The organism is Salinicola sp. JS01 (assembly GCF_030284585.1).
GTDB lineage: Bacteria > Pseudomonadota > Gammaproteobacteria > Pseudomonadales > Halomonadaceae > Salinicola.
In genome coordinates this window covers 3,665,443-3,780,057 of sequence record NZ_CP127244.1, presented here as the reverse complement: position 1 = coordinate 3,780,057, position 114,615 = coordinate 3,665,443, and the positions used below count along the sequence as shown (strand labels likewise).

The 114,615-nt window shown below is 64.6% G+C and carries 102 protein-coding genes and 3 pseudogenes (2 of these 105 cut by a window edge); 64 read left to right on the top strand and 41 right to left on the bottom strand.

The window, feature by feature from the left end; all coding sequences use genetic code 11:
* The 15 genes from QO259_RS17140 to QO259_RS17070 form a co-directional block, all read left to right on the top strand.
* A protein-coding gene (locus QO259_RS17140) for a hypothetical protein (protein WP_285950893.1) crosses the window boundary here: on the top strand, nt 1–18 show its final stretch. Its footprint begins 171 nt before the window's first position; the window shows 18 of its 189 coding nt (coding positions 172–189); its start codon lies off the left edge, out of view; its stop codon occupies nt 16–18.
* Entirely contained in the window at nt 18–1,289 is a 1,272-nt protein-coding gene (locus QO259_RS17135) for a phage portal protein (RefSeq protein WP_285950892.1), read from the top strand. The genes QO259_RS17140 and QO259_RS17135 overlap by 1 nt, the downstream gene beginning before the upstream one ends.
* Nucleotides 1,277–2,203, top strand: a complete 927-nt coding sequence (locus QO259_RS17130; RefSeq protein ID WP_285950891.1) for a S49 family peptidase — start codon at nt 1,277–1,279, stop codon at nt 2,201–2,203. The genes QO259_RS17135 and QO259_RS17130 overlap by 13 nt, the downstream gene beginning before the upstream one ends.
* A 73-nt stretch (nt 2,204–2,276) precedes the next feature.
* Nucleotides 2,277–3,581, top strand: coding sequence for a phage major capsid protein (locus tag QO259_RS17125; RefSeq protein ID WP_285950890.1), 1,305 nt, complete (start codon nt 2,277–2,279; stop codon nt 3,579–3,581).
* A gap of 69 nt (nt 3,582–3,650) precedes the next feature.
* Nucleotides 3,651–4,091 (top strand): hypothetical protein, encoded by a 441-nt coding sequence (locus QO259_RS17120; protein WP_285950889.1) that lies wholly within the window; start codon nt 3,651–3,653, stop codon nt 4,089–4,091.
* A 55-nt stretch (nt 4,092–4,146) separates the two neighbouring features.
* Nucleotides 4,147–4,689 carry a head-tail connector protein gene (locus QO259_RS17115; protein WP_285950888.1) on the top strand — a complete coding sequence of 181 codons (543 nt, stop codon included), beginning with the start codon at nt 4,147–4,149 and terminating at the stop codon, nt 4,687–4,689.
* Between the two features lie 3 nt (nt 4,690–4,692).
* Nucleotides 4,693–5,028, top strand: a complete 336-nt coding sequence (locus QO259_RS17110; protein ID WP_285950887.1) for a phage head closure protein — start codon at nt 4,693–4,695, stop codon at nt 5,026–5,028.
* Nucleotides 5,015–5,557: an HK97 gp10 family phage protein gene (locus QO259_RS17105; RefSeq protein ID WP_285950886.1), complete on the top strand. Its 543-nt coding sequence runs from the start codon at nt 5,015–5,017 to the stop codon at nt 5,555–5,557. The genes QO259_RS17110 and QO259_RS17105 overlap by 14 nt, the downstream gene beginning before the upstream one ends.
* Before the next feature lies 1 nt (nt 5,558).
* Complete coding sequence (locus QO259_RS17100; protein ID WP_285950885.1) at nt 5,559–6,278, top strand: hypothetical protein; 720 nt, start codon at nt 5,559–5,561, stop codon at nt 6,276–6,278.
* Between the two features lie 14 nt (nt 6,279–6,292).
* Nucleotides 6,293–6,457 carry a hypothetical protein gene (locus QO259_RS17095; RefSeq protein WP_285950884.1) on the top strand — a complete coding sequence of 55 codons (165 nt, stop codon included), beginning with the start codon at nt 6,293–6,295 and terminating at the stop codon, nt 6,455–6,457.
* Nucleotides 6,444–7,385 carry a phage tail tube protein gene (locus tag QO259_RS17090; protein WP_285950883.1) on the top strand — a complete coding sequence of 314 codons (942 nt, stop codon included), beginning with the start codon at nt 6,444–6,446 and terminating at the stop codon, nt 7,383–7,385. Before QO259_RS17095 ends, QO259_RS17090 begins: the two co-directional genes overlap by 14 nt.
* An 89-nt stretch (nt 7,386–7,474) precedes the next feature.
* The gene (locus QO259_RS17085) at nt 7,475–7,831 is read left to right on the top strand and encodes a hypothetical protein (protein WP_285950882.1); all 357 of its coding nucleotides are present in this window, start codon (nt 7,475–7,477) and stop codon (nt 7,829–7,831) included.
* Entirely contained in the window at nt 7,828–8,160 is a 333-nt protein-coding gene (locus tag QO259_RS17080; RefSeq protein ID WP_353057331.1) for a DUF1799 domain-containing protein, read from the top strand. Before QO259_RS17085 ends, QO259_RS17080 begins: the two co-directional genes overlap by 4 nt.
* 398 nt (nt 8,161–8,558) lie before the next feature.
* Nucleotides 8,559–9,998, top strand: a complete 1,440-nt coding sequence (locus tag QO259_RS17075) for an antA/AntB antirepressor family protein (RefSeq protein ID WP_353057300.1) — start codon at nt 8,559–8,561, stop codon at nt 9,996–9,998.
* A 71-nt stretch (nt 9,999–10,069) separates the two neighbouring features.
* The gene (locus QO259_RS17070) at nt 10,070–10,318 is read left to right on the top strand and encodes a hypothetical protein (RefSeq protein WP_285950880.1); all 249 of its coding nucleotides are present in this window, start codon (nt 10,070–10,072) and stop codon (nt 10,316–10,318) included.
* Between the two features lie 3 nt (nt 10,319–10,321).
* On the opposite strand, the gene QO259_RS17065 is transcribed toward QO259_RS17070, so the two are convergent.
* Nucleotides 10,322–10,678: a hypothetical protein gene (locus QO259_RS17065; RefSeq protein ID WP_285950879.1), complete on the bottom strand. Its 357-nt coding sequence runs from the start codon at nt 10,676–10,678 to the stop codon at nt 10,322–10,324.
* A 96-nt stretch (nt 10,679–10,774) separates the two neighbouring features.
* On the opposite strand from QO259_RS17065, the gene QO259_RS17060 reads away from it, so the two are divergent.
* The 5 genes from QO259_RS17060 to QO259_RS17040 are packed head-to-tail and all read left to right on the top strand — an operon-like array spanning nt 10,775 to nt 20,333.
* Nucleotides 10,775–16,666, top strand: coding sequence for a coiled-coil domain-containing protein (locus QO259_RS17060; protein WP_285950878.1), 5,892 nt, complete (start codon nt 10,775–10,777; stop codon nt 16,664–16,666).
* On the top strand, nt 16,663–18,024 hold the full coding sequence (locus QO259_RS17055; protein ID WP_285950877.1) for a hypothetical protein: 1,362 nt from the start codon (nt 16,663–16,665) through the stop codon (nt 18,022–18,024). The genes QO259_RS17060 and QO259_RS17055 overlap by 4 nt, the downstream gene beginning before the upstream one ends.
* Complete coding sequence (locus tag QO259_RS17050; protein ID WP_285950876.1) at nt 18,021–18,851, top strand: hypothetical protein; 831 nt, start codon at nt 18,021–18,023, stop codon at nt 18,849–18,851. Before QO259_RS17055 ends, QO259_RS17050 begins: the two co-directional genes overlap by 4 nt.
* A 1-nt stretch (nt 18,852) precedes the next feature.
* On the top strand, nt 18,853–19,764 hold the full coding sequence (locus QO259_RS17045) for a hypothetical protein (protein ID WP_285950875.1): 912 nt from the start codon (nt 18,853–18,855) through the stop codon (nt 19,762–19,764).
* A complete protein-coding gene (locus QO259_RS17040) occupies nt 19,764–20,333 on the top strand; it encodes an HI_1402-related protein (protein ID WP_285950874.1) in 570 nt (189 codons plus the stop codon). Before QO259_RS17045 ends, QO259_RS17040 begins: the two co-directional genes overlap by 1 nt.
* On the opposite strand, the gene QO259_RS17035 is transcribed toward QO259_RS17040, so the two are convergent.
* From QO259_RS17035 to QO259_RS17010, 6 genes are all read right to left on the bottom strand, one after another.
* Complete coding sequence (locus QO259_RS17035; RefSeq protein WP_285950873.1) at nt 20,320–20,628, bottom strand: hypothetical protein; 309 nt, start codon at nt 20,626–20,628, stop codon at nt 20,320–20,322. The genes QO259_RS17040 and QO259_RS17035 overlap by 14 nt on opposite strands.
* Nucleotides 20,606–20,809 (bottom strand): hypothetical protein, encoded by a 204-nt coding sequence (locus QO259_RS17030; RefSeq protein WP_285950872.1) that lies wholly within the window; start codon nt 20,807–20,809, stop codon nt 20,606–20,608. The genes QO259_RS17035 and QO259_RS17030 overlap by 23 nt, the downstream gene beginning before the upstream one ends.
* A complete protein-coding gene (locus QO259_RS17025) occupies nt 20,806–21,051 on the bottom strand; it encodes a DUF1654 domain-containing protein (protein WP_285950871.1) in 246 nt (81 codons plus the stop codon). The genes QO259_RS17030 and QO259_RS17025 overlap by 4 nt, the downstream gene beginning before the upstream one ends.
* Nucleotides 21,052–21,450: 399 nt before the next feature.
* Nucleotides 21,451–22,149, bottom strand: coding sequence for an aspartate/glutamate racemase family protein (locus QO259_RS17020; protein ID WP_285950870.1), 699 nt, complete (start codon nt 22,147–22,149; stop codon nt 21,451–21,453).
* A gap of 78 nt (nt 22,150–22,227) precedes the next feature.
* Entirely contained in the window at nt 22,228–22,608 is a 381-nt protein-coding gene (locus tag QO259_RS17015; RefSeq protein WP_285950869.1) for a hypothetical protein, read from the bottom strand.
* Between the two features lie 176 nt (nt 22,609–22,784).
* The gene (locus QO259_RS17010) at nt 22,785–22,988 is read right to left on the bottom strand and encodes a hypothetical protein (protein WP_285950868.1); all 204 of its coding nucleotides are present in this window, start codon (nt 22,986–22,988) and stop codon (nt 22,785–22,787) included.
* A gap of 349 nt (nt 22,989–23,337) precedes the next feature.
* Here QO259_RS17010 and QO259_RS17005 point away from each other — a divergent pair, with 349 nt between their 5' ends.
* A complete protein-coding gene (locus tag QO259_RS17005; RefSeq protein WP_285950867.1) occupies nt 23,338–23,697 on the top strand; it encodes a helix-turn-helix domain-containing protein in 360 nt (119 codons plus the stop codon).
* A gap of 525 nt (nt 23,698–24,222) precedes the next feature.
* Here QO259_RS17005 and QO259_RS17000 read toward each other — a convergent pair.
* Nucleotides 24,223–24,585 (bottom strand): hypothetical protein, encoded by a 363-nt coding sequence (locus QO259_RS17000; protein ID WP_285950866.1) that lies wholly within the window; start codon nt 24,583–24,585, stop codon nt 24,223–24,225.
* Between the two features lie 300 nt (nt 24,586–24,885).
* Here QO259_RS17000 and QO259_RS16995 point away from each other — a divergent pair, with 300 nt between their 5' ends.
* Nucleotides 24,886–25,575: a CvfB family protein gene (locus QO259_RS16995; protein ID WP_285950865.1), complete on the top strand. Its 690-nt coding sequence runs from the start codon at nt 24,886–24,888 to the stop codon at nt 25,573–25,575.
* Nucleotide 25,576: 1 nt separating this feature from the next.
* On the opposite strand, the gene otnI is transcribed toward QO259_RS16995, so the two are convergent.
* From otnI to QO259_RS16980, 3 genes and pseudogenes are all read right to left on the bottom strand, one after another.
* The gene (gene otnI, locus QO259_RS16990; protein ID WP_285950864.1) at nt 25,577–26,353 is read right to left on the bottom strand and encodes a 2-oxo-tetronate isomerase; all 777 of its coding nucleotides are present in this window, start codon (nt 26,351–26,353) and stop codon (nt 25,577–25,579) included.
* Between the two features lie 47 nt (nt 26,354–26,400).
* A pseudogene (gene ltnD, locus QO259_RS16985) lies at nt 26,401–27,384 on the bottom strand (L-threonate dehydrogenase); the annotation flags it as partial.
* A gap of 66 nt (nt 27,385–27,450) precedes the next feature.
* Nucleotides 27,451–28,203 (bottom strand): FadR/GntR family transcriptional regulator, encoded by a 753-nt coding sequence (locus QO259_RS16980; protein WP_233076796.1) that lies wholly within the window; start codon nt 28,201–28,203, stop codon nt 27,451–27,453.
* A gap of 197 nt (nt 28,204–28,400) precedes the next feature.
* On the opposite strand from QO259_RS16980, the gene denD reads away from it, so the two are divergent.
* Nucleotides 28,401–29,384 (top strand): D-erythronate dehydrogenase, encoded by a 984-nt coding sequence (gene denD / locus QO259_RS16975; RefSeq protein ID WP_285950862.1) that lies wholly within the window; start codon nt 28,401–28,403, stop codon nt 29,382–29,384.
* Nucleotides 29,381–30,766, top strand: coding sequence for a GntP family permease (locus tag QO259_RS16970; protein WP_285950861.1), 1,386 nt, complete (start codon nt 29,381–29,383; stop codon nt 30,764–30,766). The genes denD and QO259_RS16970 overlap by 4 nt, the downstream gene beginning before the upstream one ends.
* Nucleotides 30,767–30,839: 73 nt before the next feature.
* On the opposite strand, the gene QO259_RS16965 is transcribed toward QO259_RS16970, so the two are convergent.
* Nucleotides 30,840–31,379 carry a cytochrome b gene (locus tag QO259_RS16965; RefSeq protein WP_285950860.1) on the bottom strand — a complete coding sequence of 180 codons (540 nt, stop codon included), beginning with the start codon at nt 31,377–31,379 and terminating at the stop codon, nt 30,840–30,842.
* 181 nt (nt 31,380–31,560) lie between these two features.
* Between QO259_RS16965 and QO259_RS16960 the strand changes: the two genes are divergently transcribed.
* The 3 genes from QO259_RS16960 to QO259_RS16950 all read left to right on the top strand — a co-directional run bounded on the left by QO259_RS16960 (nt 31,561) and on the right by QO259_RS16950 (nt 34,821).
* A complete protein-coding gene (locus QO259_RS16960; RefSeq protein WP_285950859.1) occupies nt 31,561–32,268 on the top strand; it encodes a VIT1/CCC1 transporter family protein in 708 nt (235 codons plus the stop codon).
* Between the two features lie 201 nt (nt 32,269–32,469).
* Complete coding sequence (locus QO259_RS16955) at nt 32,470–33,333, top strand: SDR family oxidoreductase (protein WP_285950858.1); 864 nt, start codon at nt 32,470–32,472, stop codon at nt 33,331–33,333.
* A 180-nt stretch (nt 33,334–33,513) separates the two neighbouring features.
* Nucleotides 33,514–34,821: a D-mannose isomerase gene (locus tag QO259_RS16950; protein ID WP_285950857.1), complete on the top strand. Its 1,308-nt coding sequence runs from the start codon at nt 33,514–33,516 to the stop codon at nt 34,819–34,821.
* On the opposite strand, the gene QO259_RS16945 is transcribed toward QO259_RS16950, so the two are convergent.
* The gene (locus QO259_RS16945; RefSeq protein WP_285950856.1) at nt 34,749–35,987 is read right to left on the bottom strand and encodes a GGDEF domain-containing protein; all 1,239 of its coding nucleotides are present in this window, start codon (nt 35,985–35,987) and stop codon (nt 34,749–34,751) included. The genes QO259_RS16950 and QO259_RS16945 overlap by 73 nt on opposite strands.
* A gap of 296 nt (nt 35,988–36,283) precedes the next feature.
* Here QO259_RS16945 and fhuE point away from each other — a divergent pair, with 296 nt between their 5' ends.
* Entirely contained in the window at nt 36,284–38,446 is a 2,163-nt protein-coding gene (gene fhuE, locus QO259_RS16940) for a ferric-rhodotorulic acid/ferric-coprogen receptor FhuE (RefSeq protein WP_285950855.1), read from the top strand.
* Between the two features lie 162 nt (nt 38,447–38,608).
* On the opposite strand, the gene QO259_RS16935 is transcribed toward fhuE, so the two are convergent.
* Together QO259_RS16935 and QO259_RS16930 are read right to left on the bottom strand one after the other, a co-directional pair.
* A complete protein-coding gene (locus tag QO259_RS16935; protein ID WP_051895593.1) occupies nt 38,609–38,896 on the bottom strand; it encodes a DUF4235 domain-containing protein in 288 nt (95 codons plus the stop codon).
* Between the two features lie 260 nt (nt 38,897–39,156).
* Nucleotides 39,157–40,086, bottom strand: a complete 930-nt coding sequence (locus tag QO259_RS16930; RefSeq protein ID WP_285950854.1) for a hypothetical protein — start codon at nt 40,084–40,086, stop codon at nt 39,157–39,159.
* Between the two features lie 236 nt (nt 40,087–40,322).
* Between QO259_RS16930 and QO259_RS16925 the strand changes: the two genes are divergently transcribed.
* From QO259_RS16925 to QO259_RS16860, 14 genes and pseudogenes are all read left to right on the top strand, one after another.
* Nucleotides 40,323–42,965: a type VI secretion system Vgr family protein gene (locus QO259_RS16925; protein WP_285950853.1), complete on the top strand. Its 2,643-nt coding sequence runs from the start codon at nt 40,323–40,325 to the stop codon at nt 42,963–42,965.
* Between the two features lie 17 nt (nt 42,966–42,982).
* A complete protein-coding gene (locus QO259_RS16920; RefSeq protein WP_285950852.1) occupies nt 42,983–43,897 on the top strand; it encodes a DUF4123 domain-containing protein in 915 nt (304 codons plus the stop codon).
* A complete protein-coding gene (locus QO259_RS16915; protein WP_285950851.1) occupies nt 43,894–46,641 on the top strand; it encodes a T6SS effector BTH_I2691 family protein in 2,748 nt (915 codons plus the stop codon). The genes QO259_RS16920 and QO259_RS16915 overlap by 4 nt, the downstream gene beginning before the upstream one ends.
* Nucleotides 46,638–47,672, top strand: a complete 1,035-nt coding sequence (locus tag QO259_RS16910) for a DUF6708 domain-containing protein (RefSeq protein WP_285950850.1) — start codon at nt 46,638–46,640, stop codon at nt 47,670–47,672. The genes QO259_RS16915 and QO259_RS16910 overlap by 4 nt, the downstream gene beginning before the upstream one ends.
* A gap of 92 nt (nt 47,673–47,764) precedes the next feature.
* A pseudogene (locus tag QO259_RS16905) lies at nt 47,765–48,506 on the top strand (IS30 family transposase); the annotation flags it as partial.
* Between the two features lie 31 nt (nt 48,507–48,537).
* Nucleotides 48,538–49,044 (top strand): hypothetical protein, encoded by a 507-nt coding sequence (locus tag QO259_RS16900; RefSeq protein WP_285950849.1) that lies wholly within the window; start codon nt 48,538–48,540, stop codon nt 49,042–49,044.
* 27 nt (nt 49,045–49,071) lie between these two features.
* Nucleotides 49,072–50,109 (top strand): DUF6708 domain-containing protein, encoded by a 1,038-nt coding sequence (locus tag QO259_RS16895; protein WP_285950848.1) that lies wholly within the window; start codon nt 49,072–49,074, stop codon nt 50,107–50,109.
* 145 nt (nt 50,110–50,254) lie between these two features.
* Nucleotides 50,255–50,779, top strand: a complete 525-nt coding sequence (locus QO259_RS16890) for a hypothetical protein (protein ID WP_285950847.1) — start codon at nt 50,255–50,257, stop codon at nt 50,777–50,779.
* A 294-nt stretch (nt 50,780–51,073) separates the two neighbouring features.
* The gene (locus QO259_RS16885; protein ID WP_502949155.1) at nt 51,074–51,739 is read left to right on the top strand and encodes a DUF6708 domain-containing protein; all 666 of its coding nucleotides are present in this window, start codon (nt 51,074–51,076) and stop codon (nt 51,737–51,739) included.
* A gap of 36 nt (nt 51,740–51,775) precedes the next feature.
* A pseudogene (locus QO259_RS16880) lies at nt 51,776–54,154 on the top strand (T6SS effector BTH_I2691 family protein); the annotation flags it as partial.
* A gap of 3 nt (nt 54,155–54,157) precedes the next feature.
* Nucleotides 54,158–55,105, top strand: a complete 948-nt coding sequence (locus tag QO259_RS16875) for a DUF6708 domain-containing protein (protein ID WP_285950844.1) — start codon at nt 54,158–54,160, stop codon at nt 55,103–55,105.
* 317 nt (nt 55,106–55,422) lie between these two features.
* The gene (locus tag QO259_RS16870; protein ID WP_285950843.1) at nt 55,423–56,208 is read left to right on the top strand and encodes a DUF6708 domain-containing protein; all 786 of its coding nucleotides are present in this window, start codon (nt 55,423–55,425) and stop codon (nt 56,206–56,208) included.
* Between the two features lie 403 nt (nt 56,209–56,611).
* Nucleotides 56,612–56,932: a hypothetical protein gene (locus QO259_RS16865; protein WP_285950842.1), complete on the top strand. Its 321-nt coding sequence runs from the start codon at nt 56,612–56,614 to the stop codon at nt 56,930–56,932.
* Nucleotides 56,883–57,401 (top strand): hypothetical protein, encoded by a 519-nt coding sequence (locus tag QO259_RS16860; RefSeq protein WP_285950841.1) that lies wholly within the window; start codon nt 56,883–56,885, stop codon nt 57,399–57,401. Before QO259_RS16865 ends, QO259_RS16860 begins: the two co-directional genes overlap by 50 nt.
* A gap of 221 nt (nt 57,402–57,622) precedes the next feature.
* On the opposite strand, the gene QO259_RS16855 is transcribed toward QO259_RS16860, so the two are convergent.
* The 7 genes from QO259_RS16855 to QO259_RS16825 form a co-directional block, all read right to left on the bottom strand.
* Nucleotides 57,623–58,444, bottom strand: coding sequence for a phosphodiesterase (locus QO259_RS16855; RefSeq protein WP_285950840.1), 822 nt, complete (start codon nt 58,442–58,444; stop codon nt 57,623–57,625).
* Nucleotides 58,438–59,529, bottom strand: a complete 1,092-nt coding sequence (locus QO259_RS16850) for an ABC transporter ATP-binding protein (RefSeq protein WP_285950839.1) — start codon at nt 59,527–59,529, stop codon at nt 58,438–58,440. The genes QO259_RS16855 and QO259_RS16850 overlap by 7 nt, the downstream gene beginning before the upstream one ends.
* The gene (locus QO259_RS16845) at nt 59,526–60,341 is read right to left on the bottom strand and encodes an ABC transporter permease (RefSeq protein ID WP_285950838.1); all 816 of its coding nucleotides are present in this window, start codon (nt 60,339–60,341) and stop codon (nt 59,526–59,528) included. The genes QO259_RS16850 and QO259_RS16845 overlap by 4 nt, the downstream gene beginning before the upstream one ends.
* 21 nt (nt 60,342–60,362) lie before the next feature.
* The gene (locus tag QO259_RS16840) at nt 60,363–61,244 is read right to left on the bottom strand and encodes an ABC transporter permease (protein WP_285950837.1); all 882 of its coding nucleotides are present in this window, start codon (nt 61,242–61,244) and stop codon (nt 60,363–60,365) included.
* Entirely contained in the window at nt 61,244–62,266 is a 1,023-nt protein-coding gene (locus tag QO259_RS16835) for an ABC transporter substrate-binding protein (RefSeq protein ID WP_285950836.1), read from the bottom strand. The genes QO259_RS16840 and QO259_RS16835 overlap by 1 nt, the downstream gene beginning before the upstream one ends.
* 98 nt (nt 62,267–62,364) lie before the next feature.
* A complete protein-coding gene (locus QO259_RS16830; protein WP_285950835.1) occupies nt 62,365–63,369 on the bottom strand; it encodes a LacI family DNA-binding transcriptional regulator in 1,005 nt (334 codons plus the stop codon).
* A 194-nt stretch (nt 63,370–63,563) separates the two neighbouring features.
* Nucleotides 63,564–64,466: a LysR substrate-binding domain-containing protein gene (locus tag QO259_RS16825; protein ID WP_285950834.1), complete on the bottom strand. Its 903-nt coding sequence runs from the start codon at nt 64,464–64,466 to the stop codon at nt 63,564–63,566.
* A gap of 189 nt (nt 64,467–64,655) precedes the next feature.
* On the opposite strand from QO259_RS16825, the gene QO259_RS16820 reads away from it, so the two are divergent.
* The gene (locus QO259_RS16820; RefSeq protein ID WP_285950833.1) at nt 64,656–65,285 is read left to right on the top strand and encodes an NAD(P)H-dependent oxidoreductase; all 630 of its coding nucleotides are present in this window, start codon (nt 64,656–64,658) and stop codon (nt 65,283–65,285) included.
* Here QO259_RS16820 and QO259_RS16815 read toward each other — a convergent pair.
* Nucleotides 65,282–66,580, bottom strand: a complete 1,299-nt coding sequence (locus tag QO259_RS16815) for an MFS transporter (RefSeq protein ID WP_285950832.1) — start codon at nt 66,578–66,580, stop codon at nt 65,282–65,284. The two genes, QO259_RS16820 and QO259_RS16815, sit on opposite strands and share 4 nt — an antisense overlap.
* Before the next feature lie 99 nt (nt 66,581–66,679).
* On the bottom strand, nt 66,680–68,152 hold the full coding sequence (locus tag QO259_RS16810) for an alanine/glycine:cation symporter family protein (RefSeq protein ID WP_285950831.1): 1,473 nt from the start codon (nt 68,150–68,152) through the stop codon (nt 66,680–66,682).
* Nucleotides 68,153–68,397: 245 nt separating this feature from the next.
* Between QO259_RS16810 and QO259_RS16805 the strand changes: the two genes are divergently transcribed.
* Nucleotides 68,398–69,219: a helix-turn-helix transcriptional regulator gene (locus tag QO259_RS16805; RefSeq protein WP_285950830.1), complete on the top strand. Its 822-nt coding sequence runs from the start codon at nt 68,398–68,400 to the stop codon at nt 69,217–69,219.
* A gap of 238 nt (nt 69,220–69,457) precedes the next feature.
* Here the strand turns inward: QO259_RS16805 and QO259_RS16800 are convergent, their stop codons facing one another.
* Complete coding sequence (locus QO259_RS16800) at nt 69,458–71,026, bottom strand: alkaline phosphatase D family protein (RefSeq protein ID WP_285950829.1); 1,569 nt, start codon at nt 71,024–71,026, stop codon at nt 69,458–69,460.
* 425 nt (nt 71,027–71,451) lie between these two features.
* On the opposite strand from QO259_RS16800, the gene QO259_RS16795 reads away from it, so the two are divergent.
* Together QO259_RS16795 and QO259_RS16790 are read left to right on the top strand one after the other, a co-directional pair.
* Nucleotides 71,452–71,895, top strand: coding sequence for a CBS domain-containing protein (locus QO259_RS16795; RefSeq protein ID WP_285950828.1), 444 nt, complete (start codon nt 71,452–71,454; stop codon nt 71,893–71,895).
* 84 nt (nt 71,896–71,979) lie between these two features.
* Nucleotides 71,980–72,903, top strand: a complete 924-nt coding sequence (locus tag QO259_RS16790) for an ornithine cyclodeaminase family protein (protein ID WP_285950827.1) — start codon at nt 71,980–71,982, stop codon at nt 72,901–72,903.
* A gap of 82 nt (nt 72,904–72,985) precedes the next feature.
* Here QO259_RS16790 and QO259_RS16785 read toward each other — a convergent pair whose 3' ends face one another.
* Nucleotides 72,986–74,167, bottom strand: a complete 1,182-nt coding sequence (locus QO259_RS16785) for an alkene reductase (protein ID WP_285950826.1) — start codon at nt 74,165–74,167, stop codon at nt 72,986–72,988.
* A 128-nt stretch (nt 74,168–74,295) separates the two neighbouring features.
* Here QO259_RS16785 and QO259_RS16780 point away from each other — a divergent pair, with 128 nt between their 5' ends.
* Complete coding sequence (locus QO259_RS16780; RefSeq protein ID WP_285950825.1) at nt 74,296–75,258, top strand: LysR family transcriptional regulator; 963 nt, start codon at nt 74,296–74,298, stop codon at nt 75,256–75,258.
* A 79-nt stretch (nt 75,259–75,337) separates the two neighbouring features.
* Here the strand turns inward: QO259_RS16780 and QO259_RS16775 are convergent, their stop codons facing one another.
* The 6 genes from QO259_RS16775 to QO259_RS16750 all read right to left on the bottom strand — a co-directional run bounded on the left by QO259_RS16775 (nt 75,338) and on the right by QO259_RS16750 (nt 83,985).
* Nucleotides 75,338–77,533, bottom strand: a complete 2,196-nt coding sequence (locus tag QO259_RS16775) for an OsmC domain/YcaO domain-containing protein (protein ID WP_285950824.1) — start codon at nt 77,531–77,533, stop codon at nt 75,338–75,340.
* Nucleotides 77,534–77,934: 401 nt separating this feature from the next.
* Nucleotides 77,935–79,443 carry a glycerol kinase GlpK gene (gene glpK / locus QO259_RS16770; protein ID WP_207033789.1) on the bottom strand — a complete coding sequence of 503 codons (1,509 nt, stop codon included), beginning with the start codon at nt 79,441–79,443 and terminating at the stop codon, nt 77,935–77,937.
* A gap of 49 nt (nt 79,444–79,492) precedes the next feature.
* Nucleotides 79,493–80,221, bottom strand: coding sequence for an MIP/aquaporin family protein (locus QO259_RS16765; protein ID WP_207033791.1), 729 nt, complete (start codon nt 80,219–80,221; stop codon nt 79,493–79,495).
* Nucleotides 80,222–80,329: 108 nt separating this feature from the next.
* Nucleotides 80,330–81,850, bottom strand: a complete 1,521-nt coding sequence (gene glpD / locus QO259_RS16760; RefSeq protein ID WP_285950823.1) for a glycerol-3-phosphate dehydrogenase — start codon at nt 81,848–81,850, stop codon at nt 80,330–80,332.
* Between the two features lie 279 nt (nt 81,851–82,129).
* Nucleotides 82,130–82,924, bottom strand: a complete 795-nt coding sequence (locus tag QO259_RS16755; RefSeq protein WP_285950822.1) for an ABC transporter ATP-binding protein — start codon at nt 82,922–82,924, stop codon at nt 82,130–82,132.
* Nucleotides 82,921–83,985 (bottom strand): FecCD family ABC transporter permease, encoded by a 1,065-nt coding sequence (locus QO259_RS16750; protein ID WP_285950821.1) that lies wholly within the window; start codon nt 83,983–83,985, stop codon nt 82,921–82,923. The genes QO259_RS16755 and QO259_RS16750 overlap by 4 nt, the downstream gene beginning before the upstream one ends.
* A gap of 184 nt (nt 83,986–84,169) precedes the next feature.
* Between QO259_RS16750 and QO259_RS16745 the strand changes: the two genes are divergently transcribed.
* From QO259_RS16745 to QO259_RS16720, 6 genes are all read left to right on the top strand, one after another.
* Entirely contained in the window at nt 84,170–85,039 is an 870-nt protein-coding gene (locus QO259_RS16745; RefSeq protein WP_285950820.1) for a glycine betaine ABC transporter substrate-binding protein, read from the top strand.
* A gap of 301 nt (nt 85,040–85,340) precedes the next feature.
* Nucleotides 85,341–86,930, top strand: a complete 1,590-nt coding sequence (locus QO259_RS16740; protein ID WP_285950819.1) for an ABC transporter substrate-binding protein — start codon at nt 85,341–85,343, stop codon at nt 86,928–86,930.
* 53 nt (nt 86,931–86,983) lie between these two features.
* Nucleotides 86,984–88,009, top strand: coding sequence for an ABC transporter permease subunit (locus QO259_RS16735; protein WP_472709284.1), 1,026 nt, complete (start codon nt 86,984–86,986; stop codon nt 88,007–88,009).
* 10 nt (nt 88,010–88,019) lie between these two features.
* Nucleotides 88,020–88,919 (top strand): ABC transporter permease subunit, encoded by a 900-nt coding sequence (locus tag QO259_RS16730; RefSeq protein WP_051895862.1) that lies wholly within the window; start codon nt 88,020–88,022, stop codon nt 88,917–88,919.
* A gap of 63 nt (nt 88,920–88,982) precedes the next feature.
* Complete coding sequence (locus tag QO259_RS16725) at nt 88,983–90,026, top strand: oligopeptide/dipeptide ABC transporter ATP-binding protein (RefSeq protein ID WP_207033801.1); 1,044 nt, start codon at nt 88,983–88,985, stop codon at nt 90,024–90,026.
* Nucleotides 90,023–91,021: a dipeptide ABC transporter ATP-binding protein gene (locus QO259_RS16720; protein WP_285950818.1), complete on the top strand. Its 999-nt coding sequence runs from the start codon at nt 90,023–90,025 to the stop codon at nt 91,019–91,021. The genes QO259_RS16725 and QO259_RS16720 overlap by 4 nt, the downstream gene beginning before the upstream one ends.
* A 21-nt stretch (nt 91,022–91,042) precedes the next feature.
* On the opposite strand, the gene QO259_RS16715 is transcribed toward QO259_RS16720, so the two are convergent.
* The 7 genes from QO259_RS16715 to QO259_RS16685 form a co-directional block, all read right to left on the bottom strand.
* On the bottom strand, nt 91,043–92,203 hold the full coding sequence (locus QO259_RS16715; RefSeq protein WP_285950817.1) for an ABC transporter ATP-binding protein: 1,161 nt from the start codon (nt 92,201–92,203) through the stop codon (nt 91,043–91,045).
* A gap of 25 nt (nt 92,204–92,228) precedes the next feature.
* Nucleotides 92,229–93,074, bottom strand: a complete 846-nt coding sequence (gene ugpE, locus QO259_RS16710) for a sn-glycerol-3-phosphate ABC transporter permease UgpE (RefSeq protein ID WP_285950816.1) — start codon at nt 93,072–93,074, stop codon at nt 92,229–92,231.
* A complete protein-coding gene (gene ugpA, locus QO259_RS16705; RefSeq protein ID WP_285950815.1) occupies nt 93,074–93,949 on the bottom strand; it encodes a sn-glycerol-3-phosphate ABC transporter permease UgpA in 876 nt (291 codons plus the stop codon). Before ugpA ends, ugpE begins: the two co-directional genes overlap by 1 nt.
* 273 nt (nt 93,950–94,222) lie before the next feature.
* The gene (gene ugpB, locus QO259_RS16700; RefSeq protein WP_353057299.1) at nt 94,223–95,524 is read right to left on the bottom strand and encodes a sn-glycerol-3-phosphate ABC transporter substrate-binding protein UgpB; all 1,302 of its coding nucleotides are present in this window, start codon (nt 95,522–95,524) and stop codon (nt 94,223–94,225) included.
* A 149-nt stretch (nt 95,525–95,673) separates the two neighbouring features.
* Nucleotides 95,674–96,900, bottom strand: a complete 1,227-nt coding sequence (gene sbmA, locus QO259_RS16695) for a peptide antibiotic transporter SbmA (protein WP_285950814.1) — start codon at nt 96,898–96,900, stop codon at nt 95,674–95,676.
* A gap of 190 nt (nt 96,901–97,090) precedes the next feature.
* The gene (locus tag QO259_RS16690; RefSeq protein ID WP_285950813.1) at nt 97,091–97,441 is read right to left on the bottom strand and encodes a GntR family transcriptional regulator; all 351 of its coding nucleotides are present in this window, start codon (nt 97,439–97,441) and stop codon (nt 97,091–97,093) included.
* Entirely contained in the window at nt 97,438–97,827 is a 390-nt protein-coding gene (locus QO259_RS16685) for a GntR family transcriptional regulator (RefSeq protein WP_285950812.1), read from the bottom strand. Before QO259_RS16685 ends, QO259_RS16690 begins: the two co-directional genes overlap by 4 nt.
* Before the next feature lie 183 nt (nt 97,828–98,010).
* On the opposite strand from QO259_RS16685, the gene QO259_RS16680 reads away from it, so the two are divergent.
* The 3 genes from QO259_RS16680 (at nt 98,011) to QO259_RS16670 (ending at nt 102,353) form a co-directional block, all read left to right on the top strand.
* Nucleotides 98,011–98,847, top strand: a complete 837-nt coding sequence (locus QO259_RS16680) for an amidohydrolase family protein (protein ID WP_285950811.1) — start codon at nt 98,011–98,013, stop codon at nt 98,845–98,847.
* Nucleotides 98,848–98,929: 82 nt separating this feature from the next.
* Entirely contained in the window at nt 98,930–100,231 is a 1,302-nt protein-coding gene (locus tag QO259_RS16675) for an SLC13 family permease (RefSeq protein WP_285950810.1), read from the top strand.
* A 262-nt stretch (nt 100,232–100,493) separates the two neighbouring features.
* On the top strand, nt 100,494–102,353 hold the full coding sequence (locus tag QO259_RS16670; protein WP_285950809.1) for a M14 family zinc carboxypeptidase: 1,860 nt from the start codon (nt 100,494–100,496) through the stop codon (nt 102,351–102,353).
* A gap of 59 nt (nt 102,354–102,412) precedes the next feature.
* Here QO259_RS16670 and QO259_RS16665 read toward each other — a convergent pair whose 3' ends face one another.
* Together QO259_RS16665 and QO259_RS16660 are read right to left on the bottom strand one after the other, a co-directional pair.
* Nucleotides 102,413–103,897, bottom strand: a complete 1,485-nt coding sequence (locus tag QO259_RS16665; RefSeq protein WP_285950808.1) for an amidase — start codon at nt 103,895–103,897, stop codon at nt 102,413–102,415.
* A gap of 60 nt (nt 103,898–103,957) precedes the next feature.
* Entirely contained in the window at nt 103,958–104,974 is a 1,017-nt protein-coding gene (locus tag QO259_RS16660) for a 1-aminocyclopropane-1-carboxylate deaminase (RefSeq protein WP_285950807.1), read from the bottom strand.
* Between the two features lie 218 nt (nt 104,975–105,192).
* Between QO259_RS16660 and QO259_RS16655 the strand changes: the two genes are divergently transcribed.
* The 8 genes from QO259_RS16655 to mntA form a co-directional block, all read left to right on the top strand.
* Nucleotides 105,193–105,684 (top strand): Lrp/AsnC family transcriptional regulator, encoded by a 492-nt coding sequence (locus QO259_RS16655; RefSeq protein WP_035471961.1) that lies wholly within the window; start codon nt 105,193–105,195, stop codon nt 105,682–105,684.
* A gap of 420 nt (nt 105,685–106,104) precedes the next feature.
* Complete coding sequence (kdgD, locus tag QO259_RS16650) at nt 106,105–107,022, top strand: 5-dehydro-4-deoxyglucarate dehydratase (protein ID WP_207033824.1); 918 nt, start codon at nt 106,105–106,107, stop codon at nt 107,020–107,022.
* Between the two features lie 368 nt (nt 107,023–107,390).
* Nucleotides 107,391–108,497, top strand: a complete 1,107-nt coding sequence (locus tag QO259_RS16645; protein ID WP_285950806.1) for an enolase C-terminal domain-like protein — start codon at nt 107,391–107,393, stop codon at nt 108,495–108,497.
* A gap of 297 nt (nt 108,498–108,794) precedes the next feature.
* The gene (locus QO259_RS16640) at nt 108,795–110,372 is read left to right on the top strand and encodes an aldehyde dehydrogenase (NADP(+)) (protein WP_285950805.1); all 1,578 of its coding nucleotides are present in this window, start codon (nt 108,795–108,797) and stop codon (nt 110,370–110,372) included.
* A 242-nt stretch (nt 110,373–110,614) separates the two neighbouring features.
* Entirely contained in the window at nt 110,615–111,088 is a 474-nt protein-coding gene (locus QO259_RS16635) for a nuclear transport factor 2 family protein (protein ID WP_285950804.1), read from the top strand.
* Nucleotides 111,089–111,269: 181 nt separating this feature from the next.
* Nucleotides 111,270–112,784 (top strand): choline-sulfatase, encoded by a 1,515-nt coding sequence (gene betC, locus QO259_RS16630; protein ID WP_285950803.1) that lies wholly within the window; start codon nt 111,270–111,272, stop codon nt 112,782–112,784.
* Nucleotides 112,785–112,917: 133 nt separating this feature from the next.
* Nucleotides 112,918–114,507: an ABC-F family ATPase gene (locus QO259_RS16625; RefSeq protein WP_035471969.1), complete on the top strand. Its 1,590-nt coding sequence runs from the start codon at nt 112,918–112,920 to the stop codon at nt 114,505–114,507.
* A gap of 58 nt (nt 114,508–114,565) precedes the next feature.
* Nucleotides 114,566–114,615, top strand: the beginning of a protein-coding gene (gene mntA, locus QO259_RS16620) for a type VII toxin-antitoxin system MntA family adenylyltransferase antitoxin (protein WP_285950802.1). Its footprint extends 361 nt past the window's final position; 50 of the gene's 411 nt are visible here — the first part of the coding sequence; the start codon lies at nt 114,566–114,568; its stop codon lies beyond the right edge, outside the window.

The following is a 114,615-nucleotide window of genomic DNA, read 5'->3' as shown; positions in this document are numbered from 1 at the left end:
AACGGGGAGGGCGGCTAATGTGGTTTCCCGCTCTCTTCGGTAGCACCCCCACTCGCAGCGCCTCCAAGGGCGGCGACTGGGCCAACTGGATCGGCGGCATGTCGCGCACCCGTACATCGGCCGGCGCCGGCGTCAACAGCGACAACGCGCTGCGCGTTGGCGCGCTGCGTGCGTGTGTCACGCTGCTGGCCGAGTCGGTGGCGCAGTTGCCCTGCGAGCTCTACCGCCGCACTGGCGACGGCGGCCGCGAGCGGGCATCGCAGCACCCGGTTTACGACCTGCTGCATTCCCAGCCCAACCAGAAGGACAGCTCCTTCGAGTACTTCGAACAGGGGCAGGGCGCCCTGGGGCTGGAGGGCAATCATTACGCCTTGATCGAGCGCGACGGGGCTGGCTATCCGATCGAGCTCATCCCGATCAATCCCAAGAAGTGCCAGGTCATGAAAGGCCGTGACGGCCTGCCGTACTACCACCTGCCTGAGGTCGGCAAGACCGTCGGCATGCGGCAAATGCACCACGTCAAGGCTTTCTCTCGCGACGGGTTCGTCGGCCTGTCTCCTATCGCTACGAACGCCGACTCAATCGGTCTGGCGATGTCGACCGAAGAGCACGCGGCCGCAGTGTTCGAGCGTGGCGCCACCATGTCCGGCGTCATCGAGCGGCCCAGCGATGCGACAGCTATCAAAGATCAGGCCGCAGTCGACCGGCTGCTCGACAAGTTCACCGAGCGCCACGGTGGTCTGCGCAACGCTTTCTCGGTAGCACTGCTGCAAGAGGGCATGAGCTACAAGCAGCTCTCGATGGACAACGAGAAGGCCCAGCTGCTCGAGAGCCGGAAATTCTCGGTCGAGGAGATCTGCCGGCTGTTCAAGATTCCGTTGCACATGGTCCAGCTCACCGACAAGTCCACATCGTGGGGCTCGGGCATCGAGTCCATGTCGCTCGGGTTCGTGATCTACACGCTGCTGCCCTGGCTCAAGCGCTGGGAGGCGGCCATGCGCCGCGACCTGCTGCTGCCATCGGAGCGTCGCGATCTCTATGTCGAGTTCAACGTGTCTGGTCTGCTTCGCGGAGACCAGAAGTCGCGCTACGACGCCTACGCGCTCGGGCGCCAATGGGGCTGGCTCTCGGTCAACGACGTGCGCCGGCTGGAGAACATGCCGCCGATCGCCGGCGGCGATCGCTACCTCACCCCGCTCAACATGAACGACTCCCAGCAGACGCAGCGCTCGTTGAACGCGACGCCGAAACAAATGCAGGAGATCGAGGGAATCCTATGTCGCAACTGATCAACTACCCGCATCTCGCGTCGCTGGTGTTCAACACCCCGCTCTATGCGACCCCCGACCTGATGCAGACGGTGCGCGCGGTGCTCGAGCCGCGCCTGCTCGGCCGTCTGACTGACATGCCCGAGCGCCTGGATGCTGGTGGTTCGCCCGAATCGCGGGAGATGCAGAGCCTGCGAGTGGTTGGCCGTCTGGCGATCATCCCGGTGCACGGCATCCTCACCGCGCGAGCTGGACAGATCGACGGCGCGTGCCAGGAGATCCTCAGCTACGAGAAGCTGCGCGGCCAGATCCACGCCGCCTTGCGGCATGAGATGGTCGAGGAGATCGTGCTCGACATGCACTCGGGCGGGGGCGCCGCCATGGGGTGCAAGGAGCTGGCTGATTTCATCCGGGTCAGCACCGAGATCAAGCCGATCACCGCGCTGATCAACTTCGCCGCCTTCTCCGCTTGCTACATGCTGGCTGCTGCCTGCTCGCGGATCGTCTGCAGCCCTACCGCCATGGCGGGCTCTATCGGGGTGATCATCGAGACCTACGAGGTCAGCAAGGCGGAAGAGGCCTTTGGCATCAAGTTCAACACCTACTACCGCGGCGCCCACAAGAACGACTGCTCGCCACACGAGCCGATCACCGACCAGGCTGTCGCCGAGATCGACCGTCGCCTGGATGCGGCCTACGCCACCTTCACCGAATCGGTGGCCGACCACCGCGGCATTGACCTGTCGGTGGTCACCGGCACTGAAGCGCGCATGTTCGATGCCGAGGGCGCGCGCGCCATCAAGCTCATCGACGAGATCGCACCCGCTCAGGAGGCGCTCGATTCCATCGCCGCCCGTTATAGCGGACAGCAGGCCCCGCGCCGCGGCAGCGTCTCAGCGCGCGCCGGCGCCATGAAACTCCAGAACACGCTCTAGCCACGCGGCGGAGCGGTACCAGGGCGGCCACATGGCCGCCTTTTCTTTGCCCGACGAAACCATGAGGAACGTCATGCCCAAGATCGAAGAACTCCGCCGCCAACGCGCCGACGTCAATGCCAAGGTGCAGGCGCTGGCCAATGCGGAAAACGAAGCGGGAGAACTCACCAGCGAGCAGCTCGAAGAGTTCGAGCAGCTCTCGACCGAGTTCGACACCCTCACCAAGCAGATCGACCGGCTCGAAGCCATGGAGCGCATGAACGCTGCCTCGGCCGAGCCGGTGCAGTCGCCTATCGCTCAGGGCGTCAAGTCTGCCGCCGTGCACGTCAAGCCCGAGCTGAAGCAGTACCCGGGCGCCAAGGCTGCGCGTATCGCGATGTCCGTGGCGGCGTCCAAGGGCGATATCGGCGGTGCCGTGAAGTTCGCTCGCGACGAGATCGGCGACCAGGACGTCGCTATGGCGATCGAGACCAGTGCAGGGTCTGGCGGGGCGCTGATCCCGCAGAACCTCCGCGACGAGGTGATTGAGCTGCTGCGGCCCAAGACCATCGTTCGCGACCTGGGCGCTCGGGTTATTCCGCTGCCCAACGGCAATGTGACCATCCCGCGGATGAGTTCGGGCGCGTCGTCCAGCTATGTCGGCGAGGGAAGCGATGTGCTGGCGAGCGACGCGACGCTGGACGACGTCAAGCTGAACGCCAAGACCATGATCACGCTGGTGCCCATCTCCAACCAGATGATCGGTCGTGCGGGCTTCGCCGCCGAGCAGCTGTTCCTGAACGACATGATCAGCTCGATGGCCAGCCGTGAAGACAAGGCGTTCCTGCGCGACACCGGCGCGGGCGATACGCCGACCGGTTTCGCGGAAACCGCGCGTCAGGCTAGCCGTGTGCTGCCGTGGTCCGGCGCCGAGACCATCGCGGAGATCGACGCTTATCTCGACTCGCTGATGCTGGCGCTGATGAATAGCAACAGCCTGCTGGTCCAGCCGGGCTGGGGGCTGTCGCCGCGCACCTACATGAAGCTGTTCGGTCTGCGCGACGGCAACGGCAACAAGGTCTACCCGGAGCTTGCCAACGGCCAGCTCAAGGGATACCCGGTGCGCCACACCACCAACATCCCGGCCAACCTGGATACCAGCGGCGCCGGCAATAACAACGAGTCGGAGATCTACTTTGCCGACTGGAACGACGTCGTCATCGGCGAGTCCGGTGGCATGACCATCGATTTCAGCCGCGAGGCCACCTACAAGGACGGCAATGGCCAGCTGGTCAGCGCCTACGCTCGCAACCAGTCGCTGATCCGCGTGGTGACCGAGCACGACATCGGCTTCCGTCACCCGGAAGGCCTGGTGCTCGGCACCAAAGTCACCTGGTAACGGCCCCAGCCGTGCACCCGGGCCAGCCGGCCCGGGTGGTCGATCATCCTTTCAGATAGGGAGGCCACCATGGCCAACACCACCAGACAGCGTCGCCAATCGGGCAGCCCCGATGCTGCCGCCGATCCGCAGGGCAGTGTCGAAACCAATGGCGTCGATACCCAGACGCCCGACGATACCCAGGCCTCGAACCCGGATCAGGGTCAAGACCAGGGCCAGGGCGCCGGCGATCCCGGCAACGCCCAATCGGCGACGGTTGCCGAAACGTCCACTGCCACCAGCACCACCGCCGCAGCCAGCGCCGCGGTAACCAGCAGTGCGAAGTCTGCCGCGCAGAAGGCAAACGAGGCTGTGCGCCCGGAATCCGGGCTACACAACCTCAACGGCAAGCAGCTCACGCGTGTGAAGTTCAAGCACCCGTGGCAGCGCTACGCGCCGAACGATCGTGCTGGCTTCGACCCTGCCACTGCCGCCGAGCTGATCAAGCGCAACATCGCCGAGAAAATCTGATCGGCCGCCGCCGGCAACCGCTGGCGGCCCCATTCCATGAATTCGAGAACACGCGATGCTGACGTTGGAAGAGGTCAAAGCCCAGCGCCGAATCGAGGCTGATGACAGCAGTGAGGATGAACTGCTCACTCAGCTCATCGCCGCGGCCTACCGCTATGCGGAGGCACACACCCAGACGGCTATCCGGCAGCAGCAGAAAACGGTGGTGATCGATGGCTTCCCTCCGCTGGATCGAGCTGTCGAGCTGCCGTGGCTTCCTGTCCAGGGCATCGACGCGGTCGAATTCGTCTCGCCTGCCGGCGACACCCATTCGCTGGACGAGCAAGCGCTGCGGCTCGACACCCGAGGCGACCCGCACAAGCTCTATCCGCGGTGGGGCGACCGCTGGCCTGACACTATCGCCGAGCCCGAGAGCGTCACGATTACCGCCACGGTCGGCTTCGCGGAAACGCCCGATGACATCAAGGTCGCGCTGCACTTGCTGATCGGGCACTGGTACGAGAACCGCGAGAGTGTGGTCATTGGCACCATCGCGACAGATGTTCCGATGGGCGTCGACATGCTGCTGTTCGACTACCGGCGTCACGCAGTGGGGTGAGAGATGCAGGCAGGAAAGCTCAATCAGCGCGTCACCCTGATGCGTCCGACTGCTGGCGGCCGTGACAAGTACGGCCAGCCGCTCGACAGCTATGAAGTGGTGGCCACCGTGTGGGCCTCGGTAGAGCCGCTGCGCGGGCGCGAGTTCTTCGCCGCCCAGCAGGTCAACTCCGAGATCACCACCCGCATTCGCATCCGCTACCGCCGTGAGTTCGCTGCCGTCCACGTCAACGAATGGCAGATCCACTACGGCGCCCGGGTCTACGAGATCGACGGCCCGCCGATCGACACCAACATGAGCCACACCCAGCTGGAGTTCATGTGTCATGAGCGGCTTTGAAGTCAGTGTCAGTGAAGAAGGCACGGAGCAGATACGAAAGCGCCTGGCCGGCCTGCAGGAAGAGCTGCAGCAGCGAGCCATCCGCGCCGGGCTGACGAGCGCCGGTAAGCCGATTCTCGAAACCATGCAGCGGCTGGTGCCTGTGCGCCAGGGCGACGACGGCGGCGACCTCAAGCGGTCGATCGGTCGGCGCTCGCTTTCCAAGAATGCCCGGCAGCGCCTGGGGCTTGCGGAGAACGCCGTTGCTCAGCGCCTCGGGCCCATCAAGAAGGTCAACGGCTACAGCCAGGCCTACGTCGGCCGGCTTGTGGAGCATGGCGTCGACCCCAGCACCCGCAAGGTGTTTCGACGTATCAGCGGTACGCACAACCTCAAGCGGCGTTACGCCCACATTCGGGCTTACACCTATCGGCACCCGGGCCAACGAGCACAGCCGTTCATGGCCCCAGCCTTGGCGCAGAACGCCAGCCAATTCGAGAGTCGCTTCTACGGCGGCCTTTCTGCCTACCTGAAGCGCAAGGGGTACTGAGATGCTGCAGCAGGTCATTGAGCGGCTCACTGCCGATGGCATCGACGCCTCGCTGTCCAGCAAGGCCGACCCCAGCCTCGCCGACACCGCGGCCACCATGGCCGAGCTGCTCGAGCAGCTGGTGCCCGGGCATGCCTACCCGCTCACGCTGCCGGAGAAGGAACCGCTGCCCAACGCTGTCTACCAGCCCATGGCGCGCAACTTCCTCGATGCCGACGGCTATCTGCTGGGGCGAGTGGACATCTACATGGTCACGCTGCGCGCCGCTCGCTTCGGCGATATCCAGCAGCTCACACAGCAGCTTGATCAGGCTGTGTCGGCTTTCACTGGCGTCGAGTCCATCGAGATCACTGACGCGGCGCAAGAGTACGAGAGCGACCAGCAGCAGTACCAAGCGCACTTCGAGATTCAGATCGCCACGCTCTCGACCGACACCCCATCGCTGCCTGCTGCATTCGTGCACACCGTGGGCAGCGATGCGGCGCCGCCTCGCACTACCTGTCGCCACCAACTGGTGACCGAGTCTCTGGCAGTGGTGCTGATCGCCACCCAGTCCGATATCGAGGCGTTGAGGCTGCGCGCCGTCAGCGCGCTGGTCGGCCTCGAGTCGCCGGGCGCCATTACGCCTCTGGAAGATGTCGGCGGCCAGCAGGTGGCGGTATCCGGCCGGCATGTCTATTGGCGCGAGCTGTTGCAGTGGCAGCGCCGCATTCCTACCTGATCACGGAGAACACCATGGCCGAACGCAAAGGCGGTAGCTACTACATGCGTGAGGGCAAGCCCGTCCTCAAGTTCCGAACCGGGCACAAGCCCGAGCCGACGCAGCCCAAGAAGGCCGCGAAACCCAAGCCCGCCGACAGCGCGGATGTGAAACAGGAGAGCAGCGATGCTTCAGCGTAAATCCTTCGCGCTGGTCAAGATCGAAACCGAATACGGCGTCGATCCGGGCCTGACCATCGACGACATGCTGGTGCTGACGGGCATCAGCGGCACCCGCTACGGCGGTAACACCACTGATCGAACGCGCATGCGGGGAACGCTGGGCGGTTTTGCAACGATCAACACCGGCCCCAACGCGCAGGTCACGCTGACCGCGCCGCTCAAGGGCGCCGGCACGCCGGGTGCCGTTCCCGAATGCGGTGCCATGCTTCGCGCGTGCGGTCATTCTGAAGTCATCACCGCCGATGATGGCTCTGGTGCCGGAAAGGTCGTCTATCAGCCGGTGTCCAGTGGGTTCGAATCCGCCACGGTCTACTGGATCACCGACAACCAGGTGCAGCGCATCACCGGCGCGCGCGGAACGGCAACGTTCACGCTCACTTCGGGCAGCGACCCGACGGTCGAGGTCGCCTTCACCGGCGCCTACAACCGGCCGGAGTCGTTCACGCTCGATGGTGATTACGAAGAGCTGGTCACAGAGGTGCCGGTCAACAAACAGAACACCAGCGGCTTCGACGTGCATGGCTACGAGGGCTGCGGTCAGTCCTTCACGCTGACGCAGAACAACACCGTCACCTGGCGCAACCTGATCAACTGCGAAGGCGCTCACATCACCGATCGGCAGAGCAATGGCCAGGTCAACATCGAAGCACCGGACCTTGAGACCAAGGATTACTTCGCCGAGATCGAGTCTCACCAGGAAGTGAAGAAGGGCCCTGTTTCTCTGATCCACGGCACCGAGGCTGGCAACACGGTCGTGTTCAATGCCCCGGCGGTTCAGCTGGCCTCGCTCAGCGATCAGGACCAGGACGGCTACGTTCACTACCAGATGGATGCTCGCTTCCTCCCGGTCGCCGGTGACGACGAGTACACGATCACGTTCCGCTGATCGGGTCGATCTATTCCCATCCCACGCATCATCACCCCGCGCCCGGCACTCGCCGGGCGCGCCTCATCTAATCGTCAGGAGTGACCCGAATGGGCATCGTTATCGTCAAACAACCCACCGCCACCGTCGAGATGGATGTCGAAGTCCCGCAAGCGGGAACGCTCGGCTACGACGTTACGTGGACGCTGCTGGATGCCGACGAGCTGGAGTCGTTCTCGCATTCGAAGCGCGACGTGATCGACATCATCATCGAGAACTGCAAAGGCATCGAGGGGCCTCGTGGGCTCGACGACAGTGGAGCCGAGAAGAAGAATCAGCGCACTGTCGCAGAGATCGATGAAGCTGGCCTGCGTGAGATCCTGCAGATCAACTACTACCGCCGCGCGCTGGTGCAGAGCTTCTTCGCGACCCAGCAGGGGCGAGCGGTCTACGCGGCAAAAAACTGAGCGACCTCGGTGCCGCGTGGGCAGGTGGCGGGCACCGGGGAAGCCTCAGAGAGGCGGCCAGCGTCATAGGTGTTCGGATCAAGAGCAGCTATGCACGCAACAACGACACCCAGCTATGGCCGGAGCATCGCGAGGCGTACGAGATATTTGGCGCCTGCGCAACGCAGTGGCGTGTGATCGCCGGGGTGGGTAACGCCATCCACCAGGGTATCGACTACACCGCCCTCGAATCGGTCATGCGGATGCGCGGCGTGGAGGACACGGCGGCACGTTTCGAGCAGATCCGGCACATCGAGGCCGGGGCGCTTGGTGTCATCAATAAGCGGTGAGGGGTGGCCATTGACCCCAGCGCCTGCCTGAGCCACTATCTCCTTGCCGCTGCAAAATCAGCGGCCGGGGGTGAGAGCCCGAATCAGAACAGCAGGCGCACGGCGCCAGTGGCGCTTTTTTTGCGCCCGCACGTTATGGCGGGCCGTGCGCGGGAGGCTTCGGCCTGCCGGGTTCGCCTGCGTTCCCCGGTCTCTCACCCTGCGTACGGTCCGCCCCCAATCAGCAAACCCGAATACTGTTCGGGTTCTTGATAGCCTCCTTCCCAAAGGCTTCTTGACCCCAGCGCCACCCTGCGCCACTATCTCCTTGCCGCTGCAAAATCAGCGGCCGGGTTTGGTCGCCCGAGCGAACATCAGGCGCGCAAGCGCTATCAGCGCTTTTTTTGTGCCTGCCAGTTATGGCGGGCCGTGCGTCGGAGCCTTCGGGCTGCCGGGTTCGCCTGTGTTCCCCGGTCGACCAACCTTCGTACGGTCCGCCCCCAATCCATTTGGTCGTGGAAGGGTGGACTCCAAGAACGAACCAGGAGAACACCAATATGGCTACGCAGGCCGCAAGCATCATTCCCGTCTTCACCGGCACCATCGGCCACGACACTGCCCAGCTCGTCGACGCCCGGACGCTGCATCGATTCCTCGAGGTAGGTAAGGTGTTTGGCGCGTGGATTCAGGAGCGGATCAAGCAGTACGGATTCGAAGAGAATCATGACTATCTGATTGCTTTCCAGAACGAGAAAACAAATTCCGCTCCCCGGAATGAGGGAGCGGAGGGTATTTTCCAAAACGGGAAAAAACCCCGCGGCGGCCGGCCTAGGACCGAATACCACCTCACCCTCGATATGGCCAAAGAGCTATCGATGGTCGAGCGCAACGAGAAGGGCAAACAGGCGCGGCGCTACTTCATCGAGTGCGAGAAGCAGCTGCACGCTGTCGCGCCGGAAGTCGCCCACCGCATCGCCGACGAGACTATCGGCACCGATGGCCTCAAAGTGCTCCGCGAGCTGATCGGCAAGAAGGTGCGGGTGCTACCGACCAGCGCCCGCAGCAGCGCCCAGCACCGGCTGTGGAATCTGCTGCACACCCGCTTCAACGTGCCCAAGGCGGAGATGATAGCCGCCAACGACATGGACGCCGCGGCTAACTTCGTCGGCCAGTGGGCCATCGAGGGCGAGTATCTCGAACGCGCCCGGCCAGCGCCGGCGGCCACGGCCACCGTGGACTTCCCGCGCAGGCAGAAGGCCGCCGACTTCACGCCCGAAAGCCTCTATGGCCCGGAGGCCTGGAATAGCGACCTGAGCACGATGATGGCCGAGCTCCGCCGGGCTGCCCAGTCGGGCACGCTGCTGCGCGTCGAGAACATCGACGGCGCCATGGAGGAGATGCTGGCGCTGCGCCATCTGGGCGAGATCAGTCATAAGGCGCCGGCGATCCGCGAACCCGAGACCCGCAAGTCGCAGACGCTCTACTACAGCCTGATCGCCCTGGAACACTTCCTCGAGGTGCTGGCCGGCAAGTCGCCGGCGGGGCAGGAGATCTCCGCCGAGCAGCGCCAGCACTACCAGCAGCGTGCCGAGCGCTGCGTCGCCGAGTGCATCGCCCTGGCGCAAGACCCGGGGCGGCTGGCGGAGTCCGGTGAGGTCGCCACCATCCTGCGTAACGTCGAAGCGCTCTCCGGGCGGGCCAACGCCCTGGAGCGAGATTTCGTCGAGCGCGTCGGCCCCGCGCTCAAGCTGCTCGATTCCCGCCTCTACGGCAACTGGCGCGAGCACATCGGCGTGCTGGCCCGCTATCTCAACATGAACGGCAAGCGCTCGCCGGTGCACGCGCTCTCATCGCAGTGAGGTAGGGCGCTCAAGTCAAGCCTTGCGGTCGCCGATAGCTCCAAGAGAGGAACGGCGACTGCGAGGGCGACATGGCTGACTACTGCCAGCAGTGCTCGGTGAGGGTCCACGGGCGCGACACACAAGACCTGGCTCGCCTGTGCGAGCCGGGCGCTACTGCCTGGGAGCTGTGCGAGGGCTGCGGGGACGTCGTGGAGGTGGATCACGCCGGGGTGAGGGTGGAGCGAGGCGAAGACGGCGGCATCATCAATGATGCCTGCCGAATTGTCCCGTCTCGCGATCTCACCCGCTGGCAGCGGTTGAAACGGCGTCTGTGGTGAAACTCAGAATGTCGCCGCCTGGATCTTCGTCCACGTCTTGCTGTCGGTGGTGGCCAGGATCTTCTTGCCGTCAGTAAACTTGGCCACGAACGTCACCTGCTTGGAGCGTCCGCCGGCGAGCAGGCCGGCCAGCAAACCGACGGGGCCAAGGATCACCGCCCCCGCGGCGCCCCAGCCGATGGTGCCGCCCAGGCGTTTGACGTTCTCTTCATTGGCCAGCTCGACAGCTTCAATATCCGAGGCCTCATAGCGGGCTTCTCTTTTGAAGGTGTGGTGTGGCTGGGAGAATGAGAACACTCCCCAACTGAAATTGCCGTGCAGGCCCTTGTAGTCGCCGGCGTGAATCTTGATCTCTGCCATGTCTTGCCCCCCCCTGGTTGAGATGATCATCTAATCACGAAGCACCAACCAACTGAACCTCGCCGCGGCGGGGTTTTTTATTGCCTGGAGATAAGCATGGCGCGCAACTACGAATCGGCGGTGCTGCTGACCGGTGACGCTTCCGGTGCCGTCAAGGCCATCACGCTCACCGATGATCACCTGCGCCAGCTCAACGCGCGGCAGCAGCGCAACCAGGACACCACGCGGCAGCAAAGCGAGTCCTGGGGTGGGCTCTCGACCGCGGTCAAGGGCGCGGCGGCGGCCATGGGCCTTTCTGTGGCCGGGCTCGCGGCGCTGGGCACCAGCCAGATTCGTGCGGTGGCCGAGACCGACCGGCTGGCTCAGTCGATCGGTGTGCAGACCGGGCAGCTCCAGGCCATGCAGTACGCGGCCCAGCGCGCCGGGCTAGAGCAGGACAAAATGGGTGACATCCTCAAGGATGTCTCGGACAAGATCGGCGATGCCGTGAGCAACGGCGGCGGTGAAGCCATCGACGTCCTGAACAACCTGGGCCTATCTGCACAGCGCCTGGCGGCCATGGCGCCGGACCAGCAGCTACTGGCGATCGCTCAGAATCTCGACAAGCTCGGCACCCGCGCGCAGCAGGTCAACGCGCTGGAAACGCTCGGCAACGATGCCTCGCGACTGCTACCGCTGCTGGAGAACAACGCCGCCGCGCTACGGCGGTTGATGCGCGAGGGCTACGACCTCAACGTCGCCATGAAACCGGGCGATATCGCCTCCTTCGTCGAAGCCCAGGGTGCGATCGAGACTATACACGCCGCGGTCAACGGCCTCACCAACTCGGTGCTGATCGACTTGGCGCCGGCGATCACGAGCACCGTCGAAGACATTCGTGGGTGGGTGGATGAAGCCGGCGGCATGGAGGTCGTGGTTGACCGGATCAGCAACGCCTTCGGCGTCGCTATCGATGTGGCCGAGGTTCTGTTCGCCGTCTGGCTGGGCCGCAAGGCGCACAAAGCGCTTACAGATACAGAGGGGTGGTTCCAGCGTCTGAGCACGGCTGCCAAGAGCTGGACGCCGGGTGCGATCCAGCAGCAGGTGGCCTATCAGGCGAAGCTGGGCGAGATGGCTGGCATCTCTCGCACCGCCGCGGTCTCGCAGGCCGCACTCGCTGGGACGATTCGCAGCGTGGGAACCGCAGCTCGGGGCACCTTTGCTCTGCTCGGTGGCTGGCCGGGGCTGATACTCACGGCTGGCGCGGCGCTCTACTCGTTCTCTAGCGATGCTGACGACGCTGCGGGCTCGGTCGATGTTCTCACGCAGAGCACCGACGAGTTCACCGAGTCGCTCCGCTCGATGACGAAAGTGAAAGCTGGCGCAGCATTGGTGCGTATCGCCGACGAAATCGAAGAAACGCGCGACAAGCTGCGGGACGCGGCCGCCGATGTGAGCCGCCTGAGCGGTGAGTTGGACGACAAGGGCCCGGTGCCGTTGCGCGGTCGTGATCGCGATCTCGCCCAAGACGATCTCGCCCTTGCGCTCGAGCGCGAGGAGGACGCTCGCAATCGTCTGAATCTTGCACTCGAGCGCCAGAATGCCCTTCAGGATATCGCCGCGGGCAAATTGAGTGACACCGCCGACGCCGCGAATACTGCCGCTGGCGGCTTGGGTGCCGTCGAGCGCGCGCTGGGGTCCAGCGACGAGAAGTGGGGCGAGTACCTGGCCAAGCTCAAGGCGTCCCGCGACACCCTCGGCATGACCGCGGCCGAGGCGGCGGAGTACGCCGCCGCCCAGGCCGGCTATACCGGGCTCTATGCCGAGCAGTCTGGCGCCATCGCAGGCCAGACCGAGGCGCTCAATGGCTACAAGGCCGCGATCGAACAGGGCGATCAGGCTGCTGCTGACTCGCATCTGGCCACCGCTCAGCGGTATGCCGAAGCCGAAGCGATGGTGCAGGCCGAGCTTGAAAACCTCGACAAGCTGTCCGGGTTGTTGCAGGGCGTGGAATCGGACCTCTCCGCGACAGCTCTCTCGGCCGCCCTGGTAGTGGGTGAGGGCGCGGCCGGCACGGCTGATTTGCTGGCCCGTGCCAATGCCATCATCGAAGCCCGCGCCGCGGCAATCCGCCAAACCACCACATTCGGCAGCAAGGCGCGCGAGGAGGCCCGGGCGCTCGCACAGTCGATCAAAGACGCTCAGCAGACCTACGACAGCCTACGCGAGTCGTTCGACCCGCTGGGCACCGCGGCCGACGCCTACGCCAAGAAACAGAACGCGCTCAACTTGCTGCAGCGAGAGGGCAAAGAGAGCGCCGACGCGATCGCCCAGGCGCAGGCCGAGCTGACTCGGCAGTATCACGCCAGCATCGACCCGCTGCAGGGGATTTTCGACCGCATGAACCCGGCGGCAGCGCGTGCGCGCGATTTTCGCCGAGAGCTCGAGCAGATGCAGAAAGCCGCCCGCGCCGCCGGGCGCAGCGAGCTGGAAATCACCGCGGCCACCGCGCAGCTCACAGCCGAGTTCGAAGCCGCCGAGCGCGCGGCCGACCCGCTGGCGGTCAGCGTCCAAGACGTTGTCGAGCAGTATAACCGGGCGTACTACGAGGGCCTGCGGCTGGAGCGCGAGCTGGCGGCGATCCGTGACGCCTGGGCGCGCGATCCAGCGAACGCCGAGCAGTACGCCCGCGCGGTGGCCGGCATCTCCGAGCGGATGCGAGAGCTGGCCCTCGAGTCCGACCCAGTCGCTCAGGAGATGGCGCGAGCCTGGACCGAGGCTGCCGACCGCATCGACGAGACGTTCGCCGACGCCTTTACCGGGGCGTTCGACTCGTTCGAAGACTTCAGCGGCCAGCTAATGGACGGCTTCAAGCGGCTGCTGGCCGAGCTGGCGTATCAAGCGTTTCTCCAGCCCATCGTCGTGGGTTTCACCGCCGACATGCAGCGCGGGCTGGATATTCCCGGGGCGCCCAGCGGCGCCACCACCGCGGGCGGCATCGGCCAGGTTGTGGACCAAGTCGGCGACCTCGGCGATTACGCGCAGTGGGGCAAAAAAGCGTGGAATGTCTTCAGCGGCGGCGGCAGCGCCGGCGCCTCGGGCGGGCTCTATGGCAACATCGCCAGCGGCAGCGCCGCGGCGAGCGGCGGGCTTTACGGCAATGTTGCGGCCAGCGGTGGGCTCTACGGCAATATCGCCACCGGCGGCTCGGCGGCGGGCACGGGGTTCATGGCGACTGCCGGCAGCATGGTTCCGCAGGTGGCAGCCGCGTGGGCCGCACAGCAGGCGCTCAACGCCGGCCTCGAGGGTCTCGGTGTCTATGACTGGCTCGGCCTCGACACCAGCGGCACTGGCGCACAGTGGGGTGGCACGCTGCTGGGACCGGTGGGCACGATCGGCGGCGCGATGCTAGATAATCTTTTCGGCAGCTCGCGCGAATTCGGCTTTCGATTCAGTCAGCGCGCGGAGAATCCCGAGGCTGCCGGCATCGATCTCGGCTACGACGCCGATGGCCGGCCCGGTATGCCGTGGTACAGCTCGGGTGGCTACGCCGATGGCGACCTCGGTCGCGGTCGGGATACCGCTTTCGGCTCATTCGGGTTTCTGTCGAAGGAGGTCGTCGAGCCCGCGGACATGATCGACCTGCTCGACGGGCTCGAACGGGTCGACAATCTGCTGGCCGCGGGGGCCACGGATGCGCAGGAAGCCGCCGGCCGGCAACGGCTGGATGGGTTCTACTACAAAGGCGACTCGTTCGCGGAGATGTTCGAGCAGCGCTACGGCGAGATTCGCCAGGGTTTCCTCGATAGTTCCAGCGATTTTGTCGATACGCTGATCGAGCGCGTGCCGGCGCTGACGATCGATAACGCTGAAGACCTCGCGCCCAAGCTCGCTAACGCGCTGCAGCTGGGCCAGCTGGTCGAGGGGTTCGAGGGCACATTCCGCGACTACGCCGATCGCATCGCGACCGATGTCGGGGTGCCGCTCGACGAGGCGCTGTCAACGATCCAGACCAGCTACGGAAATTTTACGTTCGTCACCGACTCGGCCAGCCAACTCGGGCTGCAATTCGACGCCCTGGGTGATGGCGCTGTCGAGGCGGCTAACCGCGTCGTCACGCTCTCCGGCGGCGTCGATGCGCTATCGCAGTCGCAGAGCGCGTTTTATCAGCTGTTCTACAGCGAGCAGGAGCGCGCCGAGCGGGCGACAGATGCGCTGCGCGACACCCTGGGCGAGGTCAATCTGTCACTGCCGAGCAGTGTCGACGGCATGCGCGATCTCGTGCAATCGCTCGATCTCACGACCGAGGCCGGGGCCGAGAGCTATGCCGCGCTCACGCGCAATAGTGCAGCAATCAGCGAGTACGTGCGGCGTCAGCAGGCCGTCGAGACTGAGCGCCAGGGTCTCGAGGACGAGCTGCTGAAAGCGCAGGGCAAGGCCACCGAGCTGCTGGCGCGCCAGCGTGAGCGGGAGCTGGCGGGGCTCGACGAGTCCAACCGCGCCCTGCAAGAGCGGATCTGGTCGCTGCAGGACGAAGCAAAGGCCCAGGAAGCGGCCGAGGCGGCGGCCGAGCGCGCCCGCGAACAAGCCGCCCTCGAATCCAGTATCTCGCTCTATGCGACCGGCACCGTCGATGCGGTGGAGGATGCCCTGGCGGGCTACGACGCGGCGATGTCCGCCGCCCAGGCGGCCGCGCAGGAGCAGCGCGCGGCGATGGAGTCGTGGCGGGACGCGGTGCGGACGGTCTCGCAGCTAGCCGACGATCTGCTGCTCTCCGATCGTTCGATCCTCGACCCCCTCGAACGGCTCGACGAGGCGCAACGGCAGTGGGTCGAGCAGTCCGTGCGCGCCGAGACCAACCCGGATGCGGCCTCGAATCTCGGGCAATCGGGCGATGCGTATCTCGAAGCGCTGGCAGCAGCCTACGGCCAGTCCAGCGCGGAGTATGCCCAGGGCGTGCTCGACGTCGAGGACACGTATCGCTCACTCGAAGACCTATATGGCGAGCAGCTCGACACCCTGGGCTCGCAGGAATCCATCGCCCGGCAGCAGCTTCGCGAGGAACAGCGCGCCACGGCCGCGCTGCGCGACCAGCTCTCGACGCTGGGCAACATCGGCGATCTACTCGGTGATCTGCCGACCACGCTCGCCCAGGCCATCGCCGAGGCCCTGCCGGGTTACGACCCCGGCTCGGTCGGCAGCGGTGGCGGGAGCATCGTCAGCGAGGACCAGTTCGACACCGCGGCGTATCTGTACAACAAGACGGCCCAGGTCAATGCGAATGCCCAGGACGGGCGCACGGACTGGACGCTCGACGAAGTGCGCGAGCGGATCATGCAGGATTACGGGTCGGTCTATCAGCATTACGTGCAGATCGGCGCGTCGGAGGGCGTGTCGCCGAGCTACGACGGCAACGACCAGTCGTCCGGCGCCGCGTTCGACCCGGATCTCTACATCGCCCGCAAACGCGACCAGCTCAATCGGACGGCGTACGAGGGAAAATCGGACTGGACGATCGACGAGGTGTGGTCCGCGTTCGCCGACGCCGGGCTGACGCCGTGGGAGCACTCGCAGCGCTACGGTGCCAAGGAGGGCATCGACGGCTATCACCGCGAGGGGCTGGATCGCGTGCCGTACGACGGCTATCGCGCGGTGCTGCACGCCGACGAGATGGTGCTGACGCGCGACATCGCCGACACCGTGCGCGCCGGCATGCAGTCGCTCGACGCCTCGCGCGCGCTGCCGCCGGCGATCGTGCCGCCGGCGTTCACCGGGGGTGGGCAGTCGGGCGCCGCGGCGTTCTCGACCGCGCGCCTCGAGCAGTTGCTCGAGCAGGCCAATCAGCGCATCGCCTCGCTCGAGGGCCAGTTGTCCGACCTGGTCGGCGCGACGGGGCGGGTGGCCAGCCACACTGGCGCGGCCCTGGAGCCGGCCCGGCGCACCGCCGAGGCCGCCGAGAGCACTGCCCGCAATGGGCGGATTTCCCGCAGGAAAGGAGTTGGCGCATGACAGATCAGGAGTTCGAGCGCTGGCTCGAGAGTCCCAGCGAGCGGCGCGTCATGCTGATCGAGATGGATCACGGCGGCGGCACGGTACAGATCGCCGATCAGCCCTACCTGGCCCCGATGGGGGACGACCTCGCCGACCCGACGTATCTCGATGTGTTGAGCGAGGCGGTGGGGATCTCGACGCGGGTCGACGGGCTGATCGAATACGGCGATCTGACGCTGATCGACGACGGCTCGATCACGCCGTGGCTGCATTATGCCTGGCGCGGCTGGCCGGTGCGGATACTGCTCGGCGACATGCGCTGGTCGAGGCATGATTTCCGGCCGCTGGCCGTGGCCACCAATCAGGGGGTGCAGTCGGGTCGCGCCGGTCGGATCGTGATGCGGATCAGCGATTCCAGCGCACTGCTCGATGACCCGATCGATACCGGCTCGCTGCCGGATGACGCGGGGCCGGTGCCGCTGGTGCTGGGGCGAGTGTTCAACGCCCCGACCTACCGGGTCTCGACCCAGACGTTGCGCTACGCGGTGAGCTATCTGCCGCTACAGAGCCTCTATGCCCGGGACATCGGCAACATCGTGCCGCGGACCGCGCACCTCGCCGACGGCGAGATGACGCTCGACAATGCCCCCGGCAATCAGAGCGACATCACTGCCGCGCCGATCGAGTCGCACGATACCCCGCTGGAAATCGTGCAGTGGGTCGCCGCGCGCTACGGCCGCGAGGTCGCCCCGACCACGTCGCTGCCGTCGGTGCGTGTCGGACTGCAGTCGAGCAACGAGATCAGCGGCGCGCAGATCCTCGACGCGCTGGCGGACACACTCGGTGCCGGCTGGATGATCGACGCCCTGGATCGCATCGACATGCGCGTGCTGACCGCCCCGACCGGCGCCGCCGAGATCACCCTCGAGCCGGACGACGTGCAGGACGCCACGCTGCAGCTCGACGAGATCGTGCCGCCCTGGGCCAGCCTGACGCTGCGCTGGGGGCGCAATTACGCCCCGCTCAACAACGTGGCGGCCATCGTCGACCAGAATGATCCGGCGCTGGCGGCCCGGCTGCGACAAGAGTGGCGGGAGACGAGTCGCTCGCAGTCGTTGCCCGATTACCCGCTCGCCGAGGCGGTGACCCTCGACACGCTGATGCAGGACGCCGGGGAGGTCGCAACCGAGTGCGAGCGGCGGCTGGCGTATCACAGCGTGCCGCGCGAGCACTGGCGTGTGACGACGTATCGGCCGACCGTCGCGCTCTATCAGTCGATCATCGTCAACGTCGGCACCGTCGCCGGTCGCCTGGGTCGTGTCACGGCCGTGCGGCAACTGGCCGGCGGCAAGGCGGAAGTGGAGTTCGTGCTATGAGCGATCAAAGCCTGCGAATGATCCTCGATAATCTGCACGACACGGCGTCGCTGACGGCGACGAGCGAGCGCTCGAGCGCCGGGGTGGAAAATACCCAGCGTAACGAGCGCAATCGGGTGTGGCGCAGCGTCGATACCGCGACGCAGGTCGTCGAGGGGACATTGAGCGTCGGCGCCTATGTCGATTGTCTCGCCATCATCGATCACAACCTGACCGCCGCCGGCTCACTGCGCATCGAGCTGCTGTCCGGCGAAACGGTGGTGCATGACTCCGGGCCGCTGGCCACCGCCGAGATCATCCCCGTCGGCGCCTGGCGGGTGGGCATCGACCCCTATGGGGCCACCTACAACGACAAGCTCGCGGTGACGATCACCGTCATCGAGACGCCCCTGGTCGCGATCACCCGCTACCGCCTCACGCTCGAGGATGCCGGCAATCCCGACGGCGGCATGCAGATCGCGCGCATCGCGCTGGGCATGGCGTTTCAGCCCACGTTCAACATGAGCTGGGGCGCGCAATCCGACTGGGTCGACAAGGCCACGCACGAGGACAGCGCCGGGCAGACGCTGCGCACGATCAATGGCGGGAGGCCGCGCCGGCAGGTTCAGTTCTCGCTCGACTGGCTGCAACCCGGCGACCGCGCGCGGCTCGTCGAGGAGCTGGCCCAGCGCGGGATGATGGCCGATGTATTTGTCGATCTTTACCCGCACCTCGCCGGTCTCGATCGCTTGGCCGCGTGTTTCGTGGGGCGACTGGCCTCGGGCTACGGCGATACCCACACCCATCCGCGCAACCGAAAATCAACGCTGACTATCACGGAGGTCTGACGTGCCCCTATTCGTACCCAGCGAGCTAAATTTCAACGACATCCGAATTACCACGGGCATGACGACCGAGTTTCCGATCCGTCTCGAGGCGTATCAGGATCGCGTCGCGCAATTCTCGGCTGAATGCCGGCAAATGGTCGCTTCGATCGACGAGACCTACACCGGCATGCAGCAGCAAATGGAGGACACCCAGGCTGCTGCAGCCCAGGCGGCCGAGGACGTCGAGCAGACCGGGCTGGATCGACAGGCCACGGGCGAGGACCGGCAGCAGACCGGCCTCGATGCCCAGGCCACGGGCGAGGACCGGCAGCAGACCGGGCTGGATGCCCAGGCCACGGCTGCCGACCGGCAGCAGACGGGGCAGGACGCCCAGGCCACGGCCGCTGACCGGCAGCAAACGGGACTCGACGTCACGGCGACGCAGCAGGCCCGCCAGGCCGCCGAAGATCTTTACGGCGATCTGCAGGCTGTGAGCGATGCCCGTACCGCCGCCGAGGGGGCGGCAACGTCAGCAGCCGAGGACGCCGATCGGGCCGAGACCGCCGCCGGTCAGGCCGAGGGGGCAGTGGCCGAGCACGAAGCGAAAACCGATGCGCACCCGCAGTACGTGAAGAAGACGACGCTGCAGGCAGATTACTACACCGCCGCCGAAGTGGACTTGAGGGTCGCCAACGCCGGCCCGTCGACGCAGGTTGGGGCGGTGGGGACGTATGCGTTCTTGCTATATCGCTATTCAACGCTGTTTGAGCCGGGTGATACGGCGGCAGGCAGCAATTTGTATTACACGAATGCAAATAACCAGGACGACCCATCGTATTTCCGAGGCCCGGTGAGCGGAACGTGGCGATGCATGGGGCACAGCTGGGCCTCCTCGGGGAATTCGAGAAAAACGTTATGGCTGAGGATCGCATGATGGATTTGAGAAATGCCGCCTACGCCGGCAACGGCACTATCGACTGCGAAATCGAACACCCCGAACTTGGGTGGATTCCTTTCACTGCATCCCCGGACGACCCCGACGAGCGCGCGCGAGGCATCTACCAGCAGATCCTCGATAGCGGGATCGAGATCGCGCCGTACGAGGTGCCACCGGTAGACGTCGAGGCCCTGGCTGCCAGCAAGCTCGATGAGATCAACCGCGCATCCGAGGCTGACCTCGTTGAGCTGCGCCGACAATACCCGCAATACGAGATCGACACCTGGCCCCAGCAGGAGGCCGAGGCTCGGGCGTGGCAGGCCGACAACAACGCCCCCACGCCGACCCTCGACGGTATCGCCGCGCGGCGTGGTATTGCATTCGATGAACTGGTGCGGCGCGTGATCGCCAACGCCGAGGCATACCGCCCGATCGTCACAGACGTCATCGGCAAGCGTCAGCGTCTCGAGGACCAGATCAGGGCGGCGGTCGACGCCGGTGATGCCGATGCGCTCCGCGCGGTGACGTGGGAGGGGCTGACTGCTGGCACCGCTACCAGCGCTTGATCCCGCCGGTAATCAGGTCCATGCACCGCGGCCCCCATAGCGCCTCAACCGCCGCCGGGCGCCAGAACAGATAGCGGATCTGCGCTTGGCCAGTATTGAGCATGATGTGAGCGTGGGAGCCGATCGCCAGCCGGTCATCGGGATCGAGCTCGTCGATGCGGCACCGGCCCGAGTAAACGAACTGGGCATGGGTCGCGTGGTACTCGATCCACTGGTCAGCCGGCGGCCGCCCCTCATGCCAGCCGCGGTCGCGCCGGGTCTGCGCCCACCTTTCAAGCGCCGCCCTGTAATTCATCGCTCACTCCCTCCAGCAGACCTACCGAATCACGTCCGCACCAGCAGCAGTGGATGCCCGCCAATCCATCGCCGGCGATCACGAAGCCGGCGATCTCTTCTCTCTCCTCAGCGCTCTCTCGGGTGCCGCAGGCACTGCACTCGACCTCTACCCAGCCAGAGCCGCTGGTGACCTCGATCACATCGACGCCTCAGCCTCAACTGGATTCCAGCTCACCAGCGCCTCGCCGTCGGCGGTGCGTGTCACTGTCACATAGTCGACGGTCTCGAACTCTTCGAGCAGACGATCCCAGTCTGCCGGGCTCTCGGTGTCGAATCGCTCCAGGCGCACATGGGTCGCCCCACGGTTGTTGGCGCCGGTGATCTGGTGCCGCACGCGCTCGGCGAGCAGCTCGTAGCTGCTGGGCTTACGTGGCTTGGCCATCTTGTGATGCCTCCCGATCACTGTATGCACATACAGTGTCGCGAAAGGGCTGGCGTGTGTCGACTGGCTAGCGTGGTGGCCGCGATGTGAAGGGTGGGATAGATGGCGGGTCGGTGCTCGCGTGTAGCGTGACTATTTCGTGCGCTACGGCGTCGCAAAAACGCGTGGTTACGTCACGTTCTGTCGCTTTGCCACGGGGCCGCATGACCTAAGCGATTGATTTTAAAGTGTGTGCACAGTGGCGCCTCGCCCTCCGGAGGCAAAGGTCAAAGGTTCGAATCCTTTAGGGCGCGCCATATTGTTACGAAAACCGCCACCCGTGCTCACGCCGGGTGGCGGTTTTTGTTTGTGGCGTGCAGGGCGCGCGGCAGCGAGTTCGAAGGAAAAGGCCGGTCTCTCTCAGCGATCGTCGAGCGCGAAGGCCAGCCCCATCTCCACATGCAGTGCGGTGGTGTCGTAGAGCGGCAGGGCGCTGTCCTGCGGGCGTAGCAACAGGGCGATTTCGGTGCAGCCGAGAATGATCGCGCGGGCGCCGCGGGCGTGCAGGTTGGCGACGATTTCACGATAGCGCGCGCGGGAGTCGTCGTTCACGATGCCCTGCACCAACTCCTCGAAGATGATGCGGTGGATCGCCTCGCGCTCGTCCTCTGCGGGGATCAGACAGTCGATGCCGTAGCGCTCGCTGAGGCGTTCGCGGTAGAAGGGCTGTTCCATGGTGAAGCGCGTGCCCAGCAGCCCGGCCTGGTCGATGCCATCCGCCGCCAAGCGTTCGCCGGTGGCATCGGCGATGTGCAGCAGCGGCATGTTCAGCGCCGCCTCGATCGCCGAGGCGACCTTGTGCATGGTGTTGGTGGCCAGCAGCAGGCACTCGGCGCCGGCGGCTTCCACTTGCCCTGCCGCCGCGGCGAGCCGCTGGCCGGCTTCTGCCCACTGGCCGCTACGCTGGAGCGCTTCGATCTCGGCAAAGTCGACGCTCACCAGCGCGATCCTGGCCGAATGGTGCCCGCCCAGGCGCTGGCGCACGCCTTCATTGAGCAGGCGATAGTAACTCTGGGTCGATTCCCAGCTCATGCCGCCGAGTACGCCGATCGTCTTCATGCGTCCCTCCGTATTGGCCAGACACTACAGCATCGATGATGGCGCGATGCCAGCGTCGTCTATGGCGGCGTGAACGTCTCAGACGAAATCCGAGAGCGGCGGGCCGCTTGTCGGGCCATGCCAGGGCGGGCGGCGGGCGATGATGAGCTCACGTACGCGGTCTGCGATCCACGCCTTGGCGTGGCGTGCCAGCGTGAAGCGGTGGTCGATGACGATGATGGCGTGGTGCAGGCTGGGCACATAGAGCGCCGGCTGATAGACCCCGGCAGGTGACGCGGGCTGGCGATACGCGCAGTAGACCGTATCGATGTCGGGAGTGCCGGCATGACAGATATGGCTATCGTAGATCGTCGCGATCTGCCGTCCGGCATAGTAGAAACGTTGCGGCGGTATCGGCACATCGAACCGCAGCCAGTCTTCATTCAGCACTAGCGTGTCTTGGCAGCGAAAACGGTTCATGGCGTCCTCGGGGTCAACACCTGAGTCAGGCTATGCGACGAAGTTGGGAAATCATCACCCATAATGTACTAATAGTACATATTAAAAGTACTAGAAGTTCAATCCGTTTTATCGGTATTGTGAAAGAGAGCGGCAGGGCAATGGGCCGGTCTGTCAGAGCGCTGTTGCGATGGGAGTCATGCGTCTGGTTCGGTCTCGTCCCGCGCCTCAGTGGCGGTCTGGCCGGTGCGCCGTAGGCGCTTTACCAGCTGCTCCAGCAGCAGCAGGTCGGCGTCTTCCAGCTCGCCGGCCTGCACCGCCGCTTCGATCAGTGATAGTGTCCGCGCGGCGCGCGCCGGCGATGGCTCGGCGACGCGCAGCGTGTTGCCAGGGGGGTACATACGCTGCCTCGCGCTCGTCGTCATCGCGCAGCATATGCCCCTGGCCGTAGTCCAGCCACGCCTCGCGCACGCCCAGCCAGCGTGCCAGCGCCACCTTCTTGGCGTGGCTCGGGCGCGCTTCGCCGTTGATCCACTTGCTCGCCGCCTTGGGGGTGACACGCACGGCGCGGGCTAGGCGTGCGCCCATCCCGTGGCCGTCCTTACCTGCGTGACGCAGTGCTTCGAGCAGGCGGGCGCTGAAGTCGTCCCGATGATCAGTGTGAACCATAGGTTCAATAGTCGCATCGCTTGAATGTACTTTCAGTACCTGATATGTCTGTACTCAAAGTACACGCTCAGCGAGGGTGCCATGAGTGCCATTCGATTTGCGGTGGAACGGGTGGGCGGGGTGTCGCGCTGCGCGCGAATCTGTGGGGTCTCACCTTCCGCGGTGTGCAAGTGGCTGCGTCGCGACTGCCTGCCGCGTACGGAGTACACCGGTGAGACGTGCCACGCGCAGCGCATGGCCACGGCCAGCGAGGGGGCGTTCAGCGCGGCATGGCTGCTGGCGCATGCCCGGCCCGAGTCGCCGGCCGGCAAGGCGCAGGTAAAACCTGACGGTCGGGCGGTCGCTGCGATGCCGGAACAGGAAAAACCGGAACAGGAAAAAAGGGCGCAAAAAAGCCCAGCCGAAGCCGGGCAACATTCAGACCATGAGTCGCCATCATAACGACCGACCGGCATCAGTTAAAATGCAAATAGCCAATGAGGCTATACGTTTTTTGAGAGCGGCTTTATCACGGGGATCACCGTACGGATTTATTGCGCCATGCGGTGAATTGTATCATTGTCAAGATTTCTATATTTACTTATTTAGATAATCATGTGCTCAGCGTAGCACCCTGACATGATTGCGCGGAAACGCAGGTCAATGGATGGGGCATGGCGCTGATTTGCCGAGATATCACTGGGTTGCCAGCGCATGACAGGTCTATCGGTTGGCGCTTGGATATGCGATCGCGCCGCTTGGCTGGCCAAAGCGGGAAGCCAATTGTCTGTCATGATAGAGCGCGGTATGGAGAATCTACCGTTCTCGCCTTCGGTGCACGAAAGCCGGCTGCGACGGACGGCATTTGCACGGTTGCCGGCGGTAAATACTCGGCTATGGGCTTGTCATCCCAGCGCTGGATGAACGCAAAACCGCCGGCACTGGGCCGGCGGTTTTTGGTGCGATAGGCCGTGTCGGCGTATCGACTTACAGGCTGGAGAAGCTCACGCTGCCATTGTCATGACCGGCCTGGTTGGCGTTGGCCAGACCTTGGGCGGCGGCGGCGCTGTGGCCTTGGGCTACCAGAGCGTTACCGCCGGCCGGGATCTGGGTCGAGAGCTGAGTCTCTTGGGCGACGTTTTGCAGTGCCTGGTCGGCTGCGGCGCTGTGGCCGCCGCTGACGGTGTCGACGCTGTAGGCGGTCGGCAGCGACTGATACTGGGCCGTCTGCTGGGTGTTAAGCTGTTCGCTCTGCTGCTCGAAGATCTGCTCGTTGATGAAGCTGTTGGCCTGGGCGGCGGTCGGCAGAGCAACGGCGAGTGCGACGGCGGCGAGAATACGTGCTTTCATGGTGTTACCTCCAATCATATCGTTGTGTGACCTGCCATTCCGTGGTGGTCACCCCTTGCGGGTCGTCGCTTGGCGACGTCGGAAACGGCACTGGCCTTTTCCGGGGGCGGCTCCTTGCCCCCGACCGTTGACGACAGTATGGAGATGAGTACGTTAGTCTGCTAATCACGTCTACCGAATTCGATTATCGATGCGATTGATACGAAAGTCGTAACTCGCCGCGTCCTGGCCTTGCGCGGGCGCGTCGGCACGCTAGGATGGGCCGCGATCGCCCGCCCACGCACTCTCAGGAATCTGCCCATGTCTTCACGCCCCCCTGCTGCCGGCCAGAGCGCCGAGCCCCACGCCAACGTGGGCGAGGTCGCCTATCTCCGCGTGTCGCGGGTCACCGATATCGGCGCCTTTCTGAACTGGGGGCGGCCCAAGGAGCTCTTGCTGCCGTTCGGCGAGCAGCGCTTTCGCCCCGATGAGGGCAAGCGCGTGCTGGTGATGATCTACGTCGACGATCGCATGCGGCCGGTGGCGAGCATGAAGCTCGACCGTTTTGTGCAGGACGAGTCCGAGGGACTGGCGGCGGGTGATGCCGTGCGGCTGACCATCGCCGATCTCACCGACCTCGGCGCCAAGGCGGTGGTCAATCATCGCTTCTGGGGCCTGCTCTATCACGATGACATCAGCCGTCCGCTGCGCCGGGGCGACAGTGTCCAGGGCTATGTGAAAAGGGTGCGCGAGGATGGCCGGCTCGATCTCTCGCTGCTGCCGCCGGGGGCGGCGCGGATCGATGTGGTGGGCGAGAAGATCCTCGCCGAACTGGCCCGCCACGACGGCTTTCTGGCGCTCGGCGACAAGAGCCCGGCGGAGACGATCAAGGCCCGCCTCGGCGTCAGCAAGAACGCCTTCAAGCAGGCCATCGGCCGCCTCTACAAGCAGCGCCGGATCGTGATCGAAGACGACGGCATCCGCCTACGTGCGGACGCTGACGCCGACTGAATCAGCGCCATGCTGACAGCCAGCCCAGGCCCGCTTCGGTCTCCCCCCTCGGCCGATACTCGCAGCCCAGCCAGCCGGCGTAGCCGGCGGCATCGAGCTGGGCGAACAGCCAGGGATAGTTGACCTCGCCGGTGTCCGGCTCGTGGCGCTCCGGCACCCCGGCGATCTGGATATGGCCGACCCCGTCACGGTAGCGCTGATAGGTCTTCCAGATGTCTCCGTCCATGATCTGGGTGTGGTAGAAGTCCATCTGCACCTTGACGTTGGGTTCGCCGAGCTCGGCGAGCAGCGCATGCCCGTCGGCCTGATGGTTGAGGAAGTAGCCCGGCATGTCGCGGGTGTTGATCGGCTCGATCAGTAGCGTGCGCCCGTGCTCGGCCAGCTTGCGCGCGGCGACGCGCAGGTTCTCCAGATAGGTCTCGCGCATCGCCTGGAATGACACGCCCTCCGCGACCAGCCCGGCCATGGCGTGCAGCTGGGTGCAGCCGAGCGCCTCGGCGTAGCGCAGTGTGGTGTCGACGCTGGCGCGGAACTCCCTTTCGCGCCCGGGCAGCGCGGCCAGTCCCCGCTCACCCGCCTCCCAGTCTCCCGGCGGCAGATTGAACAGCACCTGGGTCAGCCCGTGGCGCTCGAGCGCGTCGGCGATGTCCGCCGGCTCGCAGGCATAGGGGAACAGGAACTCGACCCCGGTGAAGCCGCACTCGGCGGCGCGGGCGAAGCGCTCGAGAAACGGCACCTCGTTGAACATCATGCTCAGGTTGGCGGCAAAGCGTGGCATGGCGTGGCTCTCTCGTCGGTTCAGCTAGCTCTCGGTGAGGCGTCGGTTCAGCTCGGGTCGTTGGCGGCGCTGCCGGGCAGGCTGATGCCCGGATAGACCTTGACCACCGCCGAGTCGTCCTCGCGCCCCAGGCCCTGGGCGGAGGCGAGGGTGAACTGGTTGAGCGCCTGGGCGGTCAGCGGCAGCGGGAACTTGTCGCGATGGGCGGTATCGTGAACGATCCCCAGATCCTTGACGAAGATATCCACCGCCGAGTGCGGGGTGTAGTCGCCGGCCAGGATATGCGGCACCCGGTTCTCGAACATCCATGAGTTGCCGGCGCTCTGGGTGATCACCTCGTAGAGGGTCTGCGGGTCGCAGCCGCCGCGAATGCCGTAGGCCATCGCCTCGGCGGCGGCGGCGATGTGCACGCCCGCCAGCAGCTGATTGACCAGCTTCACCTGGGAGCCCTGGCCGAGCTCGTCGCCGAGCCGGAACACCTTGGCCGCCAGCGCATCGAGCACCTTGCCGGCGCGCGCGTAGAGCGCCGCGGGGCCGGAGGTCATCATCGTCAGCTGGCCCTGGGCGGCTTTCACCGAGCCGCCGGAGATCGGCGCATCGAGCAGCTGGATATCGTGGGCGGCGAGTTCTGCGCCGAGGTCACGCACCGCTTCCGGGGCGCAGGTGGCGCACGAGATCACCACGCTGCCCGGGGCCAGCCCGCCCTGCGCCTGCACCAGCCCGGCATCCCCAAACAGCGCGTCACGCGTCTGCGCGGCGTTGACCACCACGGTGAGCACGATCTCGACCTCGGCGGCCATCTCGGCCGGCGTGGCGACGGCGTGGCCGCCGGCGGCGGCGAACTGCTCGCGGGCCTCCGGGCGCAGGTCGCAGCCCCAGGTCTCGAAGCCCGCCTTGACCAGCGAAGTGGCCATGCCCATGCCCATCGAACCGAGCCCGATCAGGCCGACCTTGGGGTTGGCGCCGGTGCCGTCAGCGCCGGCGGTGTTGTGCTGTGTCATGCCTTCTCTCCTTGCTTGTCTTTGACTGGCCTGTCTTTGCCTTGTCTGTCTTTGCCTTGTCTGTCTTTGCCTTGTCTGTCTTTGACTGGCCTTGGTTTATTCCGGCGCGCCCGGGCGCTGTGCCTGGAGGCGCGCGATCAGGTCTTCGGGCGCCTGGCGCAGACGCACCTCGGCGTGTTCCAGATGGCGGGCGGCGGCCTGTGCCGCGGCCTCGGCATCGCCGGCGGCGATCGCGTCGACGATCGCCTGGTGCTCGGCGACCACCTGCTGCATGAAGGTCTCGCGCAGCGATTCGTTGGTCCTTGTGACCTGGATCGCGTGGTGCAGGAAGCGGTTGTAAAAGTCGAGCACCGCGGTGAAGTGGGCGTTGTGCGCCGCCTCGGCGATGGCGCGGTGGAAGGCCAGGTCCTGCTCCACGCCGGAGAGGCCGGCCTCCACCGCTTCGTCGATATCCACCATGGCGTTGCGGATGCGCCGCAGCTGCGAGGGCGTGCGCCGGCTGGCGGCGAGCCGGGCGGCTTCCACCTCCAGCGGCCGGCGCAGTTCGAGCACTTCGATCACCGAGGCGAGATCCGAGTCGGGCAGGGCCAGGCGCAGGGACACGGTCGGCGCGTCGGCGACGAAGCTGCCGCTGCCGCGACGCGAAGTGACCAGGCCGGCGTTGCGCAGCATCGAGATCGCCTCGCGCACCACCGAACGGCTGATGCCGAAGCGCTGGCCCAGCGCGGCCTCGGTGGGCAGGCGCTCGCCGCGGGCCCACTCGCCGCTCTGGATCGCTTCGCTCAGCCGCGTGGCCACCTGCTCCGAGAGCTGGGGGCCGCGCGAGGGCGCCGAGATGTCTCCACTCACAGTGTGCTCCTTATACGTTGGTCGTAGCTTTGGGCCGGGAAACGCCGTCATGGCGCCTGTCATAGACCCTATCCGACCAAAGGCGATGTTGCTGCCAAGCATAATTTGTCAGACAAGATGCTAAATCTCAAACGCCCGCGCCATTCGCCTTTGGTCAGGCAGCGCCTAGGGCAGGGCGCTCAACCAGGAGAACAAGCATGCATGTCATCGTCACAGGGGGCGCCGGCTTTCTCGGCGCCAGACTGATCAGCCGGCTGCTGTCGGGAGAGATCACCATCGACGGGGAAGCGGTCACGCGGGTGACGTCGATCGATCTGGCGGCGTGTCCGCTCGACGATACGCGGGTCGAGTCGCTGAGCGGAGATGTCGCCGACCCGGCGCTGGTGGCCTCGGCGTTCGCTACGGACACCGGCGCCGTGTGCCACCTGGCCGCGGTGGTGAGCGCCCAGGCCGAGGCCGATTTCGAGCTCGGCATGCGGGTCAACCTGGAGGCGACGCGCACGCTGCTCGACGCCTGTCGCGAGCGTTCGCAGCCGCTGCGTTTCCTGTTCGCCAGTTCGCTGGCGGTGTTCGGGCCGGGGCTCGAACAGCCGGTGGCCGAGGCGATCGGCCCGCAGCCGCGCTCCTCCTACGGGGCGCAGAAGGCGATCGGCGAGCTGCTGGTCAACGACTACAGCCGGCGCGGCTTCGTCGATGGCCGGGTCTGTCGCCTGCCCACCATCGTGGTGCGCCCGGGCAAGCCCAATCAGGCGGCGTCGTCGTTCGCCAGCGCGATCATCCGCGAGCCGCTGGCCGGTATCGAGACCACTTGCCCGGTGTCCGGCGAGCTGGCGCTGTGGCTCTCCTCGCCGCGCACCGTGGTCGAGAACCTGGCCCAGACGCTGGCGCTGCCGGCGGAACGGCTCGGTGCCTGGCGCACCCTCAACCTGCCCGGGATCACGGTCACGGTGAACGAGATGCTGGCGGCGCTGGAGCGCAGCGCCGGTGCGGCCGCGCGTGAGCGGGTGCGCTTCGAACCCGATGCGCGCATCGACGCCATCGTCGCCAGTTGGCCCGGCGGGCTGGAAGTCACGCAGTCGCTGGCCCTGGGGCTGCGCGCGGATGCCGACTTCGACGCCATCATCCGCGCCTACCGCGAAGATGAACTCAACGATAAATCCAATCAAGGAGTCCACCCATGACAGACGCTGCTGTCGCAGGTCCCCAGGTCATCATCGGCCTGGGTATCGCTATCTTCGTGATGATCGCGCTGGTCATCAAAACCCGGGTGCATGCGCTGCTGGCGCTGGTGATCGCCGCTTCGATCGCCGGGCTGATCGGTGGGATGTCGCCCAATGCGGTGATCGATGCGATCACCACCGGTTTCGGCAAGACGCTCTCCACCATCGGCCTGGTGATCGGCTTCGGGGTGATGATGGGGCGGATTCTGGAAGTTTCCGGGGCGGGGCAGCGCATGGCCTACGCGATCCTCAGGCTGCTCGGCAAGGAGCGCGAGGATTGGGCCATGGCGATCACCGGCTATATCGTCTCGATCCCTATCTTCTGCGACTCCGCCTACGTGATTCTCAACCCGCTGGTGCGGGCGCTGGCGCGCAACAGCGGGCGTTCGGTCCTCACCCTGGGGATCGCGCTCGCCTCGGGGCTGGCGGTGACCCACAGCGCGGTGCCGCCGACCCCGGGCCCGCTGGGCGTCGCCGGCATCTTCGGGGTGGATATCGGGCTGATGATCGCCTGGGGCATCGTGTTCACGGCCCCGGCGCTGATCGTGATGGTGCTCTATGCACGCATCATGGGCCCGCGCATCGAGGCGATGATCGAGCGCGACGTGCCCGGTTCGCTCAAGCGTGACGATACCGACCCGGTCGCCACGCCGCTGGCGGAGTCCGAGCTGCCGTCGCTGTTCAAGGCGGTGCTGCCGATCGTGCTGCCGATCGGGCTGATCTTCCTGAATACCCTGGTGACCGCGCTGACCGGCGGTGGCGATGCCCCGGGCGCCGTCGTCCAGGTGGTGCAGTTCGTCGGCCATCCGGTCATCGCGGTGGGTATCGGCGTGCTGGCGGCGGTCTACGGCCTGGTGCCGAAGATGCCCAAGGATCAGGTGCTGGCGCATCTGGAAAAGGGCGTCGAGAGTGCCGGTATCATCCTGCTGGTGACCGGTGCCGGGGGCGCGCTGGGGGCGGTGCTGCGGGCCAGCGGCGCGGGTGACTACATCGGTCAGAGCATTGCCGGGCTGGCGTTGCCGGCGGTGCTGATTCCGTTTCTGATCGCGACCCTGGTGCGCTTCGTGCAGGGCAGCGGCACGGTGTCGATGATCACAGGGGCCTCGATCTCGGCGCCGATCCTCTCTGCCATGCCCGACGTCAACATGGTGCTGGCGGCGCAGGCGGCGTGTCTGGGCGGGCTCTTCTTCAGCTACTTCAACGATAGCTACTTCTGGGTGGTCAACCGTCTGCTCGGGGTCAAGACCGCCAAGCACCAGCTGCAGGTGCTGTCGGTACCCACTACCCTCGGCTGGGCCACCGGCCTGGTGGCGCTGCTGATCGCCAACGCCTTCATGGGGTAGTGCCCCAAGCGGTATCTGTGCGACCGGCGCCCGGGGCTGTCACCAGCCCCGGGCGCTGTCGTCTCGCCTTGGCTCAAAGCATGCGCTTGAGCAGATTGTCCCTCCGCACGAACTGATGCCAGCATACCGCGGCCAGGTGCAGCCCGATGACGTAGTAGAAGATCGTGCCCAGGGTCGTGTGCACTTCCTCCACGCTATGCCCCAGTCCCGGGCTGACAGAGAAGGGCGACGGCAGCGACAGTGACGTGCCAGGCACGGGGATGGCGCCGTCGCTCAGCCACACGGTGAAGATGCCCAGCAGCGGCTGCGCGAACAGGAAGGCGTAGAGCGCCCAGTGGGTGACCCGCGAGAGCCGTTCGAGGTGCGGATGCAGTGCCGGGGTGACCGGCGGCGGCGTGCGCCGCAGGCGTTCCAGCAGGCGCGGTATCGCCAGCAGCAGCACGCCGATGCCGGCCCAGAAGTGGCTCTGCAGCAGCACCGCGGGGATACCGCTGCTGCGCGGGAAGAGATCCGTCGAGAGAATCAGCGCATAGGCCAGCACGACGAAGGAGGCCACGCTCCAGTGAAAGTGGCGGGCCTTGGCGGAGTAGCGCTGTGGGGTTGTCGAGTTCACGGCGGGCGATCCTTGTCATAAACGAGTCGGCGTCGAGGTGAGCCCCCGGTGCGAGCGGCAGGTCGTACCACCGGAACAGGCTCGGGAAGCTCAGACTAGCGGCAGCAGGCTTAGGTTTGGCTTAAGGTAAAAACATCAGACTCATCGCGATGGGAGAGACATGGCCATACAGGAACCTGCGATGAACATTCCCAAGGAACGCCACTATTCCGACCGCGTGGGCTGGCTGCGCGCGGCGGTGCTGGGGGCCAACGACGGTATCGTCTCCACCGCCAGTCTGGTGATCGGCATGGCGGCCGCGGGCAGCGGCCTGGGCGGTGTCTTGACCGCCGGTGTGGCCGGGGCGGTGGCCGGGGCGATGTCGATGGCCGCCGGCGAGTACGTCTCGGTGAGTTCGCAGAAGGACACCGAGCGTGCCGACCTGGCCCGGGAGCGGCGCGAGCTCAAGGCCAACTACGAGCTCGAGGTACGCGAATTGGCGCAGATCTACGAAACCCGCGGGCTGTCACCGCCGCTGGCCCACGAAGTCGCCGAGACGCTGATGCAGCACGATGCGCTGGCCGCTCATGCCCGCGACGAGCTGGGCTTCAGCAGCGTCAACTCGGCGCAGCCACTGCAGGCAGCCTGGACCTCGGCACTCTCCTTCTTCTCCGGTGCGGCGCTGCCGCTGGCCTTCACCCTGCTCGGGGCGCTCTCCAGCGCACGCCTGGCGATCCCTGTGGTGGTGGCGCTGGGCTCGCTGCTGGCCCTGGCGCTGCTGGGGCTGGTCTCGGCGCGAATCGGCGGCTCGCGAGCGCGGGTGGCGGTGGTACGGGTCACCTTCTGGGGGGTGCTGGCGATGCTCACCACGGCGGCGGTGGGCTGGGCCTTCGGCATCGCCGGGGGCTGATCCCGCGGCATCTATTCGCCTCCCCGCGCTGAATCTGTCGGGCCGGCGCTTGCCAGGGCGGGCACGCTGAACTAGGTGTGAAAGGCGGCCGGAGAGCCGCGCCGAATCGCTCATTTCGTGTCGTATCGCGTGAGCTGATTCGATTCACCTGGGTGGAAAGTCAGTCTTTCCGCCGATGTTCAGTGACAGGGAGGTAACGTTATGGTGAAGAAGACCCAGATCCACGCCCAGCAGCAGACACTGCCCGGCAAGGAGAGCCTGATGCAGCCGCCGGCGGTCTTCATCCGTGACGGCTATCGCGGCAGCGGCAAGCTGGCGGGCAAGGTGGCGTTGATCACCGGCGCCGACAGCGGGATCGGCCGTTCGGTGGCGATCCACTTCGCCCGGGAGGGCGCCGATGTGGCGGTGATGTATCTGAGCGAAGACGACGATGCCCGCGAGACCCAGCGGCTGGTCGAGGCCGAGGGCCGCCGCTGCCTGCTGATCGCCGGCGACATGCGCGATGCCGCCTTCTGCCGCGCGTCGCTGGCACAGGTGATCGAGCACTTCGGCGGGCTCAATATCCTGGTCAACAATGCCGGCACCCAGCAGGTCAGTAACGACCTCGCCGAGCTCAGCGACACCCAGTGGGAGGAGACCTTCGCCACCAACATGCATGGCATGTTCTATCTCACCAAGGCAGCGCTGCCGCATCTGGGCGAGGACGACGCGATCATCAACACTGCCTCGGTCAACGCCTATATCGGCCCCGATTTCCTGGTCGACTACAGCGCCACCAAGGGGGCGATCATCAGCTTCACCCGCGCGCTCTCCAATCAGGTGGTCGGGCGTGGGCTGCGGGTCAATGCGGTGGCGCCGGGTCCGGTGTGGACTCCGCTGCAGCCGGCGACGCTGGGCGCACACGACCCGCAGATGCTCGAGGATTTCGGCAGCGAGACGCCGATGGGGCGTGCCGCCCAGCCGTGGGAGCTGGGGCCGTGCTATGTCTTTCTGGCGTCGCTGGATGCTTCATTCATCAGCGGCCAGACCTTGCATCCCAATGGCGGGGTCGTGGTCAACGGCTGAGTGATCGGCACTGACTTATCCACACTGAGGTATCCACGCTGAGGTATCCACACGGGGTTATCGACGCTGGGTTATCGACACTGAACTAGCACCGCTGGATTATCGACATCGCGGAGCACGGCCCCGACACTGGGTGCCAATGCGTGAACTCGACACCCGGGCAGAGGAGGCCCGTTACCCATGCCTGATAGTCATTGCGACGGGGTACCCCTGCCGGGCACTCAACGATCCGCTACCTCGCCAGATCTGCCGCCGCGGCGTGATAGTTGGTTGAATCGGCTCTCGCACTGGGCCTGGCTCGAGACGGAGGGACGGCGTCTGCTGGCGTTCTACCGCGCCTCGCGCCATCCCCAGTGCGGTTTCGCCGCCCTGGACGACGATGGCCGCCTGCCCGAAGACGCTCACCCGGACACCATGATCACCGCGCGCATGACCCACTGCTTCGCGCTGGCGGCGATGCGCGGCGAGCCCGGGGCGGCGCCGCTGGTGGCTCACGGCGTGGCGGCCCTGCGCGGCCCGCTCAGGGATGCCGAGCACGGCGGCTGGTATGGCGAGCTGCCGCGGGAAGGTGAGGAACAGACCAAGCAGGCCTACATCCACGCCTTCGTCGCGCTGGCCGCCGCCAGCGCCTGGCAGGCCGGCGATCCGGCGGCCGGGCCGCTGCTCGACGAGATCGTCGAGGTCATCGAGACGCGCTTCTGGGCCGAGGACGAGGGTCGCCTGCGCGAGGGCTTCTCGCGCGACTGGCGCGACAGCGAAGCCTACCGCGGTGGCAACAGCAACATGCACGCCACCGAGGCCTTCCTGCAGCTCGCCGACGTGCTCGACGCGCCCAAGTGGCGCCAGCGCGCGCTCTCCATCGTCGACAAGATCATTCATGTCCATGCCCGCGCCAACGGCTACCGCGTGGTCGAGCACTTCGACAGCGACTGGCAGGAGTGGCGCGACTACAACCAGGACACCCCCAAGGACCCGTTCCGCCCTTACGGCGCCACCCCGGGCCACGCCTTCGAATGGGCGCGGCTGATGCTGCACCTGGAGGGCGGCCTCTTGCGTGAGGGCGATAGCGCCCCCGGCTGGCTGCTGGAAGACGCCCGCGGGCTGTTCCGGCGGGCCACCGAGCTGGCCTGGCAGGTGGATGGCGAGCCGGGGCTGATCTACACCCACGACTGGCACGACCGCCCGGTGGTGCACGAGCGCATGCACTGGACCCTGGCAGAGGCGGCGTCGACCGCGGCGGCGCTGCTCAAGCGCACCGGCGACACCGAGTACGAAACCTGGTACCGGCGCTTCTGGGATTACATCGACGGCTACCTGATCGACCGCGAGCGCGGCAGCTGGTGGCAGGAGCTCGACCGCCACAACCGCCCCTCGAACGAGGTGTGGTCGGGCAAACCCGATCTCTACCACGCCTATCAGGCGACGCTGCTGCCGCGCCTGCCGCTGTCGCCGACGTTGGCGCGGGCGATCGCCGATGGGGCGCTGTAGCCGGGTGCCGAGGTAGCCTCTGCGGCAGGTGTGCTCACACGCAGGCCGTTGCGGCCGCTCCGCTTGGCGGCGTAGAGCGCGATATCGCCGCGCTCGATCAGCGCGGCCAGATCCGTCTGGGGCTGATGCAGCATCACCGCACCCAGGCTCAGGGTGACCGCATCCGGGGTGGCGAAGCTCTGCGCGGTGGTGGCCTGGAAACGGTGACGCAGATTTTCGGCCAGGGCGAGTACCTGAGCCTGGTCGCTATCCATCAGCAAGATGGCGAACTCGTCGCCGCCCAGCCGTGCGCACAGGCTCTTGTCGGGTAGTTCGGCCTGGATCAGCTCGCCCAGCATCATCAGCAAGCGGTCCCCCGCGGCGTGGCCATGCAGGTCGTTGACCGGCTTGAAGTGATCGACGTCCAGTAGCAGCAGGGCGCCGGGCCGGCTCACGGCCACATCGGCAAGATGCGCCGGCGCACGGGCTTCGAAGGCGCGGCGGTTGAACAGCCCAGTGAGCGGGTCGCGCTCGGCGAGAAGCTCGATCTGGCGCTCGCGGCGGTAGCGCACCGTGCCGGTCATGGAGAGCGCGATCAACAGGATCGCCATGACGCCTTCGACCAGCGAGACACGAATCACCACGCCGCGAAAACTGGCAAGATCGATCAACGCATTCGGCATCAGTGTCAGCACCACCTTGCCCAGATAGAACAGGCCGTGGAACAGCAGGGTGTAGTGCAGCTGGCGAGTGCCCAGGCTGGCATGCTCTGCATCCAGGCGCAGTAGCTGGCTGGCTCTGAGTGCCAGCCCGCCGACCAGCAGCGAGTTGGTCACCATGTAGAGCGCAGAGGCGCTGCCCTGCGGCAGCGCCAGCAGCAGACACCACCCCAGTGGCAGCGCCCACCACCAGCGCGACGGGCGCCGGCCGACGAAGCGCATCACCCCGAGTAGAAACAGCCAGTGGGCGAATACCAGCAGCCCGTTGGCGAACCACACCCCGATGAAGAAGTAGCCCTGCGAGCGCAGCAGCGCCAGCGAAGAACCGACAGTGATGCTGGCGAAGCCGCCCGACCAGTAGAGCAGGGAGCGATCCCGGGCGGCACGCCACTCCAGCAGCAGATAGAGCGCCGCGGCTGCCGCGATGGCGATGGTCAGGGTCAGCATCGTGATGGGGTCGAACGCCATACAGGGTTTCCGCTCGAATGACGATGGGAAAGGCGCTCGAGGGGCGCCGGGGTGGGGCATGGCCAGAGTAAAGCAAACTTCGGCGATGTCCTATCGGCCATGATGCCCGGGACTTGAGGCGGCATCTCGCGCGGCTGGCCCTCCTGAGCATTCATTCGAGTTTGATTATCAAGCGCATTGATAAATAATAATCGTTTGCATATGATCCCGGGCGATCGCCGTGCCCGCGCTGCCCCGTGGATGCCGGCGCCGACATCACAACGAGCGTCGCCGAGACGCCACGCAAGGGATCTACCATGCCAACCCCCGTTCGCCACCGGGCGTCGCCGTCGCGGCGTGCCCTGCGCATGCCGCTCGGCACGCTGCTGGGTGCCACCGCGCTGCTGCCGCTCGCTTCCGCCATGGCCCAGGACGACGAGACGACAGCGCTGCGGACATTGACCGTCTCCGCCGCGAGCCTCTATGACAACGTCGGCTACACCCGCCGCACCACCACCGCCGGCACGCGCTTCGAAGCGACGCTGCGCGAGGTGCCGCAGACGGTGAGCATCATCACCCGGCAGCGAATGCAGGATCAGGGGTTGTGGGATGTCGAGGATGTTCTGAGCAACGCCACGGGTATCTCGGTGAACCGTATCGACAGCAGCCGTGTCGATTTCTACGCCCGCGGTTTTCGCATCAACAGCTATCAGTACGACGGCATTCCCACGCTCAACACCGATAGCCGCTGGTACTTCGGCGACGGCGCGCTGAACACCGCGATCTATGAGCGGATCGAGGTGGTACGCGGCGCCAACGGCCTGCTCACCGGCGCTGGCAATCCCGGTGCCTCGATCGACTTCGTGCGCAAGCACGCCGACAGCCGCGAGCCCACCGGCTCGCTGAGCACGAGCTACGGCAGCTGGGACCGCTCGCGCAGCGTGGTCGATGTGACCACGCCGCTGACCCGCTCGGGCGACGTGCGGGCGCGGTTCGTCGGTGGCTACGAGGACGGTGACAGCTATCTCGACCGCTTTGGCGAGCGCAAGCGCTACGGCTACCTGGTCATCGATGCCGATGTCAGCGATGAGACCACGCTCTCGCTGGGCTATGACACACAGCGCGGGCGTACCTCGTCACCGACCTGGGGTGGGTTGCCGCTGTGGTACAGCGATGGCAGCGAGACGGACTACACCCGCGGCTTCAGCGTGGCGCCGGACTGGTCCTACAACGCCTGGGAGTCGAGGAAGACCTTCGCCCAGCTCGAGCACCGCTTCGGCGGGGGCTGGACGCTGCATGCGGCGGCGACCCATGAAGAGAGTACGCTGGACTCGCGGCTCGCCTACCCCTACGGCTTTCCGGACCGCGAAACGGGGCAGGGGGTCTATTACTACACCGGCTGGAACAGCGGCGAGCGCCGGGTCGACGGCGTGGATGGCTATGTCGAGGGCCCGTTCTCGCTGTTCGGTCGCACGCACCAGCTAGTGTTCGGGAGCAGCTATCACGACCAGTCCAATGACTACGAGAACAGCTTCACCAACGGCTTCGCGGTCGACGACTTCGATGCCTGGAACGGCACCACGCCGGCACAGGCATGGCCTGACTTCGCGCCCTCCGAGCGCGCCAGCAGCCGCCAGCAGGCGCTCTACGGCGTGGCCCGCTTCTCCCTGGCCGAGCCGCTGACGCTGATCCTCGGTGCCCGTTATACCGACTGGCACGGGCGCACCTGGTCGAGCACGCTGGGCAACCATGCGCAGGACGAGCGTGAGATCACCCCCTACGGCGGGCTGATCTACACCCTCGACGACACCTGGTCGGCCTATGCCAGCTATACCGAGATTTTCCAACCGCAGAGTTACCGGCTGGCCGGTGGCAACGGCTATCTCGACCCGCTGGTGGGCAAGAACTACGAGACCGGGCTGAAGGCGGCCTGGTTCGATGGCCTGCTCAACGCCTCCCTGGCGGTGTTCCGGCTCGAACAGGACAACGTGGCGGATATCGTGCTGACGCCCGGCTCACTGGTCACCACGGCGACCCCGGTGAGTGACGTGGTCAGTGAAGGCGTCGAGATGGAGATCAGCGGCGCGGTCAGCGACGATCTGGAGCTGACCGCCGGCTTCACCCACTACACCGCGACCTCGGCAGAAGGCACGTTCAATGGCGACCGGCCGCGCACCCAGGCCAATCTCTTCGCCAGCTACCGGGTACCGCAGTGGCGCCAGCTCACCCTGGGCGGCGGCTGGCGCTGGCAGAGCCGCACCTTCGCCAGCCAGGCCGGCCCCGATGGCGTGACCCGCGACTTCGAACAGCCCAGCTACACCATCGCCGATCTCTTCGGGCGCTACCAGTTCACGCCGAGCCTGGCGCTACAGGTGAACGTGCACAACCTGTTCGACCGCAAGTACTACAGCTATTTCGATACCTACGGTGTCTATGGCGAACCGCTCAATGTGACCTCGACGTTGAGCTATACGTTCTGAGAGGGTGTTTACAAAATGCCTGCGCTCGACGATACGGCGTTGAAATCGACCTCAAAGTACTCATTTACACCACGTAAACTCCGTCTTTTCGGCCAATTTCGCCTTGTCTCGCCTTCGCTCGTCGAATTTGTAAACACCCTCTGGGCGCTGAGGGCACCACTATCAGCGCTCCAGACGCGCGAGCACCCGCTGGCCGCGCCGCGTGCGGCGCGCCCGGCGCATGCCGCTGGAAGCCATCTTCCAGCCCAGGATACGCGCCAGGCCCACCGCGGCACCGGACGCCGCGCCCCACAGCAGCGCCTCGCGCCAGCGCACATCGGGGTCGTCTGGGTTGACCGGCGGCTCGAACGCGCTGCGCCGTGCGGTGTGCTTCAGCGCCTCCCGGGCGGCCACGCCCGAGGCGATCGCCATCGTGGTGCCCACCAGGGTCCATAGCGTTTGCGGTTTCATGCGGGCCTCCTTGCCGGGGTTGAATGCCCAGCATGGTCGATCGGGCTGCACCCTGTCAGCAGGGGGCGGTGCCTATCGTCAGAGAGCTTGAAAGTGAGTTCTTAGAGGGTGTTTACAAATTCGGCGAGCGAAGGCGAGACAAGGCAAAATCGGTCGAAAAAAGGACCGGGCTGGCGTTCCAGTTTACATGGGGTAAATGAGCATTTTGAGGCCGATTTTAACGCCGTATTGTCAAGCGCAGGCATTTTGTAAACACCCTCCTAGGCCAGCGGTATCTCACCGGGATTGGCACGGCGGCGTGACCACTGCCACAGCGTCCAGTGCGCCAGCAGCGGCCAGCGCGCCTGAAACAACTGCAGAAAACGCTGGCGCCACAGGTTGGTCAGCGGCTTGCTGAGGTCGAAGATCTGCTCCAGCTCGGTGTCGTGGTAGCCGAGCACGAGATGGCGCACGTATTCGGGCCAGAGCTCGATATGCTGAAGGTGGGAAAGCGGCGTCTCGGTGAGATTGTTGTAGCGCCGCTGGCAGCCGTGGCACTGGTACTCGGTGGCGCGGCGGCTGGTGATCACCTGAACCGAGGCCGAGCCGCAGTAGGGGCAGCGGCGGTCACTGGTGTCGCGCAGCCCGGCCAGCATCGCCTGGCACTCGGCCAGGGCCCGCGCCGCTTCATCGGTCAGCTCGGAGATCTCGGGAGACTGATGCGCCTGCCACCAGGTGTGGAGCGCGCTGTCGTAATCGGCCATGGCCTTGATAAAGGCGCGGCTCCAGGTCATCGACGCCTTGTTGCTTATCCCCAGGAAGTTCGCGATCAGCTCCTGGGAAAAGCCCTGAAAGCGGTAGCTCATCCAGGGTTTCCACTTCTCCTCCGAGCGCAGCAGATGCAGCGGCGTGCCGGTCAAGACGGTGAAGCGCTTGCGGCAGGTGCGGCAGGCATAGCTGTTGCGGCGCATGCCGCCGGTACCGGCGGGCGCGGCCAGATAGATCGCACGGCTTTCGCAGGCGGGGCAAGCGTGGGGGGCACTGCTGGGGAGCGTTGCCAGATAGGCGAGAAAACTCCGCGCCGCCGGGCGCAGCGACTCCGGCAGTAGCGCCAGGGCGGGGCGCGATAGCATGAAATCGATGGTTTCGGCGTGGCGGCGTGTCGGCGGAATCTCGAAGGTCGAAAACAACGACGAATCGGTGGTCGACATGGGTAGTACGCGCTCCCGATGAGTATGGCGTTATCGTTATTCTTCCATAATCCTTCTTTTACCCGAAGTAGTTGGTCACCTATCGGACTTTTTGGCCGATATCTCACACGCTTTGTAGCCGATCGCTTACAAACATTTCTCGCCTGATGCGTTATCCTGATTCTCTGACCCTTTTTCTCTGACCATTGTCTCTGACCCTCGTCGACCGGCTTCGCCACCGCGATCAGGAAAACCGTATGCTCAACGATCTCCTCGACACCTTCGATATCGATCTGTCGCAGTCGCAGCGGCTGCTGACTCTCGACGTCGCCGGCGTCGCGCTCGTGCCCCATCGGCTGGTGGGCGAAGAGCGCGTCAGCGCGCCTTTTACCTATACCCTCGACTGCATCTCCCAGCAGGGCGATATCGAACTCAAGACGCTGATGGCGCAGCCGGCGCGGCTCTCGATATTGCAGGCCGACGGCCGCTACCGCCCGCTGCACGGGCTGGTCTCCGAGGCCGCGCTGCTGGGCGAGGATGGCGGCGTCACCTACTACCAGCTCACCCTGGTGCCGTGGCTCGCCATGCTCGGCCTGGGCCGCGACAGCCGCATCTTTCAGGATCGCAGCGTCGTCGATGTGCTCACTGCCGTCTTTGACGATTACGACCTCGCCAAGGGCCGCTACCGCTTCGATTTGCGCCGCGACTACCCGGCCAGAAGTTACTGCGTGCAGTATCGCGAGAGCGATCTGAACTTTATTAGCAGGCTTCTAGAAGAAGAAGGATTATGGTACTACTTCGAATATTCGGGGTCCTCATCTTCCTCTGACAACGGCCAGGATAACGCCTCGTCGACAGAATCCGGGGCGGACTTCGACGGCCATCGGCTGGTGATCACCGACGATGTCGACACCATCCAACCGGTCAGCCCCCAGGCGATCCGCTTCCACCGCCAAGCGGCCACCGAGCGCGAGGACGCCCTGACCCAGTGGGGCGGCGTGCGTACCCAGCAGCCCACCCGGGTCAGCGTGGGCACCTTCGACTACAAGCAGCCCTCGCTGACCAAGCGCACCGGGCTGGATACCCTCAGCGACCAGGGCAACCTGCCCAAGACCGAGCTCTACGACTACGCCGGCGAGTACTACTACCACGGCCATGAGCGCGGCGAGCGGCTGACCGAGAACCGCCTGGAAGCCCATGAGTCCCGCGCCAAGCGCTTCCGCGGCAGCGGCGGCGCGCGCCAGCTCCAGGCCGGACGCTGGTTCGAACTCACCCAGCACCCGCTGCACGACAGCGGCGGCGAGGCCGAGCGCCAGTTTTTGCTGCTGGGCGTCACCGTCCACGCCGAGAACGCGCTGCCGGTCTCGGCCCAGCTCCAGGCGCTGCCGGGCAGCCTGCAGCCCCAGCTCGACGCCGCCAAGCAGGCGCACGGTCTCGAAGCTGATACCGCAGCCCCCACCGGCGAGCGTCTCTCCGACTATGCCAGCGGCGGCACCGGCCACTTTTTGGTCGATCTCGAGGCCCAGCGCCTTAGCCAGCCCTACCGCCATCCGCTGACCCACCGCCGCCCGGTGATCGGCGGGCCGCAGACCGCCACCGTGGTCGGCCCGGCCAATGAAGAGATCCACACCGACCATCTCAACCGCGTGCGCGTCCAGTTCCACTGGGATCGCCAGGGCCAAAACGATGAAAACAGCAGCGTCTGGCTACGGGTCTCCCAGCCCAACGCTGGCGCCGGCTGGGGCGGGGTGTTCGTGCCGCGTATCGGTCAGGAAGTGCTGGTCGACTTCCTCGAAGGCGACGCCGACCGCCCGCTGATCACCGGCCGGGTCTACAACGGCGAACAGACCCCGGACTGGCACAGCCACGGCCTGCTCTCCGGGTTCAAGAGCAAGACCTACCGCGGCAGCAAGTACAACGAGCTGGTGTTCGACGACGCCACCGACCAGGAGCGCGTCCGCCTCAACTCAGAAGCCGAGAAGAGCCAGCTCAACCTCGGCTACCTGATCCACCAGACCGGCAACACCCGCGGCGCCTTCCGCGGCACCGGGTTCGAGCTGCGCACCGACGCCTATGGCGCCATCCGCGCCAATCAGGGGCTCTACCTCACCAGTTGGGGCCAGCTCGGCGCCAGCGGTGACCAGCTCGACCTCACCCCGGCCAAACAGCAGCTCGACAGCGCCTACCAGCTCAGCGACAGCCTCAGCCAGAGTGCGGCAGACCACAACGCCGACGCCCTCGACGCGCGCGAGCATCTCAAGCAGGCCGGTGAAGACGCCGACGACACCTACGGCAACAGCGAACAGCTTGCGGATGCCAAGCAGGATAACGCCCGTGGTGCCACCGACAGCGGCGGCCGTGGCGAAGCGGCACGCATGAAAGCGCCCTGGCTGCATATGGCCTCGCCCGCTGGCATCACGATGAGTACCCCGGAATCGACCCATCTCGCCCAGGGCCACTCGCTGAGCGTCTCCAGCGGCGAGGACGTCAACGTCGCCACCGGCAAGAGCCTGGTCGCCTCGATCTCCGAGAAGCTCTCGCTGTTCGTCTACCGCGCCGGCATGAAGCTGTTCGCCGCCCGCGGCAAGGTCGAGGTGCAGGCGCAGAGCGACGAGATGGCGCTGACCGCCGAGAAGGACGTCAAGATCACTTCCACCGAAGGGCGGGTCGAGATCAACGCCGCCAACGGCATCCTGCTGAACAGTGGTGGCGGTTACATCCGCATCGAAGGCGGCAATATCGACGTCCACGGCCCCGGCAAGATCGACATCAAGGGCGCCCAGCACGTCTTCGGGGGGCCCGCGAGCCTGGACGCGGCCATGCCCGAGTTGCCGGAGGGGGCCTGTGAGACCCAGTTCGCCGGGGATGACTCGGCGTCTGCCGGTGCCAGTGCACTATAGCGGGAGGAACCGACATCATGGAGCGTCAGACAACGTTCTCAACGCAGTGTCGTCCAGCCGCCCGGGTGGGTGCGTCCAAGCCGTTCGATCTCGACTGGCTACAGCCAGGAAAGCATCGCTATGCACTGTTGAACCCGCTACATGTCGCGTCCAGCGATCGCGACGATCTGGATGGCCGGACGTTGCGAACGCCGAGCGTTAAGGTGCGCGATCCGCTGCTGCCCCAGTTGATCTGCCTGGAGGCGCTCTCGCTGACGCAGCGTGAACATCTGGCCCAGCGGATCGAGCAGTATGCCAAGCGCGGTCGCGCTTTCCTGTCTGCTCTGCTGCAGAGTGATGCTGACACCGAAGAGATAGTCGAGCACTTCCGGTTCACGCTCGAACAGGCCCGCCCCGGCAGCCGAAGACGCTGGTGGCTGCGCTACTATGATCCTCGAGTCTTTCGCCATCTCTGCTGGCTGCTCGAGACCGCGAGCATGGATCGCTTGCTGGGCCCTATCACTTGCTGGCGTTGGCCGGATCAGCACGGCAAATGGCATGCGCTCGCGCGCAACGAGGTGCCCGACCTGGCGATTCGTGTACCGCTGCTGTCCGCTGTGCAGTGGTCATGCATCGATCGTATGGCCTCGCTCAATGCCGTCATCGACCGGCTGGCCATGCTGAAGCCTGAGGCCGTGGCCTCATTCGATGCTTACCAGGCGTTGGACGGCCTGCTTGTCCAGGCGCAGCAAATCGGCCTTGCAACTGCCGAGGATTGCCAGCTCTACGCCGAGCAAGCCGCGCGTTTTCACCCCCATATTCACGATCACCCCGAGATGCGACGGCGCCTCGATCAGACGGTCGAGACACAGGGCAGCTACATACGCCGCTGTGAAGACCTTTCAGCTCAGTCGTTACTCGCCATGGCACGGGAACTGGAGACCATTACATGAGTGAAGCATCCGAGGACGTACAGTCGATCGCCAACTGTCGCGTATGCCAGCGCAGCGGATTGCCGATCTTGCCGCTGCGCTATGCCGTGACGCGAACCGATGGTGGCGATCAGGCCGGGCATCCTCCTGGTCCCGAGGTTAGCGGTGCTTTGCGCGATGAAAGCCTTACCGCTATGCCATTACCCCAGGGGCAGCGCTATACGCTCAGGCTGCTACGCGCCGGCTTTCTCTATGTTTTCAATGAGACGCGTGGGCGCTGGATTGGCCATATCGTTACCGACAAGGGCTACCTGATCGAGTATGTCGACGTCTCTCATGACGAGGTGATAGCGATCGACCCCGATAGCCCGCAGCCCATCGATGGCCGCTTGCAGCCGCCTGCCGACGAGCAGGAGTTTGCCTGCGCCGCCAATCCCTCGCACGCCTATCCTGGGCGTTGCGTAATGGTTCCCGATGCTGACAAGGCCGATAAGGTCTATCTGTCTTTTTCCGATGGGGCATGGACCAAGCGGGTGTGGAAAGAGCACGCGACGAATGCGAACCAGCGGCGTGACAACATGCGCCAGATCTCGCTCGCGGCATGGCGTGGCGGAAGTACACCCTACGCGGAGTCGCTGGAAAAACTGGGGGACATCGTCGCCGAGGCCGGACGTGTCTGGGCGCCGCCCGAAAGACATGGTACATCCGGCACATGGCGACCCGGCGCTTCGGGAACCTGGGAGCGTCAGGAAGGACACGCCTTCGAGTTCAGCCCATTTCCCTTCCATGGCATGAAAGAGCAGGTCGAGGGGCTGGAGCGATGGGCGGAAAAGCAGGCCGAGCCGCTGGATATGGCACCCATGCTGGTCGCGCTGGAAGACCCGGTGGGGATTGCTGCGGATCTGGCTGGTTTGATGGCAGTGCGTTTGAAGGAATTCATGAACAGTGATGGACGACGCTGGCCTCTAGCTACTGCAGCCACGCTCAACGCGTTGGAACCCGCCATCCGTGAGCAAGCCCAATTCCGTTATATCGACAAGAGGGTGGATTCGGGGCCTCTGCATCGGCCTATCTTCGCCGGTCCTGGGCAGCCTTCCTGGGAAGAGCAGCAACGTATCCATGCCTATCATGATCGTCTGGAAGCAAGCCGAGAAGCGGGAACAGACTTTTACAAGAATGAGCGTGATAAAGCACGGAAAGAGGTTTCCAAGGGAATCACTCCTGAGGAGCTCCAACGGGAAGCCGATGATGCTTGGGAGCGACACCGTAGTCGCTTACGAGATGGCCAGCCTGAATTCTGGAAGCAGACGCAGTTCAAGCCGGAGCAGGAACGTTTCGATCAGAACGTTATGTTGCCACTGGTTCATGCCCACCAAGCTTGGCTGACAGGATCTTCCATCCAAAAGCAATTCGAAGCCCACTTTGACGACGAAGATGCCGAATCAGGGCAAGCATTTACTGATACAGTGGTGTTGTGCATCCAAGACACGCAGCAGTACGGCCCTGCTTTTGAAAAGTATCTGGAGTGGCTGACTGCGCCCAGCATTACTGATGATAACTGGTTATTGCGTGGCTTCCTGCTCAACTTGAAAGTAGTGCGTAACGCTGTCAATGCACAGGCAGCGCCAAAACTGAAGATTGATCAAGTCGCCACATTATCTTGGACTGGGCTGGTGGCGAGCTACCAGTCTGCTACTGAGCAATTCCCGGACACGCAAGCGGCTCCCGGTCGACTTCTAGGTGCTGTTATGGCGCCCATGTTGAGCGCGCTGGATGAGCAAACAGTTCGACCGGCGCTGATTGCGCTGGGTGTTATTTCGGGTCGCAAGGTAACCCATACGCGTGTGTCTGGGCATGTCGACGACGCCATCGACGGTCTTATCGCAGAGATGCAGCGTGTTAACCCTGCCTTGCAAGGTGCCGACCAAACCCTGCTAAAAGAAAAGCTGCGGATCCAGACGCGTGGCAGTTACCGTAATATGCAAACGCTCGGTAAGGGTAATTTTGATATTTCAATTGTGTTTGATACGCTCTCCGTTGAGGAAATTGACACCTCTGCCGATGATCGTACAATTGCAAATCGAGTTGGTGATACGGTCATGGATTATAATCAATGGCGCCGAACTCAAGGCTCGGTTTGGGGCTCTGTTGGGGATCGCAACACTCAGCTAGGTATTGTCAGCTTAGTCTTAGGCATGTGGGCACTTAGGGCCCAAGGAAAAGCTATGGATGAGGCGACTGCCGAGAATCGCACCGAAACGCAATGGCGTTTCGGTGCTCTGGTATCCGGTGCCGTCGGTTCAGTGGCAGATATCGCTCATACCATTATGGAGCGAGTAAACCGTGTGACTAGTCGACTGTCCAAAGGGCTTGGGAGAATATTGCGCAGGGCCGCTGGAGGGCTTGGCAAGGCATTTGGCTTTGCCGCCGCGGCTATTATGGCTATGTGGGATATATATAATGCTTATGAAGAGTTCAAAAAGGGTAATTGGATCCTAGTCTCGCTTTACAGCGCCTCAGCGATCACTGGAGCCGGTGCCTTTATAGCGCTGACGCTTTTAAGTGCGACCGGTGTTGGTGTTTTGCTGGCTGCTGCGGCAATAGTGGTTAATATTTTTATTGCGCTCTGGAGTAATAATGATGTTCAGGATTGGATAGAGAAATGCTATTTCGGCGTCGAGGACTCCGATGAGAGGTTTTTCAGCTTGGAACTAGAAGCTGAGGCGTTTGAGGCGCTCGCCGGGCAAGCAGAGGAAAAATCATGAATTTCACCGGTCTAGGCCCTTATAAGTGGAAGTATAAGACAGATCGTCCATTAGGTGATGAGGAGAGGCGGAACTGCCTTCATAAGGAAGGTGCAGCTAGCAAAAAGCCTGATTATGACCTTTCTGTAATTTGTCTTAATAGTACTTACATGGAGTTGGTTGACCGATGGTATCCTAGCAAGGGGCATGCCGTAGTTTATGGGGTTATGGGTGCGACCCCTTTTGTTTTGGGCGCGGTTCTAATGCTGGTTGCTGCTTTGGAAAGGCAAGGCTCTTTTGCGATGTGGTTTGGGCTTGCGGTTTCTTTCCTTTTTTCGCTTGTAGCGATTTGTTTTTTTTGCTTGATTTGTCTTGAGGCGTTTCGGAAAACTCACTACCCTATTCGAGTTAATAGAAAAAATAGAATGGTTTATGCTTTTAATTCCAGCGGGAAGATTATTAAGGTGTCTTGGGATGATCTGTTTTTTTGCAAGGCCTCAAGCAAGTCTCCTTTAGGTGAAAGGGATTATGACATCCGCGCTCATGTCCTTGATGCTGATGGCGAAACTATTCGAGACACCTTTACTCTGGCCATGCCGCACTCGGGAGCAGAAGAACGAATTGTAGATCTTTGGGAATACGTTCGGAGGTATATGGAAGAGGATAAAGGGGTGGTGAAAAACTATGAGCTGACTCAGTTTTGTTGGCCTATCAGTGGGCGTCGGGAGGGCGTGTGGTATGGAATAATTGGTGGGTTTAGTCCCGCGGCTGTTGCTCCGTACTTAATTCAGCTACCTTTTTCTCCATATTTTGCTTTGATTACTTGGGGGCGTTTGATTGCCATGTATACGAGCCGTGTGCCACATTGGCCGGAATCTGTAGAAGCTGAGTGCAGCGTTGCCGATAGTGATCCTTATTTCAAAGACTGGAGAGATAATCCAAAATTATCTTTCAAGCAAGGCATGGTGCCTGTAATTGGATTTGTTATCGGCAGTATATTTTGGGGTGTCGCCACTTACTATGCAGTGACAAGTCTGTTGCATGCTATGTAAGCTCCTTGTCCATTCGGGCACACTGGCTGCTGACCTGGCGACCGAACTGATAGGTGGTGGGTTACTTGCTGCGCAAGTACTGGTCACCGTAGCAGATAGCCCGCACACTGAAGCGTATGTTTCCCAACGATTCACATCGGCAGGTCTCGCATGAGGCCATCTACAACGCGCTCTAAGTGATGCCCCGCGGCAGTCTCGAGAAAGCGCTCATCGCCTGCCTGCGGCAGGGCAACGGCAAGCGTCGCTCACGCAGTCGTGGCAAGGATCGACGCCAGCAGATTCCCGATTTGGTCAGCCTCCACATGCGCCCGCCTGAGATCGAAGACTGCTTGATGCCTGGCCACTGGGAGGGCGACCTCACCATGGGTGCCAACAATCGCTCCGCCGTCGGTACGCTGGTGGAGCGCACCACACACATTTGGTGATCTTGGCGAAAGTGGATGGCACCACGGCCACGGCCACGGCGGCCGTTGGCTTCAGCGATAAGCTCAATAAGGCAATGAGGTGCCGCGAGCCCTGCGGCTGTCCATGACCTATGACCAGGGCAGAGAGGTGGTGAAGCATGCCGAGATCACGCAGAAGACCGGCACGGCGATCTACTTCGCTGACCCGCATAGCCCGTGGCAGCGGGGTTCCAATGAGAATACGAACGGGCTGCTGCGGCAGTATCTGCCGAAGGGCTCGGATCTCTCCGTCTACAGCCAGGAAGAGCTCGACGAGATCGCCGACTCACTGAACACGCGGCCTTGCCAGACACTGGACTGACGCACGCCGCTGGAAGTCTATGCCGAGGTGCTCAAGAAATCTGTCGCTAGACCGAGCACCCTTCAATAGCGTTGCACTTGGAACTTGAGACCGCCAAGCCATGGACGAGGCTACTACTCACGAGCGCACCGAGACACAATGGCGTTTTGGGGCGTTGGTTGCGGGTGCCGCTGGTTCGGTTGCGGATACGGGACATGCCATTCTGGAGCGCTCCAGTCGGATGGGCGGACGACTGGCACAGAAAGCCGGCAAGGTCTGGCAAGGTGTGTTCCGGATTGGCGGGAGATTACTAGGCTTTGCGGCAGCGGCAGTTATGGCATTTTGGGATGGGTATAATTTTGTTGACAAGCTGAAAAAAGGTCAGACTGGGATGGCAGTGCTTTATTTGGCATCAGCCGTTACCGGGCTTGGTGCATTTGTCTTTCTGACTATATTTAGCGCAACGGGGGTGGGCTTTTTGTTTGCGGCCGTTGTGATAGTGGTTAATATTTTTATTGCACTATGGTCTAATAGTGAACTGCAAGACTGGATGGAGAGATGCTATTTCGGTGTCGAGGACTCCGGTGATAGGTTTTCTAGCTTAAGAGCAGAAACAGATGCATTTTAAGCTCTTGCCCAACAACAGGAGGGGGGCATGAATTTTACTGGGCTGGGGCCATATAAGTGGGAATATAAAGTCGATCGTGTGCTATCTGATGAAGAGAGGCAGAATCACCTTGAGAAAGGAAAAAAGGCGAGTGAATGCATTTGTGATGATCTCTCCGTAATTCGCATCAATAGCACGTATCTAGAACTCGTTGATCGGTGGTATGCCGACAAAGGGCATGCGGTGGTTTATGGTGTTATTGGAGCAGCCCCTGCTTTTGCCATTGCTATAATGTCTATAAATGCGATTCCGGATGTGAAAGGAGGGGTTGCAACTTCCTTAATAGCTGCCACAGTGCTTCTAATGGCAGTTTTCTGTTTCGCGTTTCTTTACCTTGTTCACTTCGAGGCTTTTCGAAAAACACATTATCCTATTCGGCTGAATAGAAAAAATCGCATGGTGTATGCCTTCAAGCCTAATGGAGATATTGTCCGTGCATCTTGGGATGATCTTTTTGTTTGCAAAGATAGTCACTATGTACCCTTAATGGGCCGCAGGTTTCACGATATACGCGCTCACATCCTGGATGAGGATGGCCTGACAATTCGGGAAACTTTTACGCTGGGATATCCATATTTCGGTGACGAGGATCGTCTCCCTCCTCTGTGGGAATATATTCGTGGTTATATGGAAGGCGGCAATGGTGTTGAAAGGAGTTATGAGGCCACCAAACTTTGTATGCCGGTTGGTGAACGCCGAGAAGGCATCTATTTCGGTATCGTTCGAGGCTTTGGCATAGCGGCTTTTTCACCTTTCATTGCACAGACATTGATGTCCCCAATTTGGGCGGTGATTACTTGGGGGCGAATGATTGCCATGTACACGAGCCGTGTTCCACGTTGGCCACAGGAAATAGAGCAGGAGTGCAAGGTTGATGATGATGATTCTTGGCGTAAGGATTGGCGTCACAACAAAAAGCTTGCTTTTATTGAAGGCCCATGGCCGGTGATCTGGTTTGTGATTGGTAGTGCGGTCGCCCTTAGTGCTATTTACTTAACGATCACCAGTATGGCGAATGCCATGTGAGTATTGTTTTCCGACTTTCGGCAGGTTGACGCTTCGGGAGTCTGGGGATGTTGATAAATATGCACTCTTTGTCAATAGTTGCGCGCGTATAGCGGCTGTGGGGCTGCTGTTCAGTACAGTATCTACATTGTTTGCGCGAGACGTCATGCAAGACGCTGATGTTTTTGCCGACGAAGAAGCCGCCGGGCGCTATTATGCCAGCGGCGTTGGGTTGATCGGTGGCGTCTTGAATACTGCTGAAACGGGTATACAGCGGGCAATTGCTGTTAATAGTATCAGTGCGGATAGTCAAGAAAGTGCGGTAGTACGAGCAAAGTGGTATGGACGTTTTGGACGTTTCCTGGGGGCCGGAGCCACCTGGGGGTTTGCGTACTATGATTTCAAAAATATGGCAGAAAACATTAGAAAGGGAAACAGAGGATTGGCTTTCCTTTACTTCTTATCGGGAGCGGTGAATACGCTTTTAGGTTTTATGTCTATTTTTGTTAGATTTTTCGCTGGCTGGGCGGGGTTGATATTTATGATTGCCTTAGGTGTGGCTTTGTTAATAGAGGCGATCAAAGATAGTGAGGCGCAGATCTGGTTGAAACACTGTTTTTATGGTAGTGAGGACCGCTGGCCTAGTGTCAAGATAAGTGACAAAGAACTACAGAAGGTATTGGAAAACTGATCATGAACAAAGCTCAGCAAAAGATACTTGAGGCAGTCGGTGTTCTTGGTAAAAACAGAGATAGTTTTTCAGTATTTTCAAAATCGCATATTTTCGACGTAAAGGAGTGTGGCAGAGAAGTCAAAGTGCCTGACTTTGTTTGTGCTCGGGAAAGTAACTGTTTGGTGTTGTCAGAGTCTTGGTTCCGTGAAAGAGGGCTGTATGTTTCTTGGGGCACACTAGGCGGAATCGTATTGCTAGTTTTTTTTCTATCTTTCCCGCTGGCAATGCCATGGATTTACGACGTTGAAGTTGATGCTGGTGGAGTCGTTGCACTGTCTTTTATGGCGTTTCTTGGTCTTTTGTTTTCTTACCCCCCTTTTATTTGCTGCGAAAAGCGAGCTAAAGATCCAAGGTCTTCAGTACACAATATTTAACCATGGCTCTAAAAAAAATTATTTCGTTAGTGATGTCGACTTTCAACCAAAAACCTGTCGCTGGGATGAGTGCACGTTCTGCCTTGCCTATTCTGCTGGAAGTATCGAGGGCTACTATTACGAACTCAAGGGGTACTTATTCCATGATGATGGTAGCGTCAAAGATAGTTTCTCGTTCGATGACTATCATTATATGATTTCCAATAGTGATAGTGCTCGCCAAGCAATGATCGATGACCTTTCGGCTCGTTTCGAATATGTGCGGCGCTTCATGGAAGAAGGTCCTGATTCGGTGGAGCCTGTCTCGGGGCGTCTTGATTTGCGGCCAAGCCTGTCTGAGGCGGCGCACCGTTTTCAGCCCCGCTCAAAGAGATCTGACGGCAAGAAAGCTCATTTTATTTATTCGGCAGTGCGCGTGATTTTTTTGATTCCTTTCAGCGTTCAGGTTGTGGGGCATTATTTCTTCTGTCGCTATTGCCGTCTGCCGAAGTGGCCACAGGCGGTGATTAATGAATGCGGAGAAGAGGTTTTTCCTAAGCGGTAATTTTCTAGCGCGCGTTCACAATGTGTCACCAGCGATAGCAACTTCATGCCGATACCGCTCGATGGCCAACTGACGCCCAGCATGGAAAAAAGCAAGGCATGCCGACGTTCCAGCGACTGGCAGATGGCGCGCTGCGTGACCATCAGCCAGCCAGAAAAGATCACCCAGGCCTGGTTGGCATTTTCGGATACCGACTGGGACGCAACCGTGCGCGATCGCATCGCTCAGGACCCCGCGACCCGCATGCAGCCGCTCAACCCGTCTCTGTGTATCTCCCCCGCCGCTGGCCAGCCACACACCGCGCCGCTGTCGGCGGTGAGTGACTGGGTGAGCGAATATCGGCACAACGCGTGGCAAAGCTTTCGCAGCACCGTGGCCGATGAGGATGATCCGCACAACACCGCTGAGTTCGAATCCGTCTATCCGTTTCACTGGCGCGCCATCGAAGCCGACGATCTGGTCGAGACAGCCGAGCGTAAATCGCAGGGTCGCGCCATTCTCTTCGCAACCCATGACCCGCGGGGTATCACCGTCGAGCTCAATGCCGAACAGATTCAGGCGGTGTCAGCGTCGCTGCAGCGTTTCAGTTGGCGGCTATCATCCTGGGCGGGGATACAAACCATACGCGAGTCAGTGGGGAACCAAGCCGAAAAGCGCCAACGGCAATCCGTGCTGCTGCGTGATCCAGAAATGCTGGAATACAATGAGCTACAGTTGCAGCAAATCAACGCACGGATCGAAATGGCAGGCCCGAGTGAGCAACAGTTGCGATTCAGAGATGAATTACAAGAAGAAAACGACATTATTGCAGCCAGGATAGCGCACAAAGAGGCGAGCTCGGAGCGACTGACCGATGAGAGTATCAAGGAGGTCCGGCAGGCTGCCTGGGAGGAAACCCGGGAAGGGCAGAAGTTCCTGGCGCGGACTGACAAGCAAATCGAAGACGACTATCAAAGTGTCAAGGAAACTCTCAAAGCCGATTCCGAGTCGATAGACATACCACTCTCTCAAGATCACGCGACCTGGCTGGACTCTCCCGATCTGAAAAGGATCTTCTCGTCGGATTATCGGACGGACGAACTCGATTCCGGGGTGAATTACGTCAACCACTTCGTTGACTGCATCGACGATGCCGCTGATCGGGAGGAGTGTGCCGAAATACTGAGGACATGGGCGAGTGCGGGTAACCCCACCGACCCTGAAAACCCGTTGCTACGAAGCCTCGGGCATAACCAGGATGACCACCTGGCGGAGATCGACAGCGCGCCGCCCCTGACCGTACAAAGCGCTGTAACGATTCTCGACAAATTCAACGCCGCATGGCAGAAAAGCGCCAAAGCGATGCTGAACCCGGAAACGAGCGAAACCGCGGGGCGCAACGCCTTCACCAGACTGATCTATCATTCCGGAGCGCCGGTTGCCAAGTTACTCTCCCAGGGTGTCGACGGCACTGCGAAGAACATCTATCTGATGGCATCGATGTTCTCCACCGATCAATGGATTGTGGAGCGCCCCTTGAGGGGCACGCCTACGCAGTTCGTCAATCTTCTGGCCGAGGAAATGCGTCTGGCCATCCCGGCGAACAAACGGCCCAGTCGACTTCAGATGCAGCGTGCGCTGCGAGAGATGCTAAAAAGAACAGGCCAATACGACCAGCTCGGCTCTCAGCACTTCGTCTTCGTGGATCGCGCACGCCTGGCGGCAATCGGTGACGGCCAGGGGGCCGGGCGCTCGACAGCGGAGAGAATCTTGCGCTCTCGTGAACCTATCGTTCTGACCCCGCGTAACATTCGCGAAGGCATCATGCCGGGCTTCCAGCAAGCCATGAATGGCGAAGTTAGAATGAATGCGGTCTCCTTGTTCTTCTCGGGCATCTCCTGGTACTACGCGGGCAAGGCACTGGATAGTGCCAATTCATTCAGCCGCCGCGAGCTGTCGGTCAAGTTCTGGGCCTCGCTGGCCGGTGTCGTCGGTGGCCTGTGCGAGACAGTAGAAGCGGGTGTTAAAGGTCTGGAGTCAGCAGGGCGAAGAATTTCAAGTCGTGTACTAAATATTTCGAGCGGTATTGGTGTGCTTGGTCGCGCCTTAGGCGCGGGCGTGGCTTTCGTCTTTGCTGTATACGATGGGCTACATGCATTCGAAGAATTTAAAAAGGGGAATATGGGGCTGTCTTTTCTTTATGGGGCTTCGGCTGCAGGTGGTATCGCTCTTGGTTACATTGCGATAGCCTCTGGTGTGTTCTCATTGCTTGGCGTGCTTTTTATCTTGGCCGTTTTGGCTATTAACTTTCTAATAGGCCTGCTGCTGGATTCAAAGGCGCAGCAATGGCTAAGCCATTGCTTTTATGGTGGTGGAGAAAGGTTTTTGACTATAGAAGAATCTCAGAAAGATCTTGAAGGCGTCTTTAGAGGATAGCACATGACGAAGCGTGATAGGATATTTAAAAACGTAGGGATGCTTCCTAAATATCAATTTGAACTTCCCTCTAATGGCAGGGAAAAGCGCTTTCCCCTTGATGGTCCAGCTGCTGAAGAAGCCTGGCCATCTCGAGTTACTTTGTTTTTTAGCGGTAGCCTGCTGAGTTTTGCTGATTCTGAGTTCCGGCGGAGAGGGCTTTATCTGAGTTTGGGGGTTGTGGTCGGGGGCGGATTGATTGCCTGGTTTCTAGCCATGGCAAGCTTGCCATTTATTTATCCTCTCGCTCCCTTCTGGGCAATCCCTATATTTGCCTTGATAATTTTGCCTCTTGCGGTTGGCGTTTTGTGGTTGGCCTGGCAGGAGATTAAGCGTTACGCCATTTCTCCCGTTGTTTTTAACCGTCGCACGGGTAACGTGCATTTCTTTAGTATCCACGACGGTCAACCGGTGACTTATCCGTGGGATAGTTGTACATATTGCATCGTGCCCAAGCGAAATGGTGGTCCTGAGGGAAGTTATCATGAATTGCGTGGTTACGTTCTTAACGAATATGATGGCGTTATAGATAGTTTCTCCATCGGAGAAGAAGTTATCAATCTAGGGCGAAGGTCTAACGGGTTCGTAGAGCGCTGGCTTAGTTGCCATTATGAGTATATTCGTAAGTTTATGACACTGCAGGATATAAGTGGCTTAGATGAGCCTGAGGAAGAGGATTATGTTTCCCTCAAGCCCAGCTTCAAACAGTCCATGAACTTGGTGCAACCCAAGGCTGAGCCAAAGTCTCTTGTGGTTAAGTTTCTTTTTGCTTTTATTAATGTTGTAATATTCGTGCCTAAGGTGGTTGGTGGTGCGGGGCATTACTTCTGTTGCAAGTATTGCAAGGTGCCGCAGTGGTCTCAAGAGATCATCGATGAGTGTGGTCCGGAGATAGTTCTCTCTAATCGCTAGAGATCTCGTTTTGTAGGGCGAGCTAGCATGAGTAATATTGGGTGCTGGTTCGCCTCGCTTGCTTGTTAAAAACCCTGGCGCATGCCCCACATTCAAGTGTGGGCATTTCCCATGTGCTTGGATGCCCGAGAAGTCAGACGACGCCATGGTGAGGCATATGAAAAGGCGAATTCAGGTTTTGAAAAGCCTGGGGATGATACCTAAGTATCAATTCGAGCTTCCTGCTGACGGTAAGGAACGGCGTTTCTCTCTAGATGGACCGGCTGCTGACGATGCTCGGCCTACTCGTCTCACACTATTACATAGTAACGAGGTGCTTGAAGTCGCCGATTCTGAGTTTGAGCGGAGAGGGGTTTATCTTGGCTGGTGTGGGGGGGGAGGGGTGGTTGTTTTGTGCCTTTTCTTTTTTTTTTGCTAGCTTTCCATTTTACACCCACATGCCTTTGTGGGTGATACCTGTTTTTGCACTGATGGGATTGCCTTTAGCTTTTGGTTTTTTTTGGCTGGCTTGGAAAGAAGTTAAAGGCTATGCTATATCTCCTGTTGCATTTAATCGTCGCACGGGGAATGTTCACTTTTTTAGTATTCATGATGGCCAACCTGTCACCTATCCTTGGCGTCGCTGTACCTTTTGTATCGTGCCAAAACGGGCAGGCGGGCCCGAGGGACGCGACTATGAGGTGCGCGGTTATGTATTGAGCGAGTACGATGGTGTGCTGGATAGCTTTTCTATTGGCGAAGAAATGATTAATCTGGGTCATGTTACTGGAAGCATGACGGAACGTTGGTTGAGCTACCAATTCGAGTATGTTCGTCAGTTTATGACCTTGCAGGATATTAGTAGCTTGGATGAGCCCAAAGAAGACGACTATGTTTCCCTCAAGCCTAGTTTCAGGCAGGCAATGGAAGTCGTTGACCCTAAGGTGAAGTCAAAATCGCTAGTCATTAAGCTGTTGTCTGTTTTGATGAGTGTGGTCACCTTTATTCCCAAGGTGGTTGGTGGCGCGGGGCATTACTTCTGTTGCAAGTATTGCAAAGTGCCGCAGTGGTCTCAAGAGATTATCGATGAGTGTGGCCCGGAGATAGTGCTTTCTAATCGTTAAAGATCGTTTTTCGAGTGTGGTCAGAAAATGTTGGGCGCTTTTGGATGGTGGTGTTCGCTATAGGACTGTGTTCGGGTCGGGAGGTTTGGGAAGACTGTTTAAAGAAGCGTGGTTTTGCGTTTCAAGTACTGCTGAGTTGCTTCCTGAGAAGTATCAAAGCGTTTCTTGTATGTGATTTTTGGGTTTTTTGTCGGGCTGCGAAGGGATCAGTCTGAGACAGTGGAAGCCGTCGTAAGTGTTCTCGAGTGCGAGCCTCGCAGCATCTTCTACAAGTCGGATGATGCAAAGGCTGTTCTCTGCGTGCCTTGTGTCTTAAATAAATTTTTGGTTGCGGGTCAGTGCAGGGCTGATAATATTTGCCGCTCGCCAGGGTGTGTCAGTCTTTTATTTGTTGGAGAGCGCTATGAAAACGGTCTTTCTGGGGTTGGGGATTACCTCCCTTTGGTGGTTGGGTTTGATCAATGGCCTCTATATGGAGCCCGGTGAGTCCGTGCCGGATGTCTTGATCTACCTGACCGGGGCCTCTTGGCTAGTGGCTCTGTTGGGCGCGCTGATGCTGTGGAGCGGCAAGCACAAGACAGGGTTCATCCTCGTGATCATTGGCTCTATCTGCTTCGTCCCGCTGGGGCTGATAACCGTTTACGGGGCGCGCCGTGCCAGCAGCCGGAGAGATGATGCCTCGCTCGACAAGCGCCGCGCGCTGGCTGAAGAAAACTCACGCTGAAACGCATTCGGATATCGAGGGAAGCAACGTGTCGACGATTTCACAAGGGCAGGAATTTTACGCCAAAACACAAGCGCGCCTGATGCTGGGTGTTGGTGGTGTTGCCCTGGCGCTTGGTTTGTTCATGGCGGTGAGCTTTACCACCGCTCCCGTTGCACCCATAGGAATGGGCGGGCTTATGGTGGGCATGGCGTGCTGGTTTCACTTCTCTCCCGTTGCTCGTATCGGAGCCGACTATCTTGTGTTCCAGCCGGCCCCTTTGGCGCGTACTCGCACGATTCTCGACAGCGAAGTGGAGCGTATCGAACGCAAGAAGAAGGTGCTTCTGGTGCATTATCGTTATCACGACGATAAATTAGAAAAATCTTCTCGCAAGATGGCGTTCGCCATGAACATGCTGACAGCCGAGGATCGGGAGATGTTGCTCGAGATCTTGGCGGCACGTTTTGAGATCACTCAAATCCTATAATGCAGGGCAGCTTCGCGAATCGCCCTACTATTCGCGGTACCCCAAGCATCGGTTCACGCCCTACGACAGCGCCATCGAGGTTTACGAGACGCTGTTCGGGCCATTCTGAACGCCGATATCCCCCCTCCTCGTTTCATACGCCAACCCGGCTCCCCGCATTACGCGTTTGACTGCTCCGCCAGCTTGCTCACCGCAAGCATTACCCTTCACTTCTCCGCGGCTCACTCGTCGATCAGCCCGCCCGCCTCGTGGAACGGGTAGGGCCCGGCGTAGTCGCCGATTACGGCATGGTGAGTGGTCAGCACCTCGTCGCGCCACAGGTGCAGGTGATAGCCCGGCGGCTCCAGTACGAAGGCGGAATCGCCGTCATCGCGCAGGTCCAGCGCCACCTGGTGCGCGGTGCTGGGGCAGCAACTGGCGAGGGTGCCGGCGAAGCGCTGGAAGAGGGTGCGGTGGACATGGCCGCAGACGATGCGCTCCACGTTGGGATAGGTGCGCACCAGCGCGGCCAGCGCGTCGCGGCCGCTGAGGCCGATGGCATCCATGTGGCCGATGCCGGTGGCGAATGGCGGGTGGTGCATGAAGATCAGCGTGGGGCGTTCGGGCTGCTCGGCGAGCCGATCGGCGAGCCAGTCGAGCCGCTCGGTGCAGAGTTCGCCGCGGCTCTCGCCGGGAACCAGAGTATCGAGCCCGATCAGGCGCAGCGGGAAGCGCTCGACGACGTACTGGATGAACGCTTGGTTCGGGCCTCCCAGGTAGTCATGGGTCGGGAAGGCCGCGCGCAGGGCCTGGCGATCGTCGTGGTTGCCGGGAATCAGGTACCAGGGTATCGCCAGTGGCGCGAGCTGCTCGGCCAGGGTGGCGTACTCCTCGGGGCGGCCGAAGTCGGTGAGATCGCCGCTGATCAGGACCACATCCGGCCGCGGCTCGAGGGCATTGAGCGCAGCCACCGCCGGGGCGAGATAGCGGTCGGTCTCGACCACCCGGTACGCCTTCTGGCCGGGGCGGCGTAGATGCAGGTCGGTGATCTGGGCGATCAGCATGGCAATGGCTCCTGGGCCGATGAAGAAGAGACGAGACTGATGCCGACGCGCTCACCCGGCTGCCAACCGGCGCTGGCCGCTGCCAGGGCGGTGAAGCGCTGGCCGTCGTCGAGGGTCAGTTCGAAGCGCACGTGGCTGCCGAGGAAGAAGCGCGCCTCGATCCGCGCCTCGAGCCCGCTGCCGGGGGCGTGGAGACGAATCTCGTGGGGGCGGAAGGTGAGCGTGTCGACGCCATGGTGGCGGCGCACTGCCTCGCCCTGCAGCCGGCACAGGGTGCCTAGAAAGTCGGCGACGAACGGCGAGGCCGGCTGGCGATAGAGCGTCTCCGGGGTGCCGAGCTGTTCCAGCCGGCCGGCGGACATCACCGCCACGCGGTCGCCCAGCATCATCGCCTCCTCCTGATCGTGGGTGACGATCACACAGGTGATGCCCAGCCGACGCAGCAGCGCCGCGAGATCGACCCGCAGCTGCTGGCGCAGGCGCGCGTCCAGCGCGGTGAGCGGCTCGTCGAGCAGCAGCACCCGGGGTTGGATGGCGATCGCCCGGGCCAGCGCCACGCGCTGGCGCTGGCCGCCGGAGAGCTGGTCGATCCGGCGTTCCGCCAGCGCTTCCAGCTCGACCAGCGCCAGCATCTCGCTGACCCGGCGTTTGCGGGTGGCGGCATCCACGCCGCGGATCTTCAGGCCGTAACCGACGTTGCCCGCCACGCTCATGTTGGGGAACAGCGCATAGCCCTGGAAGACCACGCCGACCCCGCGCGCCTCCGGCGCCACCCCGGTGACATCCATATCGCCGAAGTCGATCCGGCCACCGTCGTCGGCCTGCTCCAGCCCGCAGATCAGGCGCAGCAGGGTGGTCTTGCCGCAGCCGGAGGGGCCGAGCAGCGCCAGGGTCTCCCCGGCCTGCACTTCCAGGTCGAGCGGTTCGAGCGCGCGGGTGCCGTCCGGCCAGGTCTTGGCGCAGCGGGTCAGGCGAATCGCCAGCGCCTTGGCGGTCGGCGTCTTGGCGGTGCTGGGGTGGGGCGGCGCGCCGGTCGTGCCGGTCGTGCCGGTCGCCACCGAGCGGGCAGGTGTTGCGATGTTCATGTCGAGGCTCCGAGGGCCAGGCCGCCGCTGCGGGTCGAACGCGCGGCGAACCACTGCAGGCCGATCATCAGCGGCAGCAGCATCAGCAGGAAAACGAGGGTGTAGGCGGAGGCGACTTCGAGCCGCATCGAGGCGTAGCTGTCGGCCAGCCCCACCGGCAGGGTCTTGGTCAGCGGCGTGTGCAGCAGCCAGGTCAGGTTGAATTCGCCAATGGAGAGCGTCACCACGGTCAATGCTCCGGTGACGATGCCGCTCTTGGCGGCCGGTACCACGATATCGAAGAAGCGCTGGCAGCGGCTGGCACCGAGGGTAGCCGCGGCCTCGTCCAGGGTGCGCAGATCGGCCCCCTGCATGCCGGCCCGCGCCGCTCGCACCATGAACGGCAGGGTGAACAGCACATGGCCGATGACGATGAAGGCCACGCTGCTGCGCAGCCAGCCGACGCTGCCCCAGGAGACGATCAGCGCCAGCGCCGTGGCCAGCCCCGGCACCGCCACCGGCAGGGTCAGCAGCTCCTCCAGCAGGCGCGCCAGGCGGCCAGGGTAGAGTGTCAGCACCCAGGCCGCGGGCACGCCGAGCGCCAGGGTCACGCCGAGAGTGATCAGCGCCACGGCGTAGGAGCGCCAGATCGTGTCGGCGTAGAGATCCCAGACCTGGGCGACCCACTTGAGGGTCAGACCGCTGTCGAGCCCGACGAAATAATTGCGGGTCAGCCCCGCGCTGACCGAGAGCAGTACCGGGCCGATCAGAAAGGCGGTGACGGCGAGCGTCACGGCCAGGCCCAGCCGGGTATCGAAACGCGAATGCGTCATGGGTGAACTCCTGCGGCCATCTCAGCCTCCCCGCGCCGCGCGGCCGGCAACCGCATTGGCGGCGTAGAGCACCGCCCAGGTCGCCAGCCCCAGCACCACGGAGAGCGCCGCGGCGACCGGGATGTTGGCGTAGTTGGTGAACTCGTCGTAGATGGTGATCGGCAGTACGTCGATCCGGGTGCCGAGGGTGAAGACCGTGCCGAAGGCGCCCATGGCGGTGGCGAAGCACATCGCCCCGGCGGCGGTGAGTGCACTGGCGAGTGCTGGCAGCTCGATATCGACGAACCGCCGCCACGGCCGTGCCCCCAGCGTCTGCGCCGCTTCCAGCCACTGCCTGTCGATACCCTCCACCGCCGCCATCAGCACGCCGATGGTGCGCGGCAGCAGAAAATAGAGATAACCGATGAACAGCCCCGCCATGCCATAGGCGAGTACTGTCGGCTCGCCGGTGAGCGCCCGCGAGAGCGTGTTGAGTAGGCCCTGGCGGCCCGTGGTCAGGATCACCAGAAAGCCCACCACCACGCCGGGGAAGGCGAGCGGAAACAGCAGCAGCGCCATCAGTGCCCGCCGCCCGGGGAAGTGCGGATGCCGGGCCAGAAAGCGGCTGACCGGCAGCGCGATGGACAGGGTGGCGAGGGTCGCCCCCAGTGACAGCACCACCGTATTGGCCAGGCTCTGCCAGTAGCGCGGCTGGGTCACCACCAGCCAGTAGGCCGAGCTCTCCATGCCCTGGGGCGTTGCCGCCCCCAGCCCTGCCAGCTTGGCCATCGGCAGCAGCCAGAAGGCGATGAACAGCGTGGTGGCGGGTAGGGCGATAGGCAGCCAGGCGCGGCGCCCCACCAGCTTTGCCCGGCGACCGCCCCGCGTGGCGAGCGGGGCGGCCCGCTGAGAGGCCCCAGCCATCACTCCACCTCTTTGGTGTAGCGCTGGGAGAAGGCGCGCTGCGCCGCCGCCATTCGGGCGTAGTCGACGGTACCGGCGCGGGCGTAGTCGCTGGCCGGGAGGAACTTGCTCTGGGCTTGCTGCGAGATTGCCTCCGCGCGTACCGGGCGCAGGTAGGCGTTGGCCCAGATCGCCTGACCCTTGTCGGAGAGCACGTAGTCGAGCACCTTCCTGGCCGCCGCGGGGTTCGGGTCATTGGCCACCATGCTCATCACGTAGGGCACGCTGATGGTGCCCTCCTGCGGGATCACGAAGCGCACGTTGACGTGGTCCTGGTAGCGCGCATGATAGGCGTTGAAGTCGTAGTCCAGCAGGATCGGAATCTCGCCGGAGAGCACCCGGGCGTAGGCGGTCTGCTTGGGCACGATGGGGTTGTTGGCCTGCAGCTTCTGGAACCACTCGATGGCCGGAGTGAAGTCGTCGAGGGTACCGCCCAGGGCGCGGTTGACGGCGACCGCGCCGACATAGCCGACGAACGCCGAGCTGGGGTCGAGATAGCCGACCATGCCGCGGTACTCGGGTTTGAGCAGGTCGCTCCACGACTGCGGCACCGGCAAGCCGTTCAGCGCGTCGACGTTGACCATGAAGCCCAGGGTGCCGGAGTGGATCGCGAACCACTTGCCGTCCGGGTCCTTGAGATCGGCGGGGATCGCGTCCCAGTGCGCCGGCTTGTAGGGCTGCACCAGACCCTGCTCGGCGGCCTGGATGCCGAAGGTGACGCCGTAGTAGACCACGTCCGCTACCGGGTTGTTCTTCTCGGCGACTAGCGAGGCCAGCGACTGGCCGGAGTTCTTGTTGTCCTGAGGTACGTGAACGCCGGTATCGGCCGCGATGGCCTGCAACTGGGTGCCCCAGTCGGCCCACTCCGGCGGGCAGTTGTAGCAGATCGCGGTATCGTCGGCGGCGTACACTGGTAGCGAAGCCAGCATCACGGTGGTCATGCCCAGCGCCAGACAGGCAGCGCGCAGCGTCTTGTTCAGCATCTCATCGTCCTCGAATGCCGCCGGGGCGGCGTGGTTGGAATTTCATGGCGAAAGTGAAATCTCATGACGAAAGTGAAATTTCATGGCGAAAGTGAGTCTCACGGCGGAACGGGTGCGGTGACGGTGCCGCCGTCGAGCAGCCGGTGGGGGAGGCGCTGCGAATGGCTGGGTCGCCCGGCGAGCGCTGCCAGCAGCTCGCGACAGGCGTGGCTGCCGATCTCTCGACTGGGCTGATGCACGCTGGCCAGTGACGGCACCATCAGCGCGCCGAAATCCATGCCGTCGAAGCCGCATACCGAAAGGTCGTCGGGTACGCGCCGGCCGAGAGTGGCCAGCTCGGCGATCACCGCGGCGGCGAGCAGGTCGTTGGAGCAGAACAGCGCACTCGGTGGCTGCGGCGCGGCGAGCAGCTCCTTGAGTCGGCAGCGGTCGGCGGCGGTATGGCGTGACATCGACACATGAATTGGCGCGGGCAGACCCAGCGTCTCGGCGCGCGCCATCGCCCCGGTCAGACGGCGTGCCGCGCGGTCGGAGGCGGCAAGCGGGCCGCTGATCAGGGCCAGCTGGCGGTGCCCCTGCGCGGCCAGGTGAGAGACCATGTCGCCGGCGGCAGCGTGGTTGTCGACGCTGACGCAGGGGTGCTCGTCGGACTCGTTGTAAGCCAGCACGAAGGGCACCCCGCTGCTGCCGAGCTCGTTCAGCGTGGCGCTGTCCGCGGGGTCGGCCACGGTCAGGATCAACCCCTCGACACGGTGATCGAGCAGGCTGCGCGCCGCCAGGCGCTCGCGCTCGCTGTCGTAGCCGGTGGTCGCCAGCATCACGCTATAACCGGCATCCAGAGCGGCCGCCTCCGCCCCCTCGAAGCAGGCGGCGAACACCGGATTGGCCAGGGTCGGCAGCAGCAGGCCCAGCGTGCGCGTACTCCCCGAGCGCAGGCTGCGCCCGACCTTGTTGGGGCGGAAGCCGAGCCGCTTGGCGGTGCTCAGAATGCGTTCGCGGGTCGCAGCATTGAGCAGCTCCGGGCGGTTGAACGCCCGCGACACCGTGGCCGGCGAGACGCCGACCTGCTCGGCGACCTGGATCAGCGAAGGGCGCGAGGCCATGCGCCACCCCCCGACGAAGCTGTCTGCAGGATATTCCTGAGAGGGGGCGCGGCGATCCGGCCCAAACCACAGCGTGACGACATCGACCCATCTGCCCACGGCAATGAAAACGATTGCAGCATGGGGCGACTGCATGACGCTGAGGTGACGCGGGTATGTCAGTTAGGTGAAGCGCGTGGTCGGGTGACGCGGCGTCACGTCTCCAGATGGCTACCCGGCAGACGCTCGGCGAGAAAGTCCATGAAGGCGCGGGCGCGTCGGGTCAGCGCGCTCTGCTGATAATAGACCGCGCTGACCCGCTGGGTCTGGCGTTCGGTCGCCGTTGCCAGCACCTCCACCAGCTCGCCGCGCTGACGCGGTTGCAGGGTCATGTAGTCGGCCAGACAGACGATGCCTTCACCGGCCAGCGCCAGGCTGAGCAGGGTGCTGCCGCTGGAGGCGCTGAGCGTGGGGGTGATGAGCAGCGGCTCGCCGTGGGCATCGCGCAGCGGCCAGCGGTTGAGATGGTCGAGCTGGTTGAAGCCGAGCAGGTCGTGATCCGCCAGGGACGCCACCTGCTGCGGGGTACCGCGGCGTTCGAGATAGGCCGGGCTGGCGAGCAGCCGCAGCGGGCTGTGCCCCAGGGTGCGCGCGTGCAGCGAGGAGTCTTCCAGGTCACCGATACGAATCGCCAGATCGACTCGCTGCTCGAGCAGATCGACGAAACGGTCGTGGGTGTCCAGCGCCAGCGTGATACCCGGGTAGCGGCGTCGGAACTCGCCGATCAGCGGCACGATCACCAGTTGCATGAAGCTCGGGGCGGCGTTGACCCGTAGCCGCCCCTGGGGTTGATCGTGGTGGCCGAGAACCGACTCCTCGGCGGCCTCCACGGCATTGAGGATACGCCGGCAGTGGTCGAGAAAGGTCTCGCCCTCCTGGGTCAGCTCCAGGCGCCGCGTGGTGCGCCGCATCAGCGTGGTATCGAGCTTGCGCTCGAGGCGGTTGAGCGCGCGGCTGACCCCCGAGACGGTGATGCCGAGCCGCTCGGCGGCGGCGGTGATCGAGCCGCAGTCGACCACGGCGATGAAGGCCTGCTGTTCTTCGAGAGTGCTTTTCATGATCCGTAAGCCGTCGGTAGCGGGAGGCGTGTCGGCGCGGTTTGTTGATTCTAAAGCAAGGATGACTTGTCGGGGCACGGGTTTTTCCCGCGTGCGGTTACCCCACAATAGGGCACATCGAAGGGTGACGGCGAACGGCGCGCAGCGCCCCAGGCGCGGTCACCACCAGCTATCGGGAGAGACATCGACATGAAGATACTACTGATCAACGGCGGCAAGGCCTTCGCGCATTCCCGCGGTGAACTCAACAATACCCTGCATGCGGCCGCCGTGGAGACCCTCGGTCAGCTCGGCCACGAGATCCGCGAGACGGTGATCGAGCAGGGCTATGACAGCGCGGCGGAGGTCGACAAGATTGTGTGGGCCGACGCCATCGTCTATCAGATGCCCGGCTGGTGGATGGGCGCACCCTGGAGCGTGAAGCGCTATCTCGACGAAGTGTTCACCGCCGGCCACGGCGCGCTCTATGCCAGCGATGGCCGCTCGCGCCAGGACCCCAGCCGCCAGTACGGCAGCGGTGGGCTGCTCCAGGGGCGGCGCTATCTGCTCTCGCTGACCTGGAACGCCCCCCGCGAAGCGTTCGATTCACCCGACGACTTCTTCGAGGGGCGGGGCGTCGACGGGGTCTACTTCCCGTTCCACAAGTCGCAGCAGTTCGTGGGGCTGGCGGCGCTGCCCACCTTCATCGCCAACGACGTGATCAAGGCGCCCGACGTCGAGCGCGACGTCGCCGCCTACCGTGCCCATCTGCACGAGGTGTTCGGCACGGCGACGGCTCAGTCCGCGCCGGAGCGTGCTGCTGCGCAGACGCCGGCCTAGTCTGTGCAGACGCCGGTCTCGTCCGCGTCGGCGCTGCGGGTTTCGCCCACCCCGAACCAATAGACCAGTGGCGCCAGCGCGCCGAAGGCGGCGAGGAACACGAAGCCGCCGACGTAGCCGCTGGCATCCACCACATAGCCGGCGACCAGGTTGGAGGCCGCCGCGCCGAGTGCGAACAGCGTGCCGAGCACCCCGACGATGGCGTTGTAACGCCCGCTGCCGCGGGTCAGGTCGGCGGCCACGATCAGCCACAGCACCCCGAAGATGCCCGCCCCGATGCCATCCAGCGCCTGCACCAGCAGCAGCCACACCGGATCGTTGCTGACCCCGTAGAGCAGCCCGCGCAGCGGGAGTGCGAGCAGGCCGAGCATGAACACCGGCCGTCGCCCCCAGCGCTGAGCCCTGCGCCCCGCCCACCAGGCCACCGGGATCATCACCAGCTGCGCGATCACGATGCAGGCCGACATGTAGAGCGAGGCGGCGTCCTGATCGCCGATCGTCAGGTACTGGCCGACCAGCGGCAGCATCGCGGCGTTGGCGAAGTGAAACAGCGTCAGCGCCGCGCCCAGCATCAGCAGCCGGCGGTCGCGCAGTAGCTGCAGCACGCCGCTGGTCTGCGGCGCTGAGTCCTTCGCTTCCTGTGCCACCGCGCCGCGGGCGGCGACATGGTCGATATCCGTCTCGCGGATCATCAGCGCGCTGATCAGGCTGCCGCCGGCGAACAGCAGCAGCGAGTAGAACAGCCACTCGACGCTTAGGAAGTGCGCCAGCAGCCCCGCCAGCAGTGCCGAGACCACGTTGCCGGCGTGGTTGAACACCTCGTTGCGGCCCTGGCGTTCGGGAAAGCGTCGGCGCCCGACCATGCCCAGGGTGATCGCCGCCACCGCCGGCAGCAGCAGCGCCGCACTGACCCCCATCAGCGCCTGCAGCAGCAGGATCGCGGGCAGATTGACGAAGGCCGGCAGCGTCATCAGCACGCTGCAGACCGCCACCACCAGGGTGGCCAGGGCGGTGAGCAGGCGCTTGCGGCGGGTGATGTCCAACAGCACCCCGGCGGGGCTCTGGGAGAGCATGGTGGCGAAAGTCATCGCCGACATCGCCAGCCCGATCTGCCCCGCGCTCCAGTCGAAGCGGGTCAGCAGGTAGATCCCCAGGAAGGGTCCCACGCCATCGCGCACGTCAGCGAGGAAGAAGTTCAAACCATCCAGGCCGCGCTGGCTGCGCCGCGAAGGCGTATGGGCAGGCGCGTGTGATTCGGAAGGATGGCTATCGCTGGGCTGTGGCGCTGGCGGCATGTGGCTCTCTCGGACATGCACCGCGGGCTGCGGTGAGAGCCAGTGTAGCCGGGTTGGTGCGACAAGGCCCCGCTTTGGGCGGGGCCGTGATCGCGGGGCTCAGCCGCGCGCGTTGGCGGGGGTATTGCCCAGGGTGCGGTGGGCGCGTTCGAGATCTTCCGGCGCCAGCTCCCACGCTTGCGGGTCCAGATCGAGTTCCGGGTGGTCCTTGGCGTTGAAGATCGGGCGTTCGATGCCCTGGCGGCGCTGGGCGTCGAAGTCCTTGAGGATGCGCAGCCCCGACTTGAACAGCAGGATCAGCGCGACCAGGTTGGCGACCGCCAGCAGGCCCATGGTGACGTCGGCGAAGCCGAAGACCGTGCCCAGATCTGTGGTCGCGCCCCAGCACACCAGTAGCACGATGGCCACGCGGAAGGCGTTGAACAGGGTCTGGTTGCCGCGGCTGAAGTAGTTGAGGCTGTTCTCGCCCAGGTAGTAGTTGTAGAGAATGGTGCTGAAGGCGAACAGCAGCAGCGCCAGGCTGACGAAGGTGCGACCCCACTCGCCGACATGGTCTGCCATCGATGCCTGGGTCAGCGCAATCCCCGCCACGTCGCTGGTCGAGGCCGGGTCGTAGACGCCGCTGAGCAGGATCATGAACGCGGTGGCCGAGCAGATGACCACGGTGTCGATGAACACCGAGAACGCCTGCACGATGCCCTGGTTGGCCGGGTGCGGCACATAGGCCACGGCGGCCACGTTGGGGGCGCTGCCCAGGCCCGCTTCGTTGGAGAACAGGCCGCGCTTGACGCCCATCATGATCGCCGCGCCGATGCCGCCGCCGATCGCCGGTTCGAGGCCGAAAGCGCTCTTCACGATCAGCACGATCACGTCGGGGATCTTCTCGATGTTGAGGCCCAGCACCAGCAGCGCGATCAGCAGATAGCCGCCGGCCATGAACGGCACCAGCACCTCGGAGATACGCGCGATGCGCTTGATGCCGCCGAAGATGATCAGGCCCACGACCATCGCCAGGCCCAGGCCGCTGTAGAGCACCGGCACGCCGAAGGCATCGCCGAACGACGTCGCCACGGCGTAGGACTGCAGCGCGGTGAAGGCGAAGCCGAAGGTCACCAGCAGCAGCACCGAGTAGACCAGCGCCAGCCAGCGCCAGCGCCGCCCCAGCCCGCGTGAGATGTAGTAGGCCGGGCCGCCGCGGTAGGTGCCGTCGGCCTCGGCTTCCTTGTAGGTCTGGGCCAGGGTGCACTCCAGAAAGCTGGTGGCCATGCCCATCAGGCCGACCACCCACATCCAGAATATCGCCCCCGGCCCGCCGAGGGTGATCGCTACCGCCACGCCGGCGATGTTGCCACCGCCGACCCGCCCGGCCACCGACAGCACCAGCGCCTGGAAAGAGCTGAGATGGCCGTGCTTGTCGCGGCGGAAGGCCTGACTGGCGCCGAGGATACGAAACATCTGGCCGAAGTAGCGAAACTGCACGAAGCGTGAGGCGAGGGTGAAGCCGACGCCCACGGCGATCAGCAGCACCAACAGGACCTTGCCCCACAGCAGGTCGTTGAGGAAATCCAGCATGCGTTGTCTCCGCTCTTATGTTGTTGTGGATCCGGTTGTTGTGAATCCGGTTTTGGTGAATTCAGCTGTTGTGAATCCGGTTGTCATGCAACGAGTTGTTGTGGAACGCGTGGCCGCTGACGAGCCATCGCCAAGCATTTAATCACTCGCCGAGCGGCGGGGAATTTGACGTCCTGTTGCAGCCTGGCGCACTCTTTTGCGCAGCCAGTGCACCAGAGTGCACCAGTCTCCAGTGAGCTCTTCTCATGCAGGACGATTTCGCCGCCAATCTGCGGCTGCTGTGCAGTTACTACCGCTCGATCGCCGAGGTGTGTCGGCGGCTCGAGATCAACCGCGCCCAGTTCAACCGCTACCTCAGCGGCCGCTACCGGCCTGCCGGCCACACCATGCGCCGGGTGTGCGACTTCTTCGGAGTCGAACTCCACGAGATCGTGCTGCCCCACGCCGAGTTCCAGACGCTGGTGCGCCTGCGCCCCGGCACGCCGGGGCAGGGCGACGCCGAGGGCGCTGCTGCCGGCCTGGGGTTACCGGCGGCGCTGCTGGAGACGGGCCGCCAGGGCATGTCGCGCTATCTGGGCTATTACCACGAGTACTACCTGGCGATGTCGCGGCCGGGGCACGTGCTGTGCACCCTGGTGTGCCTCGAGCGCCGCGGCGAAGACGTGGTCTACCAGCGCACCGAGCGCATGCCGGCCGTCGGCGGTGGGCGGCTTTTTCACAACCGCTATCGCGGCGTGGCGATGCTGCTGAGCGACCGTCTGTTCCTGGTCGACCACGAGTCGCTCAATGGCCACGAGATCACCCAGACGATCCTGTTCCCCAGCTTCAAGAGTCAGGTCTTTAGACTCTCCGGGCTCAAGCTCGGGGTGGCGGACAGCAGCGAGCGCATGCCCTGCAGCGTGCGGGTGGTCTACGAGCGTCTCTCGGGAGCACTGAACGTGCGCCAGGCGCTGGCGGGGTGCGGCCTGTATGCGCTGGACGACCCGCGCCTCGACCCGGCGCTGGTGGCGGCGATTCGTAACGAGGTGGGGCCGGGGGAGTGGCAGTTTCGGGCGCGCTACGTCTAAGAGGGTGTTTACAAAATGTCTGCGCTCGACAATACGGCGTTGAAATCGACCTCAAAATGCTCATTTACCCCGTGTAAACTCCGCTTTTTCGGCCGATTTCGCCTTGTCTTGCCTTCGCTCGCCGAATTTGTAAATACCCTCTAAGAGCCCATTTCCAAACCCCTCTGGCGATGGGCGCCGGCGGGTGGGCTGCCACGCCGGCGCTATGTGCCAGGTGCTGTCTGAAAAGTCGGCGAGCTCAGGCGCGGTTTTCGGGTGTCAGCACCTGCGTATGCAGGGCGGTGCCGTCGCTATTCTTCAGTGTCACCGTGAGCGTTTCGCTCTCGCCGTCGAGGTCGACCTGGCCGAAGAACTGATAGCCCGCCGAGGGCGGCAGGTTCTTCTGCCCCGCCGGTGGTGCCTTCTGGAATACCACCTTGGGGCCGAAGGTGGCGTCCAAGTCATTGGGGCCGAAGGTGCCGGCGTGGAGCGGGCCGCTGACGAACTCCCAGAACGGCTTGAACTGCTTGAAGGCGGCGCGCTCGGGCGCATAGTGGTGGGCGGCGGTGTAGTGCACGTCGGCGGTGAACCACACCACGTTGGCGATATCGTCGTCGCGGATCGCCTTGAGCAGGCGGGCGAGCTCCAGCTCGCGCCCCAGCGGCTGGCCGGGGTCGGCGTTGGCGATCGCCTCGAAGTCGTCGCCATCCGGCACCACCAGGCCGATCGGCATGTCGGCGGCGATGATCTTCCAGGTCGCGGTGGAGCGCCTGAGCGCCTGGTGCAGCCAGCGGAACTGATCCTCACCGATGAAGGCGGTGGCCGGCGAGTCCTCGGCCTGAAGATTGGCGCTGTTGGGGCCGCGGTAGCTGCGCATGTCGAGCATGAACACTTCCATACCCGGGCCGTAGGCGAAGCGGCGGTAGATGCGCTGCGGCGCCGCTGACGACAGCCGCAGTGGCATGTAGTCGAGAAACGCCTGACGTGAGCGGGCCGCGAGCAGGGCCACGCGCTTCTCGGTATAGCGGTCGTCGTCGAGAATCTCCTGGGGGTACCAGTTGTTGATCGTCTCGTGGTCGTCCCACTGGGCCAGCATCGGCACCTCAGCGGCAAAGCGGCGGAAGTTGGCGTCGAGATGGTTGTAGGCGTGCTGGCCGCGATACTCCTCGAGGGTCTCGGCCACCTTCTGCTTGGCCGGGGTGACGACGTTGCGCCAGGTGCTGCCATCGGGCAGCGCGACCTGCGAGTCGAGCGGGCCGTCGGCGTAGACGCTGTCGCCGGAGTGGATGAAGAAGTCCGGGCGCACCTGGCGCATCGCCTCCCAGGTGCGCATGCCGCCGCGCGATTCATCGATCCCCCAGCCCTGACCGACCACGTCGCCGGACCACACGAAGCGCAGATCCCGCGGCGCGCTCGGCGGCAGGCGCAGGCGGCCGACCACCGGCTCGCTGACCGCTCGGTCGTCACCCAGAGCCGCGAAACGCACCCGATAGTGGACTGCCGGCATGCCGCCGAGCCCGGTGGCATCGAGCTTGCCGATCAGCCCGCTCTCGGGCAGCACATCGACCCAGGGAAGCTGGCGGGCGGCGCGAAAGTCGGGATTGTCGGCGACCTCGATCAGCATCCGCGCCGGGCGGTCGGCGCGGGCCCACAGCATGGCGCGGTCGGCCAGCACATCGCCGCTCATGATCCCGCCCTCTATCCTGGGGCGGTGCCCTTCGGCGAGCACGATGGCCGGCGCGCCGAGCAGGCCGGCAGTGGCAAGGCCGAGCTGGCCGCCGCGAACCAGCAGTTCACGACGAGTGATGGGGGGCTTGGGGGCTTTCACGGGGCGTCTCCTCGGGCGGTCACGGGCGTTACGCGAGAAGCCTAGAGCGGGGAGATGACGGCGACGTGAAGCATCGCCGCACGCGCTCGGCGAGCGCAGGGGGTTTTTGCGCAAAAACGCATGTAAGGACTACGCCAGGCCGCCCGGCTGCCGATAATCAGCAGAATGGTCGATCGATCTATTTATTGATCGATGGTTGGTCAATTCGCCTTAGGCACTGTCTGAAAAGTACTGCGCTCGCCCACGCGGCGTTAAAAATCGGCTCAAAATGCTCATTTACACCCCGTAAACTCCGCGTTTTCGCCGATTTTTGCCTTGCTTGGCCTTCGCTCGTCGACTTTTCAGGCAGCACCTAGGGTCAATACGAAAAGTCGATGGGCAGACAGTTTGCGTACGAGTCCGAGAGTCAAATAAGGAGAGTCGGCATGAGTCAGGCATTACCCCAACGCGTGGCGGATATCATGATCCGCGACGTGCTTACCTTGCGTCTCGATCAGTCGCTTCACGATGGCAACGAAGCGATGCGCGAGCACAAGATTCGGCATCTGCCGGTGCTCGACGCGCAGGAGCGGCTGGTGGGGATGCTCAATCAGAAGGTGGTGCTGCGTGAGGCGCTGCAGATCACCAACGTCTATGGCTCGAACCGCCTGAGCCATCACCTGGCCCTGATCCCGGTGGAAGAGGTGCTTTCCGGTGAGGTGCTGACGCTGACGCCGGAGACGCCCCTGGCCGAGGCCGGGCGTACCCTGCTCGACAATCGTCACGGCGCGATGCCGGTGGTCGATGGCGACGGGCGCCTGGTGGGGATCGTCTCGTCGGTGGACTTCGTGCATCTGGCGGTGCGCCTGCTCGAGGCCGACGCCGTCTGAGCGTCGATGCTTGCGCTGCGCCACCCACACTGGCTAGGGTCGAGCGGAGACCACCAATACGACACCAGCAGTGAGGGCCAACGGATGCGCCAGATCGGCTATGCGGAGACGCGCGGCGCGCTGGACTGGGCGGGTGCGGTCGAGGCCCTGCGTCAGGGCCATTTGGGCGCGCCGCCCCAGATCGACGACAGCTTTCTCGGCCCGGCCGAGGGCACGCTGCTCAACCGCTCCTGCTTCATTCCCGGGCTCGGTTACGGCGCCAAGGCGGTGACCGTGTTCGAGGCCAATGCCGCGCGCGGGCTGCCCACGGTGCAGGGGGCGATGCTCTACTTCGCCCCGGAGGATGGTCGGCTGCAGGCGGTGCTCGACAGCCGCCTGGTCACCGAGATCAAGACCGCCAGCGACTCGGTACTGGGGGCGCTGTGCCTGGCGCGGCCAGACAGCCGCGAGCTGCTGATCTGTGGCGCCGGGGCGGTGGCGGCGAGCCTGATCGAAGCCTATAGCGCGCTGTTCCCTTCACTCGAATGCATCCGTCTGTGGAACCGGACCCCGGCTCGCGCGACGGCGCTGGCCGAACGCTATGCCGACCACCGCGTGCCCGTGGTGGCGGTGAGCGAACTGGCCGAGGCCGCCGGGCAGGCGGATATCATCGCCACTGCCACGCTGGCGCGTGAGCCGTTTGTGCGCGGCGAGTGGGTGCGCCCCGGCACCCATGTCGACCTGATCGGCGCCTTCAAGGCCGACATGCGTGAGGCCGACGACACTCTGCTGACCCGCGCGCGGCTGTTCGTCGACAGCCGCGACAGCACCCTGGGCCATATCGGCGAGCTGGCCATTCCGCTGGCCGCCGGCACCATCGCGGCGAGCGATGTGCTGGCCGACCTGCGCGAGCTGCTCGCCGGCGCGCCCGGGCGCCGGGACGACAGCGATATCACGCTCTACAAGAACGGCGGTGGCGCGCATCTCGACCTGATGATCGCGCGCTACATCGTCGAGGCCAGCGGCTGAATCGTCGAAGCCTGTGGCTGAGTCCCCTGTGGCTGAGTCCCCTGTAGCTGAGTCCCCTGTGGCGGCGTGCTCTGGCGCGCGCCTATCGCGCCGAGCCTCCCTCCGCGGGGGCGTCGATAGCAGCGTCAATAGTGGCCGCGGCCTCGGCGTAGCTGGGATAGTCGATATAGCCGACGTCGGTGCCGCCGTACATCGTCGCCGGGTCGACGTCGTTCAGCGGCCAGCCGTGGTAGAGCCGTTGGGGCAGGTCGGGGTTGGCGATGAAAGGACGCCCGAAGGCGAACAGGTCGCCGTAGCCCCGCGCGCGCATCCAGAGGGCTTTCTCAGGGGTGTAGCGCCCCGCGTAGAGCAGGCAGCCGGAGAAGGTCTCGCGCACGGCCTGGTAGAAGGTCTCCGGCAGATCCGGGGCGTTGTCCCAGTCCGCTTCGGCGAGCGACACGTAGGCGACGCCGGCCTGTTCCAGGCGCTCGATGGCGGTGAGGTAGGTGGTGTGCGGGTCGCTCTCGACCAGCCCCAGATAGACGCGATCCTCATCGGTGCTCTCGAACAGCGGCGAGAAGCGCACGCCGACGCGCTCCGCACCGAAGACGCCGGCCACCGCGTCGACGATCTCCTCGAGAAAGCGCAGGCGGTTGTCGAGGCTACCGCCGTAACGGTCGGTACGGGTGTTGGTGTGCTCGGACAGGAACTGGTTGACCAGATAGCCGTTGGCACAGTGCAGTTCGACCCCGTCGAAGCCCGCCGCCAGGGCATTGCGGGCTGCCTGGGCGTAGCGTTCGACTAGGTCTTCGACGCCGGCCGTGGTCAGTGCCTCGGGTTCGCTCGGCGCGGTCAGCATGCCTTCACCCGGTGCGGTCTCGACGAAGACGCTGACCGCATCGGCGCGGATCGCCGACGGCGCGATCGGCGCCTTGCCGCCCGGCTGCAGCGAGCGGTGCGAGACTCGCCCGACGTGCCATAGCTGGGAGAAGATCACGCCACCGCGGGCATGAACGGCTGCGGTGACTGCCCGCCAGCCCGCGATCTGCGCCTGCGAATGGATACCCGGCGTCCAGGCGTAGCCCTGGCCCCGCGGCTCGATCTGCGTGCCTTCGGTGACCATGAAGCCGGCACCCGCACGCTGGCTGTAGTACTCGACCATCCAGTCGTTGGGGACGTTACCGGGCTGGCTGCTGCGCGAGCGCGTCAGCGGCGGCATCACGATACGGTTTTTCAGGGTATACGGCCCCAGTCTGACCGATTCGAACAGTGCTGCGTTATTCACTCTCTTCCCTCTCCTGGCGGCGAAGCCTGTCCGCCGCGTCTCGGTCGAATTCGATGCGGAGAGAGTAGAGAGTCCACGCTACCATTAGAAACAAGGTTTCTTTGTAAAGGTCACCAATATGAGTGGTGATGGTTTGGACAATGAGCGTGGGCCAGGCGACAGCGTCAGGTTACCGGGGGGGGACAGCGCGTATACGCCGCGCCGGGCGGCTCAACCGGCTCGATCTGAAGCAGCTGCGGGTGCTCCAGGCGCTGCTGCGCGAACGCAATCTCTCCCGCGTTGCCGCTGGCATGGGGCTGACCCAGCAGGCGATCAGCGAACAGCTGCGCAAGCTGCGCGAGCTCTTCGACGACCGGCTCTTTCTGCGTCAGGGCAACGGCATGACCGCCACGCCGCTGGCGCTCGAACTCGGCGAGCGGGTCGAGCGGATTCTTCATGAGATCGAGGCGCTGCTGTCGCCGGCCGAGTTCACCCCGGCCACCTATGAGGGCGTGGTGACGCTCAGCGCGACCGACTATGCGATGCAGGCGATCTTGCCGGCGTTCCTGCGCGAGGTGCGTCAGCAGGCGCCGTTGCTCAAGCTGATCGTGCAGCCCTTCGAGAGCGACCAGGTCGAGCGCAAGCTGATCTCGGGCGAGCTCGATCTGGCACTCTCGTTCCCGGATTTTCTGCCCGCATCGCTGCCCTATCTCACGCTCTTCGACGATCGTCACGTCTGCGTTGCCAGCCCCTGTTCGCCGCTGCACGGCCGGACGCTGTCGATCGGGGAGATCGCCGCGCTGCCGCAACTGGTGGTCTCGCCGTCACGTGCGGCGCTCAAGGGCTCCCACGATCAGTGGTTCGCCGAGCAGGGGTTGGAGCGCCATATCGTCATCTCCGTGCCGACGTTCAAGGCGGCGCCAGACGTGCTCTACACCACCGACCTGATCGCTTTCTATCCCGCACGGCTGTTGCCCAACCCCAAGGTGGCGCCGCTCACCATCGACTTCTCCACGCCGACGTTCGAGGTCGCCGTTGCCTGGCATCCGCGCACCCAGGAGAGTGCGATTCACCGTTGGATGATCGAGAAGCTGGCGCGCGGCGTGAGTTGATGCGGTGGGGGCACACGAAAACCCCGGAACCGCCTCGATAGGCGGCCCCGGGGGTGTGCTGGCGGCGTGCCGGGCGCGCTCAGCCCCGGTGCGTCGCGCGCCAGGCGTGCAGCTTGTGATAGCTCTCGAGCAGGCGCTGGTGGCGCTCGATGCCTTCGAGCGCGAGGCTGGTCGGCGTCAGCCCGGGGAAGCGCACCGAACCTTCCACCGCGCCGATGGCGTCTGCCATCTTCGCCTCGCCGAACATGCGGGTCAGGTTGTGGCGGTAGTCGTCGAGCTCGAGATCGTCGTCCAGGGCGATCTCGAGTACCGCGGTGAGCGCCTGATAGAAGAGCCCGCGGTCGACGGTGTTGTCGTTGAACTGCAGGAACATCTGCGCGCCGTCCAGGGCGTCTTCCAAGCGCCCCAGCGCCAGCTGGATCAGCAGCTTCAGCTCGGCGATGGTCAGCTCCGACCACACGGTGTTGTCGTCGAACTCGATCCCGATCAGGGTGACGATCTTCATCTGCTCGTCGAGCTCGCTCTCTTCCAGGCGTTCGAGCAGGTCGGTCAGCTGCGCCTCATCGAGGCGGTGCAGGGCGAGGATATCCTCGCGGAAGGCCAGCGCCATGTTGGTGTTGTCCCACACCAGATCCTCGACCGGGTAGACCTCGGAGTAGCCGGGCACCAGGATGCGGCACACCGGGGCGCCGAGATCCTCGAAAGTGGCGACATAGGCTTCCAGCCCCTCGTCGTCGAGAATCGCGAACAGGCGCTCGGCCTCCTCGTCGTTGGTGCCGGAGAAGTCCCACTCGACGAAGTCGACGTCCGCCGTGGCGCTGAAGAAACGCCACGACACCACGCCGGACGAGTCGATGAAGTGCTCGACGAAGTTGTTGGGTTCACTCACCGCCTGGGCGTTGAAGGTGGGCGGCGGCAGATCGTTCATGCCTTCGAAGCTGCGCCCCTGCAGCAGCTCGGTGAGGCTGCGTTCGATGGCGACCGACAGGCTGGGGTGCGCGCCGAAGGAGGCGAACACGCCGCCGGTACGCGGGTTCATCAAGGTGACGCAGGCGACCGGGAAGCGCCCGCCGAGGGAGGCATCCTTGACCAGCACCGGGAAGCCCTGGGCCTCCAGCGCCTGCACGCCTTCGACAATCGTCGGGTACTGCGCCAGTACCGCCTCGGGTACGTCCGGTAGCGCGATCTCCTGCTCGATGATCTGACGCTTCACCGCCCGCTCGAAGATCTCGGAGAGACACTGCACCTGCGCTTCGGCGAGGGTGTTGCCGGCGCTCATGCCGTTGCTGAGATAGAGGTTCTCGATCAGGTTGGAGGGGAACCATACCGTCTCGCCGTCCGAGTGGCGCTTGAACGGCAGCGAGACGATACCGCGGTCGGTGCGTCCGGAGTTGGTGTCATACAGATGCGAGCCTCGGAGCTCGCCGTCCGGGTCGAAGATCGCGCGGCAGTGGTCGTCGAGAATCTCGCTGGGCAGCGCGTCGTCCGGCCCCGGCTGGAACCAGCGTTCGTTCGGATAGTGGACGAATTCGCTGGCGGCGATCTCGTTGCCGAAGAACTGATCGTTGTAGAAGAAGTTGCACGACAGGCGCTCGATGAACTCGCCCAGCGCCGAGCACAGCGCGGCTTCCTTGGTCGCGCCCTTGCCGTTGGTGAAGCACATCGGCGAAGCGGCATCGCGAATGTGCAGCGACCAGACGTGGGGCACGATATTGCGCCAGGAGGCGATCTCGATCTTCATGCCGAGACGCTCGAGGATGCCCGTCATGTTGGCGATGGTCCGCTCCAGCGGCAGGTCCTTGCCTTCGATCCAGGTCTCCTGGCTCTCGCCGTCCTTGTCGAGCGAGCCGCCCATTAGCAGCGCCTGGGCGTTCTCGTCGATGTTCTCCACCGCCTCGATCTGGAACTCGGGGTTGTTCTGGATCACCCGCTTGACCGAGCAGCGCTCGATCGAGCGCAGAATGCCGGTGCGGTCCTTGTCGGAGATGTCCGCCGGTAGTTCGATCTGGATACGGAAGATCTGGTTGTAGCGGTTCTCCGGGTCGACGATGTTGTTCTGCGACAGCCGGATGTTCTCGGTGGGGATCTCGCGGGCGTTGCAGTAGACCCGCACGAAATAGGCCGCGCAGAGCACCGTGGAGGCGAGGAAGTAGTCGAACGGCCCCGGCGCCGAGCCGTCGCCCTTGTAGCGGATCGGCTGGTCGGTGATCACCGTGAAGTCGTCGAACTTGGCTTCCTGGCGCAGGTTGTCGAGATAGTTGACCTTGATTTCCATGGAGAGAGACCGCGTTGATAAGTGGCTGACCTCCGTGACCGACGGGAGGTGGATGGCGGCCATTATCCGGATTCGAGGGCGCTTCGTCTTGGGGGACTGGGAAGCTGGCGTATCGGGAAGCGGGTGGAGCTGGGAACGTGTGTGGCCGAGACGCCAAGGCCCGATTCCCCTGACCGGGGAACTCGGGCCTTGTCTTTCATACTGCGAGCTTTTAAGGCGCGCGGCGCGGTGCTTGTAGAACGCCTGTCACAACCGGTGAATGGCGTAGGCCTATCCGGCGGCAGGGCGTCGCGAGGGCGCTGTAAACCCCTCCCTGGGCGCTACCTTTGCCATCCCTGGCAAAGGACCCTCGCTTTGCCCTGCCCCCGGCGCCCATCACCAGAGGGAGGGGATGGGCGCTCTTATGAAGCGACCTGGAACGCCATGGTCGCTTGCACCGCCCGCTTCCAGCCGTCGTAGAGCGCATCGCGGCGATCCTGGCGCATGCCCGGTTCGAAGCGGCGTTCGATCGCCCACTGCTCGGAGATCTGCTCGCGGGACTCCCAGAAGCCGAGGGCCAGCCCGGCGAGATAGGCCGCGCCGAGTGCGGTGGTCTCGCTGATCTCGCTGCGCAGCACGTCGACCCCCAGGATATCGGCCTGGAACTGGGCCAGGAAGTTGTTGGCGATGGCGCCGCCGTCGGCGCGCAGCTCGGTCAGATCGATGCCTGCGTCGGCCTGCATCGCCGTGAGCACGTCGGCGGTCTGGTAGGCCATCGATTCGAGCGCGGCGCGGATGAACTGCTCCTTGCTGGTACCGCGCGACAGCCCGAACATGGCGCCACGCACATTGGAGTTCCAGTAGGGCGCGCCGAGGCCGGTGAAGGCGGGCACCAGGTAGACGCCCTCACTGTCGCCGGCACGTTCGGCGTAGGCTTCGGAGTCGGAGGCCTTGCCCAGCATGCGCAGCCCGTCGCGCAGCCACTGCACCACCGAACCGGCGACGAAGATGGCGCCCTCCAGCGCGTACTCGACCTCGCCGTCGATCTCCCAGGCAATGGTGGTGAGCAGGCCGTTGTCCGAGATCGTCGCTTCGCTGCCGGTATTCATCAGCGTGAAGCAACCGGTGCCGTAGGTGTTCTTGGCCATGCCGGGCTTGAAGCACGCCTGACCGAACAGCGCCGCCTGCTGGTCGCCGGCGATGCCCGCGATCGGCAGCTTGGTGCCGAACAGGAACTTGGGCAGCATGTAGCCGTAGATCTCGCTGGAGGACTTGACCTCGGGCAGCATCGATTCCGGCACGCCGAGCATCTCCAGCAGTTCAGGGTCCCAGCGGCGCTCGCGGATATTGAACATCAGCGTGCGCGAGGCGTTGGTCACGTCGGTGACATGCTCGGCACCGCCGGTCAGGTTCCAGATCAGCCAGGAGTCCATGGTGCCGAACAGCAGGTCGCCTTTCTCGGCTTTCTCCCGGACGCCGTCGACGTTATCCAGAATCCACTTGATCTTGGTGCCCGAGAAGTAGGCATCGATCACCAGGCCGGTCTTGTCGCGGACCATGTCGGCATGCCCCGCTTCGCGCAGCTCGTCGCAGATCTCGGCCGAGTGACGCGACTGCCAGACGATTGCGTTGTAGACCGGCTGGCCGGTGTGCTTGTCCCAGATCACCGTGGTCTCGCGCTGGTTGGTGATGCCGATGCCGGCGATCTCCTCGACATTGACCTGGGAGTTGTTGATCACCTCGGTCAGGGTGGTCAGCACGCTGGTCATGATGTCGCGCGGGTTGTGCTCGACCCAGCCCGGCCGCGGGAAAATCTGCTCGAACTCGCGCTGGGCCATGCCGGCGATCTTGCCCTGATGATCGAACAGCATGGCGCGCGAACTGGTGGTGCCCTGGTCGATGGCGAGGATGTATTTCTTCTTGTCACTCATGGGAGAACGCTCCTTCTGAATGGTGTGTCTCTGAAGAGCCGAATGCAGCTCAATAGACCGTTGCGACGAGGGCAGCCAGGCTGCTGCCGATGATCGGGCCGACGAAGGGCACCCACGCATAGCCCCAGTCGTTGGCTCCCTTGTGTTGAATGGGCAGCATGGCGTGCGCCAGCCGCGGCCCCATATCGCGGGCGGGGTTGATCGCATAGCCCGTGGGCCCGCCCAGCGAGGCGCCGATCGCCACCACCAGCAGTGCCACGGCCAAGGGGCCGAGCCCGTTGGGCGTATGGCCGAACATGATGACGACGAACACCAGCACGAAGGTGCCGATGGCTTCGGTCACGCAGTTCCAGAAGCGCGAGCGAATCGTGGGGATGGTCGAAAAGGTGGCCAGAATGGTGGTGGCATCCTCGGTGTCGTCGTACTGCTTCTTGTAGCAGAGGTAACAGAGCACCGCACCCAGCCAGGCCCCCGCGAACTCGCCGATGAAATAGGCCAGCGTATTGTCCAGGGTGATGGGGATGCCCTTGGCGTACTCGGTGGCCGGGCCCAGCCACAGCGCGAGGGTGATCGCCGGGTTGAGATGGGCGCCGGTATCGAACGCGATCCACACGCCGCAATAGACCGCGAGTCCCCAGCCGAAAAAGATCAAGAGTGGGCCACCGTTGTGACCACCGGTCTTCTTGAGCAGCACGTTGGCGACCACGCCGCAGCCGAGCAGCGTCATGCAGGCCGTACCGGCAATCTCGTGCAGCACTATCTTCTCTATGACTCCCATGGTGTTCCTTACTGTGGGTGATGTTCCGGCCGGCATGGCCCTAGTGGGCTGCGGCGCGCCGCGGCTCGATCGGCTATCGAGGCGTGGCGCGGGCGTCGGCCATGTCTGCTACTCCAGCGTTTTCTCTTCCATCGCGGCTGGTGACGGGCAGTTCAGGTAGTCGGCGAGTCGGCGCTGCTCGCTGTCATCGAGACGCAGGACGAGCTTGGTGCGGCGCCAGAGGATGTCTTCTGCGGTTCGCGCCCATTCGTGTGCGCGCAGGTAGTCGACCTCGGCGGCGTAGAGATCGGCACCGAAGTGTTCGCCGAGATCGGCCAGCCCCTCGGCCTGGCCCAGGATCGTCAGCGCCCGGGTGCCGTAGTTGAACACCAGGCGCGTGGCCATCGGCGATGGTACGAAGGGGTAGCGGCGCTGCAGCGATGCCACCTGCTGCTGCGGATCGGCGTCATCGCCGCCGGGCAGCGGATGGCCGCTGTGGGTCCAGGCCTTCCCGCGGTTGCCGAGCGCCGGCGCCAGCTGGTCGACGGCGTCTTCGGCCAGGCGCCGATAGGTCGTCAGCTTGCCGCCGAAGATATTGAGCAGAGGTGCGCCGCCGCGAGTATCCAGCTGGATGCGGTAGTCGCGGGTGATCTCGCTGGCGTTGTCTTCGTGATCGTCGAGCAGCGGGCGCACGCCGGAGTAGCTCCAGACCACGTCGTCAGGGCCGATCGGGCGCTCGAAATAGCGGTTGATGGCCTCGCAGAGGTAGGCGATTTCGTCGGCGTCGATCGCCACCTTGCCCGGCGCACCCTGATGCTCGACATCGGTGGTGCCGATCAGGGTGAAGTCGCGCTCGTAGGGGATGGCGAAGACGATGCGGCCATCCGGCTGCTGGAAGATATAGGCGTAGTCGTGCGCGAACAGGCGCTCGACCACGATATGGCTGCCCTTGATCAGGCGCAGCGCATAGGAGTGGTTCTGTGAGGCGATATCGTCCAGAAAGCGCACCGCCCAGGGCCCCGCCGCGTTGACCAGCCCGCGTGCGCGAACCTCGCTGGTTTCGCCCTCGGCGGTCTTGAGTGTCACCTGCCAGCCATCGGCGCTGCGTGTCGCCGTCTCGGCCCGGGTGCGGGTCATGATGCGCGCGCCGCGGTCGGCTGCATCCATGCAGTTGAGGACGACCAGGCGGGCATCCTGAACCCAGGCATCGGAGTAGACGAAGCCTTTGGTGAACTCCGCTTTCAACGGTGCGCCGGCCGGATGGCTGGAGAACTTGACCCCGTGGGAGTTCGCCAGGGTCTGTTTGCCGCCGAGGTGGTCATACAGGAACAGGCCGGTGCGGATCATCCACGCCGGGCGCAGATGCTTCTGGTGGGGGAGCACGAAGCGCATCGGCCAGATGATATGGGGCGCCATCTTGAGCAGCACTTCTCGCTCGGAGAGCGCCTTGGCCACGAGCTTGAACTCGTACTGCTCCAGATAGCGCAGGCCACCATGGATCAGCTTGGTGGAAGCCGAGGAGGTATGGCTGGCGAGATCGTCGGCCTCGACCAGCAGCACCGACAGCCCTCGGCCCACCGCATCGCGGGCAATGCCGGCGCCATTGATGCCGCCGCCGATGACAATCAGATCGTAAGTGTCGCCGCTCATGTTCGAGTTCGCTCTCTGATGTTTCGCTTTGAGTCATTATTGCGCGAAAACGAACATAATGGATGTGCGACAAAGGTCGTAGGTTTATGCGCTAGGATAGCTGTGGATTATGTATATTAATGAAATGAGCGGGTAAATAGGGTTTCTGCAAAGTGCGCGGGCGATTTCGATTGTGAAAACATCTTGCTGCAGGGATATGGGGTCTTTCGTATCACAACATCCGTTTGCCCGTGTCTCGGTCACGGGGCTGGCACAGCGGACACGGGTGGTATCGTGCCGTCAGCGTCCGCCGCTACCGAGCGCGCTCAGCGCCGCCAGCGGTGTCACCCTAGGCGGTTCGTCCGCCGGCCACTCGACGTGGGCGTGGATGGCGTAGACCTCGCGCAGCCGGGCTTCGGTGAGCACCTCCCGCGGTGAGCCGGTGGCGCACACCCGGCCGCCGGCCCCCAGCATCCATAGCTGGTCGGCGAAGCGCGCGGCGAGGCTGAGGTCGTGGATGGCGATGATCACCCCGATACCCTGTTCGCGGGCGGTGGCCTGTAGCCACGCCAGCACCTGCAGCTGGTGGTGCAGGTCGAGAGCGCTGGTCGGCTCGTCGAGCATCAGCACCTGCGGCTCGCGCACGATGGCCTGGGCGATCGCCACGCGCTGGCGCTGGCCGCCGGAGAGCTGGCCCAGATCGCGCTCGGCCAGCGGTGTCAGCGCCAGGGTGTGCAACAGGCGCTCGACCCGCGCCAGGTCGTCGCGGCCGCGTGCCGGGTGGGTGGTGCGCCGCGCCAGCAGTACCGCCTCGAACACGCTCAGCGCAGCCCGGGTGGTGCTTTCCTGGGGCAGATAGTAGACCCGCCGCGCGCGCTCGGCGTGGGCGAGCCCGGCCAGATCCTGCGCCGCGAGATGCACCTGGCCGTGGTAGCGCGCCAGCCCGGCGATCGCCTTGAGCAGGGTCGACTTGCCGGCGCCGTTGGGGCCGATCAGCGCGGTCACCTCGCCCGGGGCGGCGCGCAGCCCGGTGACCGCCTGCAGCACCGGCGTGCGCCCCAGCGTCACCGACAGCGCCTCTACCGTCAGCGTCATCCCCACACCTCGCGCCGGCTCTTGATGATCAGCGAGACGAAGAACGGCAGCCCGATCAGCGCGGTGAGAATGCCGATCGGCAGCAGTACCCCGGGGATCAGGGTCTTGGAGGCGATCGAAGTCAGCGACATCAGAAGCGCCCCCACCAGCGCCGAAAGCGGCAGGAAGACGCGCTGATCCTCACCGACCAGTAGCCGCGCGATATGCGGCCCGACCAGCCCGATGAAGCCGATGGTGCCGACGAAGGCGACCGCGGTGGCGGCGAGCAGCGAACAGCACAGCAGCATCAGCAGCCGCAGCCGGGCGACATCGATGCCCATGGCGCGGGCCTGCAGCTCGCCCATGCGCAGCGCGGTCAGGCGCCAGCCGGCGATGAAGAAGACCGGCAGCGTGAGCGCCAGCGCGGCGGCAATGACGCCCACCTTGGGCCAACTGGTGCGCGACAGCGAGCCCAGCGACCAGAACACCAGCTGCTGCAGCGACTGCGCCGAGGCGACGTACTGCAGGATGCCGAGCAGGGCGTTGAAGAAGAACATCAGCGCAATGCCCATCAGCACCATGGTCTGCACGCTGACCCCGCGCAGCCGGCTGACCAGCCAGATCAGCAGTGATGCGAACATCGCCATGACGAAGGCGTTGAGCGTGGTCAGCAGCGCCTCGCCGCCGGGCAGCACGCCGACGCCGAGCACGATCGCCAGCGCCGCGCCGAAGCTGGCGGCGGCGGAGATCCCGAGGGTGAAAGGGTCGGCCAGGGGGTTGTCGAGGATGGTCTGCATCTCGGCCCCGGCGCTGGCCAGGGCCAGGCCTACCACCACGGCCATCAGCGCCACCGGCAGGCGGATCTCCCACACCACGATCGCCAGTGTAGTGGGGGCGCTGTCGGGGGAGACGATCGCCGCCACCACCGCTGGCAGCGGATAGTGCCCGGGGCCGATGGCGACATCGGCGAGCAGCGACAGACAGGTGAGCACGGCGGTCACCGCGATCAGCACATAGTGACGCCGGCGCCGGGCAAGGTAGCGATCGGCGCTGCTGGACGATGCGACAGCGGCGGTGGTCATGACGGGTAGCGGCAGGGCATGGAGGGAGAATCCGCGGGCGAACAAAAATGATTCTCGATCATAACACCGCCCGTCATGCTGTACAGGCGCGTCCTGCGGGTGAACCCGTGCGAACATCGGCGCGTGTCTCGGCTTCCTCGGCGCGTCCTGCTAAGTTGAATTGACATGCCAACCGGGAACGCAGATGAAAAACACGCTGATCGGAATGCTGGCTGCGGCCGCGCTGACCACGACCTTCTCCGCCGCGCAGGCCGCGGACAAGACGCTGACCATCGGGACCAACAACTGGGCCGAGAACATTGCCGTCTCCAACCTGTGGGAGCTGGTGCTTGAACAGCACGGCTATGACGTCAGGCTCGCCAACGTGGGCAAGAGTGCGCTCTACGCGGGTATGAACAGCGGGGATATCGACGTCGGGCTGGAGATCTGGCTGCCACATACGGACAAGAGCTTCCTGGCGCCGTACAAGGACACACTCGAGGTTCACGATGCCTGGTACGACGAGACCGGGCTGGGTCTGGTGGTGCCGAGCTATGTCGATATCGACAGCATTCCCGAGCTGGCGGCACATGCCGACGAGTTCGCGTATCAGGGCCGCCCGAGCATCCTGGGGATCGACCCGGGCTCGGCGATCGCCGGCCTGACCGATGAAGCGATCAGCGCCTATGACCTGCCGCTGAAGCAGATCAACAGCTCCGAGCCGGCGATGATGTCCGCGCTGGATCGCGCCTATCGCACACAGCAGCCGATCGTGGTGACGCTGTGGAACCCGCACTGGGCGTTCGCCGACTACGACCTGAAGTATCTCGACGACCCACAGGGCATCTACGGCGAGGGTGACACCATCTACTGGTTCTCACGGCAGGGTTTCGGCGAGGACGACCCCTGGCTGACAGCGGTGCTCGACGCCTGGCACATGAGTGACGAGAGCCTGAGTGACCTGATGTCTCAGATCGAGGAGCGCGGCGACCCGGTCGCGGGGGCCAGGAACTGGATCGCACAAAACCAGGATCAGATCGATGCGTGGCTGGCCGCGGGGCAGGCGGCGCGCTGAAATGGGTGAGGAAACACCCTCTTGGAATGCCTTTCACAACCGCTGGACGACGTGGGCCTATCCGGCGCCCATCGTCAGAGGGGGTGGCAATGTGCTCTTAGTGCGTGGGGCTATAACCATATTGCGTGCCGAGTGCAAGCGCCGCGTCTCACGCTATCGGACAATTGATTAAACGCTAATCGACGAACTAACCTCAGGCGACTGCCCGCTGGGCCGAGCCGTCAGCGGGCAAGGCGACAACGATAAACGGCCACAAGCCGACAAAGACAATGACAGCGACCGCTGTGCAGGAGAATCTCCAATGAAAAAGACGCTGCTGGCCGCCGGTGTGGCGGCCATGATGATGGGCGCGACCCCGGTCATGGCCAAGACGCTGGTCTACTGCTCCGAAGGCTCGCCGGAGGGCTTCGACCCCGCGATCTATACCACCGGCACCACCTTCGATGCGACCAGCGAGACGGTGTTCAACATGCTGGTGCAGTTCAAGCCGGGCACCACCGAGCTGGAGCCGGCCATCGCCAAGAGCTGGGAAGTCTCCGACGATGGCCTGAGCGTGACCTTCCACCTGCGCGACGACATCAAGTTCCAGACCACCGATTTCTTCACCCCCAGCCGGCCGCTCAACGCCGACGACGTCATCTGGAGCTTCGAGCGCCAGATGGACAAGGAAAACCCCTACTACAAGCTCGCCAACGGCAACTTTGAGTACTTCAACGCGATGTCGATGGGCGAGCTGATCAAGTCGATCGAGAAGGTCGACGCGCACACCGTCAAGTTCGTGCTGACCGAGCCCAATGCGCCGTTCCTGGCCAACCTGGCGATGCCCTTCGCGGCGATCCACTCCCAGGAGTACGAACAGCAGCTGATCGACGAGGGCAAGCCGCAGCAGGCCAATCAGAAGCCGGTCGGCACCGGGCCGTTCCAGTTCGTCGCCTATCGTGAAGACGCGGCGATCCGCTACCAGGCCAACCCGGACTACTTCCGCGGCAAGCAGCCGATCGACAATCTGGTCTTCGCCATCACCCCGGATGCCCAGGTGCGCTACCAGAAGCTGCAGGCGGGCGAGTGCCAGGTGATGCCGTTCCCCAACCCGGCTGACGTCAAGGCGATGAAGCAGAACGACGAGATCCAGGTGCTGCAGGAGCCGGGGCTCAACGTGGCGTATCTGGCCTACAACACCCAGGAGAAGCCGTTCGACCAGCCGGAAGTGCGCCGCGCGCTCAATATGGCGATCAACAAGCAGGCGATCATCGACGCGGTGTTCCAGGGCGCGGGGGAAGTGGCCAAGAACCCGATTCCGCCGACCATGTGGAGCTACAACGACGCCGTCAAGGATGACCCCTACGACCCCGAGAAGGCCAAGCAGATGCTCGTCGACGCCGGGGTCAAGAACCTGAAGATGGACATCTGGGCGATGCCGGTCCAGCGCCCCTACATGCCCAACGCGCGGCGTGCCGCCGAGCTGATGCAGGCGGATCTGGCCAAGGTCGGGGTCGACGTCAATATCGTCACCTACGAGTGGGGCGAGTATCTCAAGCGCGCCTCCGCGGTCGACCGCAAGGGTGCGGTGATCCTGGGCTGGACCGGTGACAACGGCGACCCGGACAACTTCATGGGCACCCTGTTGAGCTGTGCCGGTGTCGGCGGTGCCAACCGTTCGCAGTGGTGCTACAAGCCGTTCGACGACCTGATCCAGCAGGCGCGTACGCTGAGCGATCAGGCCGAACGCGCCAAGCTCTACGAGAAGGCGCAGGTGATCTTCAAGCAGCAGGCGCCGTGGGACACCCTGGCCCACTCGACGGTGTTCATGCCGATCCGCAAGGAGGTCACCGGCTACGTGATCAATCCGTTGGGTCTGCATAGCTTCGAAGGCGTCGATATCCAAGAGTAACTCCCTCCCTTCGTGGTGCACGGGGCAGCCTGGCGGCTGCTCCGTGCCCGCGCATGACTAGTCAGACCCTCACTATGTTCAAGTTCATTCTGGTCAAGCTGGCGCAGCTGGTGCCGACCTTCATCGGCGTCACCATCGTGGCGTTCGCCTTCATTCGTCTGCTGCCGGGCGATCCGATCCTGCTGATGGCGGGCGAGCGCGGCATCTCCGCCGAGCGCTACGCCCAGCTGCAGGCGCAGTTCGGCTTCGACCGGCCGCTGCCGGTGCAGTACTGGGAGTTCCTCAAGGGGCTCTTGCACGGTGACCTGGGCAACTCGCTGGTCACCCACTCGCCGGTGGTCGGCGAGTTCTTCAGCCGCTTCCCGGCGACCATGGAGCTGTCGCTGTTCGCGCTCGCCTTCGCCGTGATCATCGGCCTGCCGGCCGGGGTGCTGGCAGCGATCCGCCGCGGCAAGACGCTCGACCACACCGTGGTCGGCATCAGCCTGACCGGCTATTCGATGCCGATCTTCTGGTGGGGCCTTTTGCTGATCATGTTCTTCTCCGGCACCCTCGGCTGGACCCCGGTCTCCGGGCGTATCTCCTTCATGTACTTCATCGAGCCGGTCACCGGTTTCATGACCATCGACACCCTGCTCGCCGGCGACTGGGGCGCCTTCCTCTCGGCGCTGCACCATCTGATCCTGCCCGCCATCGTGCTCGGCACCATTCCGCTGGCGGTGATCGCGCGCCAGACCCGCTCCTCGATGCTCGAGGTGCTGGGCGAGGACTACGTGCGCACGGCGCGCGCCAAGGGGCTCTCCAGCTATCGCGTGATCATGGTGCACACCCTGCGCAATGCGCTGATCTCGGTGGTCACGGTGATCGGGCTCCAAGTGGGGCTGCTGCTGGCCGGGGCGATCCTGACCGAGACGATCTTCTCGTGGCCGGGCATCGGCAAGTGGATGATCGATGCGATCTCGCGGCGCGACTACCCCTCGGTGCAGGGTGGTCTGGTGCTGATCGCGTTCATCGTGATGATCGTCAATCTGCTGGTGGATGTGGCCTATGGGGTCATCAATCCGCGCATCCGTCATTGAGGGCCCAAAAATGGCTGCAATTTCTACCCCTGCCGCGCCCGGGACGTTTCGCCATCAGTTGGGCGGCTTCTGGAAGGATTTCAGCGCCAGCCGCGGCGCCCTGGTCGGGCTGATCTTCATCGCGCTGATCTTTCTGGTGGCGCTGCTGGCGCCCTGGGTGGCGCCCCATGACCCGGCACTGCAGGACCGCTCGGCACTGCTGGTGCCGCCGGTATGGCACGCCGAGGGCAGCTGGCGCTACATCCTGGGCACCGATGCGGTGGGCCGCGACATTCTCTCGCGGCTGATCTATGGCGCCCGCTACTCGCTCTCGATCAGCGCCATGGTGGTGCTGATCTCGATGTGCGGCGGCATCTTCCTGGGGCTGCTGGCGGGCTACTTCCGCGGCTGGGTCGAGACCGTGATCACCCGCGTGATGGACGTGGTGCTGGCCTTCCCCAGCCTGCTGCTGGCGCTGGGCCTGGTGGCGATCCTGAGCCCGGGGCTGACCAGCGCGATGATCGCCATTGCCCTGGTACAGCTGCCCTACTTCGTGCGCCTGACGCGCGCGGCGGTGATCGGCGAGAAGAGCCGCGAGTACGTCACCGCCAGCCGCCTGGCCGGGGCCGGCCATATGCGTCTGATGTTCAACACCCTGCTGCCCAACTGCATGGCGCCGCTGATCGTGCAGGCGACGCTGTCGTTCTCCACCGCGATCCTGGATATCGCCGCGCTGGGCTTTCTGGGCATGGGCGTGCAGCCGCCGACCCCGGAATGGGGCGCGATGCTGGCCAATGCGCGCGAGTTCATGGGGAGCGCCTACTGGGCGGTCACCTTCCCGGGGCTGGTCATTCTGCTGACCGTGCTGATGATCAACCTGATGGGCGACGGGCTGCGCGATGCGCTGGACCCGAAGATGAAACGATCGTGAGCGCGAGGCCCGCACCCGGCACCAGAAGCCGGGGTGGGCGTGGCGACGCGATGAGGAGTTCACATGGCATTACTTGATATCGCAGGCCTGAGCGTGCGATTCCAGACCAACAGCGGCCTGTTCACGGCGGTCGAGAACGTCGATATCCAGGTCGATCACGGCGACGTGCTGTCGATCGTCGGCGAGTCCGGCTCGGGCAAGTCGGTCTCGATGCTGGCGACCATGGGGCTGCTGCCGTGGACCGCCCAGGTCAGCGCCGAGCGCATGGCCTTCGACGGCCAGGACCTGCAGCGCCTGAGTTCGCGCCAGCGCCGGCGTATCGTCGGCGGCGAGATGTCGATGATCTTTCAGGAGCCGATGAGCAGCCTGAATCCGTGCTTCACCGTGGGCACCCAGATCGACGAGATGATCAAGCAGCACAAGGGCGGCTCGCGTCGCGAGCGCCACGAGCGGGCGCTGGAGCTGCTCGCCCAGGTGGGGATTCCCGACCCGGCGCGGCGGATCAAGGCGTATCCGCATCAGCTCTCCGGCGGCATGAGCCAGCGCGTGATGATCGCCATGGCGATCTCCTGCGACCCGCGGCTGCTGATCGCCGACGAGCCGACCACGGCGCTGGATGTCACCATCCAGGCCCAGATCCTCGAACTGCTGCTCAAGCTGCAGGAGGAGAAGGGCATGGCGCTGATCCTGATCACCCACGACATGGGCGTGGTCGCCGAGACCGCCAAGCAGGTGATCGTGCAGTATGCCGGGCGCCAGGTGGAGCAGCAGGAGGTGAAGTCGCTGTTCGCCCACCCGCGCCACCCGTATACCGAGGCGCTGCTCTCGGCGCTGCCCGAGCGCGCCGCGGGGCAGTCGCGGCTGCCGACCATCCCCGGGGTGGTGCCGGGCCAGCACGACCGCCCTACGGGCTGTCTGTTCAATCCGCGCTGTCGTTACGCCACCGAGCACTGCCGCGAGGTGGAGCCGGTGGCCGCACCCGACGACCCGGCGCGCACGCTGTGCCACTACCCGCTCGGGCGGCCGGATGCCGAGCCATCAGCCGAACCTTCCCCCGGCGTCTCGCCCGAGACGTCTTCCCCGTCGCGACCGGAGGTGCGTCCATGAGCCGTGAAGCGGTACTGCGCGCGCGTCACCTGACGCGCTACTACGAGATCAAGGGCGGGCCCTTCTCCAGGCCGGCCACGGTCAAGGCGCTCAACGAGGCCTCGTTCGAGCTGTTCGCGGGGCAGACGCTGGCGGTGGTCGGCGAGTCGGGCTGCGGCAAGTCGACGCTGGCGCGGGTGTTGACGATGATCGAGCCGCCCACCAGCGGCGAGCTGACCATCAACGGCCAGGCGGTGGCGCTCAAGCCGGGCCAGCGCCCGCCGGCGGCGCTGCGCCGCGAGGTGCAGATCATCTTCCAGAACCCTTATGGCTCGCTCAACCCGCGCAAGACCGTGGCGACCATGCTGGAGGAGCCGCTCAAGCTCAACCGTCGCGAGATGAGCGCCAGCCAGCGCCGCGCCGCCGCGCTGGAGATGATCGACAAGGTGGGCCTGCGCCCCGAGCACGCCGACCGCTACCCGCACATGTTCTCCGGCGGCCAGCGTCAGCGTATCGCGATCGCCCGCGCGCTGATGCTCAACCCCAAAATCCTGGTGCTCGACGAGCCGGTCTCGGCGCTGGATCTGTCGATCCAGGCCCAGGTACTCAATCTGCTGGCGGATCTGCAGGAGGAGTTCGGGCTGGCCTACGTGTTCATCTCCCACGATCTCTCGGTGGTGCGGCGCATCGCCGACGACGTCATCGTGATGTACTTCGGCCAGCCGGTGGAGACGGGGCCGGCGGAGACGGTGTTCAGCCAGCCGCGCCACCCCTACACCCAGGCGCTGTTCTCGGCCACGCCGGTGGCCGACCCCAACCGGCGGCGCGAGCGGGTACGGCTCAAGGGCGAGCCGCCGTCACCGCTGTCGCCGCCGCCGGGCTGTCCGTTCGCCCCGCGCTGCCATCGCGCCACCGAGGCCTGCACCCGCACCGACCCGCCGCTGGAGCCGGTGGACGATGCGGTCAGCGTGGCCTGTATCCACGTCGAGACCCGGGGTGCGCAGGCGGCGTCCTGATCTCGGTGGAGCGATGCGGTCTCACGCGATGCTCGATGTCGCCGTCAATGTCTCGGCGACAAGACGCGCCCGCCCTGCCAGACGCCGTTCTTCGGCGTCGAACAGGTGCAGCGGGCCGTCGACGCCGAGGCGGATCTCGCTGCCCTCACGCAGCGCCGCGGCCTCCAGCGTGGCCAGCGGCAGCCGCGCGGTGAGCGGGGCGTCGAGCCCCGGCAGGCGGCAGTAGGCCAGCGCATCCACCCCCAGGCGCTCGATCATCTCCAGGGTGACCGCGAACTCGCCCTGCGGGTCGAGGCGCAGATGCTCCGGGCGTACGCCCAGGGTAGCGGCACGTGCGGGCGCCTTGGCCTCCGCGTTCGCTGAGGGGGCTTCCGCGGGCTCTGTTCCAAGGGCATCTGTTTCGAGGATCAGGCCGCCGGGCAGCCGTGCGCAGCCTTCACTGTGGCTTACCGGCAGCAGGTTCATCGCCGGCGAGCCGATGAAGCGCGCCACGAAGCAGCTGGCGGGCGTCTCGAACAGGCTCATCGGGGTGCCGATCTGCTCGATGCGGCCGTCGCGCATGACGACCAGACGGTCGGCCAGGGTCATCGCCTCGACCTGGTCGTGGGTGACATAGAGCATGCTCGCGCCCAGGCGCTGCTGCAGGCGCCGAATCTCCAGGCGCATCTGCACGCGCAGCGCGGCGTCGAGATTGGAGAGCGGCTCGTCGAACAGGAACACGCGCGGCTCGCGCACGATCGCCCGGCCCATCGCCACTCGCTGGCGCTGGCCGCCGGAGAGCTGGCGCGGGCGGCGTTCGAGCAGCGCCTCGATCCCCAGCAGGGCCGCGGCCTCGCGCACCCGGCGGGTGATCTCCTCGCGCGGGCGCTTCTGCAGCTTGAGCGCATAGGCCATGTTGTCGAACACGCTCATGTGCGGGTAGAGAGCGTAGTTCTGGAATACCATCGCCACCCCGCGCTGGGCCGGCTCCAGGCGGTTGGCGAGCCGCCCGCCGATCTCCAGCTCGCCATCGCTGATCGTCTCGAGCCCCGCCACCATGCGCAGGAAGGTCGACTTTCCGCAGCCCGAGGGGCCCACGACGACCATCAGCTCGCCGGGTTCCAGGGTCAGATCGATACCGTCGACGGCGCGTTGGCCGCCCTTGTAGGTCTTGCCGAGCTGGCGGCAGGTCAGCGTGGCCATGGGATGAGTCTTTTGGCGTTGAGGGTCACTTTTCGGCATCGGTCAGCCCACGCACGAAGAAGCGCTGCATGGCGACGATCACCACCACCGGCGGCAGCACCGTGAGCAGCGTCATCGCGGTGGCCAGTTGCCAGGGCGGCAGGGTGTCGGTGGACTGCACCAGATTCTTCAGACTGATCACGGCGGTGGCGTGATCCGGCGAGTTGGCCGCCAGTAGCGGCCACAGGTACTGGTTCCAGCCGTAGATGAACATGATCACGAACAGCGCCGCGAGATTGGTCCGCGACAGCGGCAGCACGAAATCCTTGAGAAAGCGCAGCGGCCCGGCGCCATCCAGCCGCGCCGCCTCGAACAGCTCCGAGGGCAGGCTCAGAAAGCACTGGCGCAGCAGAAAGGTGGCGGTGGCCGAGGCGATCAGCGGCAGGATCATCCCGGCGTAGGTATCGATCAGCCCGAAGCGCGCCACCACGCCGTAGGTCGGCACGATGCGCACCTCCACCGGCAGCATCAGGGTGACGAAGATCAGCCAGAAGCAGAGCGTGCGGCAGGGAAAGCGGAAGAACACGATGGCGTAGGCGGCCAGCAGCGAGATCGCGATCTTGCCCAGGGCGATACCCAGCGCCATCACCAGCGAGTTGCCGAGCAGGCGCAGGGCGCTGACGCCGAGCCCGGGCATCGGCTGCGACAGTAGCTGCCAGTAGTTGGCCAGCCCCTGGTCGCCGAACCACAGCGGGGCGATGCCGTTCTGCAGGTCGGCGGCACTGTGGGTGGAGGCGGTGAGCGCGAGCCACAGCGGTAGCCCGAAGATCACCACGCCGGTGATCAGCAGCAGATGGGTGAGGCCGTCGAGGCCGGGGCGACGATAGCGCATCAGTAGGCGACCTTGCGTTCGAGATAGCGGAACTGGATGAAGGTGAGCACTCCGACCAGCACCATCAGCAGCACCGACTGGGCGCTGGAACCGCCCAGGTCGCGGCCCACGAAGCCATCCTCGTAGAGCTTGTAGACCAGGGTGCGGGTGGCGCCGCCGGGGCCACCCAGGGTGGTGTTGTCGATGGTGGCGAAGGTCTCGAACAGCACGTAGACGCTGTTCATCACCAGCAGGAAGAAGGCGGTCGGCGACAGCAGCGGCAGGGTGATGCCGAAGAAGCGCCGGAACGGTCCGGCGCCGTCGATGGCGGCGGCCTCGAGCAGCGAGGCGGGGATCATCTGCAGCCCGGCGAGAAAGAACACGAAGTTGTAGCTCATCTGCTGCCAGATCGAGGCGATCACCACCAGCGCCAGCGCCTGGCCGGGGTCGAGCTGGGCATCCCAGTGCACGCCGAAGACGGCCAGGGCGTGGGTCAGCACGCCGAGCACCGGGTCGAACATGAACAGCCACAAAAGCCCCGCCACCGCCGGCGCCACCGCATAGGGCCAGGTGAGCAGCACGCGGTAGAGCTTGGCGCCGTGGAGCACGCGGTCGGCGAGGACCGCCAGCAGCAGTGCCAGGCCCATGGCGCCCGCCGCCACCAGCAGGCTGAACAGCGCGGTGACGCCGAAGGCGTGCCAGTAGCCCGGAGAGGAGAGCACATGCTGAAAGTTGGCGAGCCCGACGAAGCGCTCACCGAGGCCGAAGGCATCCTGTACGTAGAACGCCTGACGCACCGACTCGGCGGCGGGCCAGAAGAAGAAGATGGCAACCACCGCGAGCTGGGGCGCCAGCAGCAGCCAGGGAGTGACGGAGTGACGTTCGAAAGTGGTCATCTTGATCGGCACAGCGGGCGGCTTGCGCCGCCCGCTTTCGGGGACTCGACAGCAGAGAAGGGCATCTTAGGGAACCACTGCATAAATGCCTGCGCGAGCGAATCGCTGCGTTGCGTGGTACTCGAACACTCGCCTAACCCCATGTTATGTCTCGTGTTCTGTGTTCCATGCGCCTTGCGCTTCATCTCGCTCGTCGATTTATTCAGTGCTTCCTTAGGCGCTTAGGGTTTGGACACAAGATCAGCGCGCGCAGATCGTTTTCGTACGCAGCCCCTAGTTCGAGACGCTGCGCTCGAATTGCTCGAGCTCCGCATTGCCGCGCTTGGCAGCCTCGGTCAGCGCCTGGGCGGCGGGCTCGCTGCCGTTGAACGCTTTCTCCAGCTGTTCGGCGATGATGTTACGGATCTGCGGCATGTTGCCCAGACGCAGGCCGCGGCCGTTGTCATCCGGCGTGCCCCGGGTCAGCTGGTCGATCGCCACGCTGGCGCCCGGCGTCTTGATGTAGAAGCCCTCATCTTTCAACTGCTGATAGGCGGCAGTGGTGATCGGCACATAGCCGGTGAAGCTGGCCCAGTCGGCCTGTACCGCCGGCGAGGAGAGGAAGTTGAGGAACTCGGCCACGCCTTTGTAGACCTTGTCCGACTGGCCCTGCATGACCCACAGCGAGGCGCCGCCGATGATCGAGTTGCGGGGCTGGCTCACCGCTTCGGCGTCATAGGGCAGCGGGGCGATGCCGAAGGTGAACTTGCCCTTGGCGGCTTCCTGAATACCCGCACGCGAGGCGGAGGAGGTAGTCAGCATGGCGCAGCGGCCCGACTGGAAGCGCTTGGTGCCGTTGTCGGCACGGCCGCCATACTCGAAGGCGTGGCTCTTCTGCCACTCGGCCAGATCCTGGATATGCCCCACCGTGGCCGGCTGCTTGTCGAACACCAGGCGGGCATCGGTGCCATTGAAACCGTTGGCCTGGGTGGCGAAGGGCACATCGTTGATTGCGCTGAAGTTCTCCAGCTGGGTCCAGCTCGGCCAGGCGGTGGTCAGGCCGCATTCGGCGGCGCCGCTCTCGACCAGCTTGTGAGCGTCCTTGCCGACCTCGGCCCAGGTCTTGGGCGGCGTCTCGATGCCGGCCTTGGCGAAGGCGTCCTTGTTGTAATAGAGCACCGGGGTGGAGGAGTTGAACGGCATCGACAGCATGTGGCCGTCGCGCGAGGTGTAGTAGCTCTTCACCGCCGGCAGGAAGGCGTCGGGATCGAACGCCGTGCCGGTGTCCTGCATCAGCTGGTAGACCGGGTAGATCGCGCCCTTGGCGTTCATCATCGTCGCCGTGCCGACCTCGAACACTTGGGTGATCGCCGGTGCCTGACCGGCGCGGAAGGCGGCGATGGTTGCGGTCAGGTTATCGCTGTAGCTGCCCTTGTAGACGGGCTTGACCACATAGTCGCTCTGGGAGGCGTTGACCTTTTCGCCGAGTACGCCCTCCATGGCGTGCCACCAGGTGATGGTGGTGGCCGCCTGGGCCGAGGTGGAGAGAGAGAGCGCGGTGACAGCGACGAATGGCAGTAGAGAGGTGAGGCGCACGATGACATCTCCTGACAGGGCGTTACAGGGTGTGGTGCGTACCCTAGGACGACACGATGTCAGGAGCGTGGCATTCGGATGTCACTTGAATGACAGCGCTTTGACCAAGCGATGACGGCAGGGCGCTGCGCACGCCCTGGCGTCATTACTTAGGTTGGGGACTCGATAGCCTCCGGCGTGCGTTCGATCACCCGCTCGAAGGTGCGCAGGCGTTTGACGATCGAGAGCAGCTCGATGATGGTCGACCAGGCGTTGACCAGATACTGGAAGGAGTCGCGCACCTGGCCGAAGACGTTGAGGATCTGCTGTAGCAGGCCCAGGGTCAGCTTGCCGGCGACGATCGAGGGCGCCAGCACGATGAAGGCGAAGACCACGTCGGCCTGCAGGTAGAAGATGCGCGCGATATTGAAGTAGGCGTAGTGCCAGTAGAGCCGGAAGTAGTTGCGCCGCACCGCCTGGAAAAGCTCCGCTACCGTGGCCGGGCGGGCGCGCTCGGCGGCGTCCTCGCCGTAGACCAGCTCCTTGCGGTAGGCCGCCTCCACGCGCTGGTTGCGAAACTCCAGACCCGGCAGCTTGACCCCCGCCAGCGCCAGGAACAGGGTGCCGAACAGCGACCAGGCGACCGCCGACCACACCAGCGCGTTGGAGACGTGCCCGACCAGCGGCAGTTCGGTGATGTGCTGGGACATCGTCACCAGCAGCGGCAGGAAGGCGATCAGCGTCAGCACCGACTTGAGCAGACTCACCCCCAGCCCCTCCAGCGTGGTGGAGAAACGCATGGTGTCCTCCTGCACGCGCTGGGCGGCCCCCTCGACATGGCGCAGGCGCGGCCAGTGGTGCATGTAGTAGTCGTTCATCGCCCAGCGCCAGCGGAAGATGTAGTGGCTGACGAAGAACAGGTTGAACACCCCCACCGTGACCGCGACGAAGGCGATACCGGCGAAGGCGAGCATTTCACGGTAGAGATCCGCCGTGCTCACCGCGCCGTCACCGCCCAGCGCCCGCTGCACCATGTCCCAGAACGGCCCGTACCAGGCATTGACCGCGACGCTGGTCTGGACCGAGAAGTAGGTCAGAAAGACGATCAGCGCGCTGCCGAGAATCGACCAGCGCTGCCAGCGGTGCGAGCTCAAGCGGAACCAGGCGGCGGCGAAGAGCGCCGTGCACAGGGCGTAGTAGAGGTAGAACCAGAGAAAAGACGGCGCCCAGAAGCGCGAGACGTCGATCGGCAGCTCGGCGCCGGGGGCGAGCGGGGGCAGGCCGATGACGGCACCCCAGGCGTTGGCGGTGGTGTCCCACAGCCCCAGGCACAGCAGGGACCAAACGAGTGCGCTGAGCGAGAGCAGCGCGGGTCGAGGAAAGAAGGATCGAAACACGGTGACATCCTGAGCGGCGAAGATCGGGCCCGGGATCGCGGCCCCTTTCCATCGACCCTGCTCTACGCGTTACGTTCCCTTACACCGGTATGCTTCTGGTGCGAGGCACCGTACGAAACGTCGGCACACGGCGGTCGTTTGCGTACAGCGCCTCGGCGTTTGCGGCGACACGCGCCAGCGAAAACGCGTCTCAGGTGATGTCGACCTGGTAGCGGAAAGTCTCGGCATTGCCCAGCGTGCGGCGAAATTCCAGCGGGGTGCCGTCGTAACCCAGCGCCAGGCGTTCGATGTTCACCACCGGTGCGCCCTGGGCGATCTCCAGCGCCTTGGCGGTAGGGGCATCGGCCGTCTCCACGGTGAGCGTCTCACGCGCCGAGGCCACCAACTGACCGCACTGGCTCTCATAGAAGGGGTAGAGCAGGTTCTCGAATGCTTCCGGGTCCACCGACATCAGCCCGGCGAAGCGCGCCGCCGGCAGCCAGATCTCCTCCCGCGAGACGTTGCTGCCGCCGATCTGGCGCAACCGTTCGAGCTTGATCACCTCGCTGCCCGGGGGAGCTCCAGGGCGAGGGCCACGCTTTCCGAGGCCTGGGTACGCGTTCGGCTCAGAATCCGGCTGGTGGGCACCTGACGCTCGCCGAGCGCATCCACCTGACGGAAGAAGCGAAACAGGGAGCCCTGGAAGTTGGGGCGCCGGATGAAGGTGCCGCGCCCCTGACTGCGCTCCATCAGGCCGTCCTGGACCAGGGTGTCCACGGCCTTGCGCAGGGTGCCCACTGCGACGCCGTACTGCTTGGTCAGCTCCGCTTCGGTGGGGATGGCGATGCCGGGGGCCCACTCCCCGGAGGCGATGCGCGAGAGCATATCGTCGCGCAGGCGTTGATAGAGCGGCAGACGTTCGTCGGTCTGCAGGCTCGACGTTCTCATCACGATAGGTTCCCTGCCTGTTATTGATTTCAATGTATCACCTTTAGTCGTAGGTAAAGAAAACTGCGACTAAAAGCGTGTATGCTGCCGATTGCTCTATTCATATAGATGAATAGATGAGTCGAAGCGGTCAGGCTATGGCCGATTGCACAGGCTTATATCATGTGATTCAAGGATTCTATGATGCATTCTACTGCTAAAGTCGTAACGGGCGTGGATACCCACGCTCACATCTTCCAGCGCGATCTGCCGCTGGTGGAGGGTCGGCGCTACAGCCCGGACTACGACGCCAAGGTGGAAACGTATCTGGCACATCTGGACCGCTGTGGCCTCTCTCACGGGGTGCTGGTGCAGCCGAGCTTCCTCGGTACCGACAACGACTATCTAGTGGCGGCGCTGCGCCGCTATCCCGAGCGGCTGCGCGGCACCGCCGTGGTCGAACCGACGATCTCTGCGGCGGCACTGGATGCGCTCGACGCCGCCGGGGTGGTCAGCGTGCGTCTCAATCTGATCGGCAAGACGCTCGACGACTACGCCGCGGCGCCGTGGCAGCGCTTCTTCACCGAGCTGGCGCGACGCCGCTGGTCGGTGGAGATCCAGCGTGGAATGGAAGATCTCGATGACGTGGTGGCGCCGATCCTGGGCGCCGGCTGCGACGTGGTGATCGACCACTTCGGCCTGCCGGGCGGCGAGATCGATCCGGTGAATCCGGCGCATCGCGCACTGCTGTCACGGCTGGCGCACCAGCCGCTGTGGGTCAAGCTCTCGGCCACCTACCGCAGCCGGTCGAGCCTGGATCAGGCGAGCCGCTCGATCGAGCGGCTGCGCGACGCCTACGGCCATAGCGAGAACCTGCTGTGGGGCAGCGACTGGCCGCACACCCGCTTCGAGGCGGACACCGACTACGACGCCCAGTTCGCGCTGCTGGAAAAGCTGCTGCCCGACCCGCAAGAGCGCCGCCAGGTGCTGGTCGACAACCCGGCGCGGCTGTTTCGGATCGCGCTGGGGGGCGACGCCTGAGCGCGCCGGCGCCTGAACGACAACGACATCAAACCGAGTACCGGATACGCCGATACCGGGATCACGCACGAGGGGAACTGACATGATGAGTCTGCTGGTGGTGGGGGCGATCGTCGTCTCCATCGTTCTCGGCTACCGCTTCAAGCTCAACATTGGGCTGTTCGCGATCGCCTTCGCCTACCTGATCGGCTGCTTCGGCATGGGCATGAGCCCCAAGGAGGTGATCGCCACCTGGCCGCTGAAGATCTTCTTCATCATCTTTTCGGTCTGCCTGTTCTACAGCTTCGCCATCGTCAACGGCACCCTGGAGAAGCTCGCCGAGCATCTGATGTACCGCTGCCGCAACGTGCCCAGCCTGATGCCGTTCGCGATCTTCCTCGCCGCCACGGTCATCTCCGGGCTCGGCGCCGGCTACTACACTGTGCTGGCGTTCATGGCGCCGATCACCCTGCTGCTGTGCAACCGCACCGGGCTCAGCCTGATCGTCGGCGGCATGGCGGTGAACTACGGCGCGCTGGCCGGGGCCAACTTCGTCTCCAGCCAGAGCGGGATCATCTTCCGCACCCTGATGACCAGCTCCGGTGTCTCCGACAACCAGGCCTTCATCAATGCCCTGGGGATCTTCGCCAGCACCCTGATCGTGCCGGTGGTGGTGCTCGCCGGGCTGATCGTGGTCGGGCGCCGGCGCGGCAGCGCGGTGGCCTCGCTGGAGCACATCGAGCGTCCCGCGCCGCTCAACCGCGAGCAGAAGACCACCCTGACGCTGACCCTGATCATGATGGCCACGGTGCTGCTGCCGCCGATCGCCAGCCTGCTGCTGCCGGACAACGCCGCGGTCGCGTTCGTCAATGCCAAGGTCGATATCGGCCTGATCGCCAGCGTGTTCTCGGTCATTGCACTGCTGCTCAAGCTGGGCGACGAGCGTCAGGCTATCGCCTCGCTGCCGTGGGGCACCATCATCATGATCTGCGGGGTCGGCATGCTGATCTCGGTGGCGATCAAGGCCGGCACCATCGATCTGCTGGGGTCGTGGATCGGCACCAACATCCCGCCGGCGCTGATTCCGGTCGCCTTCGGCGTGGCGGCGGCGCTGATGTCGCTGTTCGCCAGCACCCTGGGCGTGGTCACCCCGGCACTGTTCCCGCTGGTGCTGCCGATCGCCAACACCCTGGCCATCGACCCGATGATCATCTTCATTGCTATCGTGGTCGGCGCCCAGGCCACCTCGATCTCGCCGTTCTCCTCCGGCGGCAGCCTGATCCTCGGCTCCTGCCCCGATGACCGCGCGCGTGCCGGGCTGCTGCCCAAGCTGCTGTTCCGTGCCGCACCGCTGGGCTTCGTCGCGGCGATGGTGTTCAATCTGTTGCTGACCTTCATCTTCTAGGCACGATCTGCGGGATAGAAACGTGCGCTACACCAAGGGCGGCATCCTCGATGCCGCCCTTGTCGTTTCTGTGTCTCTTTGTCTCTTTGTCTCTGTGTTTCCGGGGCGCCGTATCCATGCTCGCGGCGAGCGAGTCGATGTCGGGTGTCAGGATAGGCGCCGAGCAGCGCCCGATGCGCGCTACACTGCGCTATCGCATCGCGCTGGCCGGCGGGCGTGCACGGCCGGCCCTCAGGATGCCATCAGCCATCAGGAGCCCGCCTTGAGCCCGTCAGCTGTTTCTGCCACAGACACCGCTTTTACCGACGCGTCTTTAACTGGCGCCTCTGCCACTGACCTGTTTTCCCGGACCTATGCCGCTACGCTGGCGACACTCGCCGCCGAGTTCGCCGGTGAGCGCCTGGAGACCTGGACCTTCGACGACCGGGCGACACGGCGCCAGGCCGAGGCGGCGCTGGCCGAGCGCGGTATCGCGGCGCGCTGCCGCTCGGCCTATAAGCCGCTGCTGTGCGCCTTTCGCGAAGAGATCGAGACCCGCGACCTAGTCGCTTGCGAGGTCATCTATCCACGCCATCCCCAGACCAGCGAGCAGCGCTTTCGCCTGGAGAGCTACCCCCTGGCCGCCTGCTATCCGCAGGTGGCGTTTCGCTTCGTCGCCGGTGCGTGCCGGGCAGCGCTACCGGTCTACCGGCTGCATCTGCGCTATGCCGACGGGCGTGAGTGCGAGTGCGAGGTGCTGGCCCCCAACCGCGTGCATGCCGACTTCACCGGCGAGCCGGCGCTCTCGCCCTGTGGCTGGTGCCGCGAGGGCGGGGCAGTGGAGAAGGCGATAGGGGAAGTGACAGCTGGGAGGCTAAGCGAGGGCCGGGCGCTGTGGACCGCCTTCGAGGCGCTCTATCACGATAGCGTGAGCGCGATCCGCGACGCCGATTGGGGCGAGGAGCCCTATTTCTCCCGCCTCGAGATCGCGGTGACGCTGCCGGTGGACGACGAGCCGCTGGCCTACGATGACGAGGTGATGTCGCTGCGCGAGGCGCTCCACGAGGAGCTCTACTTCTCGCTGCTGGAGGTCTTCCAGCGCCGCAGCGGCCGCCCGCCGGGGGACCGCCATCTGCAGCCGGGCCAGATCGTGCCCCAGGTGCGTCGTGGTGCAACGCTGAGTGTGCAGGTAAGGGTCGTTGCGCACGCGGCATCGGCGCAGCCGTCTTCTCAGGATCTGCCTACGGGCCATTGGCAGGCCCAGCTCGAGAGCCCCCGGGGGCCGTTGGCGCCGACGGTGATCGAAGCCGCGCTGGCGGCGCTGCCCGGTAGCCGTTTCCAGGCGCGCTCGGTCGCCGGGCGCACGCTGAGCGGGTGCCATATCGCCGGTCGTGACCGTGCGGTGATGATCTCCGCCGGCCAGCACGCCAACGAGACCTCGTCGCCGGCCGGCTCGCTGCAGGCGGCGTTCACGCTGGCGCGTCGGCCCGGGGCGCACTTCACGCTGTGCCCGTTGGAGAACCCGGACGGCTATGCGCTGCACCAGCAGTTGATCGCCGACAACCCCCGGCACATGCACCACGCCGCCCGCTACACCGCGCTGGGCGACGATCTGGAGTACCGCGCATCGGCACGCTTCGAGAGCACCATCCGCACCCAGGCCGAGCAGCTCAGCGGTGCGCAGTTGCACCTCAATCTGCACGGCTACCCGGCGCACGAGTGGACCCGGCCGCTCTCCGGCTATGTACCGCGGGGCTTCGAGATGTGGACGATCCCCAAGGGCTTCTTCCTGATCCTGCGCTATCGCCCGGGCTGGGAGGCGGCCGCGCGCTGGCTGCTGGAGGCGGTCACCCGGGCGCTGGCGGAGGAGGTGGCGCTGAAAGCGCTCAATCGGCGCCAGCTGGCGCAGTTCAACGCCCACGCCGGCGACGATGGCTTCGAGCGGATCAACGGCTTTCCGTGCTGGCTCGCGGTCGACGAGCGCCACCGGGTGCCGCTGACACTGATCACCGAGTACCCCGACGAGACCGTCTACGCCGACGCCTTCCAGGCCGCCGCCGCGGCCCAGCGGGCCACGGTGCTGGCGGCCTACGAGGCCTTTCAGCGGCTGCCGGCGGCACTGCTCGCACCGGACCCGACGTGAGTGGTCGGGGCGCCCCCCCTGGCCGGCCTGGCGCGGTGCGGATCGCCCGATGAAGTGCCTCACCCGCTCAGCGCGGCGGGCATGGGGGCCAGCTCGCCGCTGATGCGCTCATAGAGACGTGCCAGTTGCAGCAGGCCCCAGTCGTCGCGCGGGGCGCCGATCAGTTGCAGCCCCATCGGCAGGCCCCGGGCATCGACCCCGGCGGGCACGCTGATCGCGGGCAGACCCGCCAGCGAGGCGGGTACCACTACCTCCATCCAGCGGTGGTAGGTGTCCATGCTGCGGCCGTCGATGGTCTCGGGCCAGGGCGTGTCGAGGGCGAACGGGAACACCTGGGCGCTGGGCATGGCGACGTAGTCGACCCGTTCGAAGAGCGCGCACCAGGCGCGATAGATCTCGCTGCGGCGCACATTGGCCGCGTGGATGTCCTGGGCCGAGAGCGCGAGCCCGCGGGCGACCTCCCACTGCGCCTCGGGCTTGAGCTGGCGGCGGCTGTCGGGGTTGGCGTAATACCCGCCGAGACTGCCGCACACCGCCCAGTGGCGCAGGGTGGTCCAGCTCTGCCACTGGGCCTCGGCCGAGTACGGCAGGGGCGCCGGTTCGACCCGGCAGCCGCCCGCTTCCAGCCGCTGCAGCGCGCTCTCGCACAGCGCGAGCACCCCCGGCTCCAGCGCTAGATGCCCCGACCAGTCCCCCAGCCAGGCGATACGCAGGCCATCGCCGTCGCGCTCGAGCGCCGCCGCCGGATCCTGCCCGGCGGGCAGCAGCGCTTCGCCCAGCGATAGCGGCGCGCGGCGGTCGTAGCCCGCCTGCACGGCGAGCAGGCGGGCCACGTCCTCGACGCTACGGCCCATGGGGCCGTTGGTGGCGAGCTGCTGGCCGAACGCCTCCGGCGCCAGGCCGGGGACGCGCCCGAACGAGGGGCGCAGGCCGATCACCTGATTGAAGGCGGCGGGGTTGCGCAGCGAGCCCATCATGTCGCTGCCGTCGGCCACCGGCAGCAGGCGCATGGCCAGCGCGGCGGCGGCACCGCCGCTGGAGCCGCCGGCGGTGCGGGTCGGCGCGTGGGCGTTGCGGGTAGCGCCGAACACCGGGTTGTAGGTGTGCGAGCCGAGCCCGAATTCCGGGGTGTTGGTCTTGCCGATCATGATGGCCCCGGCGGCGCGCATACGCGCGACCATCAGGCTGTCGGCGTCGGCGCGATGATCGCGGCACAGCGGCGAGCCCTGCACGGTGGGCAGCCCCTGCACGTCGGAGAGATCCTTGATCGCCTGGGGGATGCCGTGTAGCCAGCCGCGCGAGCGCCCTGCCGCGAGCTCGCGATCGGCCGTCTCCGCCTCCGCCAGCAGTGTCGCCGACGGGCGCCGGGAGACGAGCGCATTGAGCGAGGGGTTGGCGGCATCGATATGCGCCAGATAGGCCGCCATCACCTCGCTGCACGACACCTCGCGGGCGTGTATTCGTCGGGAGAGCGCGGTGGCGCTCCAGGTGACGATCTCATCGAGCGCGTGCGCGATGGTGGGGCCGGCGTTGGCGTGGGGCATGCGCGTCTCCTCGCTGGTTGGATGACGGGAAACTGCCAGCATACCCCAGGCCGATGGCCCTCAGCCGGCGTGGAACAGCTCGCTGTAGGCGCTGAGCGCCGGGGCGCCGCCGAGGTGGGCGTAGAGTACCCGGGAGCCGGCGGGAAATTCGCCGCGGCGTACCTTGTCGATCATGCCGTGCATCGACTTGCCCTCGTAGACCGGGTCGGTGAGCACGCCTTCGAGTCGGCCGCAGAGGCGTATCGCTTCCAGGGTGCCGTCGTTGGGCAGGCCGTACTCGGGATGGCCGAAGCGAGTGTCGAGAATCACGTCCTCGGCCTCGATCGGTTGGCCGAGGTCGACCAGCTCGGCGGTGTTCTGGGCGATACGCAGGATCTGGGCGTGGGTGCGCTCTGGCTTGGCCGAGGCGTCGATGCCGATGACTCGACGCGCCCGGCCATCGGCGGCGAAGCCCACCACCATGCCGGCCTGGGTGCTGCCGGTCACCGAGCAGACCACGATGTAGTCGAAGGTGAAGCCCAGCTCGCGCTCCTGCTGGCGCACCTCTTCGGCGAAGCCGACGAAGCCGAGTCCGCCGTAGGGGTGTTCGGAGCAGCCGGCGGGGATCGGATAAGGCTTGCCGCCGCGGGCGCGGACGTCCTCCAGCGCGCGCTCCCAGCTGGCGCGGATGCCGATATCGAAGCCCGCCGGGTCGAGGCGCACGTCGGCGCCCATGATGCGCGACAGCTCGATGTTGCCGACCTTGTCGTAATGGCTGTCGTCGTAGTTGACCCAGTTCTCCTGCACCAGCACGCACTCGAGGCCGAGATGCGCGGCCACCGCGGCGACCTGGCGGGTCTGGTTGGACTGGATGCCGCCGATCGAGACCAGCGTGTCGTAGCCGCCCTCGAGCACTTCCGGGATCAGGTATTCGAGCTTGCGCGTCTTGTTGCCGCCGAAGGCGAGCCCGCTGTTGCAGTCTTCGCGCTTGGCGTAGAGCTCGACCTCGCCACCGAGATGCTCGCTCAGACGCTTGAGCGGGGTGATCGGAGAAGGGCCGAAGGTAAGGGGGTAGCGGGGAAAACGATCGAGTCTCATGGGGTCACCTGTATTGTCGTTGTGATGGCAGCGGCAAGGCCGCTGATCGAGGAAGGCCTACTGGGCAGACAGTGCCTAAAACGCTATCAGGAAAGCCGGCGGCGCATGTTGCAAGTTGCGATCGTTTTCCGGGCTGATATTAGTAATAAGTGGATTATTGTCGTCGATGGTTGTGCTAGAAATTGGTTTTGCACAACAAAATGAAGCGAGGCTTTGTCATGACTCTTTCGGATGCCGCTGAGGCGCCGCCGCTGGACCGTATCGACCGTCAGATCCTCGACGTGCTCCAGCACGACGCCTCGCTCTCCAACGTGGCGCTGGCGGAGCGGGTCAATCTCAGCCCGCCGGCGTGTCTGCGCCGGGTCGAACGACTCAAGCGCAGCGGCCTGATCAAGGAGGTGGTGGCGCTACTCGACGCCGAGCGCCTGAACGCCGGCATGGTGGTGGTGATCGGCGTGGTACTGGATCGCTCCACGCCGCAGTCGTTCGCCGACTTCGAGGCCGCGGCGCGGCATATCTCCGGCTGCATGGCGTGCCATCTGGTCACCGGCGAGTTCGACTACTTCCTGATGATCCGCACCCGCGACAGCCAGAGCTTCAACCGCCTGCACGCCGAGCAGCTCATCTATCTGCCCGGGGTACGCCAGATCCGCTCCTTCATGGGGCTGCGTGAGGTGCTCTCTAGTACCCGGATTCCGCTGGGACGCTAAGAGGGTGTTTACAAAATGCCTGCGCTCGACGATACGGCGTTGAAATCGACCTCAAAGTACTCATTTACACCCCGTAAACTCCGTCTTTTCGGCCGATTTCGCCTTAGCTACGCGCCCCGGTCTTGCCTTCGCTCGTCGAATTTGTAAACACCCTCTAAGGGGCTCGCTGGCGGGCAGGGCATCGACGTCTGCACGTCACAGCTCGCCACGCTGAGGCGCGCCCCAGCCGCGCGCCAGGCTGGTCCGTGTGTTCCTAGGCTTTGGGCTAAGGTATAACGGCACTATAGTATGATGTATGACAACATCGCTGACATCGAGCCTGCCGCTGATGTGCCGGCAGGTGGGTGATGTCGACAGGGCGCTGCCGACGTCATTCATGCCAGTTCGTGTGCCCGTGCCAGCCCTTAGCGAGGAATCCAGGTGAATTTTTCCAGAGACGCGCTCAAAGCCTCCATTACCGACGGTCTGCTCTCCTTCCCGGTGACCGACTTCGATGCCCACGGCCAGTTCGACGCCGAGAGTTACCGCCGGCGGCTCGCCTGGCTCAAGGACTACGACGTCTCGGCGCTGTTTGTCGCCGGGGGCACCGGAGAGTTCTTCAACCTGACGCTGGATGAGTACCGCGAGATCGTCACCATCGCGGTGGAGGTCCTGGGTGGCCATGTGCCGATCATCGCCAGCGCCGGGCAGAGCGCCGAGCTGGCCAAGGCGCATGCCAAGGCGGCGCAGGACGCGGGCGCCGACGGCATCCTGCTGATGCCGCCCTATCTCACCGAGTGCCCGCAGGCGGGCATTGTCGAGTATGCCGCCAGCGTGTGCGAATCCACCGAGCTGGGGGTGATCTACTACAACCGCGCCAACGGCGTGCTCGATGTCAACGGCGTCAAGGCGCTGGCCGAGCGCTGCCCCAACCTGGTCGGCCTCAAGGATGGCAAGGGCGACATGCAGTCGCTCAACATCACCATCAAGACGCTGGGCGAGCGCCTGGCCTACGTCGGTGGCGTGCCCACCGCCGAGATCATCGCCGAGGCGTATCTGGCGATCGGCGTCAGCACCTACTCGTCGGCGGTGTTCAACTTCGTGCCGGCGCTGGCGGTGAAGTTCTATCAGGCGCTGCGCGAGGGCGACCACGACTTCGTGCGCCGCGTCACCCAGGAGTTCTTCATTCCCTTCGTCACCCTGCGCGACACCACCAAGGGTTATGCGGTGAGCCTGATCAAGGCCGGCGCCGGGCTGGTCGGCTACCCCGCGGGCGATGTGCGCGCGCCGCTGGTGATGCCCAGTGCCCAGGAGCTGGAGACGCTGAAACGGCTGATCGAGCACGCCGAGCGTCTGTGAACCGGGCGGCCGCCCATCGCCGGCGGCCGCTGTCGCTATCCTTGCGCGGCCCGCTCGGCGGCGGGCCGCACCGATCTCACTGCGAGAGTCGCCATGCCCAGCCACGCACGGACACGTCACGCCACGCCCAGCCATGCCACACCGACCATCACCGCCATGCGGGTGATTCCGGTCGCTGCCCGCGACAGCATGCTGCTCAATATCGGCGGGGCCCACGCGCCCTGGTTCACCCGCAATCTGGTGATCCTCGAAGATAGCGCCGGCCACGTCGGCGTCGGCGAGGCGCCGGGGGCGAGACCATCCAGCGCTCGCTGGAGCAGGCCCGCGAGCGCGTACTCGGGCAGTCGCTGGGCCAGCTGCGCGGGGTGGTGGCGTCACTCCACGCGCGCGGACGCAGCGCCGATTTCGAGGACTTCGGCCGTGGCTCCTGGACCTTCGAGTTGCGTATCAACGCAGTGGCGGCGCTGGAGGCCGCGCTGCTCGATCTGCAGGGCCAGTTCCTCGGGGTGCCGGTGGTGGATCTGCTGGGAGACGGGCGCCAGCGCGAGCAGGTCGAGGTGCTCGGCTATCTCTTCTTCATCGGCGACGGCCACGCCACGCCGCTCGACTACCGGCGCGGCAGCACGCATTCCGGCGGCGGCCCGGGGCACGACTGGTATCGCCTGCGCGACCAAGCTGCGATGACGCCGCAGGCGATCGTCGAGCAGGCCCAGGCCGCGCACGATCGCTACGGCTTTCGTGACTTCAAGCTCAAGGGCGGCGTGCTGCCCGGGGCGCAGGAGATCGAGGCGGTCAGCGCGCTGCACGCGGCCTTCCCAGAGGCGCGCACCACGCTCGACCCCAACGGCGCCTGGTCCCTCGACGAGGCGATCCGGCTGTGCCGCGATTTGCACGGCGTGCTCGCCTATGCCGAGGACCCCTGCGGCGCCGAACAGGGCTTCTCGGGGCGCGAGATCCTGGCTGAGTTCCGCCACGCCACCGGGCTGCCGGTGGCCACCAACATGGTCGCCACTAACTGGCGCGAGATGGCCCATGCGCTGATGCTGCGCGCGGTGGACATTCCACTTGCCGATCCGCACTTCTGGACGCTCTCCGGCGCCGTGCGCGTCTCCCAGCTGTGTCAGGATCACGGCATGACCTGGGGCTCGCACTCCAACAATCATTTCGATGTCTCGCTGGCGATGTTCGCGCATGTCGGCGCGGCGGCGGTGGGCCGGGTGAGCGCACTCGATACCCACTGGATCTGGCAGGAGGGCGATGCGCGCCTGACCCGCGAGCCGCCGAGCATCGTCGACGGCCGGGTGACGGTCACCGACGCACCGGGCCTGGGCATCGAGCTCGATATGGACGCGGTGGAGCGCGCCCACGCCGACTACCGGCGCTTGCCCGCCGGGGGCCGCGACGACGCCATGGCGATGGAGTATCTGATCGACGGCTGGCGCTTCGACCCCAAGCGCCCGGCGCTGGTGCGCTGAGCCGAGGCCTCGCCGTCGGCTTCCAGGCTTTAGGTTTTAACCTTTAGTTCTTGAAAATTAGCTCTTGAAAATTAGCTCTTGACCGTTAGTTCTTAGCCTTTAGTCCTTAACCCTTAGTCGTATGCGGCACTCTCTCGGCGGCCAGGCTGCTAGGCTCTCGAAGTTCCGTTGCGATACTCGACGCCAGGGCGCGTACGAAAAAGCCGTCACCAGGACGGTTTTCGTAGGCGGCCTGGCGCGGCTGATCCGGCTGTGGCCGGCAGCCAATGCACGACCATCCCCACTTCAGGAGGCAAGATGAATCTGACAGGTGACATGCTGATCGGCCAGCAGACCGTGACCGGCAGCCGTGATGCCATCCACGCGATCAACCCGGCCACCAACGAGCGTCTCGAGCCGGCCTACGCGGGTGGCACCCAGGCGGAAGTCGAGCGGGCCTGCGAGCTGGCCTGGACGGCCTTCGACCTCTATCGCGAAACCTCGCTGGAGACTCGCGCCAAGTTTCTGGAAACCATCGCCGAACAGATCGAGGCGCTGGGCGACACCCTGATCGAGCGTGCGGTGGCCGAGTCCGGCCTGCCCCAGGCGCGTATCCAGGGCGAGCGCGGGCGCACCTGCGGCCAGCTGCGGCTGTTCGCCCGCGTGGTGCGCGACGGCGAGTGGCTCGACGTGCGCGTCGACCCGGCGCTGCCCGAGCGCCAGCCGCTGCCGCGGGTCGACCTGCGCCAGCGTCAGATCGGGCTCGGCCCGGTGGTGGTGTTCGGGGCCAGCAACTTCCCGCTCGCCTTCTCGGTGGCGGGCGGCGATACCGCCTCGGCGCTGGCCGCCGGCTGCCCGGTGATCGTCAAGGCACACTCCGCCCACCCCGGCACCAGCGAGCTGGTCGGCCGCGCGATCCAGGCGGCGGTGAAGCAGTGCGGGCTGCCGGAAGGCGTGTTCTCGCTGCTGTTCGGTTCCGGGCGCGAAGTGGGGCAGGCGCTGGTCACCGACCCGCGGGTCAAGGCGGCCGGCTTCACCGGCTCGCGCAGCGGCGGTCTGGCGCTGTGGAAGGCGGCGCAGTCGCGCCCCGAGCCGATTCCGTTCTATGCCGAGATGAGCTCGATCAATCCGGTGTTCCCGCTGCCGGCGGCACTGGCGGCGCGTGGCAAGGAGATGGGCGAAGCGTTCGTCGCCTCGCTCAACATGGGCGCGGGGCAGTTCTGCACCAATCCCGGCCTGGTGATCGCGGTCAAGGGTCCAGCGCTCGACGCCTTCGTCGCCGCGGCCGGTGAGGCGGTCAAGGCCAGCGGCAGCCAGACCATGCTGACCCCGGGCATCTTCGAAGCCTACGAAAGCGGCGTCAAAGGCATCGCCGACAGCGGCAAGGCGCGGGAGATCGCGCGCGGCAGCAAGGGCGACGGCCCCAACCAGTGCCAGACCGGCCTGTTCGTGACCGCGGCCCAGGACTTCCTCGACGACGAGGCGCTGCAGGCCGAGGTGTTCGGCTCCACCTCGCTGGTGGTCGAGTGCGCCGACGCCGCCGAGCTCAAAAAGGTCACCGAGCATCTGGAAGGCCAGCTGACGATCACCCTGCAGATGGATGACGCCGACCTCGACGCCGCGCGCGAACTGCTGCCGACGCTCGAACGCAAGGCGGGGCGCATTCTGGTCAACGGCTGGCCCACCGGGGTCGAGGTGTGTGACGCCATGGTCCACGGCGGCCCCTTCCCGGCGACCTCGGACGCGCGCACCACCTCGGTGGGCACGGCGGCCATTCACCGCTTCCTGCGCCCGGTCTGCTATCAGAACCTGCCCGACGCGCTGCTGCCGGAGGCGCTCAAGCAGGACAACCCGCTGGCGCTCAAGCGTCTGGTCGACGGCAAGCGCGAAAGCTGAGCGCCGGCCCCGACGCCAACCGGGTCATGACCGATCGAGCCGCCTCCTCTCCGGGGGCGGCTTTTTCGTGGCGGCACGGGTCGCCCACGGTCGGCGAGCGGTCGTTTTCCGTGGGCGATGCATCAGCTTGCGCGTGGCAGACTGCTGCCTGAGTAGCGCATCCACCCCCACGCTTACCCGGCCCTGTCGCGGCGCCGCGTGTAGAGCGTTTTCAGACAAAGCGTATCGTCGAGGAGTACCGCATGAACTCAGAATCCCGCCCCCCATTGCCCCCGTTCGATCGCGACAGCGCGATACGCAAGGTGCGTCTGGCCGAAGATGGCTGGAACAGCCGTGACCCGGACAAGGTGGCGCTGGCCTATACCGCCGATACGCGCTGGCGCAACCGCGCCGAGTTCATCCACGGGCGGGACGAGGCGCGCGCCTTTCTCGCGCGCAAGTGGGCGCGTGAGCTCGACTACCGCCTGATCAAGGAGCTATGGGCTTTCGATGGCGAGCGCATCGCGGTGCGCTACGCCTATGAGTGGCACGATGACTCCGGCAACTGGTTCCGCTCCTACGGCAACGAGAACTGGCGCTTCGACGCCAATGGGCTGATGGCCGAGCGCCACGCCAGTCTCAACGACCTGCCGATCCGCGCCGACGAGCGGCTGTTCCACTGGCCGCTGGGGCGACGGCCCGACGACCACCCGGGGCTGTCCGCGTTGGGGCTGTGAGAGATCCAGGGTTTACACGCAAAGTCAGCGAGCGCCGGTGGTTTTCGTATGAAGCCTAGCCCCAGCCTGGCTGGGGCTGAGACACCGAATCCATCGTTTGTGCCGAGGCGCTGCCGCCGCGCATGCTGGGACTCCCCTGCCGTCGCAGGGGCGACGACCACGCAACGCTGCCGGGGGACCCATGACACGACCCAATATTCTGGTGCTGATGGCGGATCAGCTGAACGGTACCCTGTTCGAGAACGGGCCGGCCGACTTTCTGCATGCGCCCAATCTCAAGGCGCTCGCCAAGCGCGCGGTCAACTTCAACCGCGCCTACACCCCCAGCTATCTGTGCGCGCCGGGGCGCGCCGCCTTCATGTCCGGCCAGCTGCCGTCGCGCACCGGGGTCTACGACAACGCCGCGGAGTTTCGCTCCGCCGTGCCGACCTGGGCCCACCATCTGCGCCGGGCCGGCTACTCCACCTGTCTCTCGGGCAAGATGCACTTCGTCGGCCCCGATCAGCTCCACGGCTTCGAGACGCGCCTGACCACCGACGTCTATCCGGCGGATTTCGGCTGGACGCCGGACTACCGCAAGCCGGGCGAGCGCATCGACTGGTGGTATCACAACCTGGGCTCGGTGACCGGCGCCGGGGTGGCGGAAATCTCCAATCAGATGGAGTACGACGACGAAGTCGCCTTCCACGCCGAGCAGAAACTGTTCGACCTCTCGCGAGGCCAGGATTCGCGCCCCTGGGCGCTGTGCGTGAGCTTCACCCACCCCCACGACCCTTACGTGGCGCGGCGCCAGTACTGGGATCTGTACGCGGACTGCGAACAGCTCGAACCCGCCGAGGGCGCGCTGGCGTTCGAGGATCTCGACCCGCACTCCCAGCGCATCTTCATTGCCAACGATTACGAAAAGTTCGACATCCAGCCCGAGCACGTGCGCCGGGCGCGGCGTGGCTACTTTGCCAATATCTCCTATGTCGACGACAAGATCGGCGGCATTCTCGACGTGCTCGAGCGCACCCGCATGGCCGAGAACACCATCATCGTGGTCTGCTCCGATCACGGCGACATGCTGGGCGAGAAGGGGCTGTGGTTCAAAATGAGCCCGTTCGACGGCTCCTCGCGGGTACCGCTGATGATCGCCGCGCCGGGGCTGGCGCCGACCAGCGTCGACACGCCGGTCTCGACCATCGATATCAACGCCACCCTGGCCGATCTGGTCGGCATCGATCTCTCCGAGGTGGCCCCCTGGACCGACGGCCAGTCGCTGCTGCCGCTGGCCCGAGGTGGCACGCGCGAGGCGCCGGTGTACATGGAGTACGCCGCCGAGGGCAGCTATGCGCCGCTGGTGACGATTCGCCAGGGGCGCTGGAAGTTCAACCACTGCGAGCTCGACCCGCCGCAGCTGTTCGATCTCGAGGCGGACCCGCGCGAGCGCCATAACCTGGCCACGGACCCGGCCCACGCCGAGACGCTGGCGGCGTTTCAGGCCCAGATGCGCGCGCGCTGGGACATGCCGCGCTTCGATGCCGAGGTGCGCGAGAGCCAGGCCCAGCGGCTGGTGGTCTACGAGGCGCTGCGCAACGGCCACTACTACCCCTGGGATCATCAGCCGCTGCAGGACGCCTCGCAGCGCTACATGCGCAACCACATGGATCTCAACGTGCTCGAGGAGGCGCAGCGCTTCCCGCGGGGGGAGTGAGCCGGGAAGTCCTGGCGTTCCGCTGTCATCGGCTGATGGTGGATCGCCGCGGCGGCGGGCGCGTACAATGCGCCCGCGCCGGCCACATCCGCCCGGACGCTTCATTCACGCCGTCCCCCGCGAGTACCTACCTTTGCTCTCTACCGCCAATATCACCATGCAGTTCGGCCCCAAGCCGCTGTTCGAAAACGTCTCGGTCAAGTTCGGCCAGGGCAATCGCTACGGCCTGATCGGCGCCAACGGCTGCGGCAAGTCGACATTCATGAAGATCCTCGGCGGCGACCTGGAGCCGAGTGCCGGGCAGGTCATGAAAGACGCCACGACGCGGCTGGGCAAGCTGCGCCAGGATCAGTTCGCGTTCGAGAACGAGCGGGTGATCGACACCGTGATCATGGGCAATCAGGAGCTGTGGCAGGTCAGCGCCGAGCGTGAGCGGATCTACGCACAGGCCGAAATGTCCGAGGAAGATGGCATGCAGGTGGCCGATCTCGAGGTGCGCTTCGCCGAGCTCGACGGCTACACCGCCGAGGCGCGTGCCGGCGAGCTGCTGCTGGGGCTGGGCATTCCTCTCGAGCAGCACACCCAGCCGATGAGCGTGGTCGCCCCGGGCTGGAAGCTGCGCGTGCTGCTGGCTCAGGCGCTGTTCTCCGACCCCGACGTGCTGCTGCTCGACGAGCCCACCAACCACCTGGACATCAACACCATCCGCTGGCTCGAGGGCATGCTGCGCGCGCGCAGCTCGACCATGATCATCATCTCCCACGACCGCCACTTCCTGAACAGCGTCTGCACCCACATGGCGGACCTGGACTACGGCGAGCTGCGGCTGTTCCCCGGCAACTACGACGAGTACATGACCGCGGCGACCCAGGCGCGCGAGCGTCTGCACGCCGAGAACGCCAAGAAGAAGGCCGAGATCGCCGAGCTGCAGCAGTTCGTCAGCCGCTTCTCGGCCAATGCGTCCAAGGCCAAGCAGGCGACCTCGCGTCAGCGCAAGATCGACAAGATCCAGCTCGAGGAGGTCAAGCCCTCCTCGCGGGTCAGCCCGTTCATTCGCTTCGATCAGAACAAGAAGATCCACCGCCACGCGCTCAATGTCGAAAAGCTGACCAAGGCGTGGGGCGACAACGTGCTGTTCGAGCGCTTCGGGCTGCAGGTCGAGGCCGGCGAGCGTATCGCCATCATCGGTCCCAACGGTATCGGCAAGACCACCCTGCTCAACTGCCTGGTGGGGGCGATGACCCCGGACGCCGGCGAGGTCAAGTGGACCGATGCGGCGGAGGTCGGCTACTTCGCCCAGGATCACGCCGCCGACTTCGAGGGTGGCGAGACGCTGTTCGAGTGGATGCGCCAGTGGACCACCGAAGGCGAGCAGACCGTGCGCGGCGCGCTGGGTCGCATGCTGTTCTCCAACGATGACATCGGCAAGTCGGTGAAGGTGATCTCCGGCGGCGAGCAGGGGCGCATGCTGTTCGGCAAGCTGACGCTGTTAAAGCCCAACGTGCTGGTGATGGACGAGCCCACCAACCACCTCGACATGGAGTCGATCGAGGCGCTCAACCTGGCGCTGGAGAACTACCCCGGCACGCTGATCTTCGTCAGCCACGACCGCGAGTTCGTCGGCTCGCTGGCGACCCGCATCATCGAGATGAAGGACGATGGCATCGTCGATTTCAGCGGCAGCTATGACGACTATCTGCGCAGTCAGGGGGTCTACGGCTAAGATGTGAAGGGGCAGGTAGTCTTCGTACCCAACCTAATGCCTTTCGGAGCCAGTTCATATGCAGGCCAAGATCGACCAGGCGGCGGTAGTGCGAACCTTGCAGGGGGC

Excerpts from the sequence above, each read along its gene's own strand:
- QO259_RS16740 (WP_285950819.1), top strand. The coding sequence starts at position 85,341 with ATGAAAAAGACGCTGCTGGCCGCCGGTGTGGCGGCCATGATGATGGGC.
- QO259_RS17055 (WP_285950877.1), top strand. The coding sequence starts at position 16,663 with ATGACAGATCAGGAGTTCGAGCGCTGGCTCGAGAGTCCCAGCGAGCGG.
- QO259_RS16935 (WP_051895593.1), bottom strand. The coding sequence starts at position 38,896 with ATGAAACCGCAAACGCTATGGACCCTGGTGGGCACCACGATGGCGATC.
- QO259_RS17040 (WP_285950874.1), top strand. The coding sequence starts at position 19,764 with ATGGATTTGAGAAATGCCGCCTACGCCGGCAACGGCACTATCGACTGC.
- QO259_RS16850 (WP_285950839.1), bottom strand. The coding sequence starts at position 59,529 with ATGAACATCGCAACACCTGCCCGCTCGGTGGCGACCGGCACGACCGGC.
- QO259_RS16765 (WP_207033791.1), bottom strand. The coding sequence starts at position 80,221 with ATGGGAGTCATAGAGAAGATAGTGCTGCACGAGATTGCCGGTACGGCC.
- QO259_RS16890 (WP_285950847.1), top strand. The coding sequence starts at position 50,255 with ATGCAAGACGCTGATGTTTTTGCCGACGAAGAAGCCGCCGGGCGCTAT.
- QO259_RS17100 (WP_285950885.1), top strand. The coding sequence starts at position 5,559 with ATGCTGCAGCAGGTCATTGAGCGGCTCACTGCCGATGGCATCGACGCC.
- QO259_RS17050 (WP_285950876.1), top strand. The coding sequence starts at position 18,021 with ATGAGCGATCAAAGCCTGCGAATGATCCTCGATAATCTGCACGACACG.
- QO259_RS16900 (WP_285950849.1), top strand. The coding sequence starts at position 48,538 with ATGGACGAGGCTACTACTCACGAGCGCACCGAGACACAATGGCGTTTT.
- QO259_RS17110 (WP_285950887.1), top strand. The coding sequence starts at position 4,693 with ATGCAGGCAGGAAAGCTCAATCAGCGCGTCACCCTGATGCGTCCGACT.
- QO259_RS16955 (WP_285950858.1), top strand. The coding sequence starts at position 32,470 with ATGGTGAAGAAGACCCAGATCCACGCCCAGCAGCAGACACTGCCCGGC.
- QO259_RS16915 (WP_285950851.1), top strand. The coding sequence starts at position 43,894 with ATGAGTGAAGCATCCGAGGACGTACAGTCGATCGCCAACTGTCGCGTA.
- QO259_RS16885 (WP_502949155.1), top strand. The coding sequence starts at position 51,074 with ATGCTGGTGGAGTCGTTGCACTGTCTTTTATGGCGTTTCTTGGTCTTT.
- QO259_RS16925 (WP_285950853.1), top strand. The coding sequence starts at position 40,323 with ATGCTCAACGATCTCCTCGACACCTTCGATATCGATCTGTCGCAGTCG.
- QO259_RS16655 (WP_035471961.1), top strand. The coding sequence starts at position 105,193 with ATGACTCTTTCGGATGCCGCTGAGGCGCCGCCGCTGGACCGTATCGAC.
- QO259_RS17065 (WP_285950879.1), bottom strand. The coding sequence starts at position 10,678 with ATGGCAGAGATCAAGATTCACGCCGGCGACTACAAGGGCCTGCACGGC.
- otnI (WP_285950864.1), bottom strand. The coding sequence starts at position 26,353 with ATGCCACGCTTTGCCGCCAACCTGAGCATGATGTTCAACGAGGTGCCG.
- glpK (WP_207033789.1), bottom strand. The coding sequence starts at position 79,443 with ATGAGTGACAAGAAGAAATACATCCTCGCCATCGACCAGGGCACCACC.
- denD (WP_285950862.1), top strand. The coding sequence starts at position 28,401 with ATGCATGTCATCGTCACAGGGGGCGCCGGCTTTCTCGGCGCCAGACTG.
- QO259_RS16745 (WP_285950820.1), top strand. The coding sequence starts at position 84,170 with ATGAAAAACACGCTGATCGGAATGCTGGCTGCGGCCGCGCTGACCACG.
- QO259_RS16675 (WP_285950810.1), top strand. The coding sequence starts at position 98,930 with ATGATGAGTCTGCTGGTGGTGGGGGCGATCGTCGTCTCCATCGTTCTC.
- QO259_RS16995 (WP_285950865.1), top strand. The coding sequence starts at position 24,886 with ATGTCTTCACGCCCCCCTGCTGCCGGCCAGAGCGCCGAGCCCCACGCC.
- QO259_RS16845 (WP_285950838.1), bottom strand. The coding sequence starts at position 60,341 with ATGACGCATTCGCGTTTCGATACCCGGCTGGGCCTGGCCGTGACGCTC.
- QO259_RS16750 (WP_285950821.1), bottom strand. The coding sequence starts at position 83,985 with ATGACCACCGCCGCTGTCGCATCGTCCAGCAGCGCCGATCGCTACCTT.
- QO259_RS17075 (WP_353057300.1), top strand. The coding sequence starts at position 8,559 with ATGGCGGGCCGTGCGTCGGAGCCTTCGGGCTGCCGGGTTCGCCTGTGT.
- QO259_RS17090 (WP_285950883.1), top strand. The coding sequence starts at position 6,444 with ATGCTTCAGCGTAAATCCTTCGCGCTGGTCAAGATCGAAACCGAATAC.
- ugpA (WP_285950815.1), bottom strand. The coding sequence starts at position 93,949 with ATGACCACTTTCGAACGTCACTCCGTCACTCCCTGGCTGCTGCTGGCG.
- QO259_RS16815 (WP_285950832.1), bottom strand. The coding sequence starts at position 66,580 with ATGCCGCCAGCGCCACAGCCCAGCGATAGCCATCCTTCCGAATCACAC.
- QO259_RS16970 (WP_285950861.1), top strand. The coding sequence starts at position 29,381 with ATGACAGACGCTGCTGTCGCAGGTCCCCAGGTCATCATCGGCCTGGGT.
- QO259_RS16860 (WP_285950841.1), top strand. The coding sequence starts at position 56,883 with ATGCCTCGCTCGACAAGCGCCGCGCGCTGGCTGAAGAAAACTCACGCT.
- QO259_RS16790 (WP_285950827.1), top strand. The coding sequence starts at position 71,980 with ATGCGCCAGATCGGCTATGCGGAGACGCGCGGCGCGCTGGACTGGGCG.
- fhuE (WP_285950855.1), top strand. The coding sequence starts at position 36,284 with ATGCCAACCCCCGTTCGCCACCGGGCGTCGCCGTCGCGGCGTGCCCTG.
- QO259_RS16820 (WP_285950833.1), top strand. The coding sequence starts at position 64,656 with ATGAAGATACTACTGATCAACGGCGGCAAGGCCTTCGCGCATTCCCGC.
- QO259_RS16725 (WP_207033801.1), top strand. The coding sequence starts at position 88,983 with ATGGCATTACTTGATATCGCAGGCCTGAGCGTGCGATTCCAGACCAAC.
- QO259_RS16840 (WP_285950837.1), bottom strand. The coding sequence starts at position 61,244 with ATGGCTGGGGCCTCTCAGCGGGCCGCCCCGCTCGCCACGCGGGGCGGT.
- QO259_RS16835 (WP_285950836.1), bottom strand. The coding sequence starts at position 62,266 with ATGCTGAACAAGACGCTGCGCGCTGCCTGTCTGGCGCTGGGCATGACC.
- QO259_RS16855 (WP_285950840.1), bottom strand. The coding sequence starts at position 58,444 with ATGCTGATCGCCCAGATCACCGACCTGCATCTACGCCGCCCCGGCCAG.
- QO259_RS16865 (WP_285950842.1), top strand. The coding sequence starts at position 56,612 with ATGAAAACGGTCTTTCTGGGGTTGGGGATTACCTCCCTTTGGTGGTTG.
- QO259_RS16825 (WP_285950834.1), bottom strand. The coding sequence starts at position 64,466 with ATGAAAAGCACTCTCGAAGAACAGCAGGCCTTCATCGCCGTGGTCGAC.
- QO259_RS16945 (WP_285950856.1), bottom strand. The coding sequence starts at position 35,987 with ATGGCGTTCGACCCCATCACGATGCTGACCCTGACCATCGCCATCGCG.
- QO259_RS16895 (WP_285950848.1), top strand. The coding sequence starts at position 49,072 with ATGAATTTTACTGGGCTGGGGCCATATAAGTGGGAATATAAAGTCGAT.
- QO259_RS16805 (WP_285950830.1), top strand. The coding sequence starts at position 68,398 with ATGCAGGACGATTTCGCCGCCAATCTGCGGCTGCTGTGCAGTTACTAC.
- betC (WP_285950803.1), top strand. The coding sequence starts at position 111,270 with ATGACACGACCCAATATTCTGGTGCTGATGGCGGATCAGCTGAACGGT.
- QO259_RS16755 (WP_285950822.1), bottom strand. The coding sequence starts at position 82,924 with ATGACGCTGACGGTAGAGGCGCTGTCGGTGACGCTGGGGCGCACGCCG.
- QO259_RS17000 (WP_285950866.1), bottom strand. The coding sequence starts at position 24,585 with ATGAAAGCACGTATTCTCGCCGCCGTCGCACTCGCCGTTGCTCTGCCG.
- QO259_RS16720 (WP_285950818.1), top strand. The coding sequence starts at position 90,023 with ATGAGCCGTGAAGCGGTACTGCGCGCGCGTCACCTGACGCGCTACTAC.
- QO259_RS16660 (WP_285950807.1), bottom strand. The coding sequence starts at position 104,974 with ATGAGACTCGATCGTTTTCCCCGCTACCCCCTTACCTTCGGCCCTTCT.
- QO259_RS17085 (WP_285950882.1), top strand. The coding sequence starts at position 7,475 with ATGGGCATCGTTATCGTCAAACAACCCACCGCCACCGTCGAGATGGAT.
- QO259_RS17035 (WP_285950873.1), bottom strand. The coding sequence starts at position 20,628 with ATGAATTACAGGGCGGCGCTTGAAAGGTGGGCGCAGACCCGGCGCGAC.
- QO259_RS17105 (WP_285950886.1), top strand. The coding sequence starts at position 5,015 with ATGAGCGGCTTTGAAGTCAGTGTCAGTGAAGAAGGCACGGAGCAGATA.
- ugpE (WP_285950816.1), bottom strand. The coding sequence starts at position 93,074 with ATGCGCTATCGTCGCCCCGGCCTCGACGGCCTCACCCATCTGCTGCTG.
- QO259_RS16680 (WP_285950811.1), top strand. The coding sequence starts at position 98,011 with ATGCATTCTACTGCTAAAGTCGTAACGGGCGTGGATACCCACGCTCAC.
- QO259_RS17010 (WP_285950868.1), bottom strand. The coding sequence starts at position 22,988 with ATGTACCCCCCTGGCAACACGCTGCGCGTCGCCGAGCCATCGCCGGCG.
- QO259_RS16635 (WP_285950804.1), top strand. The coding sequence starts at position 110,615 with ATGAACTCAGAATCCCGCCCCCCATTGCCCCCGTTCGATCGCGACAGC.
- QO259_RS17070 (WP_285950880.1), top strand. The coding sequence starts at position 10,070 with ATGGCTGACTACTGCCAGCAGTGCTCGGTGAGGGTCCACGGGCGCGAC.
- glpD (WP_285950823.1), bottom strand. The coding sequence starts at position 81,850 with ATGAGCGGCGACACTTACGATCTGATTGTCATCGGCGGCGGCATCAAT.
- QO259_RS16685 (WP_285950812.1), bottom strand. The coding sequence starts at position 97,827 with ATGAGAACGTCGAGCCTGCAGACCGACGAACGTCTGCCGCTCTATCAA.
- QO259_RS16795 (WP_285950828.1), top strand. The coding sequence starts at position 71,452 with ATGAGTCAGGCATTACCCCAACGCGTGGCGGATATCATGATCCGCGAC.
- QO259_RS16950 (WP_285950857.1), top strand. The coding sequence starts at position 33,514 with ATGCCTGATAGTCATTGCGACGGGGTACCCCTGCCGGGCACTCAACGA.
- QO259_RS17005 (WP_285950867.1), top strand. The coding sequence starts at position 23,338 with ATGAGTGCCATTCGATTTGCGGTGGAACGGGTGGGCGGGGTGTCGCGC.
- QO259_RS16875 (WP_285950844.1), top strand. The coding sequence starts at position 54,158 with ATGACGAAGCGTGATAGGATATTTAAAAACGTAGGGATGCTTCCTAAA.
- QO259_RS17120 (WP_285950889.1), top strand. The coding sequence starts at position 3,651 with ATGGCCAACACCACCAGACAGCGTCGCCAATCGGGCAGCCCCGATGCT.
- QO259_RS17130 (WP_285950891.1), top strand. The coding sequence starts at position 1,277 with ATGTCGCAACTGATCAACTACCCGCATCTCGCGTCGCTGGTGTTCAAC.
- QO259_RS16730 (WP_051895862.1), top strand. The coding sequence starts at position 88,020 with ATGGCTGCAATTTCTACCCCTGCCGCGCCCGGGACGTTTCGCCATCAG.
- QO259_RS17125 (WP_285950890.1), top strand. The coding sequence starts at position 2,277 with ATGCCCAAGATCGAAGAACTCCGCCGCCAACGCGCCGACGTCAATGCC.
- QO259_RS16735 (WP_472709284.1), top strand. The coding sequence starts at position 86,984 with ATGACTAGTCAGACCCTCACTATGTTCAAGTTCATTCTGGTCAAGCTG.
- QO259_RS16920 (WP_285950852.1), top strand. The coding sequence starts at position 42,983 with ATGGAGCGTCAGACAACGTTCTCAACGCAGTGTCGTCCAGCCGCCCGG.
- QO259_RS16715 (WP_285950817.1), bottom strand. The coding sequence starts at position 92,203 with ATGGCCACGCTGACCTGCCGCCAGCTCGGCAAGACCTACAAGGGCGGC.
- QO259_RS17095 (WP_285950884.1), top strand. The coding sequence starts at position 6,293 with ATGGCCGAACGCAAAGGCGGTAGCTACTACATGCGTGAGGGCAAGCCC.
- QO259_RS16810 (WP_285950831.1), bottom strand. The coding sequence starts at position 68,152 with ATGCTGGATTTCCTCAACGACCTGCTGTGGGGCAAGGTCCTGTTGGTG.
- QO259_RS17015 (WP_285950869.1), bottom strand. The coding sequence starts at position 22,608 with ATGAACCGTTTTCGCTGCCAAGACACGCTAGTGCTGAATGAAGACTGG.
- QO259_RS16930 (WP_285950854.1), bottom strand. The coding sequence starts at position 40,086 with ATGTCGACCACCGATTCGTCGTTGTTTTCGACCTTCGAGATTCCGCCG.
- QO259_RS16960 (WP_285950859.1), top strand. The coding sequence starts at position 31,561 with ATGAACATTCCCAAGGAACGCCACTATTCCGACCGCGTGGGCTGGCTG.
- QO259_RS17135 (WP_285950892.1), top strand. The coding sequence starts at position 18 with ATGTGGTTTCCCGCTCTCTTCGGTAGCACCCCCACTCGCAGCGCCTCC.
- QO259_RS17025 (WP_285950871.1), bottom strand. The coding sequence starts at position 21,051 with ATGGCCAAGCCACGTAAGCCCAGCAGCTACGAGCTGCTCGCCGAGCGC.
- QO259_RS16910 (WP_285950850.1), top strand. The coding sequence starts at position 46,638 with ATGAATTTCACCGGTCTAGGCCCTTATAAGTGGAAGTATAAGACAGAT.
- QO259_RS16775 (WP_285950824.1), bottom strand. The coding sequence starts at position 77,533 with ATGGAAATCAAGGTCAACTATCTCGACAACCTGCGCCAGGAAGCCAAG.
- QO259_RS17060 (WP_285950878.1), top strand. The coding sequence starts at position 10,775 with ATGGCGCGCAACTACGAATCGGCGGTGCTGCTGACCGGTGACGCTTCC.
- QO259_RS16665 (WP_285950808.1), bottom strand. The coding sequence starts at position 103,897 with ATGCCCCACGCCAACGCCGGCCCCACCATCGCGCACGCGCTCGATGAG.
- QO259_RS17020 (WP_285950870.1), bottom strand. The coding sequence starts at position 22,149 with ATGAAGACGATCGGCGTACTCGGCGGCATGAGCTGGGAATCGACCCAG.
- QO259_RS17115 (WP_285950888.1), top strand. The coding sequence starts at position 4,147 with ATGCTGACGTTGGAAGAGGTCAAAGCCCAGCGCCGAATCGAGGCTGAT.
- QO259_RS16830 (WP_285950835.1), bottom strand. The coding sequence starts at position 63,369 with ATGGCCTCGCGCCCTTCGCTGATCCAGGTCGCCGAGCAGGTCGGCGTC.
- QO259_RS16780 (WP_285950825.1), top strand. The coding sequence starts at position 74,296 with ATGGTTTGGACAATGAGCGTGGGCCAGGCGACAGCGTCAGGTTACCGG.
- QO259_RS16640 (WP_285950805.1), top strand. The coding sequence starts at position 108,795 with ATGAATCTGACAGGTGACATGCTGATCGGCCAGCAGACCGTGACCGGC.